The organism is Neobacillus sp. BP17, assembly GCF_059579525.1.
The window spans coordinates 1733268-1848610 of record NZ_CM184198.1 but is presented as its reverse complement, the minus strand read 5'-3'; the positions used below and the strand labels follow the sequence as shown (position 1 = coordinate 1848610).

Here is a 115343-nt window from a genome sequence, read left to right as displayed (position 1 = left end):
CAGGGTCTACCTCGGGATTATCTGAATGAACAGAGATTTTCGAGCGGTCTCCTGCCTCACGAGCAACTGATTTAATTTCAACGGTTCCATCATAAATTTCAGGTACTTCAATCTCAAACAGACGTTTTAAGAGGCCTGGATGTGTCCGTGAAACAAATATCTGGGGACCCTTGGTTGTTTTTTCAACTTTTGTGATAAATACTTTGATTCGATCATGGGGTTTATACCGTTCATTGGGCATCTGCTCATTCACTGGGAGTAAGGCCTCGATTTTCCCAAGACTTACATAAATAAATTTGGAGTCCAATCTTTGAACAATACCAGTCATAATATCTTCTTCACGGTCAATAAATTCTGAATAAATAATTCCTCGTTCTGCTTCTCTAACACGCTGGGTAACAACTTGTTTAGCGGTCTGAGCAGCAATCCGTCCGAAATCTTTAGGAGTGACTTCCATTTCGACAACATCTTCAACTTGATAATTTGGTGAGATTTGTCTAGCATCCTCTAAGGAAATTTCAAGACGAGGGTCAAATACTTGATCGACGACTTCTTTTCTAGCAAAAACACGCATCGATCCTGTCTGTAAATTTAAATCAATCCTTACATTCTGTGCCTGATTAAAATTTCGGCGATACGCCGAAACAAGGGCTGCTTCAATTGCTTCAATGATAACATCTCTGGAAATACCTTTTTCTCTTTCCAGTATAGTAAGAGCATCTAATAATTCGCTGCTCATCTTTGTGTATCCCCCTATCTTTTTCCAATAATTTCATTACGAAAATGTAACTGCTAAACGCGCATTTGCTACCTTTTCATAGGGAAGTTCAATCGTCTTCTTACGGGTCTTTATTTTCATTTCAATTTTTAAAAGTTGTCCATCAAATTCTAATAAGGTCCCTTCAAAGCTTTTTTCCCCATCGATTGGTTCATAAGTTTTGATAAAAACATTTTTACCGATTGCTTTTTGAAAGTCTTTATCTTTTTTTAATGGACGCTCTGCCCCAGGTGAAGAAACTTCAAGAAAATAGTTATGGGGAATCGGATCAAGCTCATCGAGTTTTTCGCTGAGTTTTTCGCTAACGAGTCCGCAATCTTCAATATCAACACCGTTGTCTTTATCGATATATACGCGTAGAAACCAACTTTTCCCTTCTTTCACATACTCAATTTCCACTAATTCTAAACCAAGTTCTTGAAAAATAGGTGCAGCCAATTCTTCTACAACTTCCGTTACCTTGCTCATGCTTTACCTCCTTTTCCGATAATTTCACCCATATTGTATGTAGTTCACGGAAAGTTTTATCAAGTTATACTAAGAAAAAAAGTCGTATACAAAAAGGAAAGAGCGGGTTTCCCCACTCTTGTTCACGAGAGTATTTCTTAGTATTTCCAATAAAACTATACCATAACCATCATTTTTATGCAAATAGCTTCGCCGTTTGTCAAGTATTTTCCTATTTAAAACAACGATAACTGGTTTTGCTCTGGAAGGGATGCGAGACACCCCTGTTTGTCCAAATATTCAAGGATAGTTTTAGATACTTTTCCGCGCTGCTGCAAATCTTCTTTAGATAAAAACTCTCCTGATTCCCGAGCTTTGACAATATTATAGGCAGCATTTGTTCCAAGACCTGGAATCGAATTAAATGGCGGTATTAAGGAATTGCCTTCAATGATAAATTCAGAGGCAGAAGATTTATATAAATCATAGTTTTGGAATACAAAGCCTCTTTCTGTCATTTCTAATGCTAGTTCTAATACCGTCAATAAGTTTTTCTCTTTGTTTGATGCTTCCAAGCCTTTAGCATTAATTTCCTCAATTTTAGCACGAATTGCTTCTGAACCGCGCGACATCGCTTCAATATCAAAGTCTTCAGCACGTACAGTAAAGTAAGCGGCATAATATAGGAGCGGCAAATGAACCTTGAAATAGGCAATTCTAACTGCCATAAGTACATAGGCAGCCGCGTGAGCTTTAGGGAACATATACTTGATCTTTTTACAGGAGTCGATGTACCATTCCGGAACCTCATTTTTCCTCATCTCAGCTTCCATTTCTTCACTTAACCCTTTACCTTTACGAACGGATTCCATAATTTTAAAAGCAAAGGAAGGATCCAATCCCTGATAAATAAGGTAGACCATGATATCATCCCGGCAGCCAATTACTTCACTCAGATTACAGGTTTTATTATGAATTAATTCCTGAGCATTCCCAAGCCATACATCGGTACCATGAGACAGACCTGAGATTTGCACTAGTTCAGAAAAAGTAGTTGGTTTTGTATCTTCAAGCATCTGACGAACAAATCGAGTCCCAAACTCTGGAATACCCAGTGTACCCGTTTTACACATGATTTGTTGTTCAGTTACACCTAATGACTCGGTGCCGCTGAATATCTTCATAACTTCAGGGTCATCGGTTGGGATTGTTTTTGGATCCATTCCGCTCAGATCCTGAAGCATCCTAATGACTGTAGGATCGTCGTGCCCTAGAATATCAAGCTTTAAGACATTATCATGGATGGAATGGAAATCGAAATGAGTTGTCTTCCATTCTGAATTTCTATCGTCAGCTGGGAATTGAATCGGTGAAAAATCATAAACATCCATGTAATCAGGGATTACGATAATCCCCCCCGGGTGCTGTCCCGTTGTTCTTTTAACTCCAGTACATCCCGAAGCTAATCGTTCCACTTCGGCACCGCGGAGTTGAAGATTGTTATCCTGCTGATATGCCTTCACATAACCAAAAGCTGTTTTATCGGCAACCGTGCCTATTGTCCCAGCACGATAAACATATTCCTCACCGAAAAGAACCTTCGTATAGTTATGGGCACGCGGCTGGTACTCACCAGAGAAGTTTAAATCGATATCGGGAACCTTATCCCCTTTAAATCCAAGGAACGTTTCGAACGGAATATCGTGTCCGTCTTTATGGTATTTACCGCCGCATTGCGGACAATCTTTATCAGGTAAATCAAACCCAGACCCAACTGATCCATCATTAAAGAACTCTGAATGCTTACAGGTTGGACATACATAATGTGGCGGCAGTGGATTTACTTCCGTAATTTCTGTCATCGTTGCAACCAGTGATGAGCCGACAGATCCCCTGGAACCTACAAGGTAACCATCATCTAATGATTTTTTAACTAGCTTGTGTGAAATCAAATAAATAACGGCAAATCCATGTCCAATAATACTTTTCAGTTCTTTTTCTAACCGGGCTTCAACAATTTCAGGCAAGTTGTCACCGTAAATCTTCCGTGCCATTCCGTAACTCATTTCGCGCATTTCTTCATCGGCACCCTCAATTTTCGGTGTATACAAATCATCTTTAATTGGTTTAATAACTTCAATCATATCAGCAATTTTATTTGTGTTCGTGACGACAATTTCTTTTGCTTTCTCTTTTCCTAAAAATGAAAAGGCATCAAGCATTTCATTGGTTGTTCTAAAGTGAACATCTGGAAGTTGATGACGGTTGAGCGGATTCGCTCCCCCTTGCGAATTAATTAATATTTTGCGATAAATTTTATCATTTTCGTTAAGATAATGGACATTCCCTGTGGCAACAACTGGAAGACCTAATTTATCTCCCAATTTAACGATTTTCGCAATAATGTCTTCCATTGCTTTTTCATCGCTCACTAATTCCATTTCAATTAACGGTGCATTGACTTCTTTTGGCATGACTTCAATGTAATCATAAAAGCGGGCAGCGCCTTCCACTTCCTCTGGAGACTTTTGCATCATCCCTTCAAATACTTCCCCTTTATTGCATCCGGAGCCAACAAGAATCCCTTCTCTGTATTTTTGTAAAACAGATCGAGGCAATCGTGGGACGCGATAAAAGTATTCAAGATGAGAAATGGATACAAGTTTAAACAGATTCTTTAAACCTGCTTGGGTTTGAGCTAATAATGTACAGTGATAGGGACGTGCACGTTGGTAAGCATTGCCTTTACCCATATTATCATTAAATTGATCATGATATTCGATTCCTTTTTCTAATGAATCTTTTAACATTTTCAAAAGTAAATAACCAGTGGCTTCCGCATCATAAATCGCCCGGTGATGCTGGGTTAATTCAATATCGAACTTCTTTGCCAGCGTATTTAACCGATGGTTTTTCATCTCTGGATACAGAAAGCGTCCTAGTTCAAGCGTATCAATAACAGGATTATTTGCTTTATCAAAGCCTATTTTCTTATAGCCGACATTTAGGAAACCCATATCGAAGGAAGCATTATGGGCAACAAGGACAGAATCTCCGACCCATTCTCTAAAATTCCGAAGAACTTCTTCTATTTCCGGAGCCGTTTGGACCATGTCATCCGTTATTCCAGTGAGATTGATTGTTGTTGCCGATAATCGGTGATGTGGATTGGCAAAGGATTCAAATCGATCAATGATTTCTCCATCATGTATTTTTACAGCAGCTAGTTCGATAATAGTGTTGTACACTGCTGAGAGACCCGTCGTTTCAACGTCAAAAACGACATAAGTATCCTCGGTAAGCTGACGGTGCGCATCATTATAGGCGATTGGGACCCCATCATCTACTAAGTTTACTTCAACGCCATAGAGAATTTTAATATCATTTTTCTTCCCTGCACCATATGCTTCAGGAAAGGATTGGGCAACAGCGTGATCGGTAACGGCAATCGCTTTATGCCCCCATTTTTTTGCCTGAGCAATCAACGCACTTACAGGTGTGACAGCATCCATTTGACTCATCGGGGTATGAAGATGGAGCTCAACCCGTTTTTCATCTTCAGGAGCCGTATCCTTACGACCTGCAGGTTTGATTTCATTGATATCATTTCCTATCATGACAAGGTCTCGGACAAAGGTATCATTTTGAATGCTTCCTCGAACCTTTACCCACATCCCCTTCTTGACTAGTTGGAAGAGAGCGGCGTCCTCTTTGTCTCGTGAAAACATTTTTACCATGATGGAACTTGTATAATCAGTTATTTTAAAGGTTAACAGCGACCTGCCGCTCCTGAGTTCACGAATCTCAGCATCAAAGATGTAACCTTCCACTGCTACTCTTCTTTCTTCATCAACAATATCAATCAAACTGCGGAAGTCGTTATTATCTTTAATCGTAAGACCAATAGTAAGTGGTCCAGATGGCAAATCACCCGAAGCTTGATCTTTTTCAGCTTCTTTTTTCTGCAATTCAACCATTGCCTGCAGTCCGCGTTCTTGATCTTCTTTTTGCTTAGCAAGTAAAAATTGTTGGTATTCATCACTTTTTTCTACATTTTTCAGGTCCGTCTCTATTGAAAGGCTAGGAAATCCAAATGATTGATATATATTTGAGATTATCTCTCCATATTTCCTCTTTAACGCAAGTCCCTCTGTATCGTTACGAACTGTAATTGTTAGTTTATTTCCATTCACTTCAGGGAGTTGTTCATGTAAAAGTTTTAAAAGCGGCGGAGCAATCCCATCGATTTGCTGAATGCTATAACTCCAATAATCTCGTATTAATTCAGATGAAATGGTTTGGTTTGTTACATTAATTTGGAACGATATCGTGGCAATGTTTGAAAATGTCCGTTCAAGTTGTGTCGTAAACAAAACGTAGATATTATAGGGAAGGATATTTTCGAGTGAAAATTGAAAATGCCACTTTCGATTCTTTTTTTCAACTAAAAGCCTATCTATTTGCGCATTGTTGAAATGCACTACAACAGCATCCTCGATTAATTGCAGCTGCTGGAGCAAGAGTTGGAATCGCTCTTTTTTGCCGTCGGCATGTTCGCTCATCTTTCTCTCTCCCATCTATTAAAAATCATTAAATTTTTATTTCGTCAAAAAATAATTATATCATATGAGTTGAATGGATTCGTCTTTATTCGACAGAAAAAATTCTCCATTTTAGGTAAAATAGTTTTCCTGAAAACAAATGAAGGGACCGTATAGACGGCCCCATTAATCATTAATATTTATATATTACAGGAAGAACCTTTGAATATCATTCCAAGTTACGACTAGCATGAGCAGCATGAGGAGGGCAAATCCAATAAAATGGACCATTCCTTCCTTTTGACGATCAATCGGTTTTCCTCTGACAGCTTCAACAGCAAAAAACATCAATCTGCCGCCATCAAGAGCAGGAATAGGTAATAAGTTCATAATTCCTAAGTTAATGCTTAGAATCCCGGCCCATTTCATTAAATAATAAATTCCAGATTTAGCAACAGAATCAGTAGCTTGGTAAATACCAACCGGACCAGATAGAGCATCGATTGAAAATTGTCCCGTAACTAATTTACCGACCATCACAAAAATCTGCTTAGTCCAGAAATAGGTTTCTGTGAATCCTGCTTTTACCGCTTGAATGGGTGATTTTTCAACTGGACTATATACACCAATCAGTCCAATTTTCTTTCCCTCCACCGTTTTTTCAATCGGGGTTACCGTGATATCTAAATCCTTGTTGTCACGGCGAATTGAAAAATCGAGTTTTTCATTTGGGTTTTTCCGAATAACTTCCACAACATCAGACCAACTAGTTATTTCTGAACCATTGATTGTCTGTATTAAATCGCCCTTTTTAAGACCTGCAGCCATTGCTGCTCCTTCAGGAGTGATTTCACCTAACTTAGGTTCATTCGTAGGAACACCTTGAATAAAAGCAATAATAATAAATACAATGAATGCAAGTACAAAATTCATCATTGGTCCAGCAAAAATAGCCATTGTTCGTTGCCCCAATGTTTTTGAACCAAATTGACGATCAATGGGAGCAATCTGTGATTCGACCCCATTTTCTACAATGACTGCTTTTGGGTCAATGGTAAATGTTTTTAATTCCTCTTCCTCATCGTCAGGAAATCCTTTAATGATTAAATCTTTTTCTATATCTGCATATTCCACTTCAACAATTCGGCAGTTAGGAAATTTTTCTTTATTATTCAGGATGATTTTATTTACTTTCTCATCTTTATCAAACAACAGGCCAATTCGATAGCCAGGCTTAATTTCAATTATTTCTGGGTCTTCTCCAGCCATACGGACAAATCCGCCAATCGGTAGTAAGCGAATAGTATACGTCGTTTCCCCTTTTTTATGAGAAAATACCTTGGGACCAAAACCTATGGCAAATTCACGGCATAAAATACCTGCCCTTTTTGCGAAAATCAAATGACCTAATTCATGAAAGAATACAAGCGCGCCAAAAATCACAATAAAGGCAATTACTGTAGTCAAATTAAAACCACCTTTTTTTATAGAAGTGAACGTACATAATCTCTTGTTTCTGTATCTATCTCTTGGATTGCTGCTAAGCTAGGGTGATCCACGATTTGGTGAGTAGTTAATGCCTTTTCAATCAAATCTTCAATTTGCAAGAAATGGATTTTTCCCGCTAGAAATGCTGCAACGGCCACTTCATTTGCCGCATTCAATACCGTAGGCATCGAACCCCCTTTTTTTCCTGCTTCATAGGCAAACCCTAGACAGCGAAATCTTGCAACATCCATTTCCTGAAAATGCAATTTCCCAATACTTGCTAAATCCAAACGTTTTGATGTAGGTAATGCTAAGCGATCGGGATAGGTAAGAGCAAATTGGATAGGTACGCGCATATCTGGTGTACCTAATTGGGCAATTATACTGCTATCATGGAATTCAACCATTGAATGGATGATGCTTTCTTTATGAAGCAGTACATCAATCTTTTCATATGGCATATTAAAGAGCCAGTGAGCTTCAATTACTTCCAAACCTTTATTCATCATCGAGGCCGAATCAATGGTGATTTTGGCTCCCATTGACCAATTTGGATGGTTTAAAGCTTGTTCGACGGTAACATTTTTCAATTCTTGCCGAGTTCGATCACGAAAGCTTCCACCAGAAGCAGTAAGAATTAATCTTTCAATATTTTTTTCTTTCTCCCCCTGCAAGGCTTGAAAAATGGCAGAATGCTCACTATCGACAGGTAGGAGTGGAACATTATTTCTTTTAGCAGCATCAATTACTAAATGGCCAGCAGTTACAAGAGTTTCTTTATTAGCAATAGCAATGATTTTCCCACTCTCGATCGCTTGCAGCGTTGGGTTTAAACCCACACTTCCAATAACAGCATTGACAAGGATATCTGCCTTTTCATAAACGGCAGCCTCAATAAGTCCTTCCTGACCAAATGTAAACTTAATATTAGGGAATTCTGCTTTTAATGTATGACAATCCTGATAGTCTTGTACAGAAACAAGCTCAGGTTGAAACTCAACAATAAATTTTCGAGCCAAATCAATATTTTTCCCAACAGAAATAGCTGTCACTCTAAATTCGGATGGATGCTCACGAATAATATCTAACGTTTGAGTGCCGATTGATCCTGTCGCACCCAATAAATTAATCTTTTTCAATAAGGTCAACTCCTAAATGTGAAGCACATACGCTTTATACCCAAAGGTGAAACAGATGAAGCAAGGGCCAAACAAATAATAGGCTGTCAAATCGGTCAAGAATCCCTCCGTGACCTGGCAAGATATTCCCAGAGTCTTTAACATGGAAATGACGCTTAAAAGCAGATTCAACTAAGTCACCAATTTGTCCGAAAATAGATAGAACAACTGTAATTCCCATTAATGATAAGAGACCGACATTGATGTCAGAAAAGATTGCAAAGAGAACTGCAACCAAAACAGCACAAACAACACCGCCAATTGATCCTTCCACTGTTTTATTGGGGCTAATTTCCGGCCAAAGCTTTGTCTTTCCAAGGGCCTTTCCAATAAAATATGCACCTGAATCGGTAGCCCAAATCATAAATAAAGAATACAAGATAAAAACGAGGCCGCCGTCTTGTCTTGTTTCGAAGAAAAAGTAAAAACCAATCCCTACATAAATAGCAGACAAAATGGAAAATGAAACATCTTCAAATGTAAATTGATTCTTGGTTATGACTGTAAAAGTAAGTAACAAAAAAATTAAAGCAATACATATCTCCACTTTTGAATAATAAAAGGAATCCAATATGTGATAATACTCCTCAGGAAAAAGCAGCACCCAAAGAAATAAAACAGTCAAAACACCATTTACAGAAAAAATATTAATTTTTTTCATTTTCAATAATTCATATAAACCGATCGTCGCTAAAAAGTAGGTTAACAATACCATTGGAAACCCGCCAAAGTAAACGATGGGTAAAAAAAGTGCAGCTGCGATGACTCCTGTTATGATTCTTTGCTTCATTTAATTTTCAACACCTTTGTTGTACTATATACCACCAAACCGACGCTGTCGTTTTTGAAATGTTTCTATTGCTTCCAGTAAATGTTCCTCACTAAAATCTGGCCATAACACATCGGTAAACCAAAATTCTGAGTAAGCTAACTGCCAAAGCATAAAGTTACTTAAGCGGATTTCACCACTCGTTCGGATTAATAAGTCTGGATCAGAAAAGTCGGCGGTCATTAGATAGGAAGAAAAGACCTTATCATCTAAGTCTGACTCTTTTAGTTTACCACTTTTGCTATCTTTTAAGACCTTCTTAACAGCATCAAGTATTTCTGCTCTACTCCCATAATTTAAAGCAAAATTGAGGACTAACCCGTTGTTATCCTTTGTATCATCAATAGCTTTTTCAATTGCACGCAGTGTATGTGGGGGAAGTTGATCTTTGTAACCCATCATTTTCACCTGTACATTTTCTGAAATCAAATCCGGAAGAAAAGTACCTAAAAACTCATCAGGAAGACTCATTATATACTCCACTTCATTTTTTGGTCTTTTCCAATTTTCAGTCGAAAACGCATATAATGTTAACGTCTTAATTCCAAGTTCATTGGCTAACTTCGTGGTTTTTCGGACGACTTTCATACCTTCGTGATGACCAGCAATCCTTGGTAATGCCCGTTTTTTAGCCCAACGCCCGTTTCCATCCATAATAATCGCCACATGTTCAGGAACAGGCAATTTTTTTATTTCATCTATTTTATTTCGGAGTGTGGAAGAGGTATTTCGGTTCTTCCCAAGCCTTATTTTATTAAACATGACATTGCTCCTCTAATTAGTTAATCATTTCCTCCGAAAATAAATCATCAATCAATTCCATTGAAGCGTGTGTTGTTATGTAATGGACATTTCGGGGTAGCATGTTTTTATCATACCAAAAAAGCATTAAGATATCTCTATTAATTAACTTATGTAAAATAAAAGGAATTAAGAATTATTTTCAGACAACTTTCAAAATCCCTCAATTGGAATTATTTACGTAATAAAATAGTGAAAAACCCCCTATGCAGAGGGTTCTATAATAAATTATACTTCCAAAATTTCTTTTTCTTTATCTTTTGTAATTTGATCAATTTTACTAATATACTCGTCAGTAAGCTTTTGAATATCATCAGAATGACCGCGAAGAGCATCCTCAGTAATTTCACCGTTCTTCTCAAGCTTTTTCAAATCATCATTTCCGTCACGACGGATATTACGGACAGCTACTTTAGCTTCTTCTGAATACTTTTTAACTAACTTGACCAGTTCTTTACGACGCTCCTCAGTTAACTGTGGAATCGCAAGGCGGATAACCGTTCCATCATTACTAGGATTTAATCCTAAATCGGATTTGAGAATAGCTTTCTCAATATCACCAAGAATGGATTTATCATACGGTTGTATTACAATCAGCCTTGCTTCAGGTGTGGTAATTCCAGCCATTTGATTGACAGGGGTTGGTGCACCATAGTAATCAATTGTAATCCTATCTAATAATGAAGCACTTGCTCTTCCCGCTCGAATACTTGCAAGTTCACGTGAATATGACTGAATCGCTTTTGTCATACGATCTTTTGTCGCAGCAATGACCTGTTTTGGCATTAATGTTTCCCCCTAACAATTGTTCCTATCTTTTCACCCATAACAGCGCGTTTAATATTGCCCTGCTCCATAATTGAGAATACAATCAATGGAATATCATTGTCCATACATAATGAAGAGGCAGTTGAGTCCATAACTGCTAATCCTTCTTTAAGCACATCAAGGAAGGACAAATCTTCATATTTAGTTGCGTTTGCATCCAAACGAGGGTCTGCAGAGTAAACACCATCGACATTATTTTTAGCCATCAGGATCACTTCAGCATCAATTTCCGCTGCTCGGAGTGCTGCTGTTGTATCAGTTGAGAAGTATGGATTCCCAGTACCAGCTGCAAAAATTACCACTCGTTTTTTCTCTAAATGTCTAATCGCACGACGTCTAATATAAGGTTCAGCTACTTGACGCATTTCGATAGAAGTTTGCACTCTTGATTCAATTCCTAAATGCTCTAAACTATCCTGTAAGGCTAAGGAATTCATTACCGTTGCAAGCATCCCCATATAATCAGCAGTTGCCCGATCCATTCCCATTTCACTGCCAATTTTACCACGCCAAATGTTACCGCCGCCAACCACAACAGCAACTTCGACACCAAGTTCCGCTATTTCTTTCACTTGAATAGCAATCGATTTGATCACAGAAGGTTTAATTCCAAAGCTCTCATCACCTGCTAGTGCTTCTCCGCTCAACTTTAATACAACGCGTTTGTACTTAGGACCGTTCATATAAACCTCCATTTATGTATTAATACTTTTTAAAAAAGGGAACACACAGTGTCCCCTATTTAATAACTATTTCGTAATATTCCCTTTTGCTCAAGAATATTTCAGATTATTTTTTAATTTGATTCATTACTTCTTCTGCAAAGTTATCTTCACGTTTTTCAATGCCTTCTCCTACTTCGTAACGAACGAATTCACGGATTGTAGCACCTTTTGATTCAACAAATTGACGTACTTTTTGATCAGGGTTTTTAACAAAAGTTTGATCAAGGACACATACATCTTCAAAATATTTTCCTAGGCGGCCTTCAACCATTTTTTCAACGATCTTTTCAGGCTTTCCTTCGTTTAGAGCTTGTTGAGTTAATACTTGACGCTCGTGCTCTACTTCGTCTTGTGAAACTTGATCACGGGAAACATATTTCGGCTTAAGTGCAGCAATATGCATAGAAACATCTTTTGCAGCATCTGCATCTGTAGTACCTTCAAGAACAGATAACACAGAAATACGGCCACCCATATGAATGTAAGCACCAAATGCATCGTTATCAGTTTTTGATAAAACTGTAAAACGGCGAAGTGTTAATTTTTCACCAATCTTCGCAATCGCAGCATTGATATGGTCTGCTACAGTCACGCCATTTTCCATTGTTTGTGCAGATGCTTCTTCAACAGATGCTGGGTTGTTTTTTAGAAGATGTGCAGCTAATTCTTTAACAAGTGCCTGGAACGCTTCGTTTTTCGCAACGAAATCAGTTTCAGAGTTTACTTCTAGGATAACTGCATTGTTTCCTTCAGTAACAACATATGTTAACCCTTCTGCAGCGATACGGTCACCTTTTTTAGCCGCAGATGCAATTCCTTTTTCGCGTAAGAAGTCAATTGCTTTTTCCATATCACCATTAGTTTCAGTTAATGCTTTTTTACAATCCAACATACCTGCACCAGTTTTTTCACGTAATTCTTTTACCATTTGAGCAGTAATTGCCATAATGTAAATTCCTCCTTTATTTTTCTATGTATCCATATCTTAGCCAATGACAGCTAATATAAAACTTTCTTAAAAAAACCTTCTTAAAAAAAGGTGATAAAGGGTCTCCCTCTTATCACCTTTTCATTCAATCACTTAAATTAAGCTTGAACAGCTACTTCTTCACCTTGTTTTGCTTCAAGGATTGCATCAGCCATTTTACCAGTTAAAAGCTTAACCGCACGGATCGCATCGTCATTCGCAGGAATAACAACATCGATTTCGTCTGGATCGCAGTTTGTATCAACGATACCAACGATTGGAATGTTTAATTTCTTAGCTTCCGCAACAGCGATACGCTCTTTACGAGGATCAATGATGAATAGTGCATCTGGAAGTTGTTTCATGTCTTTAATTCCGCCTAGGAATTTTTCAAGACGTTCTTGTTCCTTCTTCAATTGTACTACTTCTTTCTTAGGTAGTACTTCGAAAGTACCGTCTTCTGACATTCTTTCAATATCTTTTAAGCGGCCAATACGCTTTTGAATTGTTTCAAAGTTTGTTAGTGTACCACCTAACCAACGTTGGTTAACATAGTACATACCAGAACGGCCTGCTTCTTCTTTAACAGAATCTTGAGCTTGTTTCTTTGTACCAACAAAAAGTACAGTTCCGCCGTTACCAGCAAGGTCCTTAACCCAGTTATAAGCTTCTTCAACTTTTTTAACTGTTTTTTGTAGGTCAATGATATAGATACCGTTACGCTCTGTGAAGATATATTTCTTCATTTTTGGATTCCAACGGCGTGTTTGGTGTCCAAAGTGTACACCAGCTTCAAGCAATTGCTTCATAGAAATTACTGACATGATTTTTTTCCTCCTAATGGTTTGTTTTCCTCCGCTCACTTCATTTCTAAACAGAAACTGTCATTAACAGCACCATCTGTTTAAATCAATGAGCGTGTGTATTAACACCATGAAATAATATAGCATATGTGGTAATAACAATCAAGCATTACTTTTCTAAAAAAACAAATTCCCTAGCTCAGCTAGGGAATAGTTTAATTAATTTGCTCTTAGTTTATCTAATTCAATTAAGAACTTATCATTTAAGACTTTGATATATGTTCCTTTCATACCAAGTGAACGTGATTCAATTACCCCAGCACTCTCAAGCTTTCTTAAAGCGTTAACGATAACTGAACGGGTAATTCCAACACGGTCTGCAATTTTAGATGCAACTAATAACCCTTCACGGCCATTCAGTTCTTCAAAAATATGCTCAATCGCTTCAAGCTCACTATATGATAATGAACTAATCGCCATTTGAACAACGGCTTTACTTCTTGCTTCTTCTTCAATTTCTTCTGATTTTTCACGGAGAATTTCCATTCCTACAACTGTTGCCCCATATTCTGCAAGGATTAAATCTTCATCATGGAATTTCGCTTCTAATCTTGCAAGAATGAGTGTTCCAAGACGCTCCCCTCCACCAATAATCGGCACAATTGTGGTTAATCCTGTACGGAATAAATCTCCATTTTCCACTGGAAAAGCAGTATATTGGCTTTCAATATCAAGGTTAGAAGATGTTTCTTGAATATTAAATAAGCCCTTTGTATATTCTTCAGGAAATTGACGATCCTCAAACATTTTTTTCATTCTTTCGTTTTCAATTTGCTGATAAATTGAAAAACCAAGAAGCTTCCCGCGACGGCTGACAATATACACATTTGCTTCGATTGTTTCGCTCAATGTCTCGGACATTTCCTTAAAATTAACTGGTTTTCCAGCCGCCTTTTGCAATAATACGTTAATTCTTCTAGTTTTTGTAAGTAAATCCATCTGTTTCTTCCTCCTAAGTAACTACAACCATTATTAAATTTTAATCAAGCATAATTTCTACATTTTAGGTATCTAATAAATGAACACCGCTTCCAAAATTTTCATAAAACAAATGTTCACTTTTATAGGATAAATTGACTTAAATCTTTGTTTTTCGAAATAGCACCAAGTTTATCATCTACATACTGTGGTGTAATAGTAACTTTCTCCATCGAAATATCAGGTGCCTCAAAAGATAAATCTTCTAAAAGCTTTTCAAGTATGGTATGAAGACGTCTTGCACCAATATTGTCTGTATTTTGATTTACTTCATATGCCACTTCAGCAATTCTACGAATAGCATCGTCAGAAAATTCAATTTGTATACCTTCGGTTTCCAATAATGCTTGATATTGCTTTATTAGTGCATTATCAGGTTCGATTAAGATCCTGAAAAAATCTTCCACAGTCAATTTCGTTAATTCAACACGAATCGGGAAGCGCCCTTGAAGCTCCGGAATTAAATCTGAAGGTTTGGCCATGTGAAATGCACCGGCTGCAATAAATAAAACATGATCTGTTTTTACTGAACCATATTTTGTTACAACTGTTGAACCTTCAACCACAGGTAAAATATCTCGTTGGACACCTTCTCTTGATACATCTGCTGAAGATCCTCCAGAGTTCTTGCTAGCAATTTTATCAATCTCATCTATGAAAATGATTCCATTTTGTTCCGCACGATAGATTGCTTCAGACGATACTTCATCCATATCAATTAGCTTAGAAGCCTCTTCACTAGTTAACACCTTTCTAGCTTCACGAACAGTCAATTTGCGCTTTTTGCGTTTTTTAGGCATAAAGCTGCTTAATGCATCTTGCATATTCATTCCCATTTGTTCAATCCCTGAGCCTTGAAGCATATCAAACATGGATGGTGTTTGCTCTTCTACTTCCACTGTAACGATTTCTTCCTCAAGCTGCCCTAATGCTAATTTTTCTTTCACAATTTTTCTTTTTTCTGTGATCGAATAATCTTCTTGCTGAGCTTCTGTATCTGTAGACGGATTGCCACTGCCAAAGAGCATCTCAAGAGGATTTTTAAAATTATTTGCTTTCTTAGCGGACGGAACTAGTAAATCGACCAGTCGGCTGTTTGCATTTTCCTCAGCCCGTTCCTTCACATTTTGCATTCGTTCTTCTTTCACTAAACGTACAGAGGTTTCAGCAAGATCTCTAACCATGGATTCAACATCACGCCCAACATAGCCCACTTCCGTAAACTTGGTAGCCTCAACTTTAATAAAAGGAGCGCCGACAATTTTAGCAATTCTTCTGGCAATTTCCGTTTTACCCACGCCAGTTGGCCCGATCATCAAAATATTTTTAGGGATAATTTCATCCCTAAGTTTTTCATTTAACAATCCTCTTCTGAATCGATTCCTAAGGGCAACAGCCACTGCTTTTTTGGCATCCTTTTGTCCAATGATATATTGATCAAGTTTTTCAACGATTTGACGAGGGGTTAAATTAGTGGTTCTTCCCATAATATAAGTCTCCTTCCGTTATAGCTCTTCCACAATAATGTTATGGTTGGTATACACACATATTTCTGCCGCTATTTCTAAAGAAGCTTTCGCTATTTCCTTTGCAGACAAGTGGTCTCCTGAGTATTTCTTTAAGGCACGGCCAGCGGATAACGCATAGTTACCACCCGAGCCAATCGCTAGAATTCCATCATCAGGTTCGATTACTTCTCCAGTTCCTGATACAAGCAGTAAATATTCACGATTCATAACAATTAGCATTGCTTCAAGCTTCCTGAGCACTTTATCGCTTCTCCACTCTTTAGCAAGCTCTACCGCTGCTCTCTGAAGGTTTCCGTTAAATTCCTCTAATTTTCCCTCAAATAGTTCAAAAAGGGTAAATGCATCTGCAACAGAACCGGCAAAACCAGCAAGTACTTTTCCATTAAATATCTTTCTTACTTTTCTTGCTGTGTGTTTCATCACTACCGCATTACCAAATGTCACTTGTCCATCACCTGACATTGAATATTCACCATTATGATGGATTGCAAATATCGTTGTCGCATGAAATTGGTTCATAAAGATGAACCTCCTTTTGGAGTGATTTCGATTTAATTTTCGCACAGATAATTATGTAACATGTGAAATTTCAATTTGTAAATACTCTATAATTAACTTTAAGAAAATATTCACATTTGTCATAATATTTTCTTCGCAAGGGCTACTAAATCGTAACATACTTCTAATTCCCTTGCAATAAACTTTACAAAACTTTCACAAAGTTCTGAATTGTTTCTAGCGCTCGATTTGCGTGCTGTAAATTTCTCTCTTGCTTTCCTTTAATTCTTACCGGCAGTTCGGGAAATAAACCAAAGTTTGCATTCATTGGCTGGAAATTCTTAGCGTTGGTAGTCGTAATATAATGCGCCATACTTCCAATCGCTGTTTCTTCCGGAAATTCAAGTGGATCCAATCCTTGGCTTAACCGCGCGGCATTTATTCCTGCGATTAACCCACTTGCCGCAGATTCAACATAGCCTTCTACCCCTGTCATTTGACCGGCAAAGAATAAATCTTCTCTGTTCCGGAATTGATAGGTCGCTTTTAAGACTTTTGGAGAATTGATAAACGTATTCCGGTGCATCACACCATAACGGATAATTTCTGCATTTTCTAAGCCAGGAATTAATTGAATGACTTCCTTTTGTGCGCCCCACTTTAAATGTGTCTGAAAACCGACAATATTAAAAAGTGTTCCAGCCGCATCATCTTGACGAAGCTGCACTACTGCAAAGGGCCTTTTTCCTGTTTTTGGATCCTCTAATCCTACTGGTTTTAACGGACCGAACAGCATCGTTTTCTTTCCACGTGACGCCATTACTTCGATGGGCATACACCCTTCAAAAAAAACTTCCTTTTCAAATTCTTTTACAGGAACTGTTTCAGCAGTGATTAGTGCGTCATAAAAACGGTTAAATTCTTCTTCAGTCATTGGACAGTTCAGGTATGCTGCTTCCCCTTTATCATAACGGGATTTTAAATAAACTTTTTCCATATCAATACTATCTTTTTCAAGTATTGGTGCAGCGGCATCGTAAAAATAAAGATATTCCTCACCTGTCAGCCCCTTAAGTTTTTCAGAAAGATCCGGACTTGTTAGCGGGCCAGTGGCAATAACTGTTATGCCCTCAGGAATTTCCGTAACTTCTTCATTTACTACCGTCACATTTTCATGATTTTTTACCATTTCAGTCACTTTAGCTGCAAATTCATGTCGGTCCACTGCTAGGGCACCCCCGGCAGGTACAGAACAAGCGTCAGCCGCCGCGATGATGACGGAATCAAGTTTTCTCATTTCTTCTTTTAATACACCTACTGCATTTGTTAATGTATTAGCACGCAAAGAATTACTGCAAACTAATTCTGCAAATTTATCTGTATGGTGGGCAGGAGTTTGCCTCACTGGTCTCATCTCATAAAGTCTTACTTTAACCCCGCGTTTTGCAATTTGCCATGCTGCTTCACTTCCTGCAAGACCAGCCCCAATTACATTTATAGTAGCATCCTTCATTTATTATCCTCCTAATATTAACCTTGGTTTATGTAAATGTGGAAAAGTTCACATACCTATCATTACCTTTCCCACAATTTAGTCCATCTTGCATTGTACTATACGAATGAAAAAGAAAAAAGTTTTAAGTAATGTGGAAATGTTTTTAATTATGATTAAAACAAAATGAAAAGAGTGGACTTTGTCCACTCTTCCCCCTAGTTTTGAGGTTCCTCTTTGTAATCACAACTAACACATTGAACTTGCACGCCTTTTTTTAATTTCTTTTCAACCAGCATGCCTTCACATTTAGGGCATTCCCTTGGAAGTGGTTTATCCCAAGAGATAAATTCACATGCAGGGTATTTAGTGCACCCGTAAAATAATCTCTTCTTCTTACTTTTACGCTCAATGATTTGTCCTTCTTTACAACTCGGGCAAGTTACTCCGATTTCTTTGACAATTGGTTTTGTATTCCTGCAATCAGGAAAATTGCTGCAAGCCATAAATTTCCCATACCGTCCCATTTTAAAGACCATAGGGTTCCCACAGTTCTCACAATCTTCCCCTGCAGGCTCATCTTTGATTTCAACCGATTGCATTTCTTCTTCAGCTTTTTTAAGATGAATTTCAAAATCTTGATAAAACTCATCGATAATATTGACCCAAGGGACCTTACCATCTTCGATATTATCTAAGCCCTGTTCCATTTTTGCTGTAAATTCGACGTCTAGAATATCTGGGAAAAACTCTAAAATTAACTCATCGATAATTTCACCAAGCTCGGTAGGTATAAATCTTTTATTATCGAGTGCTACATACCCCCGCTTTTGAATTGTGTCGAGGGTTGGTGCATATGTCGACGGACGGCCAATTCCCAGCTCTTCCAGTGTCTTAACCAATCTTGCCTCCGTATACCTTGGAGGTGGCTGAGTGAAGTGCTGCTTAGGCTCGATGTCCTTTTTAAATACTTCATCCCCAACTTTTAGATCTGGAAGCATTTTATCCTTTTCATCTACATTGTCATCTGAACCCTCAACATAAAGTTTCATAAAACCAGGAAACTTGATTTTTGAACCATTTGCTCGGAATAGAACATTCCCATTTTGCAAGTCTACACTCATAGTATCCATAACAGCTTGTGCCATTTGGCTCGCTAAAAACCGTTCCCAGATTAATTTATATAGACGCAGTTGATCTCTTGATAAAAATGATTTTAAGCTATTGGGATCTCTTAAAGTACTTGTCGGGCGAATCGCTTCATGTGCATCTTGGGCGTTCGATTGTTTCTTCTCTTTTCTTTGCTCATCTTTTAAATAATCTTCCCCATACTCTGAGCGGATGTACTCAGCAGCCTCGGTTTGTGCGACATCTGAGATCCTTGTTGAATCCGTTCTCATGTATGTAATCAGACCAACCGTTCCTTCTTTTCCAAGCTCAATCCCTTCATATAACTGCTGTGCAAGCATCATCGTTTTCTTAGCTCGAAAGTTTAATTTTCGGGCTGCTTCTTGTTGCAAAGATGAAGTTATAAAAGGTGGCGCAGGGTTTCTTTTTCGTTCTTTTTTTGTAACTGACATGACTTTAAACTTATTGTCATCCATTTGGCTTAGAATGCTTTGAACATCTTGTTCGGATTTAAGTTCAAATTTTTCTTTGCCTGCTAAGGAAAAATATTGGGCACTGAAATGGTCTTTTCCTTTTAAAAACTCGCCATCAATCGTCCAATATTCTTCTGGGACAAAGGCTTTGATTTCATTTTCTCGATCGATAATAAGACGGACAGCAACAGATTGAACTCGACCTGCACTTAAGCCTTTCTTTACCTTTTTCCAGAGAAGAGGACTGATATTATAGCCCACAAGCCGGTCGAGAATTCTACGTGCCTGCTGGGCATCCACCAAATCCATATTAATTGGACGTGGATGCTTAAAGGATTCTTTTATCGCATCTTTTGTTATTTCATTAAAAACAACTCGACAATCAGAACTAATGTCGACTGATAAACTATGGGCTAAATGCCATGCAATTGCTTCCCCTTCACGATCCGGGTCAGCTGCGAGATAAATTTTTTTCGCTTTTTTAGCTGCTGTTTTTAAATCTTTTAAAACAGGACCTTTTCCACGAATCGTTATATATTTTGGTTCATAGCTATTTTCTACATTAACCCCCATTTGGCTCCGTGGCAAATCGCGAATATGTCCCATTGAAGCTTTTACTTTATATTTATTTCCTAAATATCGTTCAATCGTTTTCGCTTTTGCCGGCGATTCAACGATTACAAGAAAATCAGCCATTTAAATATCCTCCTTAAGAGGGAAAGTGTAGAAGCGCCCCGATTCTGGCAAAATTTCTGTTTCTAAGGTGCTTTTCATGTGAGAAGCTTTCCTACATACCAGTTTTACCTAAAATGACCGGAGAAAATACTTTACAAAACTGCCCTATCCCAAAGTTTTTCTTTTATATGTGTTTTACATAATTATTTATTCCATGTGCAAATATTCTTTTTTTCGAACATCTGTTGGAAAATGTATAACAAATTAGAAATTATTGCAACCTTTTTAAGCTAATTTCTCCATTTATTCATAAAAACCTTTAAAAATAAACAATTTTTTCTTAAAAATTTATAGGTAATCTAGAGTTTTATCTAATTTCAACTAATATATCCTCCGCACCGGTTACCAGCTTTGCCCCTTGTTGAATTAGTTCATTTGCTCCGATTGAATAAGGGTTAAAAATGCTTCCAGGTAAGGAAAATACCTCTCTTCCCTCATTGACCGCAAAATTGGCGGTAATCAGAGAACCGCTTTTTCGCTTTGCTTCTATAATAAAGGTCCCCTTAGACAAACCACTAATGATTCGATTCCGCGATGGAAAATGCCATCTGAGCGGCTTAGTATCCGGGGGAAACTCTGAAAGAACAAGTTGATTTTTCATCATTTCTAAAGCTAAGTTCATATTTTCCTTTGGATAAATATGATAAAACCCACCTGCTATCACGGCAATAGTATTTCCACCATTTTTTATCGCATATTCATGTGCAAGTGCGTCAATCCCTCTTGCCAAACCACTTACTATAAGGATTCCCTTATCTATTAAACCAGGAAAAATCACTCGAATAGCATTTTTTCCATACTGGGTAGCCTGACGGGAACCAACTACGGCAAGTTTGGGGTCTTTTTCGAGGAGGGAGAGATCACCCTTGGCAAACAATGCCCATGGTGGTTGATAAATTTCTTTTAACAATGAAGGATATTCTTTATCTAGAATAGTGATCACAGCTATATCATTGGTTTCGTATTGGCGGATTTGATCTCGAATGATATCAGGATTAAATGAAGAGTTAGAAGAATTATCTGAAGAGTTACTTGAGGTACTAGGTGAAAATAAACTAGTCTGGTGTGGGAAATGGGTTTGGAATTTATAGACGTTTTTCAGGGTTGGGTCTTTTTTTAGCATTTGGAAAACGGTGCTCCAAGAAATATCTGGATAATGTAACAAAGAAATCAGTTTCTCCTTAAAGTCGTCCATTTTTAATAATTTCCTCCTTATAATTTTAGATTAGACAAATAGCCCCTCATTTATGAGGGACTGATTGTTAAACACTAGCAGTAAATATTAGTGTGTTTTACACTTTTCGTATAAACCTTGTTCTTTTAACACTTCAATTAAAGTTTCACCCATAACAGATGGAGTATCAGCAACTTTAATTCCGCACTCGTTCATGACACGAATCTTTTCATCTGCCGTACCTTTACCACCTGAAATAATCGCACCTGCATGGCCCATACGTTTCCCTGGAGGAGCTGTACGTCCACCGATGAAGCCGACTACAGGTTTTGTCATGTTCGCTTTCACCCATTCAGCTGCTTCTTCTTCAGCTGTACCGCCGATTTCACCAATCATGATGACAGCGTATGTTTCAGGATCTTCATTAAATGCTTTTAAAACATCGATGAAGTTTGTTCCATTCACAGGGTCTCCACCAATACCGACAGCAGTTGTTTGACCAATACCAGCTTGGGTTAATTGATGAACAGCCTCGTATGTTAATGTTCCAGAGCGGGATACAACACCAACATGTCCCTTTGTATGAATGTAACCAGGCATAATTCCGATTTTACATTCATCAGCAGTGATCACACCCGGGCAGTTTGGACCAACTAAGCGGGTCTTTTTGCCTTCCATATAACGTTTTACTTTTACCATATCTAAAACTGGAATATGTTCAGTGATACAAATGGCAAGATCCAACTCAGCATCGACAGCTTCGATAATCGCATCGGCAGCAAATGGTGCAGGTACGTAAATAACAGAAGCTGTAGCACCTGTTGCAACAACAGCATCTTTAACCGTATTAAAGACAGGAACGCCTTCTACTTCCATTCCGCCTTTACCTGGAGATGTCCCACCAACAATTTGTGTTCCATATTCAAGCATTTGTTTTGTATGAAAAAGGGCAGTTGAACCAGTAATCCCTTGAACAATAACTTTTGTATCTTTATTAATAAAAACGCTCACATTAATTCCCCTTTCTATGATCCTATTTCACTAATGAAACGATTTTTTGTGCGCCATCAGCCATGGATTCAGCAGCAATAATTTCAACAGTTGACTCGGCTAAGATTTTCTTACCTAATTCAACGTTTGTTCCCTCTAAGCGAACTACAAGCGGAACACTTAGACCAACCTGCTTAGCTGCTTCTACTACACCCTCAGCAATAACATCACACTTCATGATTCCACCAAAGATATTAACGAAAATACCTTTTACGTTTGGATCAGAAAGGATAATTTTGAATGCTTCTGTAACTTTCTCAGCTGTTGCGCCGCCCCCAACATCAAGGAAGTTAGCAGGGTCGCCGCCGTAATGTTTAATTATATCCATCGTTGACATAGCAAGACCTGCACCATTAACCATACAACCAATGTTTCCGTCTAAAGCAACATAGCTTAAGTCGTATTTAGATGCTTCGATTTCTTTTGCATCCTCTTCTTCAAGGTCACGATACTCAAGAACGTCTTTTTGACGATAAAGAGCATTCGAGTCAAAGTTTAATTTTGCATCAAGAGCCATTACCTTACCATCACCTGTAACAACAAGCGGATTAATTTCTGCGATGGAGCAATCTTTATCGATATATGCATTGTATAGCGCTGTCATAAATTTAACAGCTTGATTAATTAATTCTTTTGGAATATTAATATTGAATGCAATGCGACGTGCTTGATAAGGCTGTAAGCCTACAACCGGATCAATTTCTTCTTTGAAAATTTTCTCTGGAGTCTTTTCAGCAACCTCTTCAATTTCCGTACCGCCCTCTTCTGAAGCCATTAAAACAACTCGAGATGTCGCACGGTCTAATACTAGTCCAACATAGTATTCTTTTTTGATATCACAGCCTTCTTCAATAAGCAGGCGTTTCACTTCTTTACCTTCTGGACCTGTTTGGTGTGTTACTAAAGTTTTTCCGAGGATTTCGCTTGCATATGTACGAACCTCATCAAGGTTTTTTGCTACTTTAACACCGCCGGCTTTACCCCGTCCACCAGCATGGATTTGTGCTTTTACTACACAAACTTGTGTACCTAATTCTTTCGCTGCTTCCACTGCTTCCTCTACAGTGAACGCTACTTTTCCATTTGGAACCGCAACCCCGTATTTTCTGAGGATCTCTTTCCCTTGATACTCATGGATATTCATTTCCCATCCTCCTATTCAAACTCTTCTAAAAACTGACTCCGTTTTCATTTTATATAATGATACATACCTTGTCTACCATTATGCTAAAAAATTATATACTTCTTAGAAATACTCTAAATTGTCAATTATTTTTTTCGATTTCACACAGGAAGTTAGCACCTCATTTGGAATAAATTGTTTCCTAATATAATAATAAAAAACAAGCTTTGCCTGTTTTTTATTACAGACTGTCGACAAATCCGAAGGATTTCGGGTTTTAAATCGACAATCTTTTTTGTATGGCTACATTAAACTAGTCTGTTGATTTCCTTAAACAAAGTCTTTGACTGGTGCGAAGGTCTTTCTGTGATACGATGTAATTCCATGTTGTTTAATTGCATCGATATGTTCTTTCGTTCCATAGCCCATGTTTTGTTGAAATCCATAGACTGGATAGGTTTGTGAAATTTCCTTCATCAATGTATCTCTTGCTACTTTTGCTATAATCGATGCTGCAGCGATTGAAATACTTTTGGCGTCACCCTTAATAATAGATTCAGAGGGGAAGGGAATTTCAAGTTTCATTGCATCAATAAGTAAAAAGTCTGGTTTAGGTTCTAAAGATGCAATAGCAACATTCATTGCTTTTTTTGTCGCTTGATAAATATTCATTTCATCAATTTCCTGTGCATGAATCATAGAAATGCTGAAGGCAATGGATTCTTTTCTAATGATTGAATCGTATTCCAAACGTTTTTTTTCAGACAGCTTTTTAGAGTCGTCAATTCCTGCAAGAAAAAAGTCATGTGGCAAAATGACAGCCGCTGCAACCACTGGACCTGCAAGCGGTCCTCTTCCGACTTCGTCAACACCTGCAATCATTTCAAAACCTTTTAAACGCCATTTATGTTCATAAACATTCATTTCAGCAAATTTTTCTTTTAGCTGTTGTTTCTCGGCATATTTCTTTTTCCATCTATGTACCAACTGTTGAACACCTTTACGCTCATCTTGAAGAAGGTCCAATAAGAACGGATCAGATTCGATCACGATATTTTCTATTCGCTTTTCAATCTCTGCGATGGTTAATTGTTTCATTCTATCACCTGCAATTTCGATCTTATCATTTTCTATTAACAAGCAAAATAACACCCAATCTTTCATTCGCATTGGGTGTTATTCATACTTTTTAGGATAATACTAAGTCTTTTAATTTGAATGGTTTGTCATTTCCAAAAATTTCTTGTTCTAATCTTTTCCCTGTTGGAGTCGCTGCAAGTCCGCCTTCGGCTGTTTCTCTTAAAGCAGATGGCATGGATTGACCTATTAAAAACATAGCATGTATGACTTCGTCACATGGGATTCTACTTGTAATTCCCGCCAACGCCATATCTGCAGCTGTTATCGCATTAGATGCGCCCATTGCATTCCGTTTTACACAAGGAACCTCAACTAAACCAGCAACTGGATCACATACTAATCCAAGCATATTTTTCAAGGTGATCGCCATCGCCTCGGCTGCCTGCTTAGGCGAACCGCCTGCTAATTCAACAATCGCCGCAGCTGCCATTCCACTCGCTGAACCTACTTCTGCTTGGCATCCACCTGCAGCGCCTGAAATAGAGGCATTATTTGCGACTACGAAGCCGAATGCCGCTGCCGTAAATAAAAATTCTATCATTTCTTGGCGAGTTGGATTTAATTTTTCTTTTACTGCAAATAATGTTCCTGGTACTACGCCTGCTGAACCAGCTGTTGGTGTAGCACAAATCACACCCATCGCAGCGTTCACTTCATTAGTTGCCACAGCCTTACTAACGGCATCTAACAAAATCGTCCCCCCTAGGGCTCGGCCACTCTTAATATAGTTTTGAAGCAACACTGCGTCGCCGCCAGTTAGGCCTGTATGGGAGTGTACTCCCTTCAAACCTCTTTCCACCGCTTGTTCCATTACTGCTAAATTCCTATCCATTTTAGCTAGAACTTCTTCTCTAGAAAGTCCTGAAACTTCGATTTCTTGACGAATCATGATTTCTGCAATTTTAACTTGATTTTCCTCTGCAAGTTGCACAAGTTCCGCTACATTTCGAAACATATAAACACCTCCAGATGTGTCCTTAAGTCAATCTATTCAGCCATTCGAATGATTTGCGATACATTGGAAAGCTGTTGTAATTCCTCAATTACCCTGTTATCAATTTTTTGGTCCACTTCAATAACCATTAAAGCCATTTCACCTTTTTCTAAACGCGAAACTTCCATATGCCCTATGTTAATTTCATATTTTGATAACACACTTGTTACGGCTGAAATGATACCAAAACGGTCTTGATGTATAACTAATATTGCAGGGTGTTCACCCGAAAGTTTCAATGGGAATGAATTTAATTCAGTTATCTCGATCGTTCCACCGCCAATTGAAATCCCAACGAGTTCAAGTTCGTTATCTTCATGATACAAATTTATTTTCACGGTATTAGGGTGATCTGTTACTGCCACTTCAGTACAAAAGATCACCTCTAACCCCATTTCTTTTGCAATATCCAAGGATTTTGGCATTCGTTCATCAAATGTATCTAAATCCAACAGTCCAGCCACAATGGCAAAGTCTGTTCCGTGTCCTTTATAGGTTTTTGCAAATGAACCGTACAATGAGATGACTGCTTTCTTTGGCAGCTGACCGAATAAGGTTCTTGCTACACGGCCAATTCGAGCTGCGCCTGCGGTATGAGAGCTTGATGGTCCAATCATGACTGGACCAATAATATCAAATGCAGATCGATATTTCATTTAGGATGCTCCTTTATTTTCTATACAATTATATTACAAGATATAAGGCAAAATAGCCTTCGATAAATACTGGGAAAAATCCATAAAAAAGACTCTCCGTCGGGAGAGTAAAAACTAATTCTTATTCAGTAATAATATCATCAGGTCGTTCAAATGTTATCCGGCCAAATTTCTCTGACCTAATTTCCTTGATGACTAGTTCAGATACTTTATCATAATCAACGATACCTCCAGCTGCAAGGCATCCGCGCAATACACCTATTTTATCAAACATCTCGACAACATCGTCAGGAAGAGTTTCAAGATTGTAACGCTCCTTTAAGCGCTCAGGATATTCTCTTTCTAAAAACCTAAGTACATAAACCGTGAGATCTTGGAGGTTCAGTAGTGTATCTTTGATTGCTCCGGTAACGGCCAGTTTTTTGCCAACTTCTTGGTCCTCAAACTTTGGCCATAATATTCCCGGCGTGTCTAGAAGTTCCATTTCCTTACCTACTTTAATCCATTGTTGGGCTTTGGTAACACCTGGAGTATTACCCGTTTTAGCGATATTTTTCTTCGCTAACCGATTAATCAAAGTCGATTTACCGGCATTAGGAATTCCTACTATCATTGCTCGAATCGCCCGTGGATTCGTTACCCCTCTTGCTCTGAGACGGTCAAATTTTTCTTTTAATATTTCTTGTGAAGCTTGCGCAATATCTCTCATACCTTCCCCAGCCTGGGAGTTAATTGCTAGTGCTTTAATTCCTTTTTCGGCAAAGAAGTTTATCCATTCCTTAGTTGCATCCCGATCAGCCATATCTGCTTTATTTAACAAAACAAGCCTTGGCTTATGCTGAATAATTTCATCAATCATTGGATTTCTCGAAGAGTAGGGAATCCTCGCATCCACCAATTCAAATATAATATCAACTAACTTTAACTTTTCTGTAACCTCTCTGCGAGCCTTAGCCATATGGCCTGGAAACCATTGGATTGTCATGACCCGGCCACCTCCTCTAAAAGCTTAAGCGCCTTGATCAAGGCGCTGTAACTGTGTAGTAAAATCTATTTCACTGATACAATATGGGCATCATTTAATGGCCAATAAACGAAACTTGTTTTACCAATAATTTTATCATAAGAAATGGTCCCAATATGGCGACTATCTTTACTGAAGCGACGATTGTCACCCATGACAAACAATTCACCTTTTGGAACGGTTTTACGACCAACAGCTGTTTCATCCAAGGTAAATGGATCGGTTAACGGTCCATCCTCAACTTCTTTTTTATATTTATCCAAATATGGCTCTTTATACGCTTTTCCATTAACATATAATGTATCATCTTTATACTCAATGGTGTCGCCGGGCAGTCCAATTACGCGTTTTATATAATCCTTTTGCTCAGGAGCATGAAAGACAATGATATCAAACCGCTTTGGCTCCCCAATATTATAACTAAACTTATTTACTATCATTCGATCCTGATCCTTCAATGTAGGCATCATCGATAACCCATCGACAACAATTGGAGCAAATAAAAAGTATCGAATAACAGCAGCTAAGATAACTGCAATCAAAAGGGCCTTTGTCCATTCCCAGAGTTCATTTTTCTTTTTTGTCATCGCAATCCCCGCCAATCTCAGTAAAAAAATGTTTTATAAAGCTTATTTTACATAACTTCAACAAATTTAACACGATGGGAACATATTTTTTAATCAAACTTTAATAATTTGTTAAAAAACAAGCAATAAATTGGTTAACTCCAAATATATCGTTAAGGGTTTCAAATCAATATACATAAAAAAAGAGCCTGCTTTCGAGCAAGCTCTTTTTCTCTTCTATTATCGGATCTCTTTAATTCTTGCTTTTTTACCGCGAAGGTTACGCAAGTAGTAAAGCTTAGCACGGCGAACTTTACCGCGACGAAGTACTTCTAGCTTCGCAATTTTTGGTGTGTGTACTGGGAAAGTACGCTCAACGCCTACTCCGTAAGAAATTTTACGAACTGTAAAAGTTTCGCTAATTCCACCACCACGACGCTTAATCACAACACCTTCAAATAACTGAATACGCTCACGAGTACCCTCGACAACCTTAACGTGTACACGTACAGTGTCACCAGGACGGAAAGCAGGAAGATCAGTACGAAGTTGTTCTTTTGTGATTTCTTCAATCAATTTTTGCATCGTTTTCAACTCCTTCCAACAGACGCTCATGCACATCAAACTTCTAAATCCATTGCAGCGGAACATCGTTATAAGACTACAATCTGATAGGTATCAGCTCAAGTCACAAGAAGTATCATACCATAATTACTAGACACGCGCAATACTACTTGTATTCTTTTTTTATTTCTTTAAGCCATTTTTCCTGCTCATCAGTTAATTCCATTTTCTCGAAAAGGTCTGGTCGTCTTAAAAATGTTCGACGTAATGCTTCTTTATTGCGCCATTCTTCTATTAACTTATGATTCCCTGACATTAGGACTTCAGGAACCTTCAGGCCGCGAAAATCCGCTGGTCTTGTGTAGTGAGGATGCTCTAACAGTCCCGTACTGAAGGAATCTTTCATATGTGATTCCTGATTGCCTAGCACCTCTGGCAGAAGTCGGACAACACTATCAACTACCACCATTGCACCAAGTTCACCACCAGTCAGGACATAATCGCCAATCGAGATTTCATCTGTTACCACATGTTCTCTTATTCGTTCATCGTATCCCTCATAATGACCGCAAATAAATATTAAATGCTCTTCTTTTGCCAGTTCCTCTGCTTTTCGCTGTTCGTAGCGTTCACCTTGAGGGCAAAGCAGAATGACCCTTGGGTTCTTACTTTTAGCATTATCCTTCAGTGCTGATACGGCATCAAAGATCGGCTGTGGTTTTAGAACCATCCCAGCACCGCCGCCATAGGGATAATCATCAACAGTAGAATGTTTGTTATCTGCATACTCACGAAAATTTATCACATTGTAACTGACTGCAGATTTTTCAGCAGCTTTATTCAAAATTGATTGACCAAATACCCCAGAAAACATTTCTGGGAAAAGGGTAAGGATATCAATCTGCATCATGAAAGCAGCCCTTCCATCGGTTCAATTAAGACGACTTTTTCTTTCACATCTACTTTCTTGACCACATCATGGATATAAGGGATGAGTATTTCTTTGCCTCCCTTACCTTTAACCACCCAGACGTCATTGGCACCAGGAGATAAAATTTCAGAGACTTTTCCAAGTTCTTCTCCTCTTGTTGTAGCAACAAGACATCCTATAATCTCATGGTAATAAAATTCATCTTTCTTAAGTGTACCTAATTGGGATTCAGGAACCTTCAAAATTCCTTCTCTGAACTTTTCTACTTCATTGATATTGTTATACCCTTCAAATGTAAGTAATTCAAAATTTTTATGAGTTCGATGGCTTTTGACTGTTAATTCAATCGGCGAACTTGAACCCGGCATAAACAAATATAAAACATTACCAGCCTTATAGCGTTTTTCAGGGAAATCAGTCTTTGATATGACCCGGACTTCCCCCTTAATTCCCTGTGTGTTAACAATTTTCCCGACATTAAACCATTTTTCCATTTCATTATTCACCTTCTCTAATTTCCTCAATTATACCGTCTTTAATGATAATCTCAGGCTGTCCTGTGCGTTCATTCCAGGAATCGCCTATTTTCACTTCAATGAGTGCTTGTACTTCCTTTTCCTTTAATTCACTGCCTAAAGGTAGCATATGTAATTGTTCGATTTGAAAGTCAAGAAGCTTTTCTTTTTCTAAACGTTTACTGATTTCTTTTTCAAAATGAGCCTTCAACGCTTGAGGTGAAAAATTTTTGGTTTTTTCCATCCGCTTCAATTCAAATTGAAGCTGACTGTTTTCCCGTTGAAGCTGTAGTTTTTTAGCCTCATATTGATGGAATAATTTTTTCTTACTATTTTCAGTTAGAATTTGTTTAACCACAACAGTTTGAATGATTTGCAAAGAAAGGGCCTCCCTTACGTCTTCACATTCGTATGCAAAAAAAGGGAGGAATTAATTCCCCCCCTTTCTTCTAGGTGCAAAAAGCTATTCACCAATTTCTAGAAAAATTTTCTTTTGTTGTGATGATCCTGCTGCATAAACAACAGTTCTAATGGCCTTTGCAACACGCCCTTGTTTACCAATCACTTTCCCCATATCTGTTTTATTCACAGACAGCTGATAAGTAATCCGGGTGTCGTCTTCCTTAACATCCACATGGACGTCTTCTGGAAAATCTACAAGGGGCTTAACAATCGTTTCGACTAATTGTTTCATCGTCGACCTTTTACTTACTTAATTTTGCATTATGGAATTTTTCCATGATGCCTTGGTTAGAGAAAAGGTTACGAACTGTATCAGATGGTTTTGCACCGTCTTGTAACCATTTAAGAGCTAGTTCTTCGTTGATGTCAACTTTTGCTGGTTGTGCAACTGGATTATAAGTTCCAACAACCTCGATGTAACGTCCATCACGTGGTGAACGAGAATCTGCTACTACGATACGATAGAAAGGAGTTTTGTTAGCTCCCATACGTTTTAAACGAATTTTAACTGCCATTTTAAAAAAGCACCTCCGAATAGTTTCACACAAGATAGTATAATATCAATTCTTTTATAGTTTGTAAAGTGTTTTTTCTTTACATACAGTATTACCAATTTTTTTAAAAACAAAACAAGTTAGAATGGATTAAATGGGAACTTAAATCCACCTTTTTTCTTACCTTTTTGCTGCATTCCAGTCATTTGTTTCATCATTTTTTTCATGTCATCAAACTGCTTCAACAAACGGTTTACTTCTGTTACAGAACGACCGCTGCCCTTAGCAATCCGGTTTTTCCGTTTCGCGTTCATGATTTCAGGGTTCGTTTTTTCAGCCATCGTCATTGAACGAATGATTGCTTCTACATGGGAAATTTGTTTTTCATCAATTTGAAGATTATTTAATCCCTTGATTTTGTTTGCACCAGGCATCATCTTTAATAATTCGTCAAGCGGTCCTAAATTACGGACTTGACCAAGTTGATCCAAAAAATCTTCGAGCGTAAAAGACGCTGTCCGCATTTTTTGTTCCAACTCTTTTGCTTTTTCTTCATCTACATTAGCCTGTGCTTTTTCAATCAACGTAAGCACGTCACCCATACCAAGGATTCTAGATGCCATCCGTTCAGGGTGAAACGGTTCAAGAGCGTCTAACTTTTCACCTAAACCGACAAATTTAATCGGTGTTTGGGTAACTGCGCGAATTGATAACGCAGCTCCACCCCTGGTATCGCCGTCCAACTTGGTTAATACAACACCAGTTAGACCGAGCTGTTCATTAAAGCTTTGAGCAACATTGACCGCGTCTTGACCAGTCATGGCATCGACAACTAAGAAGATTTCATCAGGCTTTGTCAATTCTTTAATGTCTTTTAACTCACCCATTAATGCTTCATCCACATGAAGTCGACCAGCTGTATCAATAAGGACATAATCATTATGATCTTCTTTTGCTTTTGCAATTGCCTGCCTAGCAATCTCTACTGGGCTTACTTGATCACCGAGTGAGAAAACGGGCATGTCCAATTGTTTACCAAGAGTTTCAAGCTGTTTAATGGCAGCAGGTCGGTAAATATCGGCAGCAACAAGCAATGGCTTGCGGTTATACTTTTTGCGAAGTAAATTAGCAAGTTTGCCTGAAGTTGTCGTTTTACCAGCACCCTGTAAACCGACCATCATAATGACAGTAGGGGGACGATTCGATGCAGCGATTTTGCTTTGTTCTCCACCCATTAATTCCGTTAATTCTTCATTAACGATTTTAATAATTTGCTGTCCTGGTGTTAAGCTTTTCAGTACTTCCTGCCCAACGGCACGTTCACTGACTTTTTTCACAAAATCTTTAACTACCTTAAAGTTTACGTCTGCTTCTAGTAAAGCGAGACGCACTTCCCGCATCATTTCTTTAACATCCGCTTCTGAGACTTTCCCTTTTCCACGGATTTTCTGAATTGTATTCTGCAGTCGGTCGGCTAATCCTTCAAATGCCATTCATGCCGCCTCCTAATCTAAATTCTCCAACTCGGCAACAGCTTCTAGCATTGCCTGCTTTGAAGGGTCGTCCTCGTTAAGCAATTCTTTCACATTTCTTAAAAGTTTACTACGCTCTTGAAATTTATGAAATAACAGCAGCTTTTCTTCATACTCCTCGAGCATTGTCTCAGTCCGCTTAATATTATCATAAACGGCTTGTCGACTGACATCATACTCTTCGGCTATTTCTCCTAATGAGAAATCATCTAAATAATAGAGAGACATATAGCTTTGCTGCTTAGGTGTTAACAACGAATGATAAAAATCATAAAGATAATTCATTCGTGTTGTCTTTTCAAGCATGCCAATCCCCTCCAACACGTATGTTAAGTGAAAAGCCTTTACATAAGTAGTTTACAGGGTCAGACATTATCTGTCAAGATAATCCCTTTACATCACCTATTCGGTTTGTTCAATTTCATTCGCAAATAAGCCATATACATATTTCTCTGCATCAAATTCCTGAAGGTCATCCATTTTTTCCCCCAGACCAACAAATTTCACAGGTATTTTTAATTCATTGCGAATCGCAAGGACGATTCCACCTTTTGCTGTTCCATCCAATTTTGAAAGGACAATTCCACTTACATTTGTCACTTCTTTAAATGTTTTTGCCTGGATTAACGCATTTTGACCTGTTGTTGCATCTAAGACTAGGATTACTTCATGCGGCGCACCAGGAACTTCTTTTTCGATGACACGCTTAACCTTCTCTAGCTCTTTCATCAGGTTTACTTTGTTTTGCAAACGTCCAGCAGTGTCACATAACAAAATATCGGATTTCCGTGATTTTGCTGCCTGAATTGCGTCATACATAACGGCTGCAGGATCTGATCCTTCTGCTTGCTTGATGACGTCAACACCTACTCTTTCTCCCCAGACTTCTAGTTGTTCGATTGCACCTGCACGGAAGGTATCACCTGCTGCCAATAGTACTTTCTTTCCTTCATTTTTAAATTTGTAGCCTAATTTTCCAATCGTGGTGGTTTTCCCCACACCATTAACCCCAACAAATAGGATAACAGTTAGACCGTCCTCTTGAATGTTTAATTTGGAGGATTGCTCCTCACCCGCATTATAGATATCAACCAGTTTCTCGGAAATTACGCTTTGAACTTCTCGAGGGTCTTGAATGTTCCTGCGTTTGACCTCCATTTTTAACTCTTCAATTAGTTTCATGACCGTATCAAAACCGACATCGGCCTGAATCATTATTTCTTCTAATTCCTCAAAGAAGTCTTCATCCACTTTACGGTATCTTGCAACTAGATCATTTACTTTTCCTGAAAAATTATTTCTTGTCTTCGTAAGACCTTCCTTAAACTTCTCTGTAACCGTATCGGTTGATTTAGTGATTTTTTCTTTTAACTTTTTAAAAAAACTCATTTTATCACTTCCTAATATTAAGTTTCAACAAGCTCTTTGGTATCTTCTAGACGAACGGATACTAGCTTTGAGACGCCTGATTCTTGCATGGTTACTCCGTATAATACATCCGCTTCCTCCATCGTTCCTTTACGGTGGGTGATTACAATAAATTGTGTCTCCTTACTATATCGTTTTAAGTATTGGCTAAAGCGCTGGACATTCGCTTCATCCAAGGCCGCTTCAACCTCATCAAGAATACAGAATGGAACAGGACGGACTTTTAGAATTGAAAAGAGGAGTGCAATGGCTGTTAATGCTCGCTCTCCACCTGATAATAAGCCTAAGTTTTGCAGTTTCTTTCCCGGCGGCTGTGCAACAATTTCGACACCTGTATTTAATAGATCTCCTGGGATGGTAAGCACTAAGTCTGCTCTTCCCCCTCCAAAGAGTGATCTGAATACTGGCTCAAAATGCTCTCGAATACCATTGAAGGTTTGTTCAAAGCGTTTTTTCATTTCCTCATCCATTTCCTCAATTACCATGTAAAGGGTTTCTTTGGCCTCCTGGAGATCTGTCTTTTGTTCATTGAGAAATTCATATCGTTCAGATACACGTTCATATTCGTCAATCGCTCCGATATTCACATTTCCAAGTTCCTCGATGGCAAGTTTGATGAGCTTGACCTTCTTCCTAGCCTCTTCTAGCGGTATGGTTAATGGATATTGCTCCTTAGCACCCTCAAACGATAAAAGATATTCTTCTCTTAAGCGGGCAAATCGGTTTTCAAGTTCTACATCCAAACGGTTAATTTTTACTTCCTCGTCTTTTAAAACAACAATTAGCCCACGCTGAAGTCGTTTTAATTCTTTTACTTCCAATTCTAAATCTTCTAATGTGGTCTTTAGGGTTAAGCGTTCTTCTCTTCTTACAGAAATTAACTTCATTGCGGCATCTTTATCTTGTTGTTTTTTAATTGCAGCAGTTTCTAGCTGCTCTTCACCGGATGAACTATTTGTCATTTCCGAAGTTAACAGATTAAGGTCTTCTGTATACAAAGAAAGCTTTTGTTTACTCTCATCTAAATCGGCTTGTAATTGAGCTAAGCGTTCTTGTGTACTCATATACTGTTCATTCTTGGAGGCAAAGGCAACTTTTAAATCGTTGATTTCATTCGAAAGTGCTTCTTTTGAGGTCAGATCATTCGACTTTTGTTCCGAGAGTTTCGATATTTGAGCATCTAGTTCTGCTAAAGAAGTTTTGTAGTTTTCCATCGCAGCAGATAATTCATTTTTTCTATTGGTTAGGGTTGTTTTCTCATCAAAAAATTGCCCTTTTTCAAGGTCATATATAGCTAATCTTTCATTAATGTTTTTTTCTTCAAGCTCTGCTTGGCGAAGATCACCCTTCAATGTCAGTTCCGTTAATCTCAAATCTTCACCATTTTTACGGAGTTCATCCAATTGAACCTCTAAATCTTGTACCTCTGTTTTTAATGACTTTACAAGATTCTCTAACTGAATTGTTTTTTCTTCCATCCCAATTAACTTTTCTTTTAACTCTTCAAGTTCCCCCTTACGAGTTAATAAAGAAGAGTTTTTTTGCTTAACCGCCCCACCTGTCATTGATCCGCCAGGATTGACGATATCCCCGTCAAGCGTGACCATCCGGCATCGGTATTGAAGAATTTTTGCTAATTCATTGGCACCTTTTAAGTCTCTTGTTATAACCACATTTCCAAGAAGGCTGCTCATAACCTCCGCGAATTTAGGATCAAATTTCACAAGACTGACGGCAGTTCCAATAAAAGATGGATGATTTTGAATCGAAGATAATTGGACTAAAGATAATGCTCTCCCCTTAATGACACTTAGAGGTAAAAATGTAGCCCTGCCAAAAGAATTTTGTTTCAAATATTGAATAGCTGATCGTGCATTTGGTTCATTATCTACCACAATATGCTGCAGTGCTCCGCCAAATGCAGTTTCTAATGCCGTTTCATACTCCTTCGGAACGGTAACAAGTTCAGCTACAGCCCCTTCAATTCCCTTGAGATTTTTCCCTCGAGCTTTAAGAACCTCTTTGACACCTTGAAAAAAGCCTGAGTAATCTTCTTCCATTTCTTCGAGCACTTCTTTTCTTGACTGTGCCTGCTGAAGAATTTGATATGCCTGGTACAAAGTCTTTTCCTGTTTTTGATAATTATTTTTTAATGCTTCAAGCTTACGTTGCTTTTCTCTATAGGTACCGACTTGATTCTCTATTTTTTGTTGTATTTCGTTTAATGAGGATTGGATATCTGATACCTTGTCTTTCGCGATTTGCCGCTCTTCAATAAACTTGTCATTTTCAATATCTAAACGGGAACATTTTCTTCCCTGCTGTTCAAGCTGCTGGTCAATGTACTTCAATTCATTTTTTGCACCAGCTTGGTCGTTAAGTATTTCAATATATTCACTTTTTAAGTTCTCGATTTTTTCTTCAATATTTTCATTAAATAACTGCAGTTTTGACTGCTTTTCTTTTAATTGTACTTGTAGTTGGTTCACTTGCTTACTTAGTTCTTCAGCAGAAATAGAAACACTGTCACTATTCTTTTTTAATTGGCTAATTTTATCAGTTATTTCAATAATGTTCGTTTGAAGCTGTTCTTTATTTTGGGAGGAATTTTTCTTCCGTTCTTTAAGGACTTCTTTTCTCCCCTCAAGTTTTTCTAGTTCCTCTGTTGCATGAAGAAGAACATTTTGAAGGTCAGTAATGGACTCATCAAACGCCGCGATCTGATCTCTTTTTTCAACAATCTTAGCTTCCTTTACTTGCAGTTCCGTTGAGATTTTGAGTTCATCTTCCTGATGTACTTTTAACTGCTTAGAAAGGTCTTCCCATTTTTGGTGAAGATCTTCAATTTCATAAACAGTTAAGGAAACCTCAAACTTTTCAAGTTCCTCTTTTTTCTCAAGAAAGTCCTTGGCCATTGAAGCCTGTATTTTTAATGGTTCAACTTGGCTTTCGAGTTCGTGAAGTATATCATTTACACGGTTTAAATTGTCCTGAGTCTCAAACAATTTCACTTCTGCCTTTTTCTTACGTTGTTTATACTTTAGAACCCCTGCAGCTTCATCAAATATGGTTCGTCTTTCTTCTGCTTTACTATTAAGTATTTCTTCCACTTTCCCTTGACTGATTATCGAAAATGCTTCTCGTCCCAGCCCGGAATCCATGAATAAATCAATGATATCTTTAAGACGGCATTGCTGTTTATTTATTAAGAATTCACTCTCACCCGATCGGGTTACTCTTCTCGTCACACTTACTTCGTTATAATCAAGGGATAAGCCTTGGTCTTGGTTATCTAAGGTCAATGTTACTTCAGCAAAATTCAGAGGCTTTCTTGTGTCACTTCCACCAAAAATAATATCCTCCATTTTGCTGCCTCTAAGCGATTTAGCAGATTGTTCCCCCAAAACCCAACGGATAGCATCGGTTATATTACTTTTCCCACTGCCATTAGGACCTACCACCGCCGTTACGCCTGGAACAAAATCAACCCCTATACGATCAGCGAAGGACTTAAAACCAATAATGTCCAACCGTTTTAGAAACATTTCTTAATCCTCCCTATGCATGCAAGTTGGACTCCTTGCAAACATTTTGTCATTCTAAGTTGTTTTAGCCTTTAATATGTCTAAAGCCATTTGGGCGGCATTTTGTTCGGCTTCCTTCTTTGATTTTCCGGTTCCTACACCTAATTCCTTGCCATTCAAGGAAACTTTTGAAACAAATTCTTTGTTGTGGGCAGGTCCAATTTCTTGAAGTACACGATATTCAATTGTCCCTGTACCATCTCGCTGAATGAGCTCCTGTAATTGACTTTTATAATCCATCACATGAGAAAAAGCACCAGCATTTATTTTAGGGAAGACTACTTTCTCAAGAAAACTAATCACTGTTTCAATTCCTTGGTCTAAATAAAGTGCCCCGATGAATGCTTCAAAAACATCAGCTAATAAAGCTGGACGTTCCCTTCCACCTGTCATCTCTTCACCTTTACCTAACAATACTAATTTTCCAAAATGTAATTCATTAGCAAAAGATACTAGAGACGGCTCGCAAACAATGGCTGCTCGAAGTTTTGTCAATTCACCCTCGGTCATCGTTGGATATTTTTTGTAAAGGAATTGTGAAACAGTTAGTTCAAGAACGGCATCCCCTAAAAACTCAAGTCTCTCATTGTCTTCGAAAGGCTTTCTGCGATGCTCATTCACATAGGATGAATGAGTAAATGCTTGTTTTAATAATTTTTCATTCTCCATCGAAATACCAATCGTATGTTGAAAATCTTTAAAAAGATTTTCCTTTGCGCGATTATTCAACTCTTTTTCATTATTGTTCTTGCGCATATAAAACTTCTCCACCTTGCATCTAATAATTTACACACTACTGCCTACTACATTCTAGTTTAAAAAAGTTTTTCGCAAAACGCAAAGAAACTTGGCATCACTGTTGGAAGCCAAGTTCTATTTTACAGAATAAAGCCCCGTTTGAAAACGGAGCTTTTGTGAAGAAATCCAACGATTACTTTGTGCTTTGTATGTAATTAACAGCGTCACCAACTGTGCTAATTTTTTCAGCATCATCGTCAGAAATTTCCATATCGAACTCATCTTCTAATTCCATAACTAGTTCAACTACGTCAAGGGAATCAGCACCAAGATCATCTTTAAATGAAGCTTCAAGTTTAACTTGAGATTCATCTACACCTAAGCGGTCAACGATGATTTTTGTTACACGTTCTAATACCTCTGCCATGCCTGTTCACCTCCCCTCAAGCTATTATAGAGTATTTCAACAAAATAATACACTAGGTTTTTATTACTATTTGAATTTTAATCTTTTTAAACTGTCTAGCTCAAGCGACCAAGGGTGCTTCCGCTTTTCTTATTACATTACCATGCCGCCATCAATATGAAGTGTTTGTCCAGTAATATAGGACGAATCATCTGATGCGAGGAACGCTGTTATTTTGGCGATGTCTTTAGGCTCTCCTAATCTTGCCAACGGAATTTGTTTTAACATTTCTGCTTTTACATCTTCCGGTAACTTATCTGTCATATCTGTTGTGATGAAGCCTGGTGCAATTGCATTAACTGTAATGTTACGGGATGCCAGTTCTTTCGCCGTTGTTTTTGTTAAACCGATGACCCCTGCTTTGGCAGCTACATAGTTGGCCTGACCTGGGTTCCCACTAACGCCAACAATTGATGCAATATTAATGATCCGACCCACCCGCTGTTTCATCATTTGTCTTGTTACCGCCTTCGTACAAAGGAACACACCTTTGAGGTTGATATTAATAACATCATCCCATTCTTCTTCTTTCATTCTCATCAACAAATTATCTTTTGTAATTCCTGCATTATTGACTAGAATGTCAAGTTTTCCAAAACTGTCTATGGTTCCTTTAATCATCTCAGCAACTTCTTCAGAGTTTGAAACATTGCATTTTACAGCGAATGCCTCTCTGCCAAGTGCTTTGATTTCATCGACAACCTCATTTGCTTTTGCTTCACTGCCTGAAAAATTTACGGCTACATTGGCTCCTTGCCTTGCAAGTTCAAGAGCAATTTCTCTGCCTATTCCTCTTGAGGCACCTGTGACAAGGGCTGCTTTCCCTTCAAGATTCATATTTTCTCCTCCTTTAATGCATCAATAACAGATTGTGCACTTTCCTCATCCGAGACAGAGAAAGTGGTAACTGTTTTATCAATTTTTTTGATTAACCCTGAAAGAACTTTTCCAGGACCAACTTCAATGAATGTATCGACACCCAGCTCAATCATTTTGCGAACAGAATCTTCCCATAATACAGGGGAATAGAGCTGCTCAATTAATTTATCCTTCATTTCAGATGCTGAGCTAACAGGCTCAGCTGTTACATTTGCAACGATTGGGACTTCGGCATCTTTCATTTCAATTCCATCCAGAACTTCACGCAACTGGTCTGCAGCAGGCTTCATTAAAGTGGAATGGAATGGACCGCTAACTTCTAGAGGAAGAGCCCGTTTTGCTCCTGCTTCTTTTGCTTTGACACTAGCCAACTCGACCCCTTTTCTTGACCCAGAAATAACAATTTGGCCAGGGCAATTTAGGTTTGCTAGTGAAACCGGATTCCCTGATTCACTTACCTCATTTGTTACTGCAAAAAGACGATCTCGGTCAAGCCCTAGTATGGCAGCCATTGACCCTTCTCCATTTGGGACCGCATTCTCCATAAATTCGCCCCGTTTTCTAACGACATATACTCCTTCTTCAAAAGAAAGGGTACCGGCTGCAACAAGCGCCGTATACTCCCCTAAACTGTGACCAGCTACGTAATCAGCCTTAATCCCAAATTTTTGAAAGTAATCTAAAATAGCAATACTTGTTGTTAATAGGGCAGGCTGTGTATTGTAGGTAATAGTCAACTCTTCCTTCGGGCCATCAAAAATTAGATTACTCAGTGGAATATTTAACTTTTTATCAGCTCTCCTAAAAAAATCCATCACCTCGGAATGTTTATCTGCTAATTCTTTTCCCATTCCGACCGTTTGTGACCCTTGTCCTGGAAATACGAATGCTATTTTATTCATTTCATAACTCCTTTACCGTTCTACTTTTTCTCGATTCTCTTCTTCAGAAGACATCTTTATTAAACCAACAACATCATTGCTTACCATTTCCCTTGTTTGTCTAATAGCACTAAATATAGCCTGACCATTGGATGAGCCATGCGCCTTAATTACAGGAGCGTTCAATCCAAACAAAGCGGCACCGCCGTATTCGGAATAATCCAATGTATTTTTTAACGTTTTAAGATTTGGTTTCAACACAGCTGCAGCTAGTTTACTTGTAAAACTACTCATCAATGCCGTCTTTAACATTTTAAACATAGAAAGTGCCGTACCTTCAATTGTCTTAAGAACCATATTTCCCGTAAATCCATCGGTCACGACCACATCCGCCACACCATCTAATAAATCCCGCGCTTCAACATTTCCCACAAAATTAATATCAGCATTCTTCAACAATTCGAAAGCATGCTTTGTTAGGTCATTCCCTTTCTTTTCCTCCGTTCCAATATTTAAAAGACCGACTCTTGGTTTGGAAATTCCTCTTACTTTCTCACTATAAATCGAGCCCATTAGTCCATATTGGAGGAGGTGCTCTGGCTTGGCATCCGCATTAGCCCCTACATCTAATAACAAGAATCCCTCGCCGCCAATGGTCGGCAGCGTAGGTGCTAAGGCTGGGCGATGGATCCCAGAAATTCTTCCTACTACAAAAAGTCCTGCCGCTACTAATGCACCTGTATTTCCTGCTGAGATACATGCATCTGCCAATCCATCTGCGACTTGTCCAGCGGCTAACACCATTGAAGCATTCTTTTTGCGGCGAACCGCTTTAACAGGCTCATCTGTTCCAAGGATTACTTCCGTTGTATGGATTACAGTGATCCGATCATGATTTGTTAAGGTTTCATTTATTTTATTTTCATCCCCGACAAGGGTAATATGTATATCTGAAAATGCTTGTACAGCTTTAAGTGCCCCTAATACGATTTCTTTAGGAGCATTGTCGCCGCCCATGGCATCGATTGCTAGTTTCATTTTCCTCATCCTCTACCGATTTTTCGAACGGTACATTTCAAATTCTCCTGTAAAAACAAGTTCATTATTAACAAAACTTGTTACTTCAACACTCGTTCTACCTTGATTCCGATCAATTTTTGTAACCTTAGCTTTTGCAATAACCCGCTCATTCAGTTTAACCAAACGGTTAAATTGAATATTCGCTTTTGCTGTTAGCGCCAGTTCATCATTTATTACAGCAACTGCTAATGAATTAGCCTGAGCGAATACATGATGGCCACGTGCAATGTTATTTCGTATAAAGACATGCTCTTTTTTTACATCAAAAATCGAAATGGCATTCTGATCTAATTCTATATGAATAATTTCACCAATGACTTCTTCAAGCGGTAATGAGCGGACTTCATCGTCAAATCGTTTCTCAGCTACAGTCTTAATCCGTTCACGAAGTTCTGGAATTGATAACTCTAAACGGTCAAGACGAATGGTTTGTACACTTACTTGAAATTTTTCTGCTAAATCTTCATCTGTAATAAAAGGATTATCTTTAATTGTCGTGGTCAACAATTGTTGTCTCTCTTTTTTACTTTTTCTCATGTATGATTACACCGTCCGAGATCTTATGACTAGGTACTAATAGTAGTATAAAATTTGAAAAAGCAGATTGCAAGAATTAGTTTTTATTCAAACCTTCTGCTTTTTCCAAAAAAGAAACCCTTTAAGAAGAAAAAGTTTGATTTAATCTAGTTTTTCCCCTTCTAATACGCCTGATTCATCGAGGATATTTCTTAGGTAATGATATTCTGGGTCTGTCCAAAATGCTTCAGACTGAATCAACATCACTGCATCATTTCGTGCAGTTTCAAGGGCTCGATAATCATGAACCATATCTGCGACTTTAAATTCAGGAACCCCGCTTTGTTTTCTGCCAAAAAAGTCGCCTGGCCCTCTAAGCTCTAGGTCTTTTTCACTTAATACGAAGCCATCGTTCGTTTCGGTCATGATTCGCATGCGTTCCTGGCCCACTTCTGATTTTGGACTTGCCAGCAATATGCAATAGGATTGATCACTGCCTCGTCCAACTCTGCCACGCAGCTGGTGAAGCTGTGAAAGTCCAAACCTTTCAGCATCATAAATGACCATCATGGTCGCATTCGGCACATTTACTCCCACCTCAACAACCGTCGTTGAAATTAGTACCTGTACTTCGTTAGCACTAAATGCCTTCATTACCGAGTCTTTTTCTTCTGAACTTAATCGGCCATGCATAAGGCCCGCTTTAAATCGGTTTTGAAAATAATGACTTAATGTATTGTACACGTCAATTGCATTTTGAACATCAAGCTTTTCTGATTCTTCAATGAGCGGACAAATAACATAGGCTTGGTGGCCTTTTTGTAATTCTTTTTCAACAAAAGCCAGAACCCGTTCAAGCATTTCTGGTTTGGCCCAGTAGGTTTCTATCGTTTTTCTTCCTGCTGGCATCTCATCAATGATTGATACATCCATTTCACCAAAAACCGTTATCGCGAGTGTCCGTGGGATTGGAGTCGCCGTCATAAACAAAACGTCTGGATTCTCTCCTTTTTCTCTCAGTACTCTTCGCTGCTCCACGCCAAAGCGATGTTGTTCATCCGTGATTACAAAACCAAGCCTCTTAAAGGTGACCTCATCCTGAATTAGCGCGTGTGTACCAATTAAAATATCAACATTCCCTTCTGATAGTTCGGAAAGGATTTCTTTTCTTCGCTTCCCCTTTATCGAACTCGTCAGAAGCTCGCATCTGATATTAAATGGCTCTAACATACTTTTTAAGCTTTCCGCATGCTGCTCTGCCAATATTTCTGTCGGCACCATAAGCGCTCCTTGAAAACCTGCAGTAACACTGGCATACAAGCCAATAGCTGCAACCACTGTTTTTCCCGAACCAACATCTCCTTGCAGCAATCGATTCATACGAAGTGGTGATTTTAATTCTGCTAATACTTCATTGACCACCCGTGCTTGGGCATTTGTTAACGGGAAAGGCAGGCTATTAATAAATTCCTTTACTTTTGTTACATCATAGTTTTGGCAAACTCCAGGAGAATGCTCGCGTTCAAATTTCCTTAATGCCTGCATTTTTAATTGGAAGAAAAGAAATTCTTCATAAACAATACGCCTTCTCGCCTGTTTCACCTCTTCTTGGCTGTCTGGAAAGTGCATGGCTTTGAATGCTGCCTGCCTATCAAGTAATCGATATTTTTTTAAAAAAGCAATGGGTAGTGTTTCTTCAATAAAATCTCCATATTGTTGAAAAGCAATGCTGATAAATTTCCGTATTCCCTTTGTCGTTAATTTCCCTCTTAACGAATAAACGGGCTCAAAATCTTTTGTTTTTGCATTTGTTCCTATCTGCATCTCATTTGCCGTGATCGTTTGCCGGTGGGCATCCCATTTCCCTGTGATCGTAATGGTTTCATTGATGATAATTTTATTTTTTAAATAGGGTTGGTTGAAAAAGACTACCTTAATCAAATGCGCTCCAACAAAAAGCCGGAACATAAGTTTTGATTTTTTCCTGCCAAAATAGCTAAGAGAAGGCTCACTGTGAACCTTCCCTTCCACTGTTACTTTCTCTTCATGCTGCACCTCTGTTATATCCCGGAGGCGGTAATCTTCATAACGATAAGGAAAATACTCTAATAAATCTTTTATCGTAAAGATTTTCATTTCTGAAAAAATTTCAGCAGTTTCTTCACCAATTCCCTTTATGACGGTTATTGATTGATTAAGATGTGGATTCACTTTACTTTGCGGTATACCGAAGATCCTAGATTCTAGTTTTTGACCTGTCGGCGCAGCCGCCAACCCTCCCTGCCCAGTTTTTTCTTAGTGTTGTTGGCATTGTAAAACTGTTTTTATTTTCGGATTGTTCCACTTGCTTTTTTTGCACAAAAAAAGAAGGGATGCTCCCTTCTATTTTAGCTTTTCATTATTCAATTGAAAAGATATAGGAATATAACGGCTGACGACCATTATGGATTTCCACTTCTACATCTCCATAATTTTCTTCCACATATTTTGAAAGCAGGTTTACATCTTCCTTGCTAATGTCTTCCCCATAAATGATGGTTAATATTTCTGAATCCTCATCCAGCATTTGTGAAAGCAGGTCCTCAGCAACTTTGCCTTTGTCCTTGTTTTTAACAACGATCTTTCCTTCAGAAATACCCATAAAATCATCTTTCTCGATTTCTAAGCCATCAATCTGGGTATCCCTAACAGCAAAGGTGATTTGACCAGTTTTCACATGTTTTAGCGCATCATTCATAGAGTCTTCATTCGTCTGAAGACCAGCAGATGGATTGAACGCTAACAAAGCTGATAGTCCTTGCGGAACCGTTTTGGAAGGGATCACATAAATATCCTCTTCAGAAACGTCTGCGGCCTGCTGAGCTGCCATAATGATGTTTTTATTATTCGGTAAGATAAATACTTTTTTAGCATTTACTTCTTTCACTGCCTTGACGATATCCTCCGTACTCGGATTCATCGTTTGTCCGCCTTCAATCACTGCATGTGCGCCAATACTTCTGAATAAATCTGCAATCCCGGAGCCCATGGATACGGCAACAATTCCGTATTCTTGCTGTTCCTTTGCTGATTTATCACGGTCTGTAACTGGTGCACTTTTGTGCTCGCCAACAATATTGGTATGTTGTTGACGCATATTTTCTATTTTCATATTAATTAAATTTCCATACTTTTGTCCATAGCTTAGTACTTCTCCTGGTTGTTCGGAATGAATATGAACTTTTACAACATCCTCATCTGCAATAACCAATAAAGAATCGCCCAATTTACTAAGGTCGTTTCTGAAAACACCTTCATCAAACGGATGTTTTGCAGTCTTTTCTTGTTCAAATCTCACCATAAATTCAGTGCAATACCCAAATTCAATGTCTTCTGTGTTTATATGTCCTTGGACACTTTTATGGTGTTCAGTATTGACTAACTCATCCATCGAAAGAGCTGCTGTAGGAGTATCAGGAAGCTTTTCTCCTTTTAGGACTGCAAGAAAACCTTCGTACACAAATACAAGACCTTGACCGCCACTGTCAACCACGCCAACTTCCTTTAAAACTGGAAGCAGGTCCGGAGTGCGTTTCAATGAAGCTTTTGCTTCTTTTAAAACTTCTTCCATAATCACAATGACGTCGTTTGAATGCTGGGCAGCTTGGATGGCTTTTTTAGCAGAATCCTTGGCGACAGTTAAAATGGTTCCTTCAACAGGCTTCATTACTGCTTTATAGGCTGTCTCTACTCCAGCTTCAAGGGCTTCAGCAAACTCAGTCCCTGAGATTTTCGCTTTCGTTTCAACCGCCTTTGAAAAACCACGGAATAACTGCGATAGGATTACACCTGAATTGCCGCGCGCTCCCATTAGCAATCCTTTAGAAAGGGCTGCTCCTACTTTTCCAATATGGTCTTGAACATTATTCTTTACTTCCTTTGCCCCGGATGTCATTGATAAATTCATGTTAGTTCCTGTATCACCATCGGGCACGGGAAAAACGTTTAAAGCATCAACCATTTTTGCATTTGCTGACAAATGATTGGCACCTTGAATCACCATTTCGGCAAAACGTTTTCCATCTAAAGCTGTTATTGACACAAACTTTCCTCCTCTACGAGAGTTCGTAATACAAACTTACGGGTTCGTCACTCGAACTCCCTGAACGTAAATATTGACCGAGTCAACGGCAAGTCCAACAGTCTTATCGAGGGTATACTTAACCTTTGATTGCACGTTGTGGGCAATTTCGGAAATTTTTGTTCCATAGCTAACAATAATATACATATCAATATGTAATGCCTCGTTCTCTTGGCGGACAATCACGCCCCGAGTGAAATTTTCTTTACGTAGTATTTCCGTAATTCCATCTTTAATTTGGTTCTTTGAGGCCATACCGACGATTCCATAACATTCAATCGCCGCTCCTCCGGCAATGGTCGCGATTACTTCGTTAGAAATATCAATTTGTCCGAACTTTGTTTTTAATTCAATGGACATGAATCGTTCCCCCTCCTGAAAAAATTGCTCCTTGACTATAGTCATTTTACTATAGTCATTGCAATATTGAAAGTTATTCCTGTCTGTTTACTATAACAGCTTAATATGAAATGTGATGTCAAGTGTTTTTTCTTGAAAGGTAACTATTGCAATCAAATAAGTTGTATGATAAATTATTAAGGTATCTCAAGTCTAGAAAATTTGTTCAAACAATTTTCTTTTTCCAGATGAGGATCTTAAAGATTGCTGTATAAAGCTTTTGGTAGTTAAGGAGGGAAATCATTATGCCACGTCAATGTGTTGTAACAGGAAAGAAAACAACAACTGGTAACGCACGTTCTCACGCTATGAACGCAAACAAGCGTACATGGGGTGCTAACCTACAAAAAGTACGTATTCTTGTTGATGGAAAGCCTAAGCGTGTTTGGGTTTCTGCAAGAGCGTTGAAATCCGGTAAAGTAGAACGCGTTTAATAAACCGTTTAGAAAGGGCATCCGATAAGGGTGTCTTTTCTTTTTGTATAAAAAAGCTTTCTCTCCAGGAAACTATTTGTATGTATAGGATTCCCCAATTAACAAAATAAAAAGCACCCAAATTAAACGGGTGCCATTGTAAAACGATATCATCATATATACTTATGCTATTCGTTCTTTTTAAACGCTCCAATCATCGCACGGACAAGTCCGCCTAAAAATTTCGGCAGTTTAATTGTATAAAATTTCATACTGTCCCTCCTCACAAATCTCCCCAGCTTATTTCAACTCAACTTTTTTCGAACGCCCTACCATTTTATTCAAACGAACGAAATCAGTACCAAAAACTTTGTAGGCACCATTCTGAGTTAGTTACTAAAACATATTAATCATGACTTCTTATCACTATTAATATGCCTTCCGAAAATGAAAAAGTACCATAATCACTAATAAGTTCATTACTAATACATAGTGTTGAACCAATTGAAATATGACGATTTTTCAAAGGGAATTTAAAGCCTTCTAAGGTGAGATTTTGGATATTTAGTGTTACAGGAACAAAAGAAATATATTTTTTTGAATCCATTTTTTCAATCTTATAACTTCCTGCTTCCTTAATAAAAACGATATTATTACGGTCAATTATGCAAATATCCACTTCATTTTTTTCTTGGATCGGTGTGAGCAATAGGTGAACATTCGCAAATAAATGATCCAATCTGCCACCAGTTGCCCCAAATATACGAATGGCGCTTGGATGCTGTTTAAGTGCCCAATTAAGGGCAAGCTCCATATCCGTTTCATCCTTTTCCGGTCTATATTTTTTCAATTCTGTAACACGGTCTTCAATAAATATTAACTCATCTGATGTCACAGAATCAAAATCACCAAAAGCAATAGAGGGAGAAATATTTCTTTGTAATAAATGATAAACCCCTCGATCGACTCCTACCCAAATTACATCATTTACTAAGTACTCCGTTAAATCTGGCAAATGGTCTTCAGGGCCTCCGGCCACAATATTGATAATCATAAAAGTTCTCCTTTTTTACAATATGCAAAAAGCCAGCACGTAAGCTGGCTTTCCCATTAACCTCTTATCAGCGAAATTGCCTTCGCATAATCTTCTTGATTATAAATAGCTGAGCCTGCCACAAGCACATTTGCACCTGCGTCCAAGCAAAGCTTTGCCGTTTCTGAGTTAACACCGCCGTCAATCTCAATCTCTATGTCTAAACTTTTTTGTTCTGCCATTTCTTTTACTTTTCTTATTTTTGGAAGAACCTCAGGTATGAATTTTTGCCCTCCGAACCCTGGATTGACTGACATTAATAAGACCATATCAATTTCACCAATTATATGTTGAATGGATTCCACAGGGGTAGCCGGGTTTAAAACTACACCCGCTTTAATTCCAAAGGATTTAATATTTTGAATCGTGCGATGTAAGTGACGACAGGCCTCTACATGGACAGTAATATAATCAGCACCGGCTTTAACAAATGCCTCAATATATTCATCAGGGTTTTCAATCATAAGGTGTACATCAAGTGGCAGTTTGGTGATTGGACGAATCGCTTCAACAATCAGGGGTCCAATCGTAATATTAGGAACAAAATGGCCATCCATGACATCAATATGAATGTAGTCAGCTCCTCCTTTTTCCACTGCTAATATTTCTTCACCTAATTTCGAAAAATCAGCTGAAAGTATAGATGGTGCTATTTTAACCATGTTTAGTACCTCGGCTTTCTATCTTTTATCTCCTGTAAGAAGTCCAAATAATGTTCATAACGATATGCTGGGATTTCATTTGAGTCAACCGCCTGTTTCACACCACATTTAGGTTCACTTACATGCAAACAGCCTCGGAATTTGCAATTTTCACTAGCTGTTTGAATTTCAGGGAAACAAAAAGTTAAATCCTCAGTTTCAATATTGGTAAATTCCAATGAACTAAAGCCTGGCGTATCTGCTATTAGTCCATTGCCAATCTTAATTAATTCCACATGCCTGGTCGTATGCTTTCCTCTGCCTAGATGCGATGAAATATCATTTGTCTTTAACTCAAGGTCCGGTCTAAGGACATTCAGTAACGATGATTTCCCAACACCAGATTGACCGGCAAAAACAGAAATTTTATTATCGACATGCGGATTTAACAGTTCAATTCCTGCTTCTGTTTCGGAAGAAGTCAGGATTACTTTATATCCCGCTGCAGTATATTGCTCTGCATAATCCTTAATCATCTTTTGCTCATCTTCGTTGGTAAGATCCATTTTGGTAATACAAATAAGCGGTTCGATCCGATTAAATTCAACTAGGACTAGGAATCGATCTAATAGGACAGTACTGAATTCTGGTTCAACAGCTGAAAACACTAGAATGGCCTGGTCAACATTTGCGATTGGCGGACGAATTAACTCATTTTTTCGAGTTTTAACTTCCATAATGTATCCTTCCAAATCATTTTCAGCTTGAAAAACAACCTCGTCCCCCACAAGAGGGGTAATTTTATTTTTTCGAAATACCCCTCTTCCACGACATTGAATTAACTTATTGTTACCCAGTACATAATAGAATCCGCTTAGTGCTTTAACAATTTTTCCTTCCGGCATAGCCACACTCCTTGCCTTTCAATTAGACCACTCATTTTTCATATTAAAATCTTCGTAATCAATCATAAATAGAGCATCGTAATATTGATTATTCTGTTTCAGAATAGTTAATTACATCCTCCGCTATGACTTTTCTGTCTCGAATAATCTTGTAGCCGCCTTTTCCGCCATAAGGTATCGTTAATTCAATTTGTTTTTTGGTTGTTTCGGTAATAAAAAAGGTTTCTGCCGGTTCCGTCATACTGTGATTCATATCTTCGATGTAAATAAGAACTTCCTGCTTAGGAATAGGTTCACCGGAAACTGGAACGGTCGGTTCATACTCAATGGATACTTCCTTCACTACCGTTTTTGGGGGCTTTTCTTCTTTACCTTTTGAAATAATAACGGTTACCGTATCACCTTTATTCATTTCTGTTTTAGGTTTTGGATTTTGTGAAATCACCATGTCGGCAGGAACTTTGTCATCATATTTTTCTTCGGTCTCGATCTTAAGTCCTACTAAGGAGGCATAATCCTCTGCACTTTTTAAAGTGTATTGTGTTAGGTCCTTTAAGATAATTGTTTCTGGTCCCTTACTAACTTCAAACTTTAATTCAGTATCTTCAGGGACAACTTTATCACCACCAGGAGGTGTTTGACTAAGGATCGTTCCTGGTTCACTTTCATCATATATCTCAGTCTTCTTAATATCTTTAAAATTCCGATTTTCCAATAAAGGAAAAACATCGTCATAAACTCTTCCAACATAATCGGATAGTTCCATTTTTTCTTTGCCGGTACTAATATATAATGTAACTTTTGTGTTTTCCTTAACCGTTGTTCCAATTTCAGGGTCTGTCTTTATAACTTTACCTTGATCAATCGCATCATCTGGAATTTCGATTTGTTTCTCTACCTCTAAACCATTAAGATTAAGTTTGGAAATGGCTTCATCTAATTCCATCCCGCTTATATCCGGGATTTTGACATCTTTTGCAGCCAATAATCCAGGTAAAAAGGTTATAGTTAAAAGCCCTAAAACAGCAAGGATAAGAAAAGTTGTAATGAGGACAGTGGGCCATTTTTTCCGCTTTTTCTTAGTCTCTTTTTCTTTCTCAGGTGTCTCCTTTTTGGTTTGGACAACTTTATCTGTACTATGGACTAATGTTTCATCCAGATTTTTATGCGGACGGTCATCGGTAATAATGGGAATTGCCTTTGTTGCTTCATCATCGATTGGAATGTTAAACTTAGGTTCATTCATTCTTTCTGGATCAAGCGCTGTTCTTATATCCTCTTCCATTTCATCAACACTATTATAACGATGAAATGGATCCTTTGCAGTTGCCTTCAAGACTATATTCTCTACACTTTGTGGAATATTTGAATTCCACCTTCTTACAGAAGGTGTTTCTGATTGAAGATGCTTTAATGCAATCGAAACGGCAGATTCCCCCGAAAAAGGAAGCCTCCCTGTTAAAACTTCAAACATTACAATCCCAAGCGAATAAATATCTGATTTCCTATTTGCCATACCGCCTCTTGCTTGTTCTGGTGATAAATAGTGTACTGAACCCAAAACCGAATTAGTTTGGGTAATGCTTGTTGCACTCAATGCCATTGCAATACCAAAATCAGTGATTTTTACATTGCCTTCCCGATCAATAAGTATGTTATGTGGTTTAATATCACGATGTATAATATGATTTTGATGAGCATGAGATATGGCAGAAGTTAATTGCATCATAATATCTAAAGCTTTTTCGACACGAAGTGATGAATGTTGGTTTATGTATTGCTTTAATGTTTGCCCATTCACATATTCCATTACAATATAGTAAAGAGAATCCTCTTCGCCTACATCGTATATACTGACAATATTGGGGTGGGTAAGACTAGTAGCAGACTGTGCCTCTCTATGGAAACGGCGAATAAATTCCTCATCATTAACAAAATCAAGGCGGAGCATTTTAACAGCAACTTCTCTGTCTAAAATCATATCATGTGCTAAATAAACATTTGCCATACCGCCTCCGCCAATCATTTCAAGCACTTTATAGCGGCCGCTTATTCTTTTCCCAATAATCACTGATAATCACCCAATTCATTATCATTAGCATATTCTAAAATAATTAGGGTAATATTGTCTTCTCCACCATTCTCATTTGCCATGGTAATTAATGTAGAAGCCTTTTGTTCAAGTGAATCTTCATTTTGAAGAATTTGAATCATTTCTTTTTCATTTACTTTATTGGACAACCCATCAGAGCATAGTAAAAGATAGTCACCTTCTTCAAACATGATTGTTTTAAAATCAATTTTAACATCTTGTTCCGTTCCTAATGCTCTTAAAATCCAATTTTTCCTTGGATGATGCTCCGCATCCTCCTTGGTAATTTGTCCCGTTCTGACTAATTCGTTGACAAGTGTATGATCCTCTGTAAGCTGCTTGAAGCCCGAATCATTTAAAATATAACAGCGACTATCCCCAACATGTGCTATGGTTGTAAAATTCTCTGAAGCTATGACCGCTTCAATTGTTGTGCCCATCCCCTCACATTCTGCATGGCTTCTGGAATGGTCATATAGTAATTGATTCACTTGAAGAACATGCGTTTTTAACCAAGCTTCCGCTTGATCTGCCGTTTGAATGCCTTCAGACTTCTCCCACATTTCCTGGAGATGTGAAACAGTCATATTACTTGCTACATCACCGGCAAGGTGACCGCCCATACCATCAGCTACGATGGCAAGGCGGTGTCCGTCCCGATTTACAAAAGTACCACCACTATCTTCATTATTCTGACGAACTCTTCCTTGGTCCGTTTTAAAAACAGCTTTCACTTTTGTCACCTCGTCTCCTCTTTCCGCTCCTTTGCACGAAGTTGCCCACATGCTGCAGCTATATCTGAACCTTGCTCTCGGCGAATCGTTACATTAATTCCGCGGTTTTTCAATGTTTTTTCGAAAGCAAAAATTTTGTCTCTTGGTGTCCGTACATAATCCCTTTCAGGAACATAGTTGACAGGAATTAGATTCACATGGCACTTCAATCCTTTTAATAGTTCAGCTAATTCTTCGGCATGCTCAACTGAATCATTAACTCCTCCAAAAAGACCATATTCAAAGCTGATTCGGCGACCTGTCTTATCGATATAATACCTTACTGCCGTCATTAAGTCATCAAGTTTATACGCCTTGTTAATCGGCATTAACCTCGATCGTAATTCTGTATTTGGAGCATGCAAGGAAATCGCAAAGTTAATTTGCGTGTCTTCATCGGCAAACTTATAAATCTTTGGAACAATTCCACTTGTTGAAACGGTGATATGTCGTGCTCCTATGTTAAGCGCCTTTTCATGATTAATTATTTTTAAAAATGACATCATATTATCATAATTATCGAATGGTTCACCAATCCCCATGATAACAACAGAGCTTACCCGTTCATCGGTTTCGTCTAGTGTTTGCTGGACTTTAACTACTTGAGCAACGATTTCGCCTGCCTCCAAGTGTCTTTTAAGCCCGCCTAATGTAGAAGCACAAAAGGTACAACCAATTCGACAGCCTACCTGGGTCGTGACACAAACGGAGTTCCCATAATCATGACGCATTAATACAGTCTCAATCGAATATCCATCATGAAGCTCAAAAAGAAACTTAATGGTTCCATCAGATGAGGTTTGTTGAATTGCCGTATTTAATGTAGTTAGTACAAAATTACTTTCTAACTTTTCTCTAAGGCCCTTCGAGACATTACTCATATCCTCAAAAGATGTAATTCTTTTTTTATAAAGCCATTCAAAGATCTGTTCGGCACGAAATGGCTTTTCACCATTTTCAGAAAGCCAATCCTTTAATTCTTGTAATTGTAATGAATAAATTGATTTTTTCTTTACTTCCGCTGTTGTGTTTGTCTCAGTTGTATTTAATTGTTCCAACTGTTACACCCTCTTTCTTAATACTGCTATATAAAATCCATCTGACCCAATATCTTGTGGGAATATCTGTAAATCAAAACCTGTAATTAATGGCTGGATTGCTTCAGGCATCCGGCTTTTAAATGTTACATCCCCTTCGAATTCAGGGTTGTTCTCAAGAAATGTTTTGACTGTATATTCATTTTCTTCTTTATCGACTGTACATGTACTATAGACAAGAATACCGCCCTTTTTCAATAACGGGGTTACGGACGTTAATAAGTCTTGTTGAATGGTACTTAGCCGCTTTATATCCATCTCTGTTTTGGTATATTTCATATCTGGCTTTCTTCTCATTACACCGAGTCCGGAGCACGGAGCATCGAGAAGAATTCGATCAAATGATTCAAGCTTAAACTTTTCCTGTAAATTTCTTGAATCAGAGACACTTGTTTTAATATTTTCTAACCCTAACCGTTTGGCATTATCATTGATTAATCTTACCTTGTGCTGATGAAGGTCTACTGAAATCACTTCACCTGTATTGTCCATTTTTTCAGCAATATGGGTACTTTTACCACCTGGTGCCGCGCATGCATCGAGGACATATTCGTTTGGCGATGCACCTAAAGCATATGCTGCAAGCATCGAACTTTCATCTTGGATGGTAAACATTCCATATTTGAAGGAAATAGTTGAAGCCAGATTTCCCTTTAACGAACGAATGGCCTCAGGAATGACCGGGCTTTTTTCGATTTGAAAACCATCTTCTTCTAAAATGGAGATACATTCGTCTCTTGAAATTTTCGTAAGGTTCACTCTAGCTGTTTGCAATGGTGCAGTTAGGTTGACCTCACACATTTCTTTCGTTTTATCAAAACCGAATTGAGCCACCCATCTGGTAACAAGCCATTCCGGATGACTAGTTTCAAGTGCCAGCCGCTTATTGGGATCGGCGATTTCCGAAAGTGACGGAAGCCCTTCTCTTTGTATGCTCCTTAAAACTCCATTTACCAAACTGCCGATTCCTTTATGACCACGTTTTTTGGCAATTTCAACTGCTTCGTAAATTGCAGCTCTATCAGGTATTCGATCAAGGTAAACCATTTGATACAGAGTGAGCCTTAATAAATGGTGAACCCAATTTGCTAACTTTTTATTTTCTTTGACAAACGGCTCTAAAAAATAGTCAAGCGCCATTCTTCTCTGTAATGTCCCATAGACTAATTCTGTTAAGAGGCCGACATCTTTGGCAGGAAGTTCGTTTTTTTCAATGGTAGAATTAAGAAGTAAATTGCTGTATGCCTGATTTTTCTCAATAGCAACTAACATGTCCATTGCGATGGTTCGTACATTGTTTATGGTTGATGTCATTGCTATTCTCCTAGTCTCGTGCCTACTGAAATTTTAGCACCTCTTAAGAATTGTTCACACAGCATTTTTGATTTCCCGGAAGGCTGAAGTTCAATGATTTTAATGGCTGTTTCATTTCCCGTACTAACAGTGAAGCTATCTGATTCTACCTTAAGGACAGTACCAGGTTCTACTCCCCTTTGCCCCGCTTGCTTATTAGCTCGCCATATCTTTACCACCTGACCATTCAAGGTGGTAAACGCAACCGGCCAAGGGTTTAATCCACGAATATGGTTATAGATTTCTTCACCGGTTCTTGTCCAGTTAATTTTTTCTTGTTCTCGTTTAATGTTGGAAGCAAAGGTTGCATCGGCATGGTTTTGCGGCTTTGGCGTAAGTCGGCCCTCCAAAAGAAGCGGCAAGGTTTCCGATAATAATTTAGCCCCGGCTTCACTTAGTTTGGCGAAAAGTGTTCCAACATTGTCTTCTTCAGTGATAGGAACCTCAATGCTTGTTAAAATATCTCCAGCATCTAATTTTTCAACCATATACATTATTGTCACACCTGTTTTCTGTTTCCCTTGAAGAATAGCGTAATGGATAGGAGCACCGCCGCGAAGTTCAGGAAGCAAGGATGCATGAACATTGATACAACCGTATTTAGGGGCTTCTAATAATTTATTGGGTAAGATTTGACCAAATGCGGCCGTAACAATTAAATCGGGTTTCAATGATAGGATCTTTTCTAGTTCTTGTTCTTGACTTATTTTTTCTGGCTGAAAGACCGGAATATCATGTTTTAAAGCCTCAACCTTTACTGGAGGGGGGGTCAATATCTTTTTCCTGCCAACTGGTCGGTCTGGTTGTGTCACTACACCAATGACATCATATCCGTCATTAATAATTTGTTGTAAAACCGGCACGGAAAAATCCGGAGTACCCATAAAAACAATTTTGGTCATTCAGCTTCTACTCCTTTTAACTCATCTTCTTCTAGATATCTTGTCACCTTTGTTGTAAATAAAATCCCATCAAGGTGATCGATTTCATGTTGAATTGCTCTCGCGAGAAAGCCCTCTGCTTCTAATGTATATTTTCTTCCTTTACGATCAAATGCCTCAATCTTAACAAAATTGGGTCTTGTCACTTCACCAAACAAGCCAGGGAAACTTAGACAACCTTCTGGTCCAGTTTGTTCACCAGATGTTTCTAAGATAACTGGGTTTATCATTTCAATTGTCCCTAATTCATCATCGATATCAACAATTGCGATGCGTTGGTCTAATCCAATTTGCGGGGCAGCAAGCCCTACCCCATCATATTCAATCATCGTGTCATACATATTATCAAGTACTTTTGCCAGCTTTCTATCAAACTTCACTACTGGCTTGCAAGCCTGCTCTAGTATTTCAGCAGGATAATTAACTACTTTAAGGATTGGCAAATCGTTTCCCCCATTAATGCCATTTAAAAAAAGGCGTAATTAAATTTTTTATTGCTTACATTTTCACCAAAAAAGCGAAATATTAACCTTTACAGCCTCAGGTAATAAGATGGTTACATTAAAATAAATGGATTCACATCAATTGTTACCAGTAAGCCACTTTTTGTATCTGTTTGATATTGATCCAAAATGGTTTTTAACATTTTTGTCAAGTTCGGTTCCCGCTTGTATTTTATCAGACATTGATAGCGATATCTATTATTAATCCTAGGAATTGGCGAGGCCGCCGGCCCTAAAACGACGGCATCATTTGAAACCTGAGAGCGAACATAATTAACAATTTTTTCTGTAGCTGTAACGACTGTCATTAACTGCTCATGACTGACAGTGATCAATGATAGATAATAAAATGGTGGATAATGATGTGTTTTTCGCATCATCATTTCTTGTTGATAAAAGAGATCATAATCCTGTGTCCCGGCAAGCTCAACACTATAGTGTTCAGGAGTGTAGGTTTGAATAATGACCTCTCCTGGCAACTGGTGACGTCCTGCCCTCCCGCTTACTTGGGTTAATAATTGAAAGGTTTTTTCAGAGGCACGAAAATCTGGTAAATGAAGCATAGTATCAGCCGAAAGCACACCAACTAAGGTGATATTGGGGAAATCCAAGCCTTTTGCAATCATTTGTGTCCCGAGGAGTATATCTGCTTTACCATTTTGAAAATCGGTCAATAATCGTTCGTGGGACCCCTTTCTACCTGTTGTATCCACATCCATACGAATAACCCTAGCTTCTGGAAGAATTTTTCCTAACTCATCTTCCACCTTTTGTGTACCAGTCCCAAAATAGCGGATATACTCACTGGCGCACTCCGGGCATTGCCTTGGCACATGGCTTTCATAGCCACAATAATGACATTTCATTTGTTCGTGAACACGGTGGTAGGTTAGCGATATATCACAATTAGGACAATTCATCACATACCCGCAATCGCGGCACATCACAAAAGAGGAATGTCCACGTTTATTTAAAAATAAAACAGATTGTTGTTTTTTTTCAATTCGGTCTTTTAACATCTCAAATAGCTTGCTTGAAAACATCGAACGATTTCCATTCCGAAGCTCCTCGCGCATGTCAATGATCTCCACTGAAGGCAGGGATTGATTATTCATCCGGGTAGGAAGTGATAAAAGATGATATACCTTCTTTTGAGCTCTAGCGAATGATTCGAGCGATGGAGTTGCGCTTCCAAGTACTACTGGGCAGTTATAGTTTTTCGCCCTTTCGATGGCTACATCCCTGGCATGGTATCGAGGCATTTCCTCCTGCTTATAGCTTGTTTCGTGTTCCTCATCAATGATAATGATGCCTAAATTTTCAAATGGTGCAAAAATTGCTGATCTAGCACCAACTGCTACTTTTACTTCCTTCCGTTGAATCTTACGCCACTCGTCATATTTTTCTCCTGCAGATAAACCACTGTGCAAAACAGCCACTAAATCCCCGAATCTTCCTTTAAAGCGATTAACCATTTGAGGGGTAAGCGAAATTTCTGGTACAAGTACAATCGCCTCCTGTCCTCTTTCAATCACCTCTTGGATGGATTGGAGGTAGATTTCAGTCTTCCCACTTCCCGTTACCCCGTACAACAAAAATACCGCATGTCGATTTGATTCAATTGAGTTTAGAATTGGCGCAATTGCAGTTTGTTGGGAATGGGTTAATGGTAATGGCTTCGTTCTTTTAAACGCCCTATCTTCAAATGGATCACGATAAACCTCCATGTCATACTCAATAAGGAGCTTTTTTTCCACAAGCGCTTTAATGGTTGAGGATGTCGTTTTTATTTCAGCGACCAATTGTCTTAATTCGATAGGATCAAAATGATCGACAAAATAACTTAATACTTGTTTTTGTTTTTCCGCTTTCTTGGGGAAGCTCTTAAGGACCTCTTTTAATTCAGCAACAGAAACTACTGGACGAACAAACTTAAGTTGTTTCTTTTTGACCTTTTCCTTAACAATGTATGTAACTTCCAGTTTTCCTTTCGCTGCCTCTTTTTGTAATAAGGGAACCATTCCATTTTTTAATGCGTCTTCCCAATCAACCATTATTTTATTTTCAAAAAGAGCTTGAAGGGGTTCTGTTAAATCAGCCAGTTGTACCCCCACAGCCAGTTGCACTTTTTTTTCATACTTTGCTTTTAATGCAGCAGGCAGCATCACCTGATAGGCAAATATTTTAAAACAAAGTGTATGTTCGGTCAGCCAATCGCCAAGTTCTAATAATTCTTTGTTTAAAACAGGCTCGAGCTCCATTGGTTCGATAATCTCTCTTAACTTTTTAAATTCTGAATGTGATTTTAACGAGGTGACAAATCCTTGGATCTTTCTAGGACCGAATGGAACGATTACTCTCATTCCAGGCTGGATGACTTCGCTTAACTGCTCTGGAATCAAATAATCGAAGGCCCGGTCGGTTTGCTTTGTCGGTACATCCACAATCACACTAGCTATCTCCATTTTCATCCATATCCTTTAAAAGGGAAGTAATTTCTTCAATAATCATTTTTGCTACATTACTTTTTGACATAAGTGGTAATTCGATTGCGTTTCCTGAACGTTTATACAGGGTAACAATATTCGTGTCCGTCCCAAACCCTGCCCCTTCCGCTTTCACATTGTTGGCGACAATTATATCAGCGTTTTTAGCAGTTAACTTTTTTCTAGCATATTCTTCCACATTATCCGTTTCAGCAGCAAAGCCCACCAGCACTTGGTTCCTCTTTCTCTTTCCAAGCTCCATCAGGATATCTTTTGTTCTTTCCAATTCAATACTCGAGTCACCTGCTTGCTTTTTCACCTTATGATCATAGGTGATTTTCGGACGATAATCAGCAACGGCTGCTGTTTTTATGACAACATCCGCTTTTGAGTAACATTCCAAAACAGCCTTGTACATTTCCTCCGCACTTTCCACTTTCACCACTTCGATTCCTAAAGAAGCTTTAAGATTGACCGGACCTGAAACTAATACCACATGAGCCCCTTGTCTCTTTGCCTCTTCAGCTAGAGCATACCCCATTTTCCCGGTCGAATGATTTGAAATAAACCGAACGGGATCAATTTTTTCACGAGTCGGTCCTGCAGTTACTACAACAGTTTTTCCTTTTAAGGGCTGGTGCTCCCGCTTGATAAAATATTCTCTGATGATATCCACAATTTTTTCCGGTTCTTCCAATCGTCCCTTTCCAACATAGCCACAGGCTAGATATCCTTCACTAGGTTCAATGAATTGATAACCGTATTCCGCTAAGAGTGATAAGTTTTTTTTCACAGCAGGATGATCATACATATGTACATTCATGGCAGGAGCAATCCAAACAGGCGAGGTGGCTGCAAGCAATGTTGTTGTTATCATATTATCTGCGATTCCGCTCGCAATTTTCCCAATGGTATTTGCCGTAGCAGGAGCAACTAGAATTAAATCAGCCCAATCTGCTAAATCAATATGTGCAATGACTCGTGGATTGATTTCATCAAAAGTATCAACATGCACTTCATTGCGAGATAATGCCTGAAAGGTTAATGGGGTAACAAACTTTTGAGCTGATTCACTTAAAATTACTTTTACTTGTGCTCCAGTCTGAACAAGCTTACTTGTTAGTGCTGCTGCTTTATAGACAGCTATTCCACCTGTCACACATAACAATATTTTTTTATCTTTCATCATCATCGCTTCCCTCGCTTCTTAATCCATTTGTCTTTCTTTTATTATGCAAGAATGAATGCAATTTTTCATCTTTTACCTACCATCATTCGACAAAATCCACTAAATATTGAATCACCAAAATAAAAAAGGCTGACACGTAAGGTTTATCCCTTTTGTCACGCCTTCTCTAATGATTTCTAATCGTATAATTATTTATTATTCAGCAAGTGTATCTGCCTTTTTAGAAATCCGATACGTTAATTCACCGCTATAAATTTCCTCAAGTGCTTTACCCACATGCTTATGAGAAACATATTTTGGTAATCTTTCATCCTTAACTTGGGACATTACCCGCGCCCGCTTGGCAGCCACGGACACTAGTGAGTATTTAGAATCAATTTTTTCAAGCAACGAATCAATAGAAGGATATAACATCTTATTCAACCTCCAGCAATTTTTTATAGCGATGTTCTACACGTTCTCTGCGGCAATGTTCGGCAGTGACAATAGCTTTCACACGTTCACAAGCAAGCTCCACTTGGTCATTTTCAACGACATAATCATATAATTCCATCATTTCAATTTCTTCACGGGCAGACAACATCCGGTTTTGGATAATGTCATCAGTTTCTGTTCCCCTTGTCACAATCCGGTTCTTTAATTCGGATAAACTTGGCGGCATTAGGAATATAAATAAACCTTCAGGAAACTTTTCACGAACCTGACGGGCACCTTTTACTTCAATTTCTAAAAAGACGTCTTTTCCGGCATCTAATGTTTCACGAACATAGTCCACAGGGGTACCATAATAATTGCCGACAAATTCGGCATACTCTAACAGCTTTTCCTGCTTGATTAAATGTTCAAACTCTTCTCTTGACTTAAAAAAGTAATCAATTCCATCAATCTCCCCTTCTCGCGGTGAGCGGGTTGTCATCGAAATGGAATACTCAAAAGCTGTATCCGGATGTGAAAAAATCTCTTTCCGTACCGTTCCCTTTCCAACCCCAGATGGCCCAGAAAGCACAATTAACAATCCCTTTTCCTGCATTTTCAAAAATCCTACCCTTCATCAATTATTTCATCACGATCAGCTAAACGGTGTGCGACCGTTTCTGGTTGAACAGCTGATAGAATAACATGGTCACTATCCATAACAATTACTGCTCTTGTTCGTCTGCCGTATGTGGCGTCAATTAATGCACCACGGTCGCGGGCATCTTGAATAATTCTTTTTATTGGAGCAGATTCAGGGCTGACAATTGAAATAATTCGATTGGCAGAAACGATATTGCCAAATCCAATATTAATTAATTTAATCGACATGGTCTTCATCCAATCATTAATAATATATTTTGACCGTCTCAAACCATTTCTAAACAAGGTTCACTCGATATTTTGAACCTGTTCCTTCAACTTCTCGAGCAAACTTTTAATATCAACGACCTGTTTAGCAATGTTGGAGTCATTTGCTTTTGATCCAATCGTATTTGCTTCTCTGTTCATTTCTTGAACAATAAAGTCCAACTTTCTTCCAATTGGTTCTATACTTTGCAGGGTATGCAAGAACTGTTGAATATGGCTTTTTAAACGGGTAACTTCTTCATTGATATCTGCTTTATCAGCAAAAACGGCAACTTCCGTTAATATCCTAGTTTCATCTAATTGCCCATTAACGAATTCTTCCATCCTTTTTGTTAAACGTTCTTTATATGATTGAACAACGAGGGGAGCGAATTTTTGAAGTTCCAGCACATTTATTTCTAACTGTGACAAGATAGCGAGCAAATCCTTTTTTAATTCTTCTCCTTCTGCCAATCGCATTTGTCTTAACAAATTGGCTGCTTCCTCTGTTGCTTCTAGAACTAGCCTTTCCAGCTCATCATTTCCGATTTCACTTTCTTCAATATGTAAGAATTCACTTCGACTAAGTAAATCCTGAAGTGTGACTATTCCTTCAACATGATACTTTTCACGTACCTGCTCGATGATTTGAGAATATTCATCCAGGAGTTTCCAGTCAACATGGACTTTTCGGGTTACACTTCCTTCACCCTCTAAGGTGACATAAACTTCAACTCTGCCACGGCGGATATACTGACTTAGTTTCTTTTTCAAACGATCTTCTATTTTTAATAGCTGCCTGGGCATTCGGATATTCATTTCACAAAAACGGTGGTTCACTGTTTTTATTTCTACATTTACAGAGAAAAGATCTGACTCTGCCTTAGCTCTTCCGAAACCCGTCATACTAGTTACCATTTTGTGCACATCCAATCTCCTGAAAAATTGATCTGCTCCCTAAATTTTTCAAAAAAGACAAAAGGTAATAGAGTGGAATCTATTACCTTTTGGATTATAACACACTTTATTTTGTTTTTCTTAACAAAAATGACCCAGCTAGTAAAAAAGTTGGAATCGATGATAACCCAACAATCAGTAACCAATCCTTTGCTGCGATCGGAAGTGTATGGAATACTGGCTGTAACGGCTGGTAATATATAACAACCAGCATCAATACTAGTGACGATACCACCGCCCAAACAAGATATGGATTTCCAAAAGGATTTCTTGAAAGGACCGATTTTTCACTGCGGCAATCAAATACATGAATGAGCTGTGCCATTACGAGTGTAGCAAAGGCAACAGTTTGTGCATATTGCAACTGTGTTGGGTCGTTATGATAGACAACCATAAAGGACAACAAAGTTACAATCCCTATTAAGAAACCACGTGATACAACTTTCCAGCCTAACCCACGCGAAAAAACACCTTCATCTGGGCTGCGCGGCTTACGTTTCATCACATTTTCTTCTGGTCGGTCGAGTCCAAGTGCCATCGCTGGCAATCCATCTGTTACCAAATTAACCCATAGAATTTGGATAGGGATCAATGGAAGTGGAAGGGCTAAAACCATCGCAAACAACATCACCAAAATTTCGCCTACATTGGATGCCAATAAGTAACGGACAAACTTCCGAATGTTTTCGTAAATATTTCTACCTTCAACTATCGCTGCCTTAATTGTGGCGAAGTTATCATCCAACAGAACTAGTGCAGATGCTTCTTTAGCAACATCTGTACCGGTTATTCCCATTGCCACTCCAATATCAGCTGCTTTAATGGCTGGAGCATCATTTACTCCATCACCCGTCATCGCAACAATATGGCCGCGATTTTGTAATGCTTTGACAATTTTCAGTTTATGCTCTGGCGATACCCTGGCGAAAACGGAAACATCATTAACGACTTCTTCCAATTCTTCGACAGACATTTGCGATAGGGCATTTCCATCAATGACCTTACTCTTATTGGTTATGATTCCAAGTTGGGAGGCAATTGCTTTCGCTGTGATCACATGGTCACCGGTTATCATAACTGTTTTTATGCCTGCTTCCTTACATTCCTTGACCGCCTTTTTCACTTCTGGTCTTGGCGGGTCTATCATTCCTTGGATACCAATTAGGGTTAGATTCTTCTCTGCCTCATGTTCGCTTAATATGACGGTGTTAGCCTGGATTGGTTTAAAGGCAATCGCAATCGTTCGAAGAGCCTGTGACGCAAGGCCGTTTATTGCCTCTTGTACTTTGGACTGTGTTTCTTTATTTAAAAATTGCGTTCTCTCGTCCCAAAGGACTGATTCACTAATTCCTAATAGGACATCTGGTGCCCCTTTGGTGACAATGAAATTCCGCCCCTGCTTGTCTTTTACATGCACACTCATCATTTTACGAGCAGAATCAAATGGGAATTCTTTAATAATTGTAAATTCATCTAATAATTTAGGACGATCAAACCCTGCTTTCATGGCACTTACTAAAAGTGCTCCTTCAGTTGGATCTCCATCGAGAAAATAATCATCTTCCCTGACAACTAAATCTGAATGGTTACATAACATCCCAAAAATCAGCATCTGCTGAAGTGCTTTTTCATCTTTAGGATTAATATTTCGTTCATTTCTATAAAAATTTCCTTTGGGTTGATAACCGACCCCATCTACAGTCCAGGTTTGCCCTCCGCTCCAGAGGTGAGTAACGGTCATTTTGTTTTGCGTCATTGTTCCCGTTTTATCTGAACATATTACCGATGCACAACCAAGTGTTTCAACCGCCGGAAGCTTCCTAACAATCGCATTTTTCTTAATCATTTTTTGGACACCAAGTGATAATGCTACTGTGACAATCGCTGGGAGTCCTTCCGGAATGGCAGCAACAGCAAGTGAAACACCTGCTAAAAACATCTCATAGATGTCGTGTCCCCTTAAAACACCAACCACTACCACCAGAACAGTTAACAACAATGCGACAGTTATTAAAATTTTTCCCAATTGTTCTAAGCGCCGCTGTAATGGTGTTTCCTGAGTCTGTGCATTTTGAAGTAAATCTGCAATTTGCCCCATAGCTGTTTTCATTCCTGTTGCAATGACAACCCCAACACCGCTTCCCCTCGTGATCATCGTACCCATAAAGGCAATATTCTCCATGTCACCTATTCCTGGGTTTGGATTAGCTAATGATTCGGTATGTTTAGAAACAGGAACAGACTCACCGGTTAGGGCCGATTCTTCAATCTCTAAACTATTTGACTCAATTACCCTAACATCTGCACCAATTCGGTCCCCGCTAGTAAACTTCAAAACATCGCCAATAACAATTTCTTTCGATGGGATCTTGATCCACTGTCCATCCCGAAGCACTGAAACTTGGGGAGCAGATAATTCCTTTAAAGCCTGGAGTGATTTCTCCGCTCTTCTTTCTTGAAAGAAGCCTAGAAAGCCATTAATAATGACGATGGCGATAATCGCAATGGCATCAATGTATTCGCCAAGCAACCCAGATATCAGTGTAGCAGCAAGCAGCACTAAGACCATAAAATCCTTAAATTGACTAAAAAATAAGAGTAAAGCCGATTGCTTTTCTCCTTCGTCCAATTCATTTAGACCGTGCAGCTTCACCCGTTTTTTTACTTCTTCCTGCGATAATCCAGAAGAAAAGTCGGTTTCTAGGGCCTTTTCTACTTGATCTATCTTCATTTCATGGAATTTCATCCGACCATCTCACTTCCCCCTTTAAATACCTATAAATACATACTCTAAAGAAAGCTTATTCAGGGTCGTCCCAAAAAATGCTATGATATAGTGAAAGTTAAAATAGATAATAAGTTAAAATAAGACAGTCTTTTTTTGGTAAGCTATAATTAATACATATGAATGTAGTAAAGGATGTTTTCCATGTCATTTGATGGTTTATTTACAAAAGCAATGGTCGATGAACTTGTCCGTTCGTTAAAGGGCGGAAGGATTAATAAAGTTCATCAGCCCTATAAAAATGAAGTGATTCTCACCATTCGTGCCAATGGTGTAAATCAAAAACTGCTATTATCGGCGCACCCAAGTTATGCACGAGTTCAATTCACTGAAGAGTCATATGATAATCCAAGTGAGCCGCCAATGTTTTGTATGCTGCTCAGGAAACATATTGAGGGTTATATATTAGAGGATTTATATCAAAAAGAAACCGATCGGATGATTGTACTAGAAATTAAGGGACGGAATGAGATTGGGGATATTAGCTACAAGCAATTAATTATTGAAATTATGGGTAGACACAGCAATATTGTACTCGTTGATAAATCCCGGAATATCATTCTTGACAGCATCAAACATGTCTCCTTTGCAGTGAACAGCCACAGGGCGATTATACCCGGACAGCCTTATGTTTTCCCTCCAGAACAGCATAAGCAAGATCCATTTCATTGTGATCAGGACGATCTATTAAGAAAGATTGATTACAATGCAGGGAAAATTGATCGCCAATTAGTTGAACAATTTGCTGGGATTTCACCACTATTCGCTAAGGAAGTAATATTCCAGAGTGGCCTTGCTAATCGTGCTACTGTCCCGGGAACGTTTATAAGTATGGTTAAAAAAGTTGCATCTGGTGATATTTTCCCCTCCATTATCTCGGCAGGCGGGAAGGACGCATTTTACTTATTTCCACTTGAGCATCTGAAAGGAGAAATAAAAACATATCCCACGCTAAGTGAAATGCTTGACCGCTTTTATTTTGGCAAAGCCGAAAGAGATCGGGTAAAGCAGCAAGGGAATGATATTGAACGATTTATTCATAATGAAAAAGAAAAGAACGAAAAGAAAATTGACAAACTGAACGTTACATTAAAAGAAGCTGAGCGTGCGGAGCAATTTCAACGCTATGGGGAACTTTTAACAGCCAATTTATATGCAGCCAATAAAGGGATGCGTGAAATTGAAGTGCTCGATTATTATGATGAATCAGGTGGGACGATTATCATTCCACTAGACCCGCGGAAGACACCATCTGAAAATGCCCAGAAGTATTTTTCAAAATACCAGAAGGCAAAAAATGCAGTTGAAATTGTTATTGAGCAAATCGAGAAAGCCCAAGTTGAAGTTTCCTACTTTGATAATTTATTACAGCAAGTACAAGCTGCCTCCCCTAAAGATATTCAAGAGATTCGTGAAGAACTTGTGGAGGGTGGATATATTAGGGAACGGCAAAAGAAGAAACTTAAGAAGGCACAGAATGCCAAGCCAGTATTAGATCATTTTAAATCGAGCGATGGTACCGATATTATCGTTGGCAAAAATAATAAACAAAATGATTATTTAACCAATAAATTGGCAGCAAGGGATGAGATTTGGCTTCATACAAAAGATATCCCTGGCTCACACGTGGTAATTCGAAGCAAAGAACCATCAAATGAAACGATTCGGGAAGCTGCCATTTTAGCCTCCTATTTTAGTAAGGCACGAAATTCCAGCTCTGTTCCTGTTGATTTTACAAAGGTTCGATTTGTAAAAAAACCTAGTGGGGCAAAGCCAGGATTTGTGATTTATGATAATCAGCAGACAATATATGTCACGCCAGATGAGGAATTGGTACTTAAATTGAAGAAATAGAAAGAAAAGAAGGCATCCACAAGGTCGTGGATGCCTTCTTTTTCTATTTATCAGCGTTAATTTCATTTTAAGAGTGGAAATTCGATTTTATCAGCGAATCTCTGTTTCCAAAAACTTGTTGCTCCATTCAGCAGGGTTTTTGCTCCATAATAGGAGACTTTTCTGATCATCTCCCGTAACGATACCCTTAGAAATCGCTACTTCTATTAATGTTTCATAATCAGTCAGTGACTTACTCGTAATCTCGTTTTCCTGAAGCAGTTCTCTTCCCTTTTCAAGCCCATAGGTAAAAATGGAAACCACACCAAGTACGTCACAACCTGCTTCCTTTAATGCTTGAACTGCTGTGATTACACTGCCGCCAGTTGAGATTAAATCTTCTACAACGACAACCTTTTGACCTGCCTCTGCTTTTCCTTCAATCTGATTGCCTTTACCGTGTCCTTTTGCTTTCGAACGAACGTAGCACATAGGAAGGTCCATTAAGTCACTGACCCATGCGGCATGAGGGATACCTGCGGTTGCTGTACCAGCAATAACTTCAGTTCCCGGAAAATTTTCCTCAATCAACTGCTGCAGCCCAGCAGCAATTGATTTTCTTACCTCTGGGTATGAAAGAGTTAGGCGATTATCACAATAGATTGGGGAACGAAGTCCTGATGCCCACGTAAATGGCACCTCGGGCTTCAAGGCCACCGCATTGATGTCTAGTAATTTTTCTGCTATTAATTTTTTCATTGTGTTACTCCCTTCCATGCTTCCATCCATTGTTGATAACTTGTTAGCGGGTCTTGTGAACGGGTAATAGAGCGGCCAACCACAATCGCACTAACCCCCATTGTCCGCGCTGATTCAGGAGTTGTGATGCGCTTTTGATCTCCTACCTGATCTGAGGCCATCCGAATACCCGGACAAACCGTCAAAAACGATTGCCCAGCCTTTTCCTTAATCAAAGCAGCTTCCCATGCCGAGCAAACAACTCCATCTAAGCCTGCTTGTTTCGTTATAGAGGCATAATGAAGCACCGATTCCTTTAAGGAGACCGGAATAAGTTGTTCTTTTTGCATTTGTTCCTCAGACGTACTTGTTAATTGTGTTACCGCTATACAGTTAGGCCGCTTCCGTCCTGCAGTGGTACCTGCTTCTAGACCCTCCAGTGCTGCTCGCATCATGTCAATTCCACCTGCAGCATGAACATTTACCAAATCACACTCTAAACGTGCCAGACCCTTCATTGCACTTTTCACTGTATTTGGAATGTCATGAAGCTTTAAATCAAGGAAAATACGGTGACCTTGCTCTTTTAATTGATGAATAATCGAGGGGCCTTCCTGGTAAAACAACTCCATCCCTACTTTTACAAAAAGCTCTTTACCAGCAAACGGCTTTAGAAATTGATTAACTTCGTTTACGCCGGGAAAATCAAGCGCGATGATTAGCGAGTTGTCCATGTTCCTTCCAGCTCCTTCCTGTACATTCACTGATGTGCTCAAATCCTAATTTTCCAAGCAGTTCAGGCAGTTCCTCAATGATCGTCGGACAAACAAATGGATCAACAAAATTGGCTGTGCCGACTGCGACCGCACTTGCTCCTGCATAAAAATACTCGATGACATCACTAGCCGTCTCAACACCACCCATACCGATGATTGGAATCCCTACCACCTGGCTGACTTCGTGAATCATCCGGATCGCCACTGGCTTAATTGCTGGTCCTGACAATCCACCGGTTCGATTGGCAAGAATCGGTTTGCCTGTTTTTAAATCAAGTCTCATTCCGATAAGAGTATTAATCATCGTCAATCCATCGGCACCACCTGCTTCAACAGCCTTCGCCATCTCAACGATATTTGTTACATTTGGCGACAGCTTTACATATACTGGTACCTCTGATACCTCTTTAACCTTTCGGGTTAATTGTTTCGCTGTTTCAGGAATGGTTCCAAAAGCAATCCCGCCTGTTTTTACGTTAGGGCAGGAAATATTCAGTTCTAGCGCATGAACATTTGGAGCCTTTGAAATTTGACGGGCTACCTCCACGTAATCCTCTTCAAGTGATCCAGCCACATTTGCAATAATTGGGACATCGTACTGAGATAAAAAAGGAAGCTCTTCACCAAGTACCTTTTCTAGTCCTGGATTTTGCAAGCCTATGGCATTTAACATGCCTGCAGAAGTTTCGGCAACACGTGGTGTTGCATTTCCGTACCTAGGTTCTACTGTTGTCGCTTTAATCATAATCGCGCCAAGTACACTTAGATCATAGAACTGACTGTATTCTCTGCCAAATCCAAAGCATCCAGATGCAGGCATGATTGGGTTTTTTAAGTTTAAGCCTGGTAATTCAATGTTTAAGCGACTCATATCAATACCTCCCCAGCTCGGAATACAGGACCATCACTGCAGACTTTTTTATAAGAAACTCCTGTCGGGTCATCCTTCTTTTTACATACACACGCAAAGCAGGCACCGATGCCGCAGCCCATCCGTTCTTCTAGCGATAAGAAAACCTTCTTATCTTGATAATTCTGCTCAATTGCTCTTAACATCGGAGTTGGTCCGCATGTATAGATACAATCAAACTGCAATTCTTTCATTACATCCGTCACAAAGCCCTTTCTACCATAAGAACCATCCACAGTCGCTACATAGGTTTCCCCATTTTTCGAAAATTCTTCTTCATAAAAAACAGCTGATACAGTCTGGAAGCCGAGCACATGGATGACTTTTACACCTTTTGCGACTAACTGATTTGACAGTTCATATAGGGGAGGAACACCAATTCCACCGCCGACAAGTAAGGCAGTATCTCCCATACTGACTTCTTCAACAGGAAAACCATTGCCTAGTGGACCAAGGATGTCGACATGCATCCCTGGTCGTAATTCTGCTAGCATGGAAGTTCCTCTTCCATCTTTACGATAAATCATTGTTAAATTTTTCTGTTCATAATCGTACGAGGAAATACTAATTGGTCTGCGTAACAGTGGATCAAGGCCATTGGATACTTTAATATGGACAAATTGACCAGGCTCCGTTATTTGAGTAACTAACTCTCCTTCAATCGTCAGCTCATAGATATCTGCAGCTATTTCTTTTTGGCTGAGTACTTTGCATAACTCTTTTTGGATCATGCAAACACGGCCTCCTTTTTCATAGCGGCCATTGGTTCTGCTGAAAAATTCATCGATTCAATTACTTTTAAGATTGCATCAGCCGTGTCAAGTGAAGTTAAGCATGGAACTCCATTTTCAACAGCTTCTCGGCGAATTCTAAACCCGTCACGTTCAGGCTGTTTGCCCTTCGTTAAAGTATTAATAATGAACTGTGCCTCACCATGATGAATAACATCTAGTAATGTTTTACCCTCTGTACCAATTTTGCCGACAACCTTCACTCTTAGGCCTGCTTCTTCCAAGGCAGCCGCTGTTCCGCTTGTTGCCATTAAACCATAGCCGTTTGCAGAGAAACGTTTCGCAAGTTTTAAGGCTTCCTGCTTATCCTTATCTGCTACCGTAAACAATACGGTACCGAACTGCTGAATTTTCATACCTGAAGCAATTAAGCCTTTGTATAGGGCCTTTTCGAGGGTTACATCCTTACCCATGACTTCTCCAGTTGACTTCATTTCTGGCCCAAGCGTGATATCGACACTCTTCAGTTTGGCAAAAGAGAATACAGGAACCTTGACATATACTCCTTCTTTTTCAGTAACAAGACCTGGGATGTAGCCTTGGTCGAGAATCGATACTCCAAGAATCGCTTTTGTTGCGATTTTTGCCATTGGGATATTGGTAATTTTACTTAAGAATGGAACGGTACGACTTGATCTTGGATTTACTTCAAGTACGTATACTTGTTCACCCGCGAGCACATATTGAATATTTAGTAATCCAATAATATTTAACCCTTTCGCTAATTTCTCGGTATACTCCACAAGTGTTTGTTTCACTTTTTCACTGAGAGTTTGCGATGGGTAAACTGCAATCGAGTCACCTGAGTGGACTCCAGCTCGTTCGATATGTTCCATGATACCCGGGATTAGGACATTAGTGCCGTCACAGATGGCATCAACTTCAATTTCTTTCCCTGTTAAATATCGGTCAATCAAGACTGGATGCTCTGGATTCACTTTTACAGCGTTCTGCATATAGTAAAGAAGTTCTTCTTCATGATAAACAATTTCCATTGCTCTTCCACCAAGTACATAGGAAGGGCGGACAAGAACTGGATAACCGATATCTCTGGCGATCACAAGTGCCTGTTCTACTGACATAGCTGTTTTTCCTAATGGCTGTGGAATGTCTAATTGCACAAGTGCTTGTTCAAATTTATCACGGTTTTCAGCACGGTCTATGTCTTCTAAGCTTGTTCCTAGAATTTTCACGCCATTTTCTTCAAGTTTAGCCGCTAAGTTGATTGCGGTTTGTCCGCCAAACTGGACCACTACCCCCATTGGTTTCTCTAAGTCAATAATACTCATCACATCTTCAATGGTCAGTGGTTCGAAGTATAGCTTATCAGAAATACTGAAATCCGTTGATACTGTTTCTGGATTATTATTAATGATAATCGCTTCATAGCCTGCTTCTTTAATAGCCTTTACAGAGTGTACAGTCGCATAATCAAATTCAATGCCCTGGCCGATACGGATTGGACCGGATCCTAGAACAATGACACTATTTTTCTCTGTTACAATCGACTCGTTTTCATCTTCATATGTGCCATAGTAGTAAGGTGTTGCTGATTCAAATTCAGCTGCACAAGTGTCAACCATTTTATAAACTGGGATAATTCCGAGATTTTTTCTAGTAAGATAAATTTCTTTTTCAGTTGTATTCCAAAGCTGGGCGATCGTCTTATCCGTAAAGCCTTTTTGTTTTGCTTCAATGAAGATTTCTGTGTCAAACGGTTTAGCAGCAATTACTTTTTCAAGTTCGATAATTCCTTCCATTTTCTTCAAGAAGAATAAGTCGATTTTGCTCCATTCATGGATCGTCTCAATGGTTAATCCACGTTTTAACCCTTCTGCGATATAAAAGAGTCGTTCGTCTCCGGCTTTGCGAATCCGTTTCTCAAGTAGATCATCATTGATTTCTGCGGCGTCGTTTAATTCGAAATGATAAACCCCTGCCTCAAGAGAGCGGATTGCTTTCAAAAGAGATTCTTCAAATGTACGGCCAATTGCCATAATTTCTCCCGTTGCTTTCATTTGTGTCCCTAGGGAACGGTTACCTGATTCAAATTTGTCAAACGGCCATCTAGGTATTTTGGTTACGATATAATCTAGTGCCGGTTCAAAGCTTGCATAGGTTTTTCCTGTTACCGGATTTAACATTTCATCAAGTGTTAAGCCTACGGCGATTTTAGCTGCAAGCTTAGCAATCGGATAACCGGTTGCTTTTGACGCTAATGCCGAAGAACGGCTAACTCGTGGATTTACTTCAATAATATAGTAGTTGAAGCTGTATGGATCTAATGCCAACTGAACGTTACAGCCGCCTTCAATACCTAAGGCACGAATAATTTTTAATGAAACATTGCGAAGCAGCTGGTATTCCCGATCGCTTAATGTCTGACTTGGTGCAACCACGATGGAATCACCAGTATGAACACCAACAGGATCGATGTTTTCCATATTACAAACCACAATGGCATTGTCATTTTTATCACGCATTACTTCGTATTCAATTTCCTTGAAACCAGCAATACTTTTTTCTAGCAGACATTGATTCACCGGGCTGTGCTTTAGTCCACTTGTAACAACTTCCTCGAGTTCCTCGTCGTTATGGCAGATACCTCCGCCTGTTCCTCCTAATGTAAATGCTGGTCGAACAATCACCGGGAAACCAATTTTTTCAACGAATGCTTTTGCCTCAGCTACTTCATGGATAATTTCGCTATCTGGAACTGGTTCGTTTAATTCATTCATAAGGCTTCGGAAAAGATCTCGGTCCTCTGCTTGGTTAATCGCTGAAAGTTTCGTACCAAGAATCTCTACTTCACATTCAGCTAAGACTCCGGATTTTGTCAACTCAACAGCCAGGTTAAGACCTGTTTGTCCGCCAAGTGTTGCAAGCAGTGCATCCGGACGTTCTTTGCGAATGATTCTGCTGACGAATTCTACAGTCAAGGGTTCAATATAAACAGCATCTGCCATCTCTGTATCCGTCATGATGGTGGCCGGATTGGAGTTAACTAGAATAACACGGTAGCCTTCTTCTTTCAGAACGATACATGCTTGGGCACCGGCATAGTCAAATTCTGCAGCCTGCCCAATGACAATTGGTCCTGAACCGATTACTAAAATGGAGTTGATATCTGTACGTTTAGGCATTTGCTGTAACCTCCTGTTTGTTCTTTTCCATCAAGTCAAGAAATTGATTGAATAAGCCGTTTGCGTCTTCTGGTCCTGGAGATGCTTCCGGATGATACTGAACTGTAAATGCTGGGTAATCCAGGTGTTTCAGTCCTTCGACTGTTCCGTCATTTACTGCAATGTGAGTAATTTCTAATCTTGTATTTTTAATTGATTCTTCCTCAACTGTATAGCCATGGTTTTGTGAAGTAATGGCAACTTTTCCTGTAGCAAGATCTTTAACCGGATGGTTGGAACCGCGATGACCGAACTTCATTTTTTCCGTATTAGCTCCACATGCTAGGGCAAACAATTGATGACCTAAGCAAATTCCGAACAATGGTACCCTGCCTAATACTCCTTTTAACATATCAATCGCTTCTGGAACATCTTTTGGATCCCCAGGTCCATTTGAAAGCATGATTCCGTCTGGGCGCAACTGAAGGATTTCATCTGCTGTTGTATGATATGGGACAACGACCACATCACAATCCCGTTGGTTAAGTTCCCGTAAGATTCCGTGTTTCATTCCAAAATCGACTAGGACCACTCTCTTGCCGCGTCCTGGACTTGGGTAAGGATTTTTAGTAGAAACTTGTTTAACTTGGTTTGTTTGAAGCGGTGCTTTACGTAATTGAGCTAAAACCTCATTCGCATCCTTTTCAATGCTGCAGATAGCCCCTTTCAATGTTCCATATTGGCGGATAATCCGTGTTAATTTACGTGTATCAATCCCTGCAATCCCAGGAATCTTTTTCATGTCAAAGTATTCATCCAATGTATATTCATTTCTCCAGTTGGACGGGAAGTCTGCTGCTTCTTTTACAATCAATCCTTTAACAGCTGGATTGATGGATTCGAAATCGTCGCGGTTTATTCCGTAATTTCCGATTAGTGGATAGGTTAATGTCACAATCTGTCCGCAATAAGAAGGGTCAGATATAATCTCTTGATAGCCTGTCATCCCTGTATTAAAAACAACTTCACCAATTGTTTCCGTATCACTTCCAAAGCCTTTACCAATAAAAATGGTACCATCTTCTAATATAAGTTGTTTTTTCATACTAAGACACTCCCTTTTTCCCAAGCGATTTCTCCTTCAGCGATTGTCATTTCTGGCCAACCTTTACATTTCCAACCGCCAAATGGTGTATTTTTTCCTTTTGATAGGAATTCTTCTGTATTAATTTCACGTTCTTCTTCTAGGTTCAACAGTACTAAATCTGCTGGTGCTCCCACTTCGATTTTTCCGTATGGAAGTCCAAATGCTTCCGCTGGCTTAACGGTGAGGTAGTTGATTAACTCTTCAAGCGTCATAATTTCCTTTAGTACGAAGTGAGTATATAAAAGCGGGAAGGCTGTTTCGAGACCAACAATTCCGAATGGCGCAAGCGTCATTCCTTCTGCTTTTTCTTCTGCTGTATGTGGCGCATGATCTGTTGCAATGAAATCAATGGTTCCATCTAAGAGCCCTTCGATTAAGGCTTTGCGGTCTTCTGCAGCACGAAGCGGCGGATTCATTTTATAGTTTGCATCTAATCCTGGGATATCATCTTCAGATAATAATAAGTGATGTGGTGTTACCTCGGCTGTTACTTTTATTCCTGCACGTTTAGCATCTCTAACTACCCGGACTGATTCTTTTGTGCTGATATGGCAGACATGGTAATGACAGTCTGCTGCTTCGGCTAAGAGTACATCCCTAGCAATTTGAACGGATTCACATATAGATGGAATTCCATTTAATCCATGCTTCTTCGCAAATGTTCCATCATGGACAGACCCCTTGTTAATTAATGTGTTTTCTTCACAGTGTGCGACAATTGCCATATCAAGTGCCGCCGCTTTACGCATTGCTTCAAGCATCATCACAGCTGACTGTACGCCTACTCCGTCATCCGTAAAGGCAAATGCGCCTTTAGCTTTCAAGCCCTCAAAATCCGTTAACTCCTGACCCAACTGGCGGATTGTGATGGACGCATACGGCAATACCCTAACCTTCGCTGTATCCTTAATGCGCTTTTGTAAGTCCTCCATGTTGTTAATGGTGTCAGGCACCGGTCTTGTGTTAGGCATGTTGGCAATAGTGGTAAATCCGCCTCTTGCTGCGGCGGCTGTTCCGGTTGCGATGGTTTCCTTTTTTTCTCCGCCTGGTTCACGGAGGTGGACATGTAGGTCGATAAAGCCTGGTGCCACTAATTTTCCTTCCGCGTCGACGGTCCGATCCACAACCGCAGTGATTTGTGTTTCAATTTTTGTAATCTTTCCATCTTCTATTAATAGATCAGCCTGTTTCTTTTCTCCCTTAGATGCTATGTAACATGCGTTCTGAATAAGTATTTTCATGTTGTTTTCCTCCTTCAAGATTTTCGATTGATCTCTTGATTGCTGCCATTCTTACATAAACACCGTTTTCCATTTGCTTAAAGATTCTTGATCGCTTGCACTCGACAAGACTATCTGCTATTTCTACATTTCTATTTACAGGAGCAGGATGCATGATGATGCTCCCCTGCTTCATCATCTTTTCTCTTTCAATCGTAAGACCATATTGCTTGTGGTATTCATTTGCCGTAAAACTGCTCTTTTGTTGATGCCGTTCATGTTGTACACGGAGAAGCATGACGACATCCGCTTCTTCGATGGCCAAATCAATCGGCCTATACCTCGATATATCCGTGCTCCTAGTATCGAACCATTCTTCTGGACCAGAAAAAGTCACTTCTGCACCCAGCCTTGTTAAAACATCGGCATTGGAACGTGCCACCCGACTATGACGAATGTCACCGATAATAGAAATTTTCAAGCCTGCGAATTGGTCAAACTCCTGCTGGATCGTCAGTAGATCAAGAAGTGATTGCGTCGGATGATGCCCGCACCCATCCCCGCCATTAATGATTGGCGTGTTAACTTTTCCGACCAATTCATCAAAATAGCGGTCCTGACCGTGTCGAATGACAATGGAATTGACACCAATGGATTCTAATGTTTTTACTGTATCGTAAAGTGTTTCCCCTTTTTGGACACTTGAAGTAAGCACTTCAAACGGAATTACCTCTAATCCTAATCTTCTTTGGGCCACTTCAAAGCTGCTCTTTGTTCTTGTGCTCGGTTCAAAAAATAGATTGGCAGTAAACATTTGCCTGTCCGGACGCCATTGCATTCCGTTTTTAAAGTTATGAGCATCTGTTAAGATTTGATAAATCTCATCCACCTTTAATTCGTTCGTGGTTAGTAAATGATTTAACATCCATCATCCGCCTCTCTCATTTTGGATAAAAAACACCCTGACCAGAAGTCACGGGTGCAAGAAATACAAACTTAATCCATGCGTTGTCATACATGGTACTAAGCTTACACCCTTATAAACCTCTCTGGATTTCTTTAAAGAGTTGAAACTTATTTATGCAGTTTTCCGTTTATCAGTGGATTCCTCTAGCATATTTTCATCCGCTGGCTCTCTTCCAGGAAGAATGAGGTTTAACAATACACCGCAAATAGCTGCTAGGGCCATCCCCTGGATTTGTAATGATTCTGATACTTTTATCACTGCTCCACCAATGCCAACTACCAAGATGACAGATGAAATGACTAAGTTACGCTTGTTACCAAAATCAATTTTGCTATCCACCAGCATTCGTAAACCAGAGGAAGCAATGATTCCGAAAAGAAGGATTGAAACGCCGCCCATTACCGGTGTTGGAATGGTGCTGATTAAAGCAGTTATTTTTCCAATAAAGCCAAAGATGATGGCGAAGATTGCTGCACCAGCAATGACATACACACTATAAATTCGAGTAATTGCAAGGACACCGATGTTTTCACCATAAGTGGTTTTGGGCGGCCCGCCAATCAGAGCGGAAATCATCGTTGCTGTTCCATCCCCTAGGATTGAGCGGTGTAAGCCCGGTTCTTTAATATAATCCCGGCCGACTACCTTACTTAGCACCAACTGATGTCCGATGTGCTCTGATAATGTTACAATTGCAACTGGGACCATTAACAAGACTAAATCCCAAGTGAATTTTACTTTATAACTTACAAACGGAATGATAAATTCAGGCATTTCAAACCATTTAGCCTCTAAAACTGGTTTAAAATCGACCACTCCAACCACTAGTGCGTAGATATATCCGACAATAATCCCTGCTAAGATTGGGATCATACTTAACATTTTTTTTGCATATATCGAAAAGATAATTGTTGCTATTAGCGTGACAAGGGCTACCGAAAAATGAAGCATGCTGTATTTTCCACTCACAGGATTATTCATCGCCATATTCACAGCAGTTCCAGATAGAGCTAATCCGATGACAATAATAACTGGTCCAACAACAATTGGCGGGAGAAGATTCATAATCCAGCGATGACCTGCCTTGCTGATGATTAGTGAAACCAGTCCGTATACAAGTCCTGCGATGAATGTACCGACCATGGCACCGCCTGGTCCCCCAGCTGCTTTAGCGGCAATTACAGGTGCAATAAAGGCAAAGGATGAGCCCAAGTAAGCTGGAACTTGGAATTTAGTTAGTAATAGAAAGGCTAATGTGCCAAGTCCACTTGATATAAGTGCAATCGCCGGGCTTAATCCAACAAGGTATGGTACCAATATTGTGGCTCCAAACATGGCGAATAAGTGCTGTAAACTTAATGTAATCCATTGGAAGGGTTTAGGAATCTCTTTTACGTCTAGGATAGGTTTATTGTTCATTGTGAATTCCCCCATTTTGCTATATTGCTTTTCTTTAGTATCTTATTTTTTTCATAAAAAAAACCTCTTTGTCCGTGAGGGTACAAAGAGGGTATGGACATGCCTAAATAAGTATATTTCGGCATATTCCCCTTTGTCAGCCTCACAGGACTACTTTTAAAAGGGTAACTATTTATTTTTCAAAAATACTGACTTGATCGACCTGATCCACATCTGCTAATTGAACAACAATTTTTTCCTCACTTGAAGTAGGAATGTTTTTTCCCACATAGTCTGCTCGGATGGGAAGTTCCCGGTGTCCGCGGTCCACTAAAACCGCCAGTTGAATGACCGCAGGTCGTCCTATATCCATTAAGGCATCCAGTCCAGCTCTGACTGTTCTCCCCGTGTAGAGAACATCATCAACCAGTATCACTTTTTTATTATTTATCCCCACCGGAATATCAGATCCTTTAACCAGTGGTTCTTGATTATCAGTTTTCTTTGTTAAATCGTCTCGATAAAGGGTAATATCTAACTCCCCAACAGCTATTGCTTTCCCCTCAATTTCTTCAATTTTGGCTGCAAGTCGATTGGCCAAATATATGCCCCTCGTTCGAATACCAACCAAAATACAATCATCTATACCTTTGTTTTTTTCAATAATTTGATGGGCGATTCTTGTTAGGGCCCTGCCAATAGATTGTTCATCAAGGACAACTGCTTTTTGGTTCATACTACACCTTCTTCTTTTGTAAAAATAAAAAACCTCTCACCCAATTTTGGCGAGAGGTTAACAAGTTAATTTACAGATATTGGGTATAGTTACCCCCCATTATCTTAACCGTTTCCTTCTCAGCCTCACGGGACTGATTTAAAGGCTTATTAAGCTAAAATCATCTTACTTCAAATCACCGACTATGTCAACGATTATTTCGAAGCTGATTGAGTAATGACTCGATATCTTCTGGCAGTGGTGCTTCAAATTCTAGATATTCGTTTGTTCTAGGGTGGTTAAAACCAAGCACACCTGCATGTAATGCTTGTCCGTTTATATCGAGTGTCTTTTTCGGTCCATATTTTGGATCTCCAGCAAGCGGGTAGCCAATATATTTCATATGAACACGAATTTGGTGTGTTCTGCCGGTTTCTAATTGACATTCTACGAATGTAAAATCTTTATATCGTTCAAGCACATGAAAGTGTGTGACCGCATGTTTGCCATGATCAACGACGGTCATGCTTTGCCGGTCTTTAGTATCCCTGCCAAGTGGAGCATCAACAGTTCCAAAATCATGGGGAATGACTCCATGTACAATCGCTTTATATTTACGGGTAACGGATTTGGCCACTAACTGATTGACAAGACTCTCGTGAGCCAAATCATTTTTAGCTACCATTAATAAGCCGGACGTATCCTTATCGATTCGATGAACAATACCAGGTCTTAACACACCGTTAATCCCTGATAAATCCTTACAGTGAAACATTAATCCATTGACCAATGTTCCTGACATGTGACCCGGTGCGGGGTGAACGACCATACCCCTGGGCTTATTTACCACCAAAACGTCACTGTCTTCATAGTAAATGTCTAAATTAAGATCTTCTGGGACCACATCTAACTCTTCAGGGTCCGGTATCGTAATTTCAATTTGATCGTTCAAGCTACATTTATAATTTGTTTTAATTTGTTGTCCGTTCACCGTAATATTGCCTTCTTTAATCCATTGCTGTACTTGAGTTCTTGACCATTCCTCATCAAGACCAGAGATCACCTTATCAATTCGATCCCCTTTTTGCTCCTCAAGAATGATGTGTTCCATTTTCTCCATATGATTTCTCCTTTGTTTCTCTCTCTTCTAGCAACATTTGAATCATTAACAAGATGACCCCAATAACTAACGCTGAATCCGCGATGTTAAAGACAGGGAAATTATAGCCAAAAACATACGTATGAATGAAATCAACAACTTCCTTGCGAATGACACGGTCAATAAAGTTTCCAATCGCTCCTCCAAGCATTAATGCCAAAGATACACCAAGCATCCATTTCCCTCTTGCAGCTTTGTACAGATAATACATAATGCCGACGATAACAATTATCGTAATAACGTAAAATAGCCACATTTGTCCTTGTAATATTCCCCACGCCGCACCACGATTTCGATGAGAAGTAATATAGAAAATATTATCAATGATAGGAATACTTTCTCCTAGATACATTTTGCTTACAATAAGCCATTTCGTAATTTGATCTAATAAAATAACAAAAAGTGCGATTAAGTAATAAAACACTAAGAAATACCCCCACATCAACCTAGACTAAACTAATCAGTCTAGAAGCTTTCGCTTATCATACTTCTTAAGCATTTTAGCACACTTTATCGCGAAACGAAAATGTAACTTGATGAAAATGATTAGTAAATCGGTTTTTTGTAATAATGCAGTAAGTACTCTGAATCCTTTACTGACTTTATAGTAGGAATCATCTGTAATAATTCATTAGGCAAAAATTCTCCAGAGATTTCGCATTGCCCAAAGTTTCCATTTTCAAGTTTTCGAATTGCAGTATTAATATCTGATAATTCCTCTTCTAAGACGGCAGTAAACCAATCCTGCTTTGGTTTGTTTTTTAACGAATATTCAATTTCTTCTTTCGTATGACGGAGTTCCAAAAACAGCTGTTCCTGCGTGGCATTCATAGTTGTTACCTCCGTGTTTTATTTGTCTTATTATTTCCGCCAAGCAATAACCGACTCGGAAAAACATTTGACAACAACTACAACAATTAACGGAGAAGGAAAAATTTAAAAGCCCTATGCATTAGCACAGGGCTTTCAGATTAATTATGAGTATAGTTAGCTTTTACTACTTCAGCACAACGTGGGCAAAGTGTTGGGTGTTCTGGATCTTGACCTACTTCTGGTGTTACAATCCAGCAACGCTCACATGTTTCACCCTCGGCTTTAGTTATAACAATAGCCGCAGTTTCTAATTTAATTGCATTATCAGGGGCTTCCTCATAGGTTCCTGCCACTTCAAAGCCTGAGATAATAAAGAGCTGTTTCATATTTTCTTCAATTGAGTCTAATAACGCTTTTGATTTTTCATTAACATAAAGTGTAACTTTGGCAGTTAATGACTTCCCAATCACTTTCTGATTACGTGCTTCCTCAAGTGCCTTTAACACATCATCACGAAGAATCATAAATTCAGTCCACTTTTCCTCTAAAGCTTGAGCATTTGGTAGTTCCTGATACTCAGGTAGATCTGTTAACTGGACACTTTCTTCGGTTGCATCAGGGATAAAATTCCAAACTTCATCCGCAGTGTGTGAAAGAATTGGTGAAACTAATTTTGTTAAAGCAAGCAGCGATTCGTATAACACCGTCTGGATTGCACGTCGCTCATGATTATCTGTCGCTTCAATATAAAGAACATCTTTCGCAAAATCCAAATAAAATGAACTTAAATCAAGAGTACAGAAATTATTAATCGCATGATAGATGCCTGCGAATTCATAGTTTTCATAGGCATTGCGAACATTTTTAATCAACTTATTTAATTTAACGAGCATAAATTGGTCGACTTCACGGAGATCTTCATATCGCACTTTATTTGCTGGAGTAAAATCAGCTAAATTTCCTAATAAGAAACGGAAGGTGTTACGAATTTTCCGATAAACCTCTGCGACCTGCTTCAAGATTGCGTCTGAAACACGAACATCCGCTTGATAATCAACTGAAGCAACCCAAAGGCGTAAAATATCTGCACCTAACTGATTCATGACTTTCGCAGGGATAACGACATTCCCAATGGACTTACTCATCTTCCTGCCTTCTCCATCAAGCGCAAAACCGTGGCTTAATACTCCTTTATATGGTGCTTCACCTGTCACGGCTACAGCAGTAGATAATGACGAGTTAAACCAGCCTCGATACTGGTCCGATCCTTCAAGATAAAGATCAGCTGGACGAACTAAATCATCTCTTTCAAGCAAAACAGCTTGATGGGAAGATCCTGAATCAAACCACACATCCATGATATCTGTTTCCTTAGTAAATATACCATTTGGACTTCCTGGGTGGGTAAAGCCGGCAGGTAGTAATTCTTTTGCCTCACGCTCAAACCATACATTCGAACCAAATTCACGGAATAAATCTGAAACATGATTAATCGTTTCATCTGTAATGATTTCTTCGCCAGTTTCTGCATAGAAAACAGGAATTGGTACTCCCCAGACACGTTGACGAGAAATACACCAGTCACCGCGGTCACGAACCATATTAAATAATCGTGTTTCACCCCAAGCAGGAATCCATTTTGTTTCCTTGACTGCATCTAGTAATTCATTACGGAAATCTTTAATAGATGCAAACCATTGTGCTGTCGCTCGGTAGATTACCGGTTTCTTCGTTCTCCAATCGTGTGGATAAGAATGGGTAATAAACGAAAGTTTGAGCAATGCACCTGCATCTTCTAATGCTTGTGTGATTGGTTTATTAGCTTTATCGTAAAATAACCCTTCAAAACCTGGCGCTTCACTCGTCATCACACCTTTATCATCAACAGGGCATAGGACATCTAAACCATATTTTTGGCCTACGTAAAAGTCATCTTCCCCGTGACCTGGTGCTGTGTGGACACAGCCAGTACCTGCATCTGTTGTTACATGTTCTCCTAACATCACCAATGAATCCCGGCCATAAAGCGGATGGACAGTTAAAATATTCTCTAAATCATTTCCTTTTACCTTTTTAACAACGGTTAATTCTTCCCAGCCAATTTCCTTCGAAACAGATTCGAGAAGAGCCTCAGCAACTAGATATTTGTTTTCATTTGCTTCAACCACAACATATGTTAGTTCCGGATGTACAGAAATACCTAAGTTCGCCGGAATTGTCCAAGGAGTTGTTGTCCAGATAATAATTTGGGTGTCTGCATCTAGTACACCTTTTCCATCCTTCACCTTAAAGCCTACATAAATCGAAGCGGATTTTTTGTCTTGGTATTCAATCTCTGCTTCAGCAAGTGCAGATTCACTTGATGGTGACCAATAGACAGGCTTAAGTCCTTTATAAATATAACCTTTCTTAGCCATTTCACCGAAGACTTTAATTTGCTGTGCTTCATAGGCAGGTTTTAAGGTAATATAAGGGTTTTCCCAGTCACCGCGGACACCCAGACGTTTAAATTGTTCACGCTGATTGTCAATTTGCTCGAGTGCATACTTAGTACAAAGTTGACGGAATTCTGCAACCGTCATTTCTTTACGTTTCACACCTTTATTCGTTAACGCTTGCTCGATTGGTAGACCATGTGTGTCCCAGCCTGGTACGTATGGTGCATGGAAACCGCTCATGGATTTATAGCGGACAATCATATCTTTTAAAATTTTATTAAGGGCATGCCCCATATGGATGTCACCATTGGCATATGGAGGACCATCATGTAATACAAACATCGGACGTCCTTTGGTCCGTTCTTGAACTTTTTTGTAAATATTCAACTCTTCCCATTTTGCCTGAATCTCAGGCTCTCTTTGTGGAAGATTGCCACGCATCGGAAATTCAGTTTGCGGCATTAATAACGTATTTTTATACTCCATTTTTTCTTCCTCCTGTAATCCTCTTCATATAACAGAATAGCCAATAGACAAATAAAAAAAACCTCTCATCCCAAAATAGGGACGAGAAGGTTTTATCCCGCGGTACCACCCTGATAGATAGTTCGAATCAAATCGACTATCCTCTTTAGCATTCGTAACGTGAATAACACGCCTAAGCCTACTAGCCTTAAATTAGGAAGTTCAGCTTTGGAACTCAAGGGTGATCTTCAATTTTTCAACTTTACCAGGCTTCCACCACCCCTGACTCGCTAAAAAAGTCCTAGAAAAATTATACTGTCCCTATCATCGTCATTGACCATTCTTTATAACTGTTAAGAAATTATATGCTATAAAAACACTTTTCGTCAAGCTAATGAATCTTCTTCTTCATGAACTTTTAGTTCTGTTGCATCTACCTCATATTCTAATAAGTGATCCCAATCATCGGTATTTAACATATCAAGCTGGGCCTCAATCAACATTTTAAAACGTGTACGGAATACTTTTGACTGCTTTTTTAAATCCTCGATTTCAAGAGCAATCTTTCTTGCTTTTGAAAGTGATTCATTGACAATCCGATCCGCATTTTTTTCCGCTTCCTTAATAATCAACTTTGCTTCCTTTTGAGCATTCCTTTTAACATCCTCACCCGCTTCTTGCGCAATGATGATTGATTTATTTAAAGTTTCTTCAATTGTAACAAAGTGACCAAGTCGCTCATTCATATCATTCAAGCGTTCTTCTAATTCTTTTTTTTCTCTAAGTACTAATTCATAATCCTTGATAACCTGGTCGAGAAACTCGTTTACCTCATCCTCATCATATCCTCTAAAACCCTTATTAAACTCCTTATTGTGAATATCCAACGGTGTTAACGGCATCAATGCCACCTCCATACAATCTCTAATTCTATATGTATATGCAAGAATTCGACATCATTCATCGAATTTCCTTCTTTATTTTTGTACTTATTTTTGTTTTCCGACATTTAGTCGCCATTTTTCTTTTTTTGTTTTCCCTTCAATGGCAAGAATTTTTGCTCGGCCACTACCTCTAACAGAAATCATATCACCCACACCGCATTCAAATGATGGATTTTCAATTAATGTCCAATTCACCTTCACGAGTCCCTGTTGAATAAAGAGTTGTGATTTCTGCCGTGACACATGATAAATTCCTGAAATCACAGTATCAAGCCTCAAAGAAGATATCGTTAAATCACTTTCCACCAATTTTTCATTGGTGGAAAGTGCATTTTCTATATCTGTTTCAGTTAGTTTTACGCCTGCCCTGCCAATTGTTTCAACGTTACTTAATATATAGTCGCTAATATCCTTTGCAGCAAAAAATTGGCATTTCCCATCTATAATGATGATATCCCCAAATTTCCCCCGCTTTAGGCCTAAGGACATAAGCGTACCCAATACCTGTCGGTGTTCGATTGTAACAAACTTGGTTGGATAATGGATGTTGAAAAGGCTTATTTGAAATTCATCATGATTAATCGAAGTTAGATAATCTGGAAAAATTAAGGCTCTTTTTCGTTCTACATCCGTGCCGCCGCCAAAAAGTTTATATTTTACATCACCATTTTCACCAATTAACATTTTAAGAATATGCTGTTCTCTTGGATCAAGGAAATCAGTTAATTTAGGAGTATATTGTGTGTCTACATAATTCTTCCAATTTAACACCTGATCAATAAATTCTCGCTCTTCTGGACGAAAGTGCTGATAAATATTCATAATTCAATACACAACCTAGATTCAATATTCTTAAGAAACAAGAAAACGATAGACACTTGATAATCCACTTTGTGCAAAATTAAGAACAAGAAAGGCAACGATTGGAGAGATGTCCATCATACCAATCGGTGGAATGATTCGTCTAAATGGCTCTAAATATGGTTCACAAATCCTCGCAAAAAATTGTCCAATAGATGACTCTCTAGCGTTTGGGAACCAAGACATTAAAATATATATAATTAAGGCATACGAATAAAGTTGTATTAGCTTCTGTAATAAACTAAAAACCAGTGCCATTAAGCATTACCACCTCGTATTTTGATTTTCAAAGTCAGGAATAAGTTCTGATATATTTCCTGAAACCTCAACATTATCGGGTGTACATAAGAATATACTAAAACCAATCTTTTGAATGTCTCCACCAATTGCATAAACAGCGCCACTGAGAAAATCGACAATTTGTCTGCCCTGATCACTATCAATTCGCTGCAGGTTCACGACCACTGCGCGGCGGCTTTTTAAATGATCAGCAATTTCAGTTGACTCAGAATAAGAGCGTGGCTCAACTAAAATTACTTTGGATGACTTTGTGGAATTGGCAGCCTTTTGCACGGTTTGCAAGCTGACGACGTTTTGGTTCTTTACCACTGGTTGTTGCTTTTGTTTTACAGGAAGTGGTTCAACTACTTCTGGATAATCAACTTTGTTATCATCATATTCATCATCCAAAAAGAAAAATGTTTTTAATTTCGATTTAATCGTCATGATTTTCTCTCCTAACCATCTTCACCAACAAGCGCAGTGCCTATTCTTACCATTGTAGCCCCTTCTTCAATAGCAATTTCAAAATCATTTGACATGCCCATCGAAAGTTCAGTGCAAGGAGCATAATCCAAATTTAAGGCTTGGACTTGTTTACGAAATTCACTTAATTTATGAAAACATTTACGTATTTGCGATTCATTATCAGTAAGTGGAGCCATTGTCATTAAACCTTCAACACTGATGTGTTCAAACTTACGAAGTGATTCAATAAAAGTCAGTACTTCTTCAGCAGGTAAGCCATGCTTGGATTCTTCTCCAGAGACATTAACTTGGACCAAGCATTTTACCTTACGCTCTGCCCGTTTATTAATTTCTTCTGCAAGAGAAATCCGGTCCAAAGAATGGATATACTCAACAATATTAACAATATTCTTTACTTTTCGTGTTTGAAGTGAACCGATATAATGCCAAACAGGCTTGTCCCTAAGTTCTTCCCACTTCCTGAGGAGTCCCTCATCCCGATTCTCACCTAAATTTATTATTCCTGCTTGTAGTGCTTCATTCGCTCTCTCAGTACTAACGTATTTCGTAACCGCTATCACCCTGACTTCTTCAGGGTTTCGCTTGACTCGAAGGCAGGCCTCAATGATTTGTTGTTTTATTATTTCGTATTTTGCTTCTACCATCATAAACGTTCTGTAGTCTCCTTCCAGCCTATAAAAGTTAACATTCTTCCTGTTTTCCCTTGGTCACGACGGTGGGAAAAAAACTCTTTATCACAACTAGAACAAAAGTTTGTCAACTGGATATTCGTATTCGGCACACCAGACTTTATTAATATTTGTCTATTTACCTCACGTAAATCTAAGGAATATTGGCCTTCTTTAATTAAATTATAGGGTAAAATTTCGACATCTTCTAGTGTATTTTCGACCAAGTTTATCACATACTTATCAACAATATAACATTTTTCACAAATGGATGGGCCAATTGTAACTAGAATCTGTTCTGGGTTAATTCCTTCTTTTTTCCACGCAATGATCATTTCCCTTGCAATTTGACCTACAGTCCCTTTCCAGCCAGCATGGGCTACACCAATCATTTTTGATTCAGGAGCAATAAAAAAAAGAGGGACACAGTCGGCATAGCAGAGTGTTAACAAGACGCCCTCCTCATTCGTATAAAAACCATCTGTATCTTTAATAGCATTTTCATAGGAATTGGATCCTTTGCCACGGTCAAGTTTAGAAATTTTTTTCAGATGAATTCCATGTGTTTGTTCAGCTCCGACCCAGGACTTTAGTGGAAATGTGAGCAGGTCTGAAACTTTTTCTCGGTTGGAACAAACATCGCTTTGAATATCACCAACGTGAAAACCAAGGTTAAGGGATTTGTAATCCCCTTTGCTTACCCCGCCCTTATTAGTGGTTATTCCTGCAACTAAACCTGGATATTTGCTTACCCAATTTTCAATAGTTAAAAAGGATTGATTTTTTAAAACAAAGGGTTCCATATTCATACCTCTTATGTTTTTTCTATAGTTTACCATGAAAAGAAAATTTGGTCACCGCAAAAACAAGAGTTAAACTTCTGCTTCTTCCGTTATATTTTCTGCACTGCCTTTATATCTAACCAAAATGACATCTTGACCTATTTTTAAAATATTCTTCCAAGGAATAACTACGTCGTCATCTTTACCAAAAAAGCCAAGTACTCTTCCGCTGCCGCTAATCACGACTGCTTCAATCTTTCCTGTTGTTAAATTTATCTCAATATCACCAATATTCCCTAGCCTCTTTCCATCTGCTACATTCACCACATCTTTAATTTGGAACTCAGAAATTTTTACCATCTCACTCACTCCCGGTTTTATTTCTATAAAATATATGTTTACTCAATGACATTTAGAAAAAGGAATAAAAATAAAGCTGCCCTAAGGACAGCCTAACTTTGGATATTTTTATTCATTTGTCTTATCGCAGCTTTTTCTAAACGAGAAACTTGTGCTTGGGAAATCCCAATTTCATCTGCGACTTCCATTTGTGTTTTCCCTTGAAAGAATCGTTTTCGTAAAATTAACTTTTCGCGATCATTTAGCCTGCGCATTCCTTCTTTTAATGCAATTTCTTCAATCCAATGGATATCTTTATTTTTTTCATCGCTTAATTGATCCATTACATAAATTGGGTCGCCGCCATCATTATAAATTGGCTCGAAAAGAGACACTGGGTCCTGAATGGCATCAAGGGCGAAAACGATTTCTTCATGTGGAACTTCTAAAACCTTCGCAATTTCTTCCGCGGTTGGTTCCCTTGAAGTTTCGCTCATCAATCGCTCTCTTACCTGTAGGGCTTTATAAGCAATATCCCTCAAAGATCTAGAAACGCGAATTGGATTATTGTCACGCAAGTACCTTCGAATTTCACCAATAATCATTGGAACCGCATAGGTTGAAAACTTTACGTTTTGGCCCAAATCAAAGTTATCGATAGATTTCATCAGCCCAATACAGCCAACTTGAAACAAGTCGTCAACAAACTCGCCTCTATTGTTAAAACGTTGAATGACACTTAATACGAGTCGTAAATTACCGTTGACGAGCTTTTCTCTGGCATAAATATCGCCCTCTTGCATTTGCTTGAAGAGTATTCTCATTTCTTCGTTTTTTAGGACAGGAAGTTTTGCTGTGTCCACACCGCAAATTTCAACTTTATTTCGAGTCAATCCTTTTCCCTCCTCACAGGAGTTGCTGTACAAAAAACAGTATCTCCTTGAGAAGGAAAAATATGCACTTATCCACGATGGTGGACAAGTGCATATTTGTCGAAAAATGCAATTAAGTCACGAAAATCATAGGTTTTTAATGGAAAAAATTTTTTCTTCTTTACACCATTTTATTAAATTCTTTTCGCAGCCTTTTTATAATTCTTTTTTCTAAGCGGGAAATATAAGATTGGGATATTCCCAGCATGTCAGCTACGTCTTTTTGGGTTTTTTCTTCTCCATTTGTAAGACCAAACCGGAGTTCCATAATTTGTTTTTCACGGTCAGTTAGTTGATGAAGTGCTTTTGTCAGGAGCTTTCGGTCCACATTGGCCTCTAAGTCCTTTGTAATAATATCATCATCCGTCCCTAAAACATCAGATAATAATAGTTCATTCCCATCCCAATCAATGTTTAAGGGTTCATCAAAGGATACTTCTGACCTGATTTTATTATTGCGCCTTAAGTACATGAGAATCTCATTTTCGATACAACGTGAGGCATATGTAGCAAGTTTTATTTTTTTCTCAGGATTAAAGGTATTGACCGCTTTAATTAATCCAATGGTTCCGATACTAATTAAATCTTCTATATTAATCCCGGTATTCTCGAATTTTCTAGCAATGTAAACAACAAGACGAAGATTTCGTTCAATTAATATTGACCTAGCTGCTTTATCACCACCAGGTAATTTTTTCAGCAGCATCTCTTCTTCATCTTTGCTTAAAGGAGGCGGCAAGGCCTCACTACCACCAATATAATAAACTTCATCTGTTTTTAAACCCAATTTCATTAATAGTTTATACCAGTAATAGGATAGGCGAAGCCTCCATTTTTTCATATGTGTTCCTCCTTCTAAAATATGTTTTTCTGAGTATAGTAATACTAACTCACCTTAATGGTTTTCATTTGCTGCCTAGGACCTGTAAGCATCTTTGGATGAACAATACATTGAAAGGCATCTTCACTTGAGAGTTGCTTTGTTGTAAAGGAAACAAGACCTTTTTCACATAAATATTGAGTATCTTTATGTTCAATAAAAATGTTTTCTGGCTTTACCGCAATAATTAGTTGATGCTCTTGTCCAATCACACGAGTAGGTATAATTCTGATCCTATTTTGCCATTCATCTGGAAGGTCTCCACTGCCATTGATAAGTAATTCTGGGTCTCCTGCAAGCTTTCTTATTGATTCTGAAATTGTTTCTAGTTGGTTTTTAATGGAAACAAACATCACAGGAAGCTTTGATAATGGATCATAAAGTTGATTCCCGCTATCCACTAATCCTTTAAAGGTAAGTGTTTCGTTATTTATATTGACTCTGACTTTAACAATTTGATCAAATTGTATTTTTGTCATCTCCATGCTTTCAACATTTTTCCTTGAGAAGTGCCAAGCAACGGGAAAACCAATTAGAACGAATAGCCAGCTTATCGGATCTCCAAACCCTTTTGTACTGGACACAAGGACCTTGGTTGTTAGCTCAGAATCATACTGTATAAAATAATGGGCCCCCATTAATGCTCCGCCGATTAAAAAGGTGGACACATAAAGTGTCATTAACGCCTTAAAGAAAAAAGACATCCGCTTATATCCAAAGGTTATTAACACCATTAGGATTGAAAATATGAATTTTGATATGGGATGGCTTGTATAGACATTTAATGGCGTAAATGATAATAAAATTATCAAGGAACCAATAAATCCTCCGGCAGCTAGTCTCCCTATTTTAATCTCTCTTTTTAGAAAAATAGCTGTTAAATATAGAAGCAGACTATCAAATAATAAATTTAGAGCCCAGATCACATCTAAATAAATAGTTACCAGCTTCCTCTCTATAGATTTATCAGCTTTTCCTTTCTGTTTACGAAAAAGTATAACGTACTTGCATGGATGAAGTGTGTCACTTTGTGTAATCAAACAAACAAAAATTTGCACTATTCACAACGTATTTTGTCAGATGGATTTTGTCATACATTTTTATTTTAAACATACAAAAGACACGACCCAAAACAAGGCCGTGTCTTTTGTATAATTATTCACTTTTTATCTTCTACGATTGCGGTTCCGTAAGAAGGTTGGAATATCTAATGTTTCTTCTTGGGAAACTTGTGTATGGCGGACAGGCTCTTGCTGAACCTCTTCACGTTTTGGCTGTTCTCTTTTAACATTACCCATCTGTGGTTTAGCCTGACCAAAAGTAGGACGAGTAGCTTTTGGCTGCAAGGTTTCTTCTTTAAATCCAGTAGCGATGACAGTAACGATAATTTCATCCTTTAATGATTCATTGATAACAGAACCAAAAATCATATTTACTTCCTGATCAGAAGCAGTTGCTACGATATCAGCAGCTTCTTGAACTTCATAAAGACTTAAGTTTGTACCGCCTGTAATGTTCATTAGTACCCCTTGTGCTCCATCAATAGATGTTTCTAATAAAGGAGAACTAATTGCTTTCTTAGCAGCCTCTGCGGCACGGTTTTCACCAGCAGAAACACCAATACCCATTAAAGCAGATCCCTTATTAGACATGATTGTCTTTACATCAGCAAAGTCCAAGTTAATAAGACCAGGTACTGCAATTAAATCTGATATACCTTGTACACCCTGGCGAAGTACATTATCAGCTTCACGAAATGCTTCCAGCATTGGAGTGCTTTTATCTACAATTTCTAGGAGACGATCATTTGGAATCACAATTAGTGTGTCAACCGCATCTTTCATCGCACCAATTCCACCTGATGCTTGTCCAGAGCGTTTTTTTCCTTCAAATGTAAACGGACGAGTAACTACACCAACGGTCAATGCACCTAAGTCTCGAGCAATTTGAGCAATAACAGGTGCTGCACCAGTGCCTGTTCCACCGCCCATTCCCGCAGTAACAAATACCATGTCCGCACCACTTAATGCTGCTTCCAATTGTTCTTTACTTTCTTCAGCAGCTTTCTTTCCAACCTCTGGATTAGCACCTGCTCCTAGTCCACGGGTCAGTTTAGCACCTATTTGCATCTTAACTTCTGCTTTAGAAAGATTCAGTGCTTGAGCATCAGTATTAACAGCGATAAATTCTACTCCTTGAACGCCATGTTCAATCATTCGATTTACCGCGTTATTACCCCCACCCCCGACACCAATTACTTTTATAGTTGCAAGAGAATCTAAATTTGTATCAAATTCTAACATGACAATCCTCCTAATTCTTCGATTTCTTTTCGATTAGCCTATTCGAAAAAGTAACCAAGGAATTTTTTTACTTTTGATGACATCTTTTCTTCCGGATGTTTTTCTGCTTTTGGTTGTTTAGGTTGTTGATGTTGTTTAGGTGCTCTCTTTTCGGCAGGTTCAGAAATGGTTGAAGAACCAGCGTGTCCACCTGGTAATCTAGCATTCTTGTAAGCATACTTAATTAAACCAACCGCTGTGGTATATTGTGGTTCCCTTACACCAATATAGTCTGGCACCGCAATGCGTACTCTATTCTGTAATATAACCTGAGCAAGTTCAAGTACACCTTGCATATTTGCAATACCGCCAGTTAATACATAACCGCCCGGCAGGTCACTATATCCTAAGCGTTTCATTTCATGTAATACTAGTTCAAAAATCTCTTCCATTCTCGCTTCAATAACATCAGATATTTCCAGCTGATTAAACTGTTGATGTTGATCACTGCCAATGATTGGTACACTAAACACTTCATCTTCTGACGCTTCGTCATAGAATGCATGTCCGTGTTTGATTTTTATTTTTTCCGCATCTTCTGTCGAGGTCCGCAGGCCCACAGAAATATCTTTTGTAATATAGTCTCCGCCAATCGGAATAACACTTGTTTGGGAAATAAAACCTTCTTCGAAAACAGCAATTGTAGTGGAACCACCACCAAGATCGATAAGAGCGACACCGAGGTTTTTCTCATCTTTTGACAGTGCATAATCACCTGCTGCTAACGGCTGAAGAACAATATCTACTATTTCTAGACCGGCCCGTTCAACACATCGAAGAGTATTAATGATAATTGATTTGGAACCAGTAATAAGAATACCATCCATTTCCAAGCGAACCCCTATCATCCCACGGGGGTCGTTAATTTCATCTTTACCGTCGAGAATAAATTGTTTTCGGATAACTCCGATATTTTCTCTTTCAGGCGGGATCGAACCAACGTGTGATGCTTCAATGACACGAATGACGTCTTCATTCGTAATCTCTCTATTTTGGCTGGAAACAGCTACAATACCATGACAATGTTGAAGCATGACATTGTTACCTGAAATGCCAACCACCACATCCTTTATTTCCATCCCAATCATTCTTTCTGCCTGCTCTATCGCCCTTCTAATCGAATGAACGGTGTCGTCCATATCAACAATTGATCCTTTGCGCAATCCTTCGGATTTCACATTTCCAACACCAATTATATTTAATGAGTCTTTACCCGAGTCATTGACCATTTCACCAATGATTACTTTCACACTGGATGTACCGATGTCAAGACTAACATATATTTCATTGCTGTTCATTCTTTGGCACCTCCTTTAGATTTCCTTAAGTTGAACAACAACTATATTTTTTTTGTTCAATAAAAGTTCACTATACATATCATATAAAATTATTCGTCACAACTAAATGATTCCCTTTAAAAAAATTCAATTTTTTTCTACTTTTTCTTTGTTCGTTGACCATTTTGCCAATAATATTCGCCTTATTACGGCAATATTCTGAAACAGTCTGACACCAAACGCGAAAACTGCCGCTAAATATAAGTCTACACCAAGATTAACACCGAGAAAAGCTAAACTTGCAGCAAGTATAATATTAAAGAAGAACCCTGATACAAACACTTTTTCATCATATATATTTTGCAGGTATGCCCTGATCCCACCGAAAAGAGTGTCGAATGCTGCTAAGACAGCAATCGACAAATAATTGGAATATTCCTCAGGAATACGGATTTCTGTTAATAGTCCCAGAATGATCCCAATTACTAATCCTATGAATGGAAGCCACATTAAGAATCGCCTCCTTCTTTTGTCGGTTCCATGTAGCGGATGCGTATGGAATCATCGTAGGCTGGTACCGTTAAGTTCGGAATTGGTTTTGAAATCGAAAGTCTTAGATTTTCAATAAAGAATTCTTCCGTTGCTTTTGATACTTTCATCCGATTATATAATTTTTCAGCTGTAGAGTTATCATCTACACCTACAACAACTTCGATTGGCAACCTTTCAATCGTATGCCCATCAATTTTTGTTTCCATATTGATGTCGCGAATTACAGTGGTATTAATAATTCTCTTCCCATCGATTGCTACATATTTAGCTTCGTACATATTCAATTCGTTTAACAATCTTGTTAGGAGTTCAGGAGGAATAACTCTATTTACAGGTGTACCTATCTTAATTTCTTCGATTACTGGTTCAATCTTTAATTTAATACCAGGAACAGTAATTTCAGATAACCCGGCTTCAAGCTTTAGTTCCTTTAAAGTATCACTTAAGGCTTGTTCTTTGCTTTGTTTCCGTTTAGATTCATAGGCTGCCAGTTTTTCTTCATTTGAACGAATTTCACTTAATAAGTTGGATTGAAGTTCTTTTTCTTTTAATATTGCATCACGAAGCTGCCATATATCACGAGTATCCCGTTCAACAGGTTTTTTTACTGTTTGAAACTGGATAGCAATCATGAATCCTACTAAGACTGCGATCAAAGTAAAACTTAAATTTATTTTTTTGTTGTCCACTTTTTTCACCTAACCTTTTAAATTATCTTAACGTGGACATTTCCTCATGACTAACTACCTAGGATGGGATCAAGAACAATTTCATTATCTTTTTCCAGTGTAAAAATAATATTATCGTTTACTAACTGATCTTTCACCCCTCCTATAAGGTTTATGGATGAAGAGAGGACTTCAGGATCTCCGATTGCTGAAATTATGAAAGGAGCTGGATGCTCAATTCCATCAACAGTAATAACTGGTCCATTACAAATAATATAAGAATGGCTTGTCAGCCTCTGACCATTTATGGCAACTGCTGCTGCCCCGGATATATAAAGCTCATTTACAACTTTAAATACGTGATGTTCATGAACAAGATAATTATTGATATTATCCTCTTTTGGGTCGTAAGCACCATCCGTCAGTGTAATCTTGACCCCTTTACCTTTAACCTTCACTTTCCCTAAGAACATTCGATATTTCTCGGCATCTTCAGCAAGATTTTCATAAACCTCTGCCTCTTTAGAAAGATCTTTCTCATTTTTAAAAACCAAATCTTGTTTTTGACTTAATTCCTTTTGCAGTTCACGATTAGTTTTTTCTTCATTAATTAATTGGTTTCGAAGTGCAAGGGTCTGTTCCCACTGTCCATCAGAAACATTTGGTTTCCCTTTGTTCATTTCCAATTGTGTTAAATGATAGGAAAAGGCCATCAAAAATCCTAATACAAGGCAGACTAGGGACAAAACAACATGCTTACCCTTCACCCTTATCTTGCTCAACTTCTTTTTCCTCCACTTCGGTGTCAAAGGCCTTAAAATACGTTCCTACTTCCAGGTCAATAATCCCCTTTTTGTTGGGATCAATCTGAGAGATAATTGAGGGATAATGTACCATTTTTTCCGAGAAACTTCTTAATGTAGCACTAACCTCAAATCCATCATTCATAAATAAGGAAATATGATATTTATCAGTTTTTTTCGGAGTATAATGGATTTCAGAGATAGAGTTTGAAATTTCATTAGGAAGTTTTTCTAACTCTTTTACCATTTGATTGAGGGCTGCACCTTCTTTAAACTCGAATAAAATGGGAGAATTTACAGGAATTTTCTTCGCTGCTTTTTTGTTCACTATTTTCCCATTCTCCATAATTGGTAAGAATTTATTTTCTTTTTTCAGATAAGCAATTCTTTTGTGTTCTTTTACTTGGATTACCACTGTATTTGGCCAATGAGTCTTGATGGTAACTGTCTTTATCTCAGATAGACGCTTTATTCTCGATGCCGTTTCATCCTTTTTGATTTTCCAAATATTCGTATTATTCGAAAGGCCGCTCTGACTGATTAATTCCTTATCAGAATACACACCATTTCCTTTTATTGTTATCGTCTTTACATGGCTTAAAGGTGATTGTGAATAGGCGATAACTACTATCATTGTAAAAAACAGAATTAATAGGAGTACAAGGCGTCTGTTCGCTTTTCGTCTTCTTTGCTCCTTAAGCTTAGGAATACGGTCCTCGAGAGCTACAATTTTACCTTTTTCCATTTAAATTCCTCCACATAAAAAGCAGCTGCTCTAAAATAAGTAGACTAAGCCTGTCCAACATTCGATAGTGTTACCTCGAAAAGAGAAACAACGGCACGAAAAACCATGCCGTCACTAACTTTTTCGAGGTTGCACCTATAATATTATCAGTAATTATAACACAATATTTGTCATTCGGACGACATTTCTTACAAGAAAAGTAAGGATAATTTCTTTGGAAATTTAGTATAAATCCTTCCAGTTTTCTTATTTCCTACCGATTATTTCAACCTCTGTTTCCATTGTTACTTTATATAAGCTAAAAATGGTATCCTTGACATGTTGAATTAATGCCAGCACATCCTCTGCAGTGGCACCTCCAGCATTTACAATAAAATTCCCATGCATTTCCGAAATCTTTGCACCGCCAATACTAAATCCCTTTAACCCAGCGGTTTCAATTAATTTCCCAGCATAATTCGGCAGCGGATTTCTAAAAATACTGCCAGCACACGGAAAATTCCACGGCTGTGTCTCTTTCCGATAATCTTTGTTTTTTTGCATTTGTGCGACAATGGCTGATCGATCGCCTTTCACAAGATCAAAAACAGCTTCCACAACAATTCCTGGACGAGTTTTTTGTAGTACAGAAGTCCTGTAGGAGAACCCCATTTCCTCATTTGAGAGCCATTCCATTTTTCCATCATCAAATAAAATATGTGCTTTGGTTAAGATTTTACTAATATCCGAACCATGCGCACCTGCATTCATATAAACTGCCCCGCCAACTGAGCCAGGAATTCCACTCGCAAATTCCAGACCTGCAAGACCTTTTTTACTAATAAGTGTTGAAAAGCTGACGAGGGAGTGACCACCACCAACGGTAATACTTGTATCGTTAATCTCAAGGTGATCCATTCCAGAACTAAGCTTGATAACTGCCCCTTCAATCCCCTTATCCGACACTAACAGATTTGAGCCGCGGCCAATCGCACGCCATGGCAATCCATGATTTTCAATCACATTCATGACAGTTTTTAAATTTTCAACTGAAGACGGTTCTATAAAAAGGTCTGCAGGACCGCCTATTTTCATCGTTGTATGATTGGCTAATGGTTCATTTTCCTTAACCTTTCCGATATTTAAAGCCAATAACTCATTTAAGATTCCGTCCATAATTACCACCCTTACTTTCCTAGATGCATTTACATCAGTTTATGCTAAAAATCTTTATGGGCTACTTTTGATTTGTGTTTACCAGTTCTTGCATCAAGGAATAGAGTCTTGATGCTGAATCCGGAACACCCATTTTTTTAGCCTTAACCTTCATCTCTTTTAATTTATCTTTATTTAAAAGAATACGATCAATATGATTCACAAGACTATTATTATTTAAGTCTTTTTCTAATAATAGTTCTGCTGCACCATGGTCACTTAATGACCGAGCGTTTTTCTCTTGATGATTATTTGTTACATATGGACTTGGGACTAAGATGCTTGGGATACCAAGTGAAGTTATTTCTGCAAGTGTGGTTGCTCCTGCTCTCGATACCACTAAATCTACTCCTGCAAGTACTTCTGGCATATTATGAATAAACGGTTTAATGACTACATTTTTAGGGTTTCCAATTAATTCAACTTCTTTTCTGACATCCTCATAATGGACGTCGCCCGTAATATAAAGGACTTGATATGGTTTCTCAGCCAAATCAGCGAATGCCTTCACGACTGCCTCATTTATCGGCCTCGCACCACGACTACCACCGAAGATTAAAACCACTGGCATAGTTGCACTTAGTCCAGCACCGAGACGACCTTGAATCCCGTCTTTGCCCATTACTTCAGATGCACGAGGATTGCCCGTAAAAACTGATTTCTGTACTGGAAAGTACTCTTTTGCCTCTTCAAAACAAATGGCAATCTTGTTTACATATCTGCTTAAAAATTTATTAGTTAACCCTGGGACACTATTTTGTTCGTGAATGATTGTTGGGATGCCCAACTTTGATGCAGCATACACTACTGGTCCGCATACATACCCGCCTGTTCCGATGACAATGTCTGGTTTGAATTCCTTTAACATTTTTTTACTGTCTTTCACTCCTTTTAGGAAGCGGAGAACCGTTTTTACATTTTCAAAGGATAGTTTTCTTTTAAAACCAGTTATATGAATCGCTTTAAAATCAATATTCTCCCGCGGAACTATTTTGCTTTCCAAGCCATTGGTTGTTCCTATGTATAAAAATTGTGCCTCTTTGTTCTGTTTTTGGATTTCACGAATGAGTGCGAGAGCAGGATAAATATGCCCGCCAGTCCCTCCGCCACTAACTACTATTTTCATTTTTTCCACCTCATTAACTATTTAACACCTAATGCCTACCCTATCTTACTATAAAAACTCACAAAATAACGCAAATGAAAAAAGAATGTTACCTAATTGTAAATTAACACATCCTAAAATAAAAAAACCCTGCCGCTAAACAGGGTGAAGGTTCATAATCTCGAATACCTGCTGATATTAAGAAGAACACCTATCGCCATTAACATCAATGTTAAACTAGAACCCCCGTAGCTTAAAAATGGTAAGGTAATGCCTGTAACAGGCATTAGACCTGTAACAACACCAATATTAATCATGACTTGAATCGCTACCATGGCGATGATTCCTACAGCTAGAAAGCTGCCGTATAAATCTGGTGCACCTAAAGCGATTCGTATTCCTCTCCATAACAACAATGCAAATAAGAGTAATATAAATGATCCCCCAATAAAGCCTAGTTCTTCAGAAAGAATCGCAAAGATAAAGTCTGTCTGGGGTTCAGGCAGGTAGAAGAACTTCTGTCTGCTCTCGCCAAGTCCAAGCCCAAACAATCCACCAGGACCAATTGCATAGAGTGATTGAATAATTTGAAATCCCGTTACAAGCGGATCCGACCAGGGATCCAAAAAAGATGTGATCCGTTTAATACGGTACGGAGCGGAGGCAATTAGACCAATAAATCCCGCGACTCCCAACAGTCCCAGAAAGGCAAAATGACTTACACGAGCACCTGCAATAAAAATCATCACAACACAGGTTCCCATCATCACCGTACCTGTGCCTAAATCAGGTTGAAGCATGATCATTGAAAAGGCAAGAAAGGCAAGACCTAATGAAGGAATAAGACCTTTCTTAAACGAAGTAATCAACTTTTGCCGTTCGGAAAGATACTTAGCCAAAAAAGCAATCATTGCCAGTTTCATAAATTCAGAAGGCTGTATTGAGAAGGCTCCAACACCTATCCAACTACGAGAACCATTCCTTTCATTTCCAATTCCAGGAATCAACACAAGGATAAGTAACACAAAACAAACCAGTAGAAAGGTTTTGGACCAGGTCCGCCACGTCCAATAATTGATGTTCATGATGAAAAACATGGCAGCCACTCCAACCCCGGCAAAAAGAGTTTGCCTTTTCGCGAAGAAAAAGGAATCATTAAATTTATATTCAGCCCAAATAGCACTTGCACTGTAAACCATGATTAGCCCTATTGCCAAAAGTGTGAATGTTACAATCATTAAAATAAAATCAGGAGTAGTTCTCTTTGTCGGCACCACCATACACCTCAACTGCTAGTTTTAGGGCTTAGCAGAACCTCTAATTTTGCCTAGTGTCAAGTGCACTTGAAAAGTGAACTTTTCGACTAAGACAAGCCCTTACTTAAGCTTATGCACCGCATCGATAAAAATGTCTCCCCTGACCTCAAAAGTTTTATATTGATCCCAGCTTGCACATGCAGGAGATAATAATATCACGTCACCTGATTCAGAGTATCGATAAGCCTCAGGCACAGCCATGTCAACATTATCGACACGCTTGATTCGTTTTATTCCCGCTTCCTTCCCTATTCGTTCCATTTTAGGTGCAGTTTGCCCAAAGGTTATCATTGCTTTTACATTTTTTAAATAAGGAAGTAGTTCATCAAATTCATTTCCGCGATCCAAACCACCCGCAAGGAGAACTACCGGGGATTCAAAAGCAGCCAAGGCATTTACCGTTGCCAAAATATTCGTTGCTTTCGAGTCATTGTAAAACTTTCGTCCGTTCACTTCAGTTACGAATTGCAGACGGTGCCTGACACCAGTAAATGTTCGAAGAACCTGCTGGATGGCTTTATTTTCTACACCTGAAAGCTTTGCTGCAGCCATAGCGGATAAGATATTTTCAAGGTTGTGATTGCCTGGTAAAGCTATATTCTCAATTTCCATCACTTTATCATGATTAAACATAATCCAGCCATCAGATAGATAAGCACCTTCAGTCAGCTTCTTCTTCGTCGAAAAAGGAATAATTCTGGCATTAGAGTGACTCGCAACTTCCAATGTTTCTTCTTGGTCGGCATTGACAATAAGGTAGTCAACTTCAGTTTGATTTTTTGTAATGTTTGCCTTTGCAGCAATATATTCCTTTTTTGTCCCATGATAATCTAAATGGGCATCATAAAGGTTCGTTAGAATGGCAATCTTAGGTTTAAATGTGTCAATTCCCATTAACTGAAAAGAGGATAATTCAATGACTATCGTATTTTCTGACGTAGCTTCTTCGGCTACCCCTGATGCCACTGTACCAATATTCCCTGCGATTAACGGGTGCTTCTGCCCCTCATTTAGCATCTCATAAACTAATGTTGTTGTTGTTGTTTTCCCATTGGTCCCTGTGATCCCAATAAATGGAGCTTCAGATATTTCATAAGCAAGTTCAACCTCAGTAATTACAGGAATCCCTTTTTCTATAGCGCCTGCAATCATAGGGTTGTTATATGGAATACCGGGATTCTTGACAATCAACTCGAATCCTTCATCAAGCAACTCAATAGGATGATCCCCACAAATCACTTTAATCCCCTGTTCTAATAATCCCTGAGCTTCTGGATTTTCCGAAAATGGCTTTTTATCATTAACTGTGACAAATGCACCAAGTTTATGTAATAGGGCGGCAGCTGTTACCCCGCTTTTCGCCAAACCTAGGACAAGAATTTTTTTATGACTGAAAGATTTAATCTGTTTCAATTATAACCACACCTCAATATAGATTCCTAGTATCGCAAGAATTAATCCAACACTCCAAAAAGTGACGACCACCCGCCATTCCGACCAGCCAACTAATTCATAATGATGATGTAAAGGGCTCATACGGAAAATCCGTTTACCCGTCGTTTTGAAGGAAATAACCTGTAAAATAACCGATAACGTTTCAATAACAAATACTCCACCAATGATAATAAGTAAAATTTCAAGCTTCGTAAGAATAGCAATCGTTGCAATTGCACCACCGAGTGCTAGAGAACCTGTATCTCCCATAAAAACTTTTGCCGGGTGGGCATTAAATACCAAGAATCCTAGTACAGCACCTACCACCGCCACAGAAAATATCGCAATTTCTATCTGAGATTGATTCCATGCAAGAACTGCAAATGCACCAAATGCAATGGCAGCGGTGCCTGACACCAAGCCATCCAGTCCATCTGTTAAATTTACAGCATTGGAGAAGCCAACCAGCCAGAATATGATAAAGAAAATGAAGAACCATCCTAAATCAATTGTGGAATCTGTAAATGGAATGCTTATTTCGGTAGAAAAACCTTGTTGTTTATAAATAAAATAAAAAATTACTGAAATAATAATTTGACCTGCCAGCTTTTGTTTGGAAGTTAATCCTAGATTCCTTTTAAGAGCAACTTTGATAAAATCGTCTAAAAACCCAAGCAATCCAAAACCAAGTGTAACAAGAAGCAGCAAATATGTTTTAACAGTCGGTTCAGAAAACTTACCCGTCATGACAAGTGTTGTAATAACAATCGAAAATAAAATCATCACTCCCCCCATAGTCGGTGTGCCTGATTTTATTTGATGAGATTTTGGTCCCTCCTCACGAATGCTTTGTCCAAATTTCAACCTTCTTAAGAAGGGAATAAAAACTGGAGAAAGCAATACCGAGATAAGAAATCCCATAATTATTGTGAAGAAAATAACTTGCTCGAGCATTTTATTCCCTCCCTTCAGCGTCGTTTTTGCTTGTAATTTCGTTTAACATCACAGCTATATCATATGTTTCTTTATTTTTATTAAGAAGTTTTTTATTTGAAATTTTAAAGTTAGTTATTTCCATAATTTTATCTGTTTCTCCATTTAATTTTTCATGATAACAATTTAAGATAGTTACAATCGCCTCTGCCGGGTCTGGTGTAAAGAATAGTGGAAACTGATTTGGTATATAGCTTGGAAGTTCAAGTCCTTGATCCCAAATCGCGGCTATTGCCCCGTTCGAGATTGCATCAGAAAGTTCCCCAGCGTTTTTAGTTAATGATACAAATAATCCTTTTGGCTGTGCTGTGTGAGCTTGGTCGCAAACTGTAACAAATAGCAGGTTATCCTTGACGCCACGACTATTCTTAAATAGACTTACCAAGTCTTTTAAAGCTAAATACATAGCTATCTCCCCTCAATCGCTTCCCGAGCAACTAACCGATCGTCAAAGTCGTGAATTTCATTACCAATAATTTGATAGGTTTCATGACCTTTGCCTGCGATTAAGATTACATCACCAGCTGATGCCTCTCGAATAGCAGTTTGGATCGCTTCTTTGCGGTCAGGGATCATTCGGTATGCTGAACCTTGCACTCCTGCTTCCATGTCCTTCAAAATGGCTAATGGGTCTTCACTTCTTGGGTTATCCGAAGTTAGGATGGGATTTGTGGACCATTGGCAGGCTATTTGAGCCATCAATGGTCTCTTCGTACGATCACGGTCACCACCACAGCCAACAATAACGAAAACCTTCTTCTTAGCAAAATGCTGAACCGTTTTTAATACATTTTCAAGACTGTCTGGTGTGTGGGCGTAATCAACAATAACAGTAAAATCCTGTCCTGCATTTACAAGCTCAAATCTGCCTGATACTCCTTTTACACCTTCGATCGACTGGATAACTGCTTTAATATCAATGCCGGACACAACGGACGCCGCAATACTTGCTAAAACATTATACACACTGAATTTACCAATTAATTGCATTTTAATCGGATATTTTTCCGAATGAACCACAAGCTCGAACTGGGTACCTGAAGAAGTCATTTGAATATTCTTTGCTTGAAGATCAGCTATATTATCGATTCCATATGTAATAACATGTGCAGCAGTCGACCTGCGGTACATATCAGAAGCAGGGTCGTCTGCATTTAATACGGCAAACTTTGGTTTTTTCTGATCAAATGTATTACCCAGCTGGGCAAATAATAAACTCTTAGCACGCTTATATTCATCCATTGTTTTATGATAATCCAAGTGGTCCTGCGTTAGGTTTGTAAACACAGCCACATCATAATCGCAGCCATGTACTCGGCCAAGATCTAATGCATGTGAGGAAACCTCCATTACTGCTATATCAACACCTGCTTCAACCATTTGTCTAAAGGTTTTTTGAAGTGTTAAACTTTCCGGGGTTGTGTTTTTTGTTTCAATCGTCTTTTCAGCTATTTTAGTATACATCGTGCCAATTAGACCTGTTTTTTGATTGGCATCGGAGAATATTTTCTCAATTAAATGGCTGGTAGTTGTTTTCCCATTTGTTCCGGTAATTCCTATTAAGTGCAAGTTTTTCGTTGGCTGTTCATAAAAAGCATCAGCTAGCACTGCCATTGCTCTCGTTGTATCTTTAACAAGAATGACAGGTACATCTAGTAATAACGGACGCTCAGCCAATACAGCAGCTGCCCCGCTTTTTACGGCAGATTCTGCAAAATCATGGCCGTCTACTGTGTATCCCTTAATACAAATAAATAAGCTCCCGCTTTGCACCTTCCGATTATCGTTTTCAATCGAAGTTATTTCTGGATCCTCACCTAAATAAGGAACTAGAAGATGCAAATTCTTAAGCAGCTTTTGTAGCTTCATTTCTCTCAAATCCTCTCATAACCGTACATACATTGACTAATTATCATTTTGAAAATTCTTCTTAAGAAAGTTCCATCTTATTTTACATTAAAACATTTTATTTTGCTATTTAGTAATCAAAGCTTAATGAAAAAATTAGGCGGCGGAAATCATTCCGACCGCCTCTAATTTAATGAATTTTTTAATTGCATTAATCCTCCTTACCAAAATAAAGCCTAATTTTTGACCCTTCCTTAACTTTGGTACCTGCTTCAGGGGATTGTCTAACGACCACATCACCCTCACCACTTGCATCAATCTTTAGATTTATCAGTTGATCCATTAGTTCCATTTTTGTTAAACCTGTGAAATCCGGTAATTTTATTAACGGTGTATCCGGCCATTTCAATTCTTTTTCAATTTGACCCTTTCGAGGTTTAATCCCCATCTGACTCAAACTATCCTTCATAATATTACCAACAATTGGAGCACTGACTGTACCACCGAAGGCTGTAACTCCTTTTGGATTATCAACTGCCACATAGACAACAATTTGCGGATCATCTGCAGGGGCAAATCCAATAAAGGAAACGATAAAGTTATTTTCTAAATATCTCCCGTTTTGTGCTTTCTGGGCTGTTCCGGTTTTTCCGCCAACTCGGTAACCATCAACAAACGCCCTTCCCCCTGACCCCTGGGCAACTACACTCTCAAGGGCATGGCGAATTTCTTTTGAAGTTTCTTCCTTAATTACCCTGCGTTTTTCCACTGGGGAATTTCTCATTACGACTTCGTTTGTAATTGGATCGATGAGCTCTTTTGCAATATATGGCTTATATAATATCCCGCCATTAATAGCCGCAGATACAGCCGTAACTTGCTGGATAGGTGTTACTGATACTCCTTGTCCAAAGGCTGTAGTTGCTTGTTCAACTGGGCCTACACGGTCTAAATTGAATAATATCCCTGTTCCTTCTCCTTGTAAATCAATACCGGTCTTTTGACCAAAACCAAAATCCTTCACATATTTAAACAATTTTTCTTTCCCGAGTCTTTGTCCCAATTCGACAAAACCAGGGTTGCAGGAATTTTGAACAACCTCTAAAAAGGACTGATCTCCATGGCCCCCTCGTTTCCAGCACTTTAACCTCGCCCCCGCAACCTGAACCGAACCCGAATCATGGAAATGCTCTTTTTCTAAATTCACTTTTCCTTCATTCAAAGCTGCCGCAAGGGTAATAATCTTAAATGTTGACCCTGGTTCGTACGTTGACCATACAGGAAGATTTCGATTATATACCTCTTGAGGAACATTTTGAAAATTAGCCGGATCAAAAGTTGGTCTGCTCGACATGGCTAATATTTCTCCATTATTCGGATTCATTGCAATGGCAACAATCCCATCCGGGTTATATTTTGCGTCCGCGATATCTAACTCTCTTTCTACTATCGTTTGGATTTTTGAATCGATTGTCAGCTTCAATGCAAGACCGTTTGTCGGCTTCTCATAATCATCTGCCATATCGTTCATTCTTTCCCCTTTAGCATTTGCATAAAATTTAACAGAGCCCCGTTCACCACTTAGTTCTTTATCATAATATTGTTCTAGTCCCATCAACCCCTGGTTGTCAACTCCTGCGAACCCAAGAACATGTGATAAATAGCTCCCCATTGGATAATGCCGCTTAGAATCTTCACCAATATAGACACCTTCGAGTCCTAGGGATCTGATTTCCTTGGCCTTCTCATGTGAAATTTTTCTGCCTTCCTTAATCCGAACAATTCTTTCTCTCAGTGTAATATCCCGATAGGCCTTTTCTTTTGACATATTTAAAACGGAAGCAAGCTTTTCCGCGGTTGTTGCCGGGTCTTTAATTTGTCTTGGAACAACCCAGACGGTTGGAGTACTAATATTTGTGGCAAGAGGCACCCCGTTCCTGTCAACAATTTCTCCTCGTTCAGGTTCAAAGGGAATATTACGGCTCCAAGAGTCTTTAGCACCTGCTGTTAACCAATCACCAAGGACAAATTGGACATATCCAAGCCGAATATCAATTATTAAGAAGGTGAGAATACCAATAAATAGTGCAATCATTAATCGTTTACGGACAGTAACATTTGAAACACGCATAGTTTGAACGACCCTCCTTTTTCTATCGTTCATTTATATGCTTGTACTTTTTTTCTTAGAACGCAGGTTTTGGTCATTAGATAGGAAAAATCCCGCTAAGACAGCGGGATTTTCTATTAATCCTGGACTAGTTCCTCTGTATTTTCCTCAGTTTTACCTTGGGTATTTGTTTTTTCATTATTTTCCTGTTTCCACTGCTCTTCAGGAGTCTTTAAGTCTACGATTAAAAAATCTCCTTTTTGAACATGTGTTTTCGGTTTAATATTTTGCTGGGTTACAAACCCTTTTCCCTTTGAATTTAACTTCAATCCGGCAATATTCGCTACTTTCATTACATCTCTAAGTGACCAACCTGTCATATCAGGGGCAAATATTTCACCATTTGTTTGTATGATTACCTTCTCACCCTGTAAAACAGTTGTCCCAGACTCTGGTAAATGCCTGACAACCTCTGCTCCTTTTCCAATTACGATAGGTTCAATTCCTTTTCCTTTTAATTCAGCTACAGCTTCAGTAACCGACTTCCCCTTAAAATCTTCTAGTTTATTCAATTGTGCCTCTTCAAGTTGAGAAGGCTTAATGTTCAAGTAATGCAGGCTGTTTTTCATGACTGGGTTAAATATAGCAGAAACAGGTATTGCCCCTTGACCTGTTTCAAGCCCCTCTAATTCAGGTTGCTGAACAGCAACATAAACAATTAATTCCGGATCATCCTTTGGTGCCATCCCTAAAAATGAGAACATATAGTTATTAGCACCTTGTAAATACCCGCCATTCGGTCCAGGAATATTAGCTGTTCCCGTCTTCCCAGCGACACTGTATCCATCAATTTTATACCGGCCGCCAGTACCCTTGGGTGAGGTAACAACCGTTTCAAGGATATCCCGAACCTCCTTGGCCGTTTCTTTTGTGATTGGTGTTGAAACAACTTTAGAGGACCCTGATTTAATAACCTCACCTGTATCATGATTGACAATTTTTTTTACCACATGCGGTTTTATCATTTTCCCGCCATTTGCAATGGCTGTTGCTGCTTGAATTTGCTGTATGGGAGTTATTGCAGTGCCCTGCCCGTAAGCCGTCGTAATTTTTTCTATCGGATAGGTAAATTGGATTTTCCCAGATGTTTCGTTGGGAAGGTCAATTCCTGTGGGCTGATCAAAGCCAAACTTTGTTAAATATTCTCGATACTTTTCAAAGCCAAGCTTCTCTTTAGCTATTTTGGCGAAAGCAACATTTGATGAACGCTGTACCCCTTCAAGATAGGTGATCGGCCCCCATCCCGAGTAATTATGATCATGAATTGCTTTATCCCTTTTCGTTACTTGATATGAACCAGATTGATAGATTTCGTTGGGATTAAACACCTTTTCCTGGACGGCTGCGGCAAGCGTAAAAATTTTCATGGTCGAACCAGGTTCGAATGAAGTTTCAATCGCTTCATTATGCCAGCCGTCTTCAATTCCTTCTTTTGTTTTTGGATCAAAAGAAGGCCGTTGTCCCATTGCTAATATTTCACCAGTTTTCGGATCAGCCACAATCGCAATTATTTTCTCCGGTTTATATTCCTTAGCTGCTTTGTTCATGGCATCTTCTAAAAAGGTTTGAATCTTTTGGTCGATGGTCAAATAAACATCATTCCCATTTTTGGCAGGAGTAATTTTTTCTTTTCCATCCGGAAGTATATAACCCCACAAATCACTTTCAAAATTAATCTTCCCATTTGTACCCGTTAATTCATCATTTAGACTTTTCTCAATCCCCATTTTACCCACTGATTTAATACTTTTGTCCTTTTGTTCAATCCGATCAGCATAACCAACTAAGTGGGAAGCAAATACACCATTAGGATAGAAGCGCTTGGAATCACGGATAAATGTAATCCCTGGAAGTTTAAGTTTTTCAATCTTATTCTTTGTTTCGTGGGTAATATCTCTGCCTGCCTTCCCGAATTCAACCTGAAATTTATGACTTTTTATTCCTTTTGTTAAGATACTGTAAATCTCTAATTCATCCATTTCTAGATACTTTGCCAATTCTTGTGCCGTTTTCTCCGGGTTTTTTACGTGCTGCGGCTTTTTTGAATTTGTTGTCATCTTTTTATCTAAAATAGCAATTAACGTGTAGGCATTTGTATCTTCAGCAATCACTTTACCATTCCGGTCTAAGATATCGCCCCTTAAGGCGGTCAAATTCCCTTCTCTGCTATATTTTTCTTGAGCCTTTGCAGCAAGAGGCTGTCCATCAACTTCACCAGTGATTTGAATTGAAAAATACCTGAAGAGTAAAACAAAAAAGAGCAAACCGAAAAATCCAAATAAAAGGGTTGCTCCTGCATTCATATATGGCTGTTTCTTGTTCATTTCTAATGCACTACCTTGACGTTATTTTCGTTTTTAATTAGGCCCATTTCCTTGGCCTTTTTATAAATTCGATCGTATGCACTTAATTCGCTTACTTGAACCTGCAAATCACTATTTACTTTCTGTTGTTCCGATACCTTAGTTTCCATAATTTGTATATCTTTGTTAACATCATAAATTTTTGCTTGATTTGAAATAATATGAACAGCACCAAAACATACAAATCCAGCAAAGACTATTCCAATAATTTTTTCCCCTGGAGTGAGCCAGGATTTTTTAATAATGACTTGTCTCTTTTGTTGGAATTTCTCCTCCGTGTGTTGCTGTTCTACATTCTTCCTGGCAAGATTACTCAAACTCTTCCCCTCCAGCTTATTATTTATTTTTAAATCTAGTTTTGAATTTCTGAATTTTCCCTTACAGCTTTTCGGCAACTCTTAGCTTAGCAGATCTAGCGCGATTATTTTGCTCTAATTCTTCATCAGATGGAAGGATCGGCTTCCGCGAAATTAACTTTAATATCGGTTTATACTCATCAGGAATGATTGGTAAACCAGGAGGTAAATTAGGAGTTTCACTTGCTTTCTTAAAGGCTGCTTTGCAAATTCTGTCCTCAAGAGAGTGGAAGGTTATAACGCTTATTCTTCCCTCAGGGTTTAACATGTCAATCGCTTGATTTATTGACTGTTCGAACACCGCTAATTCATCATTCACAGCAATTCTGACTGCTTGAAAAACTCGCTTAGCTGGATGTCCACCTTTTCTTCTTGCAGGGGCCGGAATCGCGTCCTTAATCAGTTCAACTAATTCTGCCGTCGTTTCAATTGGTTTTACCATCCTTGCTGCTTCTATTTTACGAGCTATTTGTTTAGAGAACTTCTCCTCACCATAACGAAAAAAGATGCGCACCAAGTCTTCATAGGCCCAATGATTAACCACATCGTAGGCAGAAATATCGGCTTCATTATCCATTCTCATATCTAGTGGTGCATCATGATGATAGCTAAAGCCTCTTTCAGGAGTATCCAATTGCGGAGAAGAAACTCCAAGGTCGTAAAGTACTCCATCCACTTTAACAATTCCTCTATTTTCAAGTTCTTCTTTCAAATACAAGAAATTGCTTTTAATGATTTCTAAACGATCCCCATATTCAGCCAACTTCTCTTTTGCGTGTTCAATTGCAGTTTCATCTTGGTCAAATGCAAATAGTTTACCTCGGGCTCCAAGTTTTGAAAGAATAAGCGAACTATGCCCCGCTCCACCCAAAGTACAATCAACATAAATTCCATCAGGCTTAATATTTAAGCCATTAACAGCTTCCTTTAACAACACAGTTGTATGTTCAAACATGTAGTAACCACCTTTTCCAATCGAACAATATATAACAGAAAATATATTAACATAATTTATCCATTATATATCAAAGCCAATCATATTTTCTGCAATTTCTGCAAAAGATTCTTCTGACTCGGTAAAATAGTCTTCCCAAATCTGTTTGCTCCAAATTTCAATTCGATTGGAAACACCTAAAATTACACATTCTTTTTCCAACTTTGCATATTGCAAAAGTGGTGCAGGGATATTAATTCTTCCTTGTTTATCAAGTTCACTCTCGGTTGCACCTGAAAAGAAGAATCTAGTAAAAGCCCGGGCATCTTTTTTTGTCAGAGGTAAGCCTTTTAATTTCTCTTCAATCAGCCCCCACTCTGATAACGGGTAACCAAACAAACATTGATCCAATCCACGTGTAATGATAAACATTTCACCAAGTTCATCGCGGAATTTGGAGGGCACGATCAGTCGGCCTTTATTATCAATGCTGTGATGGTATTCACCCATGAACATACCCATGACCCCCACTTTCTATTAAAAATGTACCACATTCCCCCACTTTCCACCACCTATTTTTAAACTATTCTTCTTAAAACCATGAAATCCTTTTTTATCCAGAAACTTCACACAAAAAAAAACTTCACTGCTGTGAAGTTTTCTACATTTTTATTACCTTATGCCGACCATCAAATTCAAAGGTACCTGACATTAAGTCATGAATTAAATTCAACCCATATTGATTTAGGTAGTAAAATATATTCCAAACCCTCTCTTGGGGAAAACCATCCGGCCTTAATGACAGATCCACACGATCATATTTTTTAAGGATATTGTCGTGTTTCAACTTTCCTGCCTCATATAATTTAGCTTCCATAAACCCGAGTTCTTTAAGTAAGTAACTTTCATTTTTCTTTAACAATGGTAATAGGCCGCGATCCAACTCAGCTGTCTTACCTTCTATTAATCGGTACTGATTTACTAATTGTTCTTTTGCAAGGGAAAATAGCGAAACCACTTCTTTATCTTTTATTTTTTCAAGAAATTGAATTCTCTCTTTTTCTGTTCCAGTGCTTAATATTTCATTTAAGTTTAAACGTAGTTCAGAAACGTCTGTTTCAACAGATCGATCAAGGAACGTAATGTTTAAACGAGGAACAATAGGGGGCATCTTGATTTGAAAATATTCAAACACTAGTTTTAGTTCTGCCCAGTAAGAAATTTCTCCCGGCCCAGCAATAAAAGCAATAGATGGGAAAAGCCATTCCTGCATTAACGGCCGCGTCACCACATTATTGCTTAAAGAGGCTGGATTCTCCTCAGCAAGCTCCACTAATTGTTCTCTTGAAAAGGTGAGAGCCCCATTTTTCCCCACAAAACAATCATTATCACAGTCATATTCAAGTAAAATCCGATCATTCATTTTCTGATCATAGTAGAAAAGGTTCGCATTCCTTTCACTAGCATCAATCGTTACCGGAAAACCCTTTTCATCAATACGCCTTTGTTGTTCCAGTAGCTTGTGTGTAATCATTTCATGGTTAAGGATTTGCTTTTTAAAAAATTCTTTCTGCACCTTCCGAAACTCATTGTTACCTGAGTCAACGATTAATAACCCATAATCCTTGAACAATTCCATAATAATATTTGCAAAAAAATCGACGAAGTTAGTTGAGATGGATACTTGTTTTACAGCAAAAGCTAAAAGTGTATTGGTATGTTCTGTCTCACCAAAATTCTCTATTAAGTTTTGTACCCAAGAAATGCAGACTTCTTTGTTTAACTGAATATCAGAAACCATTTTCTTTTGCAGGACTCTTTCTGGATATGTCCATTTATCAACCTTTTGATTCACAGGTACAAACACATGATTAACCTCTTGGTAATCATGGTCTTCTCCCGCAATCCAAAATACAGGAACCACTGGTACGCCAAGCTGTGCCTCTTTTTGCTCAGCCAATTTAATAATAGAGATTACCTTATGTATTGAATATAGCGGGCCTGTTAAAATACCTGCCTGCTGTCCCCCAATAACGACGAGGCTATTACTTGTTTTAAGTTTATCGATTGACTTTATAACAGCTTCAGACGATGGAAACCGCTTCATAAAGCTCTCAATATGTTCAGCAACCTCTAAGCGAGGAAATGATCGGTTACTAAGTTCAGCAACCCGTTTGGCATCATCGGTTCCATCATTAAACCGGTAATGAAAAAAAGGCTGGATTTCTGGAGATTGTTCCAAATAATTCGAAGCAAACCGATTGGCTGCTGGTAAAGAGAGATTTAAAATCTCCATTCTTGTACTTCCTTTCTGATCACCCAAATTCATTCTGTTAAGAGTATACCACTACCAACTTAATTTGAAAAAACTTTGGCTTATAATTCAGTTGGTAAAAGTAAAAATCAATGCTCGATGAATTAATCCATATAATGTTAAGGTGAGGTAAGCAAGAAGAAACAGGAGAAAATTAAAACGCCAAAAACCCTTTATCACTTTTTTTATGAGAATTTCTTCTTTTACTTTCCAATGAACCAACACAAAAATCATCGCAATTAAAATCATAATTAATATTATTACCCAAAAATATGATTTTTCCCATATAGTTACAATTAAAAAATGAACAGATATTATAAATAGAAATGTTGTAGAATCTAGTGATATATGAACTGCCTTTCGCGTGCTTTTTGTCACGAGTTTCGTGACTATAAAAACAAACAGGAATCCTAAAAATGGTATCGCAAAGAAAACAGAAATGAAATAGGATAGAAAAGTAATCAAGCGTATTCCTCCTTTATCATCTCTTTTCCTTTAATTAAGTAATATAGGTTAGCCACTTGAGGTGACTTCATCCCTTTATGTTCTGCCACTTCTAAAATATATCCCAATATTGCATCCACTTCTGTCATTCTGTGTGCTTCTATATCTTTAAGCATGGAGGAACGATTAGCAGAAGTATTATTACAAATAGTAATAATTTGCTGCAACTGTTCTTCAGTATTATCTAAATTTAAAATCGAAGATACCTCGGAATATAAATTCTTTAGGACCTGAAAATAGTATTCATTTTTTATTAATTTGCCATTTTCCACCTCGAGGATGGCGGTTAATGGATTAATAACGGCATTGACAACTAGTTTACTCTGCAGCATTGTAAAATAATCCCCCTTAAAAACAAGTGGAAATTCCAATGGTGCAAAAGAAATACAATCAAACAAAAATGTTGGGTTCCCTTTAAATACAGCCACTTTAGTCACAGCTTCACCATTATGGGAAACGGTATATGAATTTTCCTTCAGCGCTCCGTGCTCAACTGCACCAACAAAAATATTAGTGTTCGGGATGGTTTCAAGCTGTTTTAAATGGCCCATACCATTCTGTAAAAATAAGAGATTGTTAGGAAGAATGGGCAACTGATTAATTCTTTCAATAATTGGCCGAAGTTGATATTGCTTAACGGAAATGATGGTAAGATCATCAATTCCCTTCCATTCGTTTATTGGCAATGCCTTCGTGTTGGAAATTGTTTGTTCCCCGTTTTTCTTCAGCACAATTCCATATTTATTTATCTCTGTTGCTTGTTCTGGTGTTCTAGTGTATACCGTAACATCTAATATCCTGCTAAAATAAGCTGCGAATAGGAGGCCAATTGACCCAGCACCAATAATTCCAACCCTCATGGTAATCCCTCTTTTTTAGTCGTCTTTACCCATATTCTATCAGAAGCTGACGATAGTTTGTTACTAAGAATTAGAAAAAAATTAAGCCCTATTCGACAAACAGCGAATAGGGCCAATAAAGTTAGACGGGGTATACCGGATGCTTACGTATGCTAAAATTAAAATCCTTGGTTTCATAATAAGCAAAGCGTTGAATCAAAACATTTCGTAATTCTGTTGGTGCGACAATTTCATCAACAATTAATTCCGATGCTAACTTATATATGTCGATATGTTCTTTATATTCTTTATGCTTTTCTTGGACAAAAGCTATTTTTTCTTTCTGGTCTTCTATTTGATTAATTTTGTTCGAATAAACAGCATTGACTGCTGCTTCTGGACCCATAACTGCAATTTGTGCGGTTGGTAAAGCGATACAGCAATCCGGCTCAAAAGCTGGGCCAGCCATAGCATATAGACCAGCACCATAGGCTTTTCGAACAATGACAGAAATTTTCGGGACAGTGGCCGAACTCATCGCTGCAATTAACTTGGCCCCATGACGGATAATGCCCGCACGCTCCACCTTTGTTCCAATCATGAACCCAGGTACATCTGCCAAAAATAAAAGCGGAATATGAAAAGCATCACAGAGTTGAATGAATTTTGCTGCTTTATCTGCAGAATCTACAAATAAAACACCGCCTTTCACTTTCGGCTGATTAGCAATAATTCCAATCGGTCTCCCATCGATTCTTGCTAACCCCGTAATCAATTCAGGGGCAAACAATTTCTTAATTTCATAAAAACTTGCATTATCCACAAGTTTATCAATACATTCATACATATCAAACGGAGCGTTTTGGTTTTCTGGGATAATCGCTTCCAGCTCGCGGCCTTGTTTTGCTTCTACACCCGGTGTCATCCTTGGTTTTTCTTTAAAGCTTGCTGGGAAGTAGCTGATATATTTTTTGGCTGACTCGATTGCTTCCTCTTCGCTATAAGCGAGAATATCCCCACAGCCTGAGACTGAACAATGCATCCGCGCACCGCCCATTTCCTCAAGTGTAACCTTTTCACCGATTACTTTTTCAGCCATCCTTGGTGACCCCAAATACATAGAAGCATTTTGGTCAACCATGATGACGATATCACAAAAGGCAGGAATGTATGCACCACCAGCCGCGGAAGGGCCAAACAAAATACAAACCTGGGGAATCATCCCGGAAAGTTTCACTTGATTGTAGAAGATTCTTCCTGCACCGCGACGATTTGGAAACATCTCTAACTGATCTGTTATTCTAGCCCCGGCTGAATCAACAAGGTAGAATAATGGAACCTTTAGTTTTTCGGCAACTTCTTGAATACGAATAATCTTTTCAACTGTCCTGGCTCCCCATGAACCAGCTTTAACGGTTGAATCATTCGCCATAACACAAACCGTTTGGCCATTAATTTTCCCAATCGCTGTGACAACACCATCTGCAGGAAGATCACCAGCTTGAAAATTGGCAAATTTACCATCTTCTTCGTATTTACCTTCATCGAACAATAAGGCAAGACGTTCACGAACAAACAACTTCTTTTGCTCTTTTGCCTTCTCATGATATTTTGGATGTCCACCAGCTTCAATTATTTTACGGTTCTCATTTAACTGCTCATTCAATGTATTGGTTACAGACATGATTTTCACCCCTCAAACTTTTATTCTAGGACGATCAATACGTCGCCTTCATTAACGAAATCACCAATGCTTACTTTTACATCTAATACTA

At 38.6% G+C, this 115343-nt stretch carries 109 protein-coding genes and 1 other annotated feature (2 of these 110 cut by a window edge); of the genes, 2 read left to right on the top strand and 107 right to left on the bottom strand.

Translation table 11 applies throughout. From position 1 onward, the window contains the following. The 43 genes from nusA to AC4QJR_RS08750 form a co-directional block, all read right to left on the bottom strand. Positions 1-739, bottom strand: the 5' portion of a protein-coding gene (gene nusA / locus AC4QJR_RS08960; RefSeq protein ID WP_098571694.1) for a transcription termination factor NusA. 383 nt of this gene lie to the left of the window's left edge; 739 of the gene's 1122 nt are visible here — the first part of the coding sequence; the start codon lies at positions 737-739; the stop codon falls past the left edge of the window. Positions 740-775: 36 nt separating this feature from the next. Then, positions 776-1246: a ribosome maturation factor RimP gene (gene rimP / locus AC4QJR_RS08955; protein ID WP_098571693.1), complete on the bottom strand. Its 471-nt coding sequence runs from the start codon at positions 1244-1246 to the stop codon at positions 776-778. A 215-nt stretch (positions 1247-1461) separates the two neighbouring features. Next, positions 1462-5787 carry a PolC-type DNA polymerase III gene (locus AC4QJR_RS08950; protein ID WP_496525921.1) on the bottom strand — a complete coding sequence of 1442 codons (4326 nt, stop codon included), beginning with the start codon at positions 5785-5787 and terminating at the stop codon, positions 1462-1464. Positions 5788-5973: 186 nt separating this feature from the next. Further along, complete coding sequence (gene rseP / locus AC4QJR_RS08945) at positions 5974-7233, bottom strand: RIP metalloprotease RseP (RefSeq protein WP_098571691.1); 1260 nt, start codon at positions 7231-7233, stop codon at positions 5974-5976. Between the two features lie 17 nt (positions 7234-7250). Continuing rightward, positions 7251-8393 carry a 1-deoxy-D-xylulose-5-phosphate reductoisomerase gene (gene dxr, locus AC4QJR_RS08940; protein WP_098571690.1) on the bottom strand — a complete coding sequence of 381 codons (1143 nt, stop codon included), beginning with the start codon at positions 8391-8393 and terminating at the stop codon, positions 7251-7253. Between the two features lie 34 nt (positions 8394-8427). After that, a complete protein-coding gene (locus AC4QJR_RS08935; RefSeq protein WP_098571689.1) occupies positions 8428-9222 on the bottom strand; it encodes a phosphatidate cytidylyltransferase in 795 nt (264 codons plus the stop codon). A 24-nt stretch (positions 9223-9246) separates the two neighbouring features. Further along, positions 9247-10023 carry an undecaprenyl pyrophosphate synthase gene (gene uppS, locus AC4QJR_RS08930; protein WP_496525920.1) on the bottom strand — a complete coding sequence of 259 codons (777 nt, stop codon included), beginning with the start codon at positions 10021-10023 and terminating at the stop codon, positions 9247-9249. A 267-nt stretch (positions 10024-10290) separates the two neighbouring features. Then, positions 10291-10848 (bottom strand): ribosome recycling factor, encoded by a 558-nt coding sequence (gene frr, locus AC4QJR_RS08925; protein WP_098571687.1) that lies wholly within the window; start codon positions 10846-10848, stop codon positions 10291-10293. Then, positions 10848-11573, bottom strand: a complete 726-nt coding sequence (gene pyrH, locus AC4QJR_RS08920; RefSeq protein WP_098571686.1) for a UMP kinase — start codon at positions 11571-11573, stop codon at positions 10848-10850. Before pyrH ends, frr begins: the two co-directional genes overlap by 1 nt. A 106-nt stretch (positions 11574-11679) precedes the next feature. Continuing rightward, complete coding sequence (gene tsf, locus AC4QJR_RS08915; protein ID WP_098571685.1) at positions 11680-12561, bottom strand: translation elongation factor Ts; 882 nt, start codon at positions 12559-12561, stop codon at positions 11680-11682. Positions 12562-12701: 140 nt separating this feature from the next. Further along, the gene (gene rpsB / locus AC4QJR_RS08910) at positions 12702-13406 is read right to left on the bottom strand and encodes a 30S ribosomal protein S2 (RefSeq protein WP_098571684.1); all 705 of its coding nucleotides are present in this window, start codon (positions 13404-13406) and stop codon (positions 12702-12704) included. Positions 13407-13604: 198 nt separating this feature from the next. Further along, positions 13605-14384, bottom strand: a complete 780-nt coding sequence (gene codY / locus AC4QJR_RS08905; RefSeq protein WP_496525919.1) for a GTP-sensing pleiotropic transcriptional regulator CodY — start codon at positions 14382-14384, stop codon at positions 13605-13607. Between the two features lie 122 nt (positions 14385-14506). Next, positions 14507-15910 (bottom strand): ATP-dependent protease ATPase subunit HslU, encoded by a 1404-nt coding sequence (gene hslU / locus AC4QJR_RS08900; RefSeq protein ID WP_496525918.1) that lies wholly within the window; start codon positions 15908-15910, stop codon positions 14507-14509. A gap of 18 nt (positions 15911-15928) precedes the next feature. Then, positions 15929-16471 (bottom strand): ATP-dependent protease subunit HslV, encoded by a 543-nt coding sequence (gene hslV, locus AC4QJR_RS08895; protein ID WP_088086376.1) that lies wholly within the window; start codon positions 16469-16471, stop codon positions 15929-15931. Positions 16472-16655: 184 nt separating this feature from the next. Beyond that, positions 16656-17963, bottom strand: coding sequence for an FADH(2)-oxidizing methylenetetrahydrofolate--tRNA-(uracil(54)-C(5))-methyltransferase TrmFO (trmFO, locus tag AC4QJR_RS08890; protein WP_496525917.1), 1308 nt, complete (start codon positions 17961-17963; stop codon positions 16656-16658). A gap of 197 nt (positions 17964-18160) precedes the next feature. Beyond that, positions 18161-20239 (bottom strand): type I DNA topoisomerase, encoded by a 2079-nt coding sequence (topA, locus tag AC4QJR_RS08885; protein WP_496525916.1) that lies wholly within the window; start codon positions 20237-20239, stop codon positions 18161-18163. A gap of 346 nt (positions 20240-20585) precedes the next feature. Continuing rightward, complete coding sequence (gene dprA / locus AC4QJR_RS08880) at positions 20586-21473, bottom strand: DNA-processing protein DprA (RefSeq protein ID WP_098571680.1); 888 nt, start codon at positions 21471-21473, stop codon at positions 20586-20588. Positions 21474-21560: 87 nt separating this feature from the next. After that, complete coding sequence (gene sucD / locus AC4QJR_RS08875; protein ID WP_098571679.1) at positions 21561-22463, bottom strand: succinate--CoA ligase subunit alpha; 903 nt, start codon at positions 22461-22463, stop codon at positions 21561-21563. A gap of 22 nt (positions 22464-22485) precedes the next feature. Next, positions 22486-23646 carry an ADP-forming succinate--CoA ligase subunit beta gene (sucC, locus tag AC4QJR_RS08870; protein ID WP_251456099.1) on the bottom strand — a complete coding sequence of 387 codons (1161 nt, stop codon included), beginning with the start codon at positions 23644-23646 and terminating at the stop codon, positions 22486-22488. 309 nt (positions 23647-23955) lie between these two features. Next, a complete protein-coding gene (gene rnhB, locus AC4QJR_RS08865; protein ID WP_496526644.1) occupies positions 23956-24723 on the bottom strand; it encodes a ribonuclease HII in 768 nt (255 codons plus the stop codon). Positions 24724-24814: 91 nt separating this feature from the next. Then, complete coding sequence (gene sdaAA, locus AC4QJR_RS08860; protein WP_251456101.1) at positions 24815-25720, bottom strand: L-serine ammonia-lyase, iron-sulfur-dependent, subunit alpha; 906 nt, start codon at positions 25718-25720, stop codon at positions 24815-24817. A 32-nt stretch (positions 25721-25752) separates the two neighbouring features. Continuing rightward, on the bottom strand, positions 25753-26415 hold the full coding sequence (gene sdaAB, locus AC4QJR_RS08855) for an L-serine ammonia-lyase, iron-sulfur-dependent subunit beta (protein ID WP_496525915.1): 663 nt from the start codon (positions 26413-26415) through the stop codon (positions 25753-25755). A 121-nt stretch (positions 26416-26536) separates the two neighbouring features. Beyond that, the gene (ylqF, locus tag AC4QJR_RS08850) at positions 26537-27400 is read right to left on the bottom strand and encodes a ribosome biogenesis GTPase YlqF (RefSeq protein ID WP_098571675.1); all 864 of its coding nucleotides are present in this window, start codon (positions 27398-27400) and stop codon (positions 26537-26539) included. A 65-nt stretch (positions 27401-27465) separates the two neighbouring features. Continuing rightward, the gene (gene lepB, locus AC4QJR_RS08845; protein ID WP_098571674.1) at positions 27466-28026 is read right to left on the bottom strand and encodes a signal peptidase I; all 561 of its coding nucleotides are present in this window, start codon (positions 28024-28026) and stop codon (positions 27466-27468) included. A 219-nt stretch (positions 28027-28245) separates the two neighbouring features. Then, the gene (rplS, locus tag AC4QJR_RS08840) at positions 28246-28590 is read right to left on the bottom strand and encodes a 50S ribosomal protein L19 (RefSeq protein WP_026566443.1); all 345 of its coding nucleotides are present in this window, start codon (positions 28588-28590) and stop codon (positions 28246-28248) included. Between the two features lie 145 nt (positions 28591-28735). After that, on the bottom strand, positions 28736-29479 hold the full coding sequence (gene trmD / locus AC4QJR_RS08835) for a tRNA (guanosine(37)-N1)-methyltransferase TrmD (protein WP_496525914.1): 744 nt from the start codon (positions 29477-29479) through the stop codon (positions 28736-28738). After that, on the bottom strand, positions 29476-29994 hold the full coding sequence (gene rimM, locus AC4QJR_RS08830) for a ribosome maturation factor RimM (RefSeq protein WP_098571672.1): 519 nt from the start codon (positions 29992-29994) through the stop codon (positions 29476-29478). The genes trmD and rimM overlap by 4 nt, the downstream gene beginning before the upstream one ends. 4 nt (positions 29995-29998) lie before the next feature. Next, entirely contained in the window at positions 29999-30394 is a 396-nt protein-coding gene (locus tag AC4QJR_RS08825; protein ID WP_098571671.1) for a YlqD family protein, read from the bottom strand. 84 nt (positions 30395-30478) lie between these two features. Next, positions 30479-30709 carry a KH domain-containing protein gene (locus tag AC4QJR_RS08820; RefSeq protein ID WP_026566439.1) on the bottom strand — a complete coding sequence of 77 codons (231 nt, stop codon included), beginning with the start codon at positions 30707-30709 and terminating at the stop codon, positions 30479-30481. A gap of 10 nt (positions 30710-30719) precedes the next feature. Then, entirely contained in the window at positions 30720-30992 is a 273-nt protein-coding gene (rpsP, locus tag AC4QJR_RS08815; RefSeq protein ID WP_088086361.1) for a 30S ribosomal protein S16, read from the bottom strand. A gap of 119 nt (positions 30993-31111) precedes the next feature. Then, positions 31112-32464: a signal recognition particle protein gene (gene ffh / locus AC4QJR_RS08810; protein WP_496525913.1), complete on the bottom strand. Its 1353-nt coding sequence runs from the start codon at positions 32462-32464 to the stop codon at positions 31112-31114. Positions 32465-32476: 12 nt separating this feature from the next. Beyond that, positions 32477-32809, bottom strand: a complete 333-nt coding sequence (locus AC4QJR_RS08805; RefSeq protein WP_098571669.1) for a putative DNA-binding protein — start codon at positions 32807-32809, stop codon at positions 32477-32479. A 96-nt stretch (positions 32810-32905) separates the two neighbouring features. After that, the gene (ftsY, locus tag AC4QJR_RS08800) at positions 32906-33892 is read right to left on the bottom strand and encodes a signal recognition particle-docking protein FtsY (protein ID WP_098571668.1); all 987 of its coding nucleotides are present in this window, start codon (positions 33890-33892) and stop codon (positions 32906-32908) included. Positions 33893-33909: 17 nt separating this feature from the next. Further along, complete coding sequence (smc, locus tag AC4QJR_RS08795; protein WP_496525912.1) at positions 33910-37476, bottom strand: chromosome segregation protein SMC; 3567 nt, start codon at positions 37474-37476, stop codon at positions 33910-33912. A 54-nt stretch (positions 37477-37530) separates the two neighbouring features. After that, positions 37531-38271 carry a ribonuclease III gene (gene rnc, locus AC4QJR_RS08790; protein WP_251456116.1) on the bottom strand — a complete coding sequence of 247 codons (741 nt, stop codon included), beginning with the start codon at positions 38269-38271 and terminating at the stop codon, positions 37531-37533. A gap of 175 nt (positions 38272-38446) precedes the next feature. Then, the gene (acpP, locus tag AC4QJR_RS08785; protein WP_026566432.1) at positions 38447-38680 is read right to left on the bottom strand and encodes an acyl carrier protein; all 234 of its coding nucleotides are present in this window, start codon (positions 38678-38680) and stop codon (positions 38447-38449) included. 132 nt (positions 38681-38812) lie between these two features. After that, positions 38813-39556 carry a 3-oxoacyl-[acyl-carrier-protein] reductase gene (gene fabG, locus AC4QJR_RS08780; protein WP_098571665.1) on the bottom strand — a complete coding sequence of 248 codons (744 nt, stop codon included), beginning with the start codon at positions 39554-39556 and terminating at the stop codon, positions 38813-38815. Then, positions 39553-40500, bottom strand: a complete 948-nt coding sequence (fabD, locus tag AC4QJR_RS08775) for an ACP S-malonyltransferase (protein WP_496525911.1) — start codon at positions 40498-40500, stop codon at positions 39553-39555. Before fabD ends, fabG begins: the two co-directional genes overlap by 4 nt. A gap of 12 nt (positions 40501-40512) precedes the next feature. Beyond that, positions 40513-41517: a phosphate acyltransferase PlsX gene (plsX, locus tag AC4QJR_RS08770; protein ID WP_251456120.1), complete on the bottom strand. Its 1005-nt coding sequence runs from the start codon at positions 41515-41517 to the stop codon at positions 40513-40515. Positions 41518-41529: 12 nt separating this feature from the next. Beyond that, complete coding sequence (gene fapR, locus AC4QJR_RS08765) at positions 41530-42096, bottom strand: transcription factor FapR (protein ID WP_251456121.1); 567 nt, start codon at positions 42094-42096, stop codon at positions 41530-41532. 141 nt (positions 42097-42237) lie between these two features. Next, positions 42238-44286: an ATP-dependent DNA helicase RecG gene (gene recG / locus AC4QJR_RS08760; protein ID WP_496526643.1), complete on the bottom strand. Its 2049-nt coding sequence runs from the start codon at positions 44284-44286 to the stop codon at positions 42238-42240. 187 nt (positions 44287-44473) lie between these two features. Continuing rightward, positions 44474-46156 (bottom strand): DAK2 domain-containing protein, encoded by a 1683-nt coding sequence (locus tag AC4QJR_RS08755; protein ID WP_496525910.1) that lies wholly within the window; start codon positions 46154-46156, stop codon positions 44474-44476. A 36-nt stretch (positions 46157-46192) separates the two neighbouring features. After that, positions 46193-46555, bottom strand: a complete 363-nt coding sequence (locus tag AC4QJR_RS08750) for an Asp23/Gls24 family envelope stress response protein (RefSeq protein WP_026566425.1) — start codon at positions 46553-46555, stop codon at positions 46193-46195. 284 nt (positions 46556-46839) lie between these two features. Between AC4QJR_RS08750 and rpmB the strand changes: the two genes are divergently transcribed. Further along, a complete protein-coding gene (gene rpmB, locus AC4QJR_RS08745; protein WP_026566424.1) occupies positions 46840-47028 on the top strand; it encodes a 50S ribosomal protein L28 in 189 nt (62 codons plus the stop codon). Positions 47029-47195: 167 nt separating this feature from the next. Here rpmB and spoVM read toward each other — a convergent pair whose 3' ends face one another. The 17 genes from spoVM to AC4QJR_RS08660 form a co-directional block, all read right to left on the bottom strand. Continuing rightward, complete coding sequence (gene spoVM, locus AC4QJR_RS08740; RefSeq protein WP_035445740.1) at positions 47196-47279, bottom strand: stage V sporulation protein SpoVM; 84 nt, start codon at positions 47277-47279, stop codon at positions 47196-47198. A gap of 134 nt (positions 47280-47413) precedes the next feature. Then, on the bottom strand, positions 47414-48061 hold the full coding sequence (locus AC4QJR_RS08735) for a thiamine diphosphokinase (RefSeq protein ID WP_251456123.1): 648 nt from the start codon (positions 48059-48061) through the stop codon (positions 47414-47416). 56 nt (positions 48062-48117) lie between these two features. Continuing rightward, complete coding sequence (rpe, locus tag AC4QJR_RS08730; RefSeq protein ID WP_098572716.1) at positions 48118-48762, bottom strand: ribulose-phosphate 3-epimerase; 645 nt, start codon at positions 48760-48762, stop codon at positions 48118-48120. A gap of 2 nt (positions 48763-48764) precedes the next feature. Further along, the gene (gene rsgA / locus AC4QJR_RS08725; protein WP_496525909.1) at positions 48765-49646 is read right to left on the bottom strand and encodes a ribosome small subunit-dependent GTPase A; all 882 of its coding nucleotides are present in this window, start codon (positions 49644-49646) and stop codon (positions 48765-48767) included. Positions 49647-49734: 88 nt separating this feature from the next. Further along, positions 49735-51717 carry a Stk1 family PASTA domain-containing Ser/Thr kinase gene (gene pknB, locus AC4QJR_RS08720; protein WP_496525908.1) on the bottom strand — a complete coding sequence of 661 codons (1983 nt, stop codon included), beginning with the start codon at positions 51715-51717 and terminating at the stop codon, positions 49735-49737. Then, positions 51714-52472, bottom strand: coding sequence for a Stp1/IreP family PP2C-type Ser/Thr phosphatase (locus AC4QJR_RS08715; RefSeq protein ID WP_251456724.1), 759 nt, complete (start codon positions 52470-52472; stop codon positions 51714-51716). The genes pknB and AC4QJR_RS08715 overlap by 4 nt, the downstream gene beginning before the upstream one ends. A 5-nt stretch (positions 52473-52477) precedes the next feature. Further along, a complete protein-coding gene (gene rlmN, locus AC4QJR_RS08710) occupies positions 52478-53569 on the bottom strand; it encodes a dual-specificity RNA methyltransferase RlmN (protein WP_098572713.1) in 1092 nt (363 codons plus the stop codon). Between the two features lie 3 nt (positions 53570-53572). Next, a complete protein-coding gene (gene rsmB / locus AC4QJR_RS08705) occupies positions 53573-54922 on the bottom strand; it encodes a 16S rRNA (cytosine(967)-C(5))-methyltransferase RsmB (RefSeq protein WP_496525907.1) in 1350 nt (449 codons plus the stop codon). A gap of 2 nt (positions 54923-54924) precedes the next feature. After that, complete coding sequence (fmt, locus tag AC4QJR_RS08700; protein ID WP_496525906.1) at positions 54925-55863, bottom strand: methionyl-tRNA formyltransferase; 939 nt, start codon at positions 55861-55863, stop codon at positions 54925-54927. Then, positions 55860-56345 (bottom strand): peptide deformylase, encoded by a 486-nt coding sequence (gene def / locus AC4QJR_RS08695; protein WP_098572710.1) that lies wholly within the window; start codon positions 56343-56345, stop codon positions 55860-55862. Before def ends, fmt begins: the two co-directional genes overlap by 4 nt. 113 nt (positions 56346-56458) lie before the next feature. Continuing rightward, positions 56459-58870, bottom strand: coding sequence for a primosomal protein N' (gene priA / locus AC4QJR_RS08690; RefSeq protein ID WP_496525905.1), 2412 nt, complete (start codon positions 58868-58870; stop codon positions 56459-56461). Next, positions 58857-60080, bottom strand: a complete 1224-nt coding sequence (gene coaBC, locus AC4QJR_RS08685; protein ID WP_496526642.1) for a bifunctional phosphopantothenoylcysteine decarboxylase/phosphopantothenate--cysteine ligase CoaBC — start codon at positions 60078-60080, stop codon at positions 58857-58859. The genes priA and coaBC overlap by 14 nt, the downstream gene beginning before the upstream one ends. A 195-nt stretch (positions 60081-60275) precedes the next feature. Then, complete coding sequence (rpoZ, locus tag AC4QJR_RS08680) at positions 60276-60494, bottom strand: DNA-directed RNA polymerase subunit omega (protein WP_098572707.1); 219 nt, start codon at positions 60492-60494, stop codon at positions 60276-60278. A gap of 1 nt (position 60495) precedes the next feature. Next, a complete protein-coding gene (gene gmk, locus AC4QJR_RS08675; protein ID WP_496526641.1) occupies positions 60496-61110 on the bottom strand; it encodes a guanylate kinase in 615 nt (204 codons plus the stop codon). An 11-nt stretch (positions 61111-61121) separates the two neighbouring features. Continuing rightward, positions 61122-61385, bottom strand: a complete 264-nt coding sequence (gene remA, locus AC4QJR_RS08670; protein WP_026566410.1) for an extracellular matrix/biofilm regulator RemA — start codon at positions 61383-61385, stop codon at positions 61122-61124. Positions 61386-61445: 60 nt separating this feature from the next. After that, positions 61446-62321 (bottom strand): YicC/YloC family endoribonuclease, encoded by an 876-nt coding sequence (locus AC4QJR_RS08665; RefSeq protein WP_098572743.1) that lies wholly within the window; start codon positions 62319-62321, stop codon positions 61446-61448. 106 nt (positions 62322-62427) lie between these two features. Continuing rightward, on the bottom strand, positions 62428-65106 hold the full coding sequence (locus AC4QJR_RS08660) for a calcium-translocating P-type ATPase, SERCA-type (RefSeq protein WP_496525904.1): 2679 nt from the start codon (positions 65104-65106) through the stop codon (positions 62428-62430). A 183-nt stretch (positions 65107-65289) separates the two neighbouring features. Between AC4QJR_RS08660 and AC4QJR_RS08655 the strand changes: the two genes are divergently transcribed. Then, entirely contained in the window at positions 65290-66999 is a 1710-nt protein-coding gene (locus tag AC4QJR_RS08655; RefSeq protein ID WP_496525903.1) for an Rqc2 family fibronectin-binding protein, read from the top strand. Positions 67000-67089: 90 nt separating this feature from the next. On the opposite strand, the gene pyrE is transcribed toward AC4QJR_RS08655, so the two are convergent. From pyrE to AC4QJR_RS08420, 47 genes are all read right to left on the bottom strand, one after another. Further along, complete coding sequence (gene pyrE, locus AC4QJR_RS08650; RefSeq protein ID WP_098572704.1) at positions 67090-67737, bottom strand: orotate phosphoribosyltransferase; 648 nt, start codon at positions 67735-67737, stop codon at positions 67090-67092. Next, positions 67734-68450, bottom strand: coding sequence for an orotidine-5'-phosphate decarboxylase (gene pyrF / locus AC4QJR_RS08645; protein WP_496525902.1), 717 nt, complete (start codon positions 68448-68450; stop codon positions 67734-67736). Before pyrF ends, pyrE begins: the two co-directional genes overlap by 4 nt. After that, positions 68422-69363, bottom strand: a complete 942-nt coding sequence (locus AC4QJR_RS08640; protein WP_496525901.1) for a dihydroorotate dehydrogenase — start codon at positions 69361-69363, stop codon at positions 68422-68424. The genes pyrF and AC4QJR_RS08640 overlap by 29 nt, the downstream gene beginning before the upstream one ends. Beyond that, positions 69360-70133 carry a dihydroorotate dehydrogenase electron transfer subunit gene (locus tag AC4QJR_RS08635; RefSeq protein WP_098572701.1) on the bottom strand — a complete coding sequence of 258 codons (774 nt, stop codon included), beginning with the start codon at positions 70131-70133 and terminating at the stop codon, positions 69360-69362. The genes AC4QJR_RS08640 and AC4QJR_RS08635 overlap by 4 nt, the downstream gene beginning before the upstream one ends. Then, entirely contained in the window at positions 70130-73336 is a 3207-nt protein-coding gene (gene carB / locus AC4QJR_RS08630) for a carbamoyl-phosphate synthase large subunit (RefSeq protein ID WP_496525900.1), read from the bottom strand. The genes AC4QJR_RS08635 and carB overlap by 4 nt, the downstream gene beginning before the upstream one ends. Continuing rightward, complete coding sequence (locus tag AC4QJR_RS08625; RefSeq protein ID WP_496525899.1) at positions 73329-74420, bottom strand: carbamoyl phosphate synthase small subunit; 1092 nt, start codon at positions 74418-74420, stop codon at positions 73329-73331. Before AC4QJR_RS08625 ends, carB begins: the two co-directional genes overlap by 8 nt. Further along, a complete protein-coding gene (gene pyrC / locus AC4QJR_RS08620; protein ID WP_496525898.1) occupies positions 74417-75703 on the bottom strand; it encodes a dihydroorotase in 1287 nt (428 codons plus the stop codon). Before pyrC ends, AC4QJR_RS08625 begins: the two co-directional genes overlap by 4 nt. Beyond that, positions 75663-76607 (bottom strand): aspartate carbamoyltransferase catalytic subunit, encoded by a 945-nt coding sequence (locus tag AC4QJR_RS08615; RefSeq protein WP_098572697.1) that lies wholly within the window; start codon positions 76605-76607, stop codon positions 75663-75665. The genes pyrC and AC4QJR_RS08615 overlap by 41 nt, the downstream gene beginning before the upstream one ends. A gap of 153 nt (positions 76608-76760) precedes the next feature. Then, entirely contained in the window at positions 76761-78068 is a 1308-nt protein-coding gene (locus AC4QJR_RS08610) for a solute carrier family 23 protein (protein ID WP_496525897.1), read from the bottom strand. A gap of 172 nt (positions 78069-78240) precedes the next feature. Next, positions 78241-78783 carry a bifunctional pyr operon transcriptional regulator/uracil phosphoribosyltransferase PyrR gene (gene pyrR / locus AC4QJR_RS08605; RefSeq protein ID WP_098572695.1) on the bottom strand — a complete coding sequence of 181 codons (543 nt, stop codon included), beginning with the start codon at positions 78781-78783 and terminating at the stop codon, positions 78241-78243. Positions 78784-78970: 187 nt separating this feature from the next. After that, the gene (locus AC4QJR_RS08600; protein ID WP_098572694.1) at positions 78971-79882 is read right to left on the bottom strand and encodes an RluA family pseudouridine synthase; all 912 of its coding nucleotides are present in this window, start codon (positions 79880-79882) and stop codon (positions 78971-78973) included. Then, positions 79854-80363 carry a signal peptidase II gene (gene lspA / locus AC4QJR_RS08595; protein ID WP_285850877.1) on the bottom strand — a complete coding sequence of 170 codons (510 nt, stop codon included), beginning with the start codon at positions 80361-80363 and terminating at the stop codon, positions 79854-79856. Before lspA ends, AC4QJR_RS08600 begins: the two co-directional genes overlap by 29 nt. A gap of 104 nt (positions 80364-80467) precedes the next feature. Then, positions 80468-80752: a hypothetical protein gene (locus AC4QJR_RS08590; RefSeq protein WP_098572692.1), complete on the bottom strand. Its 285-nt coding sequence runs from the start codon at positions 80750-80752 to the stop codon at positions 80468-80470. A 140-nt stretch (positions 80753-80892) separates the two neighbouring features. Further along, positions 80893-83658: an isoleucine--tRNA ligase gene (gene ileS, locus AC4QJR_RS08585; RefSeq protein WP_496525896.1), complete on the bottom strand. Its 2766-nt coding sequence runs from the start codon at positions 83656-83658 to the stop codon at positions 80893-80895. Between the two features lie 74 nt (positions 83659-83732). Beyond that, positions 83733-83974 (bottom strand) — a binding site (T-box leader). A gap of 49 nt (positions 83975-84023) precedes the next feature. Continuing rightward, entirely contained in the window at positions 84024-84539 is a 516-nt protein-coding gene (locus AC4QJR_RS08580) for a DivIVA domain-containing protein (protein WP_026566392.1), read from the bottom strand. 87 nt (positions 84540-84626) lie between these two features. Then, on the bottom strand, positions 84627-85403 hold the full coding sequence (locus AC4QJR_RS08575; protein WP_098572690.1) for a YlmH family RNA-binding protein: 777 nt from the start codon (positions 85401-85403) through the stop codon (positions 84627-84629). Between the two features lie 30 nt (positions 85404-85433). Next, positions 85434-85700 carry a YggT family protein gene (locus tag AC4QJR_RS08570; RefSeq protein WP_098572689.1) on the bottom strand — a complete coding sequence of 89 codons (267 nt, stop codon included), beginning with the start codon at positions 85698-85700 and terminating at the stop codon, positions 85434-85436. Positions 85701-85706: 6 nt separating this feature from the next. After that, complete coding sequence (locus AC4QJR_RS08565; RefSeq protein WP_098572688.1) at positions 85707-86168, bottom strand: cell division protein SepF; 462 nt, start codon at positions 86166-86168, stop codon at positions 85707-85709. Between the two features lie 11 nt (positions 86169-86179). Further along, entirely contained in the window at positions 86180-86857 is a 678-nt protein-coding gene (locus AC4QJR_RS08560; protein ID WP_496525895.1) for a YggS family pyridoxal phosphate-dependent enzyme, read from the bottom strand. Then, positions 86854-87681 carry a peptidoglycan editing factor PgeF gene (gene pgeF / locus AC4QJR_RS08555; protein ID WP_496525894.1) on the bottom strand — a complete coding sequence of 276 codons (828 nt, stop codon included), beginning with the start codon at positions 87679-87681 and terminating at the stop codon, positions 86854-86856. The genes AC4QJR_RS08560 and pgeF overlap by 4 nt, the downstream gene beginning before the upstream one ends. A 69-nt stretch (positions 87682-87750) precedes the next feature. After that, positions 87751-88020: a YlmC/YmxH family sporulation protein gene (locus AC4QJR_RS08550; RefSeq protein ID WP_098572685.1), complete on the bottom strand. Its 270-nt coding sequence runs from the start codon at positions 88018-88020 to the stop codon at positions 87751-87753. Between the two features lie 92 nt (positions 88021-88112). Continuing rightward, positions 88113-88892 carry an RNA polymerase sporulation sigma factor SigG gene (gene sigG, locus AC4QJR_RS08545; protein WP_026566385.1) on the bottom strand — a complete coding sequence of 260 codons (780 nt, stop codon included), beginning with the start codon at positions 88890-88892 and terminating at the stop codon, positions 88113-88115. A gap of 160 nt (positions 88893-89052) precedes the next feature. Then, positions 89053-89772, bottom strand: a complete 720-nt coding sequence (gene sigE, locus AC4QJR_RS08540) for an RNA polymerase sporulation sigma factor SigE (protein ID WP_026566384.1) — start codon at positions 89770-89772, stop codon at positions 89053-89055. A 44-nt stretch (positions 89773-89816) separates the two neighbouring features. Beyond that, positions 89817-90869: a sigma-E processing peptidase SpoIIGA gene (gene spoIIGA / locus AC4QJR_RS08535; RefSeq protein WP_496525893.1), complete on the bottom strand. Its 1053-nt coding sequence runs from the start codon at positions 90867-90869 to the stop codon at positions 89817-89819. Positions 90870-90977: 108 nt separating this feature from the next. Then, positions 90978-92114 (bottom strand): cell division protein FtsZ, encoded by a 1137-nt coding sequence (gene ftsZ, locus AC4QJR_RS08530; RefSeq protein ID WP_251456165.1) that lies wholly within the window; start codon positions 92112-92114, stop codon positions 90978-90980. A gap of 38 nt (positions 92115-92152) precedes the next feature. Continuing rightward, a complete protein-coding gene (gene ftsA / locus AC4QJR_RS08525; RefSeq protein WP_098572683.1) occupies positions 92153-93451 on the bottom strand; it encodes a cell division protein FtsA in 1299 nt (432 codons plus the stop codon). 126 nt (positions 93452-93577) lie between these two features. Further along, the gene (locus AC4QJR_RS08520) at positions 93578-93940 is read right to left on the bottom strand and encodes a small basic family protein (protein ID WP_098572682.1); all 363 of its coding nucleotides are present in this window, start codon (positions 93938-93940) and stop codon (positions 93578-93580) included. After that, positions 93940-94671 (bottom strand): DUF881 domain-containing protein, encoded by a 732-nt coding sequence (locus AC4QJR_RS08515; RefSeq protein WP_375374771.1) that lies wholly within the window; start codon positions 94669-94671, stop codon positions 93940-93942. The genes AC4QJR_RS08520 and AC4QJR_RS08515 overlap by 1 nt, the downstream gene beginning before the upstream one ends. 50 nt (positions 94672-94721) lie before the next feature. Then, positions 94722-95432, bottom strand: coding sequence for a DUF881 domain-containing protein (locus tag AC4QJR_RS08510; RefSeq protein WP_251456171.1), 711 nt, complete (start codon positions 95430-95432; stop codon positions 94722-94724). Then, positions 95407-96198 (bottom strand): cell division protein FtsQ/DivIB, encoded by a 792-nt coding sequence (locus AC4QJR_RS08505; RefSeq protein WP_098572680.1) that lies wholly within the window; start codon positions 96196-96198, stop codon positions 95407-95409. Before AC4QJR_RS08505 ends, AC4QJR_RS08510 begins: the two co-directional genes overlap by 26 nt. A 246-nt stretch (positions 96199-96444) precedes the next feature. After that, positions 96445-97353 carry a UDP-N-acetylmuramate dehydrogenase gene (gene murB, locus AC4QJR_RS08500; protein ID WP_098572679.1) on the bottom strand — a complete coding sequence of 303 codons (909 nt, stop codon included), beginning with the start codon at positions 97351-97353 and terminating at the stop codon, positions 96445-96447. A gap of 61 nt (positions 97354-97414) precedes the next feature. Continuing rightward, a complete protein-coding gene (gene murG / locus AC4QJR_RS08495) occupies positions 97415-98518 on the bottom strand; it encodes an undecaprenyldiphospho-muramoylpentapeptide beta-N-acetylglucosaminyltransferase (RefSeq protein WP_496525892.1) in 1104 nt (367 codons plus the stop codon). A 152-nt stretch (positions 98519-98670) separates the two neighbouring features. Next, positions 98671-99777, bottom strand: a complete 1107-nt coding sequence (gene spoVE, locus AC4QJR_RS08490; protein WP_285850879.1) for a stage V sporulation protein E — start codon at positions 99775-99777, stop codon at positions 98671-98673. Positions 99778-99873: 96 nt separating this feature from the next. Further along, entirely contained in the window at positions 99874-101226 is a 1353-nt protein-coding gene (gene murD / locus AC4QJR_RS08485; protein WP_496525891.1) for a UDP-N-acetylmuramoyl-L-alanine--D-glutamate ligase, read from the bottom strand. After that, entirely contained in the window at positions 101227-102201 is a 975-nt protein-coding gene (gene mraY, locus AC4QJR_RS08480; RefSeq protein ID WP_098572675.1) for a phospho-N-acetylmuramoyl-pentapeptide-transferase, read from the bottom strand. Position 102202: 1 nt separating this feature from the next. After that, positions 102203-102646 carry a hypothetical protein gene (locus tag AC4QJR_RS08475; RefSeq protein WP_098572674.1) on the bottom strand — a complete coding sequence of 148 codons (444 nt, stop codon included), beginning with the start codon at positions 102644-102646 and terminating at the stop codon, positions 102203-102205. 2 nt (positions 102647-102648) lie between these two features. Next, positions 102649-104109 (bottom strand): UDP-N-acetylmuramoyl-L-alanyl-D-glutamate--2,6-diaminopimelate ligase, encoded by a 1461-nt coding sequence (locus tag AC4QJR_RS08470; protein ID WP_496525890.1) that lies wholly within the window; start codon positions 104107-104109, stop codon positions 102649-102651. A gap of 190 nt (positions 104110-104299) precedes the next feature. After that, complete coding sequence (locus tag AC4QJR_RS08465; protein ID WP_098572672.1) at positions 104300-106219, bottom strand: stage V sporulation protein D; 1920 nt, start codon at positions 106217-106219, stop codon at positions 104300-104302. 116 nt (positions 106220-106335) lie between these two features. Continuing rightward, positions 106336-108582, bottom strand: coding sequence for a penicillin-binding protein (locus AC4QJR_RS08460; protein ID WP_496525889.1), 2247 nt, complete (start codon positions 108580-108582; stop codon positions 106336-106338). A gap of 2 nt (positions 108583-108584) precedes the next feature. After that, complete coding sequence (gene ftsL / locus AC4QJR_RS08455; protein WP_496525888.1) at positions 108585-108938, bottom strand: cell division protein FtsL; 354 nt, start codon at positions 108936-108938, stop codon at positions 108585-108587. 61 nt (positions 108939-108999) lie between these two features. Then, positions 109000-109932 (bottom strand): 16S rRNA (cytosine(1402)-N(4))-methyltransferase RsmH, encoded by a 933-nt coding sequence (gene rsmH, locus AC4QJR_RS08450; RefSeq protein WP_098572669.1) that lies wholly within the window; start codon positions 109930-109932, stop codon positions 109000-109002. Between the two features lie 63 nt (positions 109933-109995). Further along, on the bottom strand, positions 109996-110427 hold the full coding sequence (gene mraZ / locus AC4QJR_RS08445) for a division/cell wall cluster transcriptional repressor MraZ (RefSeq protein WP_098572668.1): 432 nt from the start codon (positions 110425-110427) through the stop codon (positions 109996-109998). A 145-nt stretch (positions 110428-110572) separates the two neighbouring features. Continuing rightward, entirely contained in the window at positions 110573-112207 is a 1635-nt protein-coding gene (gene bshC / locus AC4QJR_RS08440) for a bacillithiol biosynthesis cysteine-adding enzyme BshC (RefSeq protein ID WP_375374767.1), read from the bottom strand. 87 nt (positions 112208-112294) lie between these two features. Further along, positions 112295-112690 (bottom strand): DUF3397 domain-containing protein, encoded by a 396-nt coding sequence (locus AC4QJR_RS08435; protein ID WP_098572666.1) that lies wholly within the window; start codon positions 112688-112690, stop codon positions 112295-112297. Further along, positions 112687-113589 carry a 2-dehydropantoate 2-reductase gene (locus AC4QJR_RS08430; RefSeq protein WP_496525887.1) on the bottom strand — a complete coding sequence of 301 codons (903 nt, stop codon included), beginning with the start codon at positions 113587-113589 and terminating at the stop codon, positions 112687-112689. The genes AC4QJR_RS08435 and AC4QJR_RS08430 overlap by 4 nt, the downstream gene beginning before the upstream one ends. A 121-nt stretch (positions 113590-113710) precedes the next feature. Then, positions 113711-115252 (bottom strand): acyl-CoA carboxylase subunit beta, encoded by a 1542-nt coding sequence (locus AC4QJR_RS08425; protein ID WP_496525886.1) that lies wholly within the window; start codon positions 115250-115252, stop codon positions 113711-113713. Between the two features lie 20 nt (positions 115253-115272). Next, positions 115273-115343: the end of a biotin/lipoyl-containing protein gene (locus AC4QJR_RS08420; RefSeq protein WP_098572663.1), read on the bottom strand. The gene runs 142 nt beyond the window's last position; only the last 71 of its 213 coding nucleotides appear in the window; its start codon lies off the right edge, out of view — the gene reads right to left on this strand; it ends in the stop codon at positions 115273-115275.

What these genes read in the sequence shown, in the direction of transcription:
- rimP (WP_098571693.1), bottom strand. Translation starts at nt 1,246, where the DNA reads ATGAGCAAGGTAACGGAAGTTGTAGAAGAATTGGCTGCACCTATTTTT.
- AC4QJR_RS08950 (WP_496525921.1), bottom strand. Translation starts at nt 5,787, where the DNA reads ATGAGCGAACATGCCGACGGCAAAAAAGAGCGATTCCAACTCTTGCTC.
- AC4QJR_RS08935 (WP_098571689.1), bottom strand. Translation starts at nt 9,222, where the DNA reads ATGAAGCAAAGAATCATAACAGGAGTCATCGCAGCTGCACTTTTTTTA.
- uppS (WP_496525920.1), bottom strand. Translation starts at nt 10,023, where the DNA reads ATGTTTAATAAAATAAGGCTTGGGAAGAACCGAAATACCTCTTCCACA.
- frr (WP_098571687.1), bottom strand. Translation starts at nt 10,848, where the DNA reads ATGCCAAAACAGGTCATTGCTGCGACAAAAGATCGTATGACAAAAGCG.
- pyrH (WP_098571686.1), bottom strand. Translation starts at nt 11,573, where the DNA reads ATGAACGGTCCTAAGTACAAACGCGTTGTATTAAAGTTGAGCGGAGAA.
- tsf (WP_098571685.1), bottom strand. Translation starts at nt 12,561, where the DNA reads ATGGCAATTACTGCTCAAATGGTAAAAGAATTACGTGAAAAAACTGGT.
- rpsB (WP_098571684.1), bottom strand. Translation starts at nt 13,406, where the DNA reads ATGTCAGTAATTTCTATGAAGCAATTGCTTGAAGCTGGTGTACACTTT.
- codY (WP_496525919.1), bottom strand. Translation starts at nt 14,384, where the DNA reads ATGGATTTACTTACAAAAACTAGAAGAATTAACGTATTATTGCAAAAG.
- hslU (WP_496525918.1), bottom strand. Translation starts at nt 15,910, where the DNA reads ATGGGAAGAACCACTAATTTAACCCCTCGTCAAATCGTTGAAAAACTT.
- hslV (WP_088086376.1), bottom strand. Translation starts at nt 16,471, where the DNA reads ATGAACCAATTTCATGCGACAACGATATTTGCAATCCATCATAATGGT.
- trmFO (WP_496525917.1), bottom strand. Translation starts at nt 17,963, where the DNA reads ATGAAGGATGCTACTATAAATGTAATTGGGGCTGGTCTTGCAGGAAGT.
- topA (WP_496525916.1), bottom strand. Translation starts at nt 20,239, where the DNA reads ATGGCTGATTTTCTTGTAATCGTTGAATCGCCGGCAAAAGCGAAAACG.
- dprA (WP_098571680.1), bottom strand. Translation starts at nt 21,473, where the DNA reads ATGGACGACTTTAAGGAGAAACTGATTTCTTTGTTACATTATCCAGAT.
- sucC (WP_251456099.1), bottom strand. Translation starts at nt 23,646, where the DNA reads ATGAATATCCATGAGTATCAAGGGAAAGAGATCCTCAGAAAATACGGG.
- rnhB (WP_496526644.1), bottom strand. Translation starts at nt 24,723, where the DNA reads ATGAAACAATTAACCATCGCAGAGATTGAAAAGCGAATAGAAAATATC.
- sdaAA (WP_251456101.1), bottom strand. Translation starts at nt 25,720, where the DNA reads ATGTTTCGAAATGTAGCGGAACTTGTGCAACTTGCAGAGGAAAATCAA.
- sdaAB (WP_496525915.1), bottom strand. Translation starts at nt 26,415, where the DNA reads ATGAAATATCGATCTGCATTTGATATTATTGGTCCAGTCATGATTGGA.
- ylqF (WP_098571675.1), bottom strand. Translation starts at nt 27,400, where the DNA reads ATGACAATCCAATGGTTTCCAGGCCATATGGCTAAGGCTCGCAGAGAG.
- lepB (WP_098571674.1), bottom strand. Translation starts at nt 28,026, where the DNA reads ATGACAAAAAAGAAAAATGAACTCTGGGAATGGACAAAGGCCCTTTTG.
- rplS (WP_026566443.1), bottom strand. Translation starts at nt 28,590, where the DNA reads ATGCAAAAATTGATTGAAGAAATCACAAAAGAACAACTTCGTACTGAT.
- trmD (WP_496525914.1), bottom strand. Translation starts at nt 29,479, where the DNA reads ATGATGCAGATTGATATCCTTACCCTTTTCCCAGAAATGTTTTCTGGG.
- rimM (WP_098571672.1), bottom strand. Translation starts at nt 29,994, where the DNA reads ATGGAAAAATGGTTTAATGTCGGGAAAATTGTTAACACACAGGGAATT.
- AC4QJR_RS08820 (WP_026566439.1), bottom strand. Translation starts at nt 30,709, where the DNA reads ATGAAACAATTAGTCGAAACGATTGTTAAGCCCCTTGTAGATTTTCCA.
- rpsP (WP_088086361.1), bottom strand. Translation starts at nt 30,992, where the DNA reads ATGGCAGTTAAAATTCGTTTAAAACGTATGGGAGCTAACAAAACTCCT.
- ffh (WP_496525913.1), bottom strand. Translation starts at nt 32,464, where the DNA reads ATGGCATTTGAAGGATTAGCCGACCGACTGCAGAATACAATTCAGAAA.
- AC4QJR_RS08805 (WP_098571669.1), bottom strand. Translation starts at nt 32,809, where the DNA reads ATGCTTGAAAAGACAACACGAATGAATTATCTTTATGATTTTTATCAT.
- ftsY (WP_098571668.1), bottom strand. Translation starts at nt 33,892, where the DNA reads ATGAGTTTTTTTAAAAAGTTAAAAGAAAAAATCACTAAATCAACCGAT.
- smc (WP_496525912.1), bottom strand. Translation starts at nt 37,476, where the DNA reads ATGTTTCTAAAACGGTTGGACATTATTGGTTTTAAGTCCTTCGCTGAT.
- rnc (WP_251456116.1), bottom strand. Translation starts at nt 38,271, where the DNA reads ATGCGCAAGAACAATAATGAAAAAGAGTTGAATAATCGCGCAAAGGAA.
- acpP (WP_026566432.1), bottom strand. Translation starts at nt 38,680, where the DNA reads ATGGCAGAGGTATTAGAACGTGTAACAAAAATCATCGTTGACCGCTTA.
- fabG (WP_098571665.1), bottom strand. Translation starts at nt 39,556, where the DNA reads ATGAATCTTGAAGGGAAAGCAGCCCTTGTCACAGGTGCCTCAAGAGGA.
- fabD (WP_496525911.1), bottom strand. Translation starts at nt 40,500, where the DNA reads ATGAATAAAATAGCATTCGTATTTCCAGGACAAGGGTCACAAACGGTC.
- plsX (WP_251456120.1), bottom strand. Translation starts at nt 41,517, where the DNA reads ATGAAACTAGCAATCGATGCCATGGGCGGCGACAATGCTCCTAAAGAA.
- fapR (WP_251456121.1), bottom strand. Translation starts at nt 42,096, where the DNA reads ATGAGAAAAAGTAAAAAAGAGAGACAACAATTGTTGACCACGACAATT.
- AC4QJR_RS08750 (WP_026566425.1), bottom strand. Translation starts at nt 46,555, where the DNA reads ATGTCCATTGAATTAAAAACAAAGTTCGGACAAATTGATATTTCTAAC.
- rpmB (WP_026566424.1), top strand. Translation starts at nt 46,840, where the DNA reads ATGCCACGTCAATGTGTTGTAACAGGAAAGAAAACAACAACTGGTAAC.
- spoVM (WP_035445740.1), bottom strand. Translation starts at nt 47,279, where the DNA reads ATGAAATTTTATACAATTAAACTGCCGAAATTTTTAGGCGGACTTGTC.
- AC4QJR_RS08735 (WP_251456123.1), bottom strand. Translation starts at nt 48,061, where the DNA reads ATGATTATCAATATTGTGGCCGGAGGCCCTGAAGACCATTTGCCAGAT.
- rpe (WP_098572716.1), bottom strand. Translation starts at nt 48,762, where the DNA reads ATGGTTAAAATAGCACCATCTATACTTTCAGCTGATTTTTCGAAATTA.
- rsgA (WP_496525909.1), bottom strand. Translation starts at nt 49,646, where the DNA reads ATGCCGGAAGGAAAAATTGTTAAAGCACTAAGCGGATTCTATTATGTA.
- rsmB (WP_496525907.1), bottom strand. Translation starts at nt 54,922, where the DNA reads ATGACATCAACCATAAACAATGTACGAACCATCGCAATGGACATGTTA.
- fmt (WP_496525906.1), bottom strand. Translation starts at nt 55,863, where the DNA reads ATGACCAAAATTGTTTTTATGGGTACTCCGGATTTTTCCGTGCCGGTT.
- priA (WP_496525905.1), bottom strand. Translation starts at nt 58,870, where the DNA reads ATGGAGATAGCTAGTGTGATTGTGGATGTACCGACAAAGCAAACCGAC.
- coaBC (WP_496526642.1), bottom strand. Translation starts at nt 60,080, where the DNA reads ATGATGAAAGATAAAAAAATATTGTTATGTGTGACAGGTGGAATAGCT.
- rpoZ (WP_098572707.1), bottom strand. Translation starts at nt 60,494, where the DNA reads ATGTTATATCCTTCTATTGATTCGTTGCTTGAAAAAATTGATTCTAAA.
- gmk (WP_496526641.1), bottom strand. Translation starts at nt 61,110, where the DNA reads ATGCAGGAAAAGGGATTGTTAATTGTGCTTTCTGGGCCATCTGGGGTT.
- remA (WP_026566410.1), bottom strand. Translation starts at nt 61,385, where the DNA reads ATGTCGATTAAATTAATTAATATTGGATTTGGCAATATCGTTTCTGCC.
- AC4QJR_RS08665 (WP_098572743.1), bottom strand. Translation starts at nt 62,321, where the DNA reads ATGGTAACTAGTATGACGGGTTTCGGAAGAGCTAAGGCAGAGTCAGAT.
- AC4QJR_RS08660 (WP_496525904.1), bottom strand. Translation starts at nt 65,106, where the DNA reads ATGAAATTCCATGAAATGAAGATAGATCAAGTAGAAAAGGCCCTAGAA.
- AC4QJR_RS08655 (WP_496525903.1), top strand. Translation starts at nt 65,290, where the DNA reads ATGTCATTTGATGGTTTATTTACAAAAGCAATGGTCGATGAACTTGTC.
- pyrE (WP_098572704.1), bottom strand. Translation starts at nt 67,737, where the DNA reads ATGAAAAAATTAATAGCAGAAAAATTACTAGACATCAATGCGGTGGCC.
- pyrF (WP_496525902.1), bottom strand. Translation starts at nt 68,450, where the DNA reads ATGGACAACTCGCTAATCATCGCGCTTGATTTTCCCGGCGTAAACGAA.
- AC4QJR_RS08640 (WP_496525901.1), bottom strand. Translation starts at nt 69,363, where the DNA reads ATGAGTCGCTTAAACATTGAATTACCAGGCTTAAACTTAAAAAACCCA.
- AC4QJR_RS08635 (WP_098572701.1), bottom strand. Translation starts at nt 70,133, where the DNA reads ATGATCCAAAAAGAGTTATGCAAAGTACTCAGCCAAAAAGAAATAGCT.
- carB (WP_496525900.1), bottom strand. Translation starts at nt 73,336, where the DNA reads ATGCCTAAACGTACAGATATCAACTCCATTTTAGTAATCGGTTCAGGA.
- AC4QJR_RS08625 (WP_496525899.1), bottom strand. Translation starts at nt 74,420, where the DNA reads ATGAAAAAACAACTTATATTAGAAGATGGTACCATTTTTATTGGTAAA.
- pyrC (WP_496525898.1), bottom strand. Translation starts at nt 75,703, where the DNA reads ATGAAAATACTTATTCAGAACGCATGTTACATAGCATCTAAGGGAGAA.
- AC4QJR_RS08615 (WP_098572697.1), bottom strand. Translation starts at nt 76,607, where the DNA reads ATGTTAAATCATTTACTAACCACGAACGAATTAAAGGTGGATGAGATT.
- AC4QJR_RS08610 (WP_496525897.1), bottom strand. Translation starts at nt 78,068, where the DNA reads ATGAACAATAAACCTATCCTAGACGTAAAAGAGATTCCTAAACCCTTC.
- pyrR (WP_098572695.1), bottom strand. Translation starts at nt 78,783, where the DNA reads ATGAACCAAAAAGCAGTTGTCCTTGATGAACAATCTATTGGCAGGGCC.
- AC4QJR_RS08600 (WP_098572694.1), bottom strand. Translation starts at nt 79,882, where the DNA reads ATGGAGAAAATGGAACACATCATTCTTGAGGAGCAAAAAGGGGATCGA.
- lspA (WP_285850877.1), bottom strand. Translation starts at nt 80,363, where the DNA reads ATGTGGGGGTATTTCTTAGTGTTTTATTACTTAATCGCACTTTTTGTT.
- AC4QJR_RS08590 (WP_098572692.1), bottom strand. Translation starts at nt 80,752, where the DNA reads ATGAATGCCACGCAGGAACAGCTGTTTTTGGAACTCCGTCATACGAAA.
- ileS (WP_496525896.1), bottom strand. Translation starts at nt 83,658, where the DNA reads ATGGAGTATAAAAATACGTTATTAATGCCGCAAACTGAATTTCCGATG.
- AC4QJR_RS08580 (WP_026566392.1), bottom strand. Translation starts at nt 84,539, where the DNA reads ATGCCGTTAACACCGTTGGATATTCACAATAAGGAGTTTAATAAGGGT.
- AC4QJR_RS08575 (WP_098572690.1), bottom strand. Translation starts at nt 85,403, where the DNA reads ATGAATATTTATCAGCACTTTCGTCCAGAAGAGCGAGAATTTATTGAT.
- AC4QJR_RS08570 (WP_098572689.1), bottom strand. Translation starts at nt 85,700, where the DNA reads ATGGCACTGGTTTTTAGTTTATTACAGAAGCTAATACAACTTTATTCG.
- AC4QJR_RS08565 (WP_098572688.1), bottom strand. Translation starts at nt 86,168, where the DNA reads ATGACGATTAAATCGAAATTAAAAACATTTTTCTTTTTGGATGATGAA.
- AC4QJR_RS08560 (WP_496525895.1), bottom strand. Translation starts at nt 86,857, where the DNA reads ATGATGGTAGAAGCAAAATACGAAATAATAAAACAACAAATCATTGAG.
- pgeF (WP_496525894.1), bottom strand. Translation starts at nt 87,681, where the DNA reads ATGGAACCCTTTGTTTTAAAAAATCAATCCTTTTTAACTATTGAAAAT.
- AC4QJR_RS08550 (WP_098572685.1), bottom strand. Translation starts at nt 88,020, where the DNA reads ATGGTAAAAATTTCTGAGTTCCAAATTAAAGATGTGGTGAATGTAGCA.
- sigE (WP_026566384.1), bottom strand. Translation starts at nt 89,772, where the DNA reads ATGAAAAAATGGAGGCTTCGCCTATCCTATTACTGGTATAAACTATTA.
- ftsZ (WP_251456165.1), bottom strand. Translation starts at nt 92,114, where the DNA reads ATGTTAGAATTTGATACAAATTTAGATTCTCTTGCAACTATAAAAGTA.
- ftsA (WP_098572683.1), bottom strand. Translation starts at nt 93,451, where the DNA reads ATGAACAGCAATGAAATATATGTTAGTCTTGACATCGGTACATCCAGT.
- AC4QJR_RS08520 (WP_098572682.1), bottom strand. Translation starts at nt 93,940, where the DNA reads ATGTGGCTTCCATTCATAGGATTAGTAATTGGGATCATTCTGGGACTA.
- AC4QJR_RS08505 (WP_098572680.1), bottom strand. Translation starts at nt 96,198, where the DNA reads ATGGAAAAAGGTAAAATTGTAGCTCTCGAGGACCGTATTCCTAAGCTT.
- murB (WP_098572679.1), bottom strand. Translation starts at nt 97,353, where the DNA reads ATGGACGGAATCTTAAATGAGTTATTGGCTTTAAATATCGGAAAGGTT.
- murG (WP_496525892.1), bottom strand. Translation starts at nt 98,518, where the DNA reads ATGAAAATAGTAGTTAGTGGCGGAGGGACTGGCGGGCATATTTATCCT.
- spoVE (WP_285850879.1), bottom strand. Translation starts at nt 99,777, where the DNA reads ATGGTGGTGCCGACAAAGAGAACTACTCCTGATTTTATTTTAATGATT.
- mraY (WP_098572675.1), bottom strand. Translation starts at nt 102,201, where the DNA reads ATGCTCGAGCAAGTTATTTTCTTCACAATAATTATGGGATTTCTTATC.
- AC4QJR_RS08475 (WP_098572674.1), bottom strand. Translation starts at nt 102,646, where the DNA reads ATGTATTTAGCTTTAAAAGACTTGGTAAGTCTATTTAAGAATAGTCGT.
- AC4QJR_RS08470 (WP_496525890.1), bottom strand. Translation starts at nt 104,109, where the DNA reads ATGAAGCTACAAAAGCTGCTTAAGAATTTGCATCTTCTAGTTCCTTAT.
- AC4QJR_RS08465 (WP_098572672.1), bottom strand. Translation starts at nt 106,219, where the DNA reads ATGCGTGTTTCAAATGTTACTGTCCGTAAACGATTAATGATTGCACTA.
- AC4QJR_RS08460 (WP_496525889.1), bottom strand. Translation starts at nt 108,582, where the DNA reads ATGAACAAGAAACAGCCATATATGAATGCAGGAGCAACCCTTTTATTT.
- rsmH (WP_098572669.1), bottom strand. Translation starts at nt 109,932, where the DNA reads ATGTTTGAACATACAACTGTGTTGTTAAAGGAAGCTGTTAATGGCTTA.
- mraZ (WP_098572668.1), bottom strand. Translation starts at nt 110,427, where the DNA reads ATGTTCATGGGTGAATACCATCACAGCATTGATAATAAAGGCCGACTG.
- bshC (WP_375374767.1), bottom strand. Translation starts at nt 112,207, where the DNA reads ATGGAGATTTTAAATCTCTCTTTACCAGCAGCCAATCGGTTTGCTTCG.
- AC4QJR_RS08430 (WP_496525887.1), bottom strand. Translation starts at nt 113,589, where the DNA reads ATGAGGGTTGGAATTATTGGTGCTGGGTCAATTGGCCTCCTATTCGCA.
- AC4QJR_RS08425 (WP_496525886.1), bottom strand. Translation starts at nt 115,252, where the DNA reads ATGTCTGTAACCAATACATTGAATGAGCAGTTAAATGAGAACCGTAAA.